Below are 110,509 nucleotides of genomic sequence, written 5' to 3'. Positions count from 1 at the left end.
TTCATCCTGCCGCCTCTGTTCCCGATCGTCGCCTTTTTCTACAACGGTCTGACAGTGTCGGGGCGGAGAATGGCGACGCCCGGCATGGCCTTCATGGACCTGGAGATGCGCACCATGGAAGGAGAGCCGGTGCCGTTTCTGCAGGCGGCCGTCCATGCCGTGCTGTTTTATGTCACCTGGCTATTCCCGCCGCTGCTGCTCGTTTCGCTGTTTACGGGCGACAAGCGCTGCCTGCACGACATGCTCGCGGACGTTATCGTATTACGGCGCTCGTCTTAAAATCCACAACTTCGACGCCGCAAATCTCCGTTGGCGCACGCCACATGGGCGCTCTAGATTAGTTTTGAATCTGGGATCTTAGAGCGTGACGAAAGAGCCGCGCGACGCGCCGCAATTTTATCTGACCTCTCCTGCGCCGTGCCCCTATTTGCCGGGCCGCGAGGAGCGGAAGGTCTTTACGCATCTGATCGGGCTGCGGGCGCCCGCGCTCAACGACACGCTGACGCAATCCGGCTTCCGTCGCTCGCAGACCATCGCCTACCGCCCCGCTTGCGAGCAGTGCCGAGCCTGCGTCTCGGTGCGGGTCAAGATCGACGAATTTACGCCGTCGCGCGGCATGCGCCGCGTCCGCCGGCGTAACGCCGAGCTTGTCGCCGAAACACGGCCGGCGCGGGCGACGCATGAGCAATACGCCTTGTTTCGCCGCTACGTCAGCGCCCGCCATTCCGACGGCGGCATGGCCGACATGAGCATGATCGACTATCAGATGATGATCGAAGACAGCCACGTCGACACGCGGCTCGTCGAATATCGTCTCGCCCAAGGCAATGGCGAGATTGGCGCGCTGGTCGCCTGCTGTTTGACCGACCGGCTCTCGGACGGGCTGTCGATGGTGTATTCCTTCTATGAGCCTGAACTCGAGCACAGATCACTCGGGGCCTTCATGATTCTCGATCATGCGGAGCGCGCCCGCGCCTTTGGTCTGCCGCATGTGTACCTTGGCTATTGGGTCGAAGGTTCGCGCAAAATGGAATATAAGTCGCGCTTCCTGCCTCAAGAGCGCTTGGGCATGAGCGGCTGGGTCCGCGTGGGCTAGCCGGCAAGGATGGAGCGAAGACGGGCGGCGGCCGTTCGCGGCGCTCCGGCAGGCCACAAAATCGCCGGACTATTCGCGCCTTGTTAACGCCGAAGATGCACAACTCGATCGAAAGAGCCGGCGCGGTCCTCTAGGCGGCGTCGTCTTTCGGCTTGACCGCCGGAGCATGCTCCGGCGATGCGATTGGAGCGATCTGTGCGAGAATCCGCAATTATCCAGTTTGCCCGCGGCGCGGCGCTCGTCCTTGGCGCGGTCGCCCTCACGCCTGCCTCAGCCGCCTGGGACCAGGACGGACAGGCTGAATGGGCGCAGCGCTACGACGCCGACGCCCGCCTGACCGTATCGCGCTCGACGACCCCCATCCTGTCCACTCATACGGTGGCCGCCACGGAAGCGGCGATCGAGCGTTTGCGCGAAATCGCGGCCAATGGCGGCTGGCCGCAGGTGCCGGGCGGCCAACAGCTGCGGCTGGGCTCGAACAGTCCGGCGGTCTCGGCGTTACGCCGCCGCCTGATCGTCTCCGGCGACATTGGGGCCGAAACCGGCGCGAGCCCGGTGTTCGACTCCTATGTCGAAGCGGCGGTGCGCCGGTTCCAGGCGCGCCACGGCATCATATCGACCGGCGTCGTCAATCAGCAGACCGTTCAGGCGATGAATGTGCCGGCCGAGACCCGGCTGAAGCAGCTCGAGACCAATTTGGTGCGTCTGCGCAGTTTTTCGCATGACCTCGGCAACCGCTACGTCACCGCCAACATCCCCGCAGCTTCGGTGGAGACAGTCGAAAACGGCGAGGTCGTCACCCACCACATGGCCGGCGTCGGCAAGATCGACCGCCAGTCGCCGGTGATGCAGACCAAGGCGATCCAGGTCAATTTCAATCCGTTCTGGACCGTGCCGGCGTCGGTGATCCGCAAGGATTTGATCCCCAAGATGCAGGCGGATCCAAACTATCTCAACGCCAATCACATCCGCGTCTACAGTAAAGACAATCAGGAGCTGCAGCCCGAGCAGATCAATTGGCGCTCGCTCGACGCGCTCAATTTCCGCTTCCGCCAGGACATCGGCGGCGACTTCAACTCGCTTGGCGTCGTGCGCATCGACATCGCCAATCCCTACGGCGTTTACATGCACGACACGCCCGCTAAAGGCGTTTTTGGCGACGACTTCCGCTTCGTCTCGTCGGGCTGCATCCGGCTTCAGAACGTTCGCGACTATGTCGCCTGGCTGCTGAAGGAGACGCCCGGCTGGGACCGCGACCACATTGACCAGGTCATCGCCTCCGGCGAACGCGTGGACGTCAAGATCACGCCCGCCGTGCCGGTCTACTGGGTCTATATTACGGCATGGGCGGCGCCGGACGGCGTCACCCAGTTCCGCGATGACATCTACCAGCGCGACGGGCTCGGCGTGCGGTCCGCTGGGGCCGATTCGCCGGCGCCGACGGTGGTGCAGGCGGCGCGTCCGGTGCGCGGCGAAGGGTTGTTCCCGAGCGACGACGACAGCTACTTCGAGGAGCGTGCCCGGTAAACTGCGGCCCTATTGCGCCGCAGCGGCGCTGCGCGAGGCGCGCCAGGTTCCGCCGCAAAGGTCGGTGGACGATGACCAAGGGCCGGAGCCCCTGCCGCCCCGCAGCGTTCCGTGGAAACGCACGACCCGCTCGCCGTCGCCGGTGAATCGCGCGACGATTGTGCCTTCCTCGTCGACATAGCCCCAAAAAGAGGCGGCCGGCCCCGGCGCGGCCGCGATTTTATTGCCGACGATGTCAAAAGACGGCGGAATGAGACTGCGACACTCCCCGACGGTCGTCGTCGCTTCGATGTTCCATCTGCCGTTTGGATCGCCGACCGGGCCGGTCAGGGCTCGTTCGTTGTCCGGCTGCGCCTTTTGGCCCCTCGGCTGCTTGGCGGACGCTCCCTGGGCAACTACGCAGACCGCAAGCGCCAACGCTAAAATTCTCATTTGGCCTCCGAAAGCGCGCGCCGCAGCGCGCCGTGCATGTCGCAGCCCGCGTAGATAAACCCCGTCACGCCCGCATGACGCAGACGCTCCTCGAGTTCGCCCGGCCGGCCGGCGAGATAAAGCCCAGCGCCTGCGCCCTTTAGCGCCAGCGCCGCCGTTTCCGCCGAGTCTCCGTAGATCCTGTCGGATGAACAGAGGCAAGCGAGTTTGGCGCCAGACTCCCGGTAGGCGTCGACCAATTCGGTCGTGGACTCGGTTTCGGGTCCAAAAACCGCTTCGACGCCGCCGGCCTCAAAAAAATTCTTGGCGAAATTCGCCCGCGCGGTGAATGCGGCGACGGGGCCGAGATTTGCGAGGAAAATCTTCGGGCGATCGCCCAACTGCGCGAGGCTGACGTCCGACTCTTCACGCAGCCGCTCGAAAGGCTCGGCGAGACGGCGCGGCGCCAGCGGAGCGCTCATTCGCGCGCCCGTTTGCGGCTCAGCCGTTTCAGCCGCGGCGTCATAGGGCGCGAGCACGTCAAGCGCGCCCTCGTGAATGTCGGGAAACTGGTTCGCGCCGATGAGCTTATCCTTTGCGCGCGCGACGTTCTTCGCCCGCAACGCGGCGGCTTCGGCGACGCCCGCCTGAAAGACTCCCGTCTCCAACGCTGTGGGTAGGCCGCCGTCGGCCTCGATCTGCTGAAAAAGTCCCCACGCGCGCGCGCACAGCGCGTCGGTCAGCGCCTCGAAGCCGCCCGCGCCGCTCGTCGGATCGTCGACGGCGTCGATATGCGATTCGTCCTGCAGCACGAGCTGGGTGTCGCGCGCCAGCCGCCGCGCGAATTCGTCGGGGGCGCCGAGCGCCTGGGTGAAGGGGAGGACGGAGACGGCGTCGGCGCCACCGATCGCCGCTGAGAACGCGGCGAGCGTCCCGCGCAGAATATTGTTCCACGGGTCACGCCGCGACATCATCCGCCACGCTGTCTCGGCGAAGACCAGCGCTGGCTTGGGGGAGAGGCCGCAGGCCTCTTCAACGCGCGCCCAAAGGCGCCGCGCGGCGCGGAATTTCGCCACGCCCAGCAATTCGTCGGCGTCGGCGCAAAATCGAAACGCGATCAGTCCGCGCGCGGCGTCGAGGTCGATTCCGGCGTCCGCCAGCGCGCGGAGATAGGCGAGCGCTGACGAGAGCGCGAAAGCCAGCTCCTGCGACTCGGTCCCGCCCGCCGAATGCACGACGCGGGCGTCGGCGACGGCGGTCGCGTAGACGAAGCCGGCGTCGGCGGCCGCCTTCACGTCCCGCGCGAAGCTTCGGGAGACTTGCGCCCAGGGCTCCGCAGCGAATCCGTGCCGCGCCTGCGCGCCCAGCGGATCGAAGCCCATCGAGACGCGGGTGAGCGACGGTTCAATATGTTGGCGGTCGACGAAACGCATGAGCGCCTGCGCGGCGCCTGGCGCGCGTGGCGACGAGTCGAGCGTCAGCGGAATGCCATAGTCGAGGCGAACATTGGCGAGCGTGTGAGCGATCGCGTCATCGTCATCGCCGATGAGACCCCCGCCGTAGGCGCCGATCGAACCGGCGAAGACGAGATGCAGGCCGTCGGCGCCGCCGTCGAGGTCCTGCAGCGCCAAGCGGTTGGCGGCGTCAGCGTTCGCCACGTCGACGCGCGCAAGAATCGCCCAGCGGCCGGGGTTTTTGCGCAGCACCGGGAAGGGCGAACCCGCGGCGCGGGCGTAGATGGGCTCCAGGGAAAGCCCGTCATAGCTCTTAGAGACGAGCGTTTCGAAGGACGCGCCTTTGAGCGCGCGCTCAACAAGGGCGCGCCACTGCGCGTCAGTGGCCTGCGGAAAGACCCCCGCCAGCGCCGTCTCCTGTCCCGTCATGTTCGCTGTCGCCCTCCGTTGTTTCGGGCGGCGTTTTCGCATGAAGCGCTCCGCCGGGCCACTGCAAATCGGCCGGGAGCGGGGCGGGCTTTATTTTCGGGACTAAACGCCTTAACCAGTGCCGACTGCGCCCGAGGGCGGGAAACAGGGCGTTGGAGCGGAAGAGCCAGAGGCGGGCGGTTCTGGCCACGCGCCCGAATTAAGGCGTCGGATCGGCGCTGCCGCGTCAATGCGTCGCGAGCGCTGGTTGTCGTCGGCGGCGCGCAGAGCCTGAAACGGAGGGATTCGTGACTGATAATCCGCAGGACAAGAATCAGCTCGTCGACGAGATCATCGAAGTGATCGCGTCGGAAGGCATGGTCGACAAAAGCAAGATCACCCCAGACGCGTCAATCGAGAGCCTCGACCTCAAATCCGTCGACATCGTTATGATTCTCACGGCGCTGGAGGAAAAGTTCAACGTCTACATCCCCATGGACGGGTCGCTGCAGGAAGCCAAGGACGTCAAAAGTCTGATCGAGGCGATCGCGGACCACATCCAGAAAGAGCGCGAGAAGCAGTAAATGGCATTCTCGCGAGCGCGGGCCGAAGGGCGCCGCGTCGTTATTTCCGGCATGGGCGCGGTCTGCGCCTCTGGAGTCGGCGCGCAAAAGCTATGGGAAGCGGCGCGCGACGGCGTCGCCCAGATTCGGCCGCTCAAGACGGAGCGCCCTTATGACGGGCGCATCAAGATCGCGGCGCAGGTGCCCGACTTCAATCCTGCCGACTATATCGAACCCAATGTTCTTCCGTTCTGCGATCCCTTTACGCAGTTCTGTATAGTCGCCGCCGACGAAGCGGTGGCGCAGGCGGGGTTCGGACGCAAGGACGTCGCCGGGCCGAGAACGGCCGTCATCATCGGCTCCGGCATCGGCGGCATGACGACGATCGAGGACGGCATTTACCGCTATTATGTCGAGGGAACGCGGCCCGAGATGTTGAGCGTTCCCAAGCTCATCCCGAGCGCGGCCCCTGCGACGCTCGGGATGCGCTATTCTTGCCACGGCCCGACATTCTCGATCGGCAGCGCCTGCTCCTCGGCGTCGCAGTCGATCGGACTTGGCATGCAGATGATCCGACAGGGCCTTGTGGACAAGGCCATCGTCGGCGGCGCCGAGGCCTGCGTCATCAACGCGACGATCCGCGCGTGGGAAGGCCTTCGCGTGCTGAGCCCGAATTTGTGCCGTCCCTTTTCCAAGGGCCGCAACGGCATGTCGCTTGGCGAAGGCGCGGCGGTTTTCGTGCTGGAGACGGAGGAGGCGGCGCGGGCGCGCGGCCACGCGCCCCTGTGCGAACTCGCCGGCTACGGCACGACGAGCGACGCCAAGGACCCCGTGCGGCCGGATCTTGAAGGCGCGTCGAGCGCGATCGCCCTGGCGCTCGAAGACGCGGGAATGGCTCCGCAGGAGATTCATTACGTCAACGCGCATGGCACCGCGACCCACGCCAACGACATCACCGAAGCCGAAGCGATTCTGCGCGTGTTCGGCGATTATGGACGGGTGGTGCCGGTGTCGTCGACGAAACCTATCCACGGCCACGCGCTGGGCGCCAGCGGCGGCTTGGAGCTCGCCATCACCATACATGCGCTTCGCGAACAGATTGCGCCGCCGACGATCAATTTCCTGGAGCCGGACCCAAGGTGCCCGCTCGATGTCGTGCCGAACGCGGCGCGCAAGCACAAGATCGACGCCGCCATGTCGAACTCCTTCGCCTTCGGGGGGATCAACGCCGTGTTGATCGTGCGTCATGCCGTCTGACCCGCCGGTTGCGCTGGGACCTTTTCGGCTCCGCGTCGATCCGGCGCGCGCCGCAGCCTATGCGCGCGAGACCGGCGGCGATGGCGCGAGCGTTCCGCTCGCCTATCCGGCGATCTGGCTCGCCGAGCCTTCGCTTTTTTCAGTTGTCCGCGACCTCTGCGCCCAGCGGGACGTCGTGCCGGTGCATGAGTCGCAGAGCTTCTCCTATGACGCGCCCCTCGTCGCCGGCGAGAGCTACGACTTGAGCGTCACCATGAGCAGCGAGGAAACGCCGCCGCGTCTGACGATGGTCGGGACAGTCGCAACGCCCCAAGGCGAGCCCTGCGCACGGATCGAAACCATCTTGCGGCTCGTGCCGCGCGCTGGATTTGGGAGCGCGTCATGAGCGATCTCATCAAAGTCGGCGACAAACTGCCGGAGAGCGTCATTGGCCCGTTCGACGCACCTGCGCTTGAGCGCTACGCCGAGGTCTCGGGCGATGCAAATCCATTGCATCTCGACGACGCCGTGGCGGCGGCGATCGGGCTTGCCGCGCCGCCGGTGCATGGCATGAAGCTCCTGGCCGCGTTCGAACCAATGCTGAGGGCGTGGCGCGGCGACCTCGTCATCGCTTCAATTGCCGGGAAGTTCGTGCAGCCAATCTTGCGCGGCGAGACCGTCAGATTGTCTGGCCGCGTGCTGCGCGCGACCGAAAACGAGATTTTCGTCCGTCTGGTGGCCTATGGGGCGGCGCGGGCGCCCGGCATCGTCGGCGAAGCGACCTTGCGGCCGGGGCCGGCCACATGAATGATCGGCGGCGCCGTAGGGCAGAGCGCGTGTATGGCTAAGAGCGCTGTTCGGGTTCTTATCACCGGCGCCTCGAGCGGCATTGGGCGCGCATTGGCGCTCGCCTATGCGCAAGAAGGCGCGAGCCTTGTCTTGCTTGGCCGCGACGCCGAGCGCCTCGAGGGCGCCGCGCGCGCCTGTCTCGCTGGCGGCGCGGAGGAGGCGGAGACTCACCTCGCCGACGTGCGGGATCGCGAAGCCATGGCGCGCATCGTTCGATCTGCGCATGAAAAGCGCCCGATCGACATTCTTGTCGCCAACGCCGGCGTCGCGACGGGCCTTTCGCCCGGCCAGCTTCTCGAAACGCCCGAGGCGGTCCGAGCAATGCTCAAGATCAATGTCGATGGCGTCTTCAACACCGTCGAGCCGGCAATTCTGCCGATGTGCGCCCGAAAGAGCGGCAGGATCGCCATTGTCGGCTCGATGGCCGGCGTGCGCGCGCTCCCGCATTCGCCGGCCTATTGTGCCGCGAAGGCGTGCGTGCACATGTGGGCGGACAGCCTGCGCGCCCAGCTTGCAGCCCATGGCGTGCATGTCGCGCTGATCGTGCCGGGTTATGTGAAGACGCCCATGTCGGCGCGCACCATCGTGAAGACGCCCTTTTCAGCGCGCGCTCTCCCAAAGACGCCAGCGTCGGCGGGCGTCGAATCCTGGCAACCCGGCGCCCTTTCCGACCAAGAAGCCGCGCGCATCATCAAGAACGGGCTGGAACGCCGCCGCAACGTCATCGCCTTTCCGCGTTACATGTATTGGGCGATGCGCCTCTTCTCCCTCTTGCCGGCGGCGCTCGTCGACGGCGTCATGCGCCAGTTTCCCGCCGAAGTGCCAGAGACGCCGGAACGGGAGATTTCGTGACGGCTTACATCATCCTCGCGTGGGCCGCAGGCGCCTATTGGATGATCGCTGTCGTGTTGCTTGTCGTCTCTGTCGGGGCGACCATCGCGCAGCCCTGGCTCGCCGCGCGCCGCGCCACGCGCCGAGACCAGCCGCCGGTCTCGGTCGTGCTTCCCGTCAAGATGCTCGAGGACCAGTTCGATCGCACGCAAGAGTCCGCGCTGACGCAGCACTACGGCGATTTCGATGTCACCGTCTCCGCAACCGACGTCGATGGACCGGCCGTCCGGCGCATGCGCGCCATTCTCGCGCATCACCCGACTGTGCCGTCCCGCATCCTGCGTTCGACAGCGAAATTCGCCGTCAGTCCGAAGGTCGACAATCTTTATGCGCCTTTCATGCAGGCGACGCACGACGTCATACTGATGAAGGACGCCAATGTGCTGCTCGAGCCGGACGCGCTCGCGCAGCACGTCAGGCAGCTGACGGACGAGGTCGGGCTTGTCTGCGCTATCCCGTATTGCGCGCGCCTCGAGAATTTCGCCGCACAAGTCGAGGCTGCGATCATTAACGGTCCGCATGCCCGCATGCTGTTTCTCGCCTCGGCGCTAGGGCAGGGGCATGGCGTCGGCAAGATCATGTTGTTTCGACGTTCGGACTTCCTGCGCGCCGGAGGCTTTGACGCGATTTCCCATACGGTCGGCGAAGACAACGCCTTGGCCAAGGCGATGCGGCGGATCGGGAAACGGCCGGTCTTTTCTCACAGGCTTGTGCGCCAGGAACTTGGCGCGCGCGCGTTCGAAGATGTTTATCAGCGGCAATTGCGCTGGAGCGTCGTTCGCCGCAGCGATGAGCTCATCTCCTTCCTTGCCGAGCCAATATGCCAAGCGGTTCCAGCAGTTATCGCTTCGGCGCTCGCGGCGCCGCTCGTCGGGATCGCGCCAATTGCCGCCGCGTCGGCGACGCTTCTGCTGTGGTTTGCGCTTGAGACATTGCTTTCCGTGGCCAAAGGATGGCAGTTATCGTGGGCCGCGCCCGCGGTGTTTGTGGTTCGCGAGGCGACGATGCTGGCGGTCTGGTTGAACGCCTGGGTCACTGACCAGGTGGTTTGGGCGAAGGACAGCGTGAATGCGCGCGCCGGGGCGAAGCCCTCGCCGGTTCCGCACGAAGAAGGATAGGCCGTTTGCTGGGGCTTTTTCAATTCCTCGTCGACTCGGTCGCGATGGTCTGCGCTTCGATCCTGATGGCGATCGGAATCGGCTATCTGATCGTCATCGGCCGCTTCTGTTACGACCAGCTGCGCGGCGTGCGCGATCCGGAGGCGCCCGCAACGCCTGACCTGGCTCTGCCGCGAGTCCTGTTGCAAATCCCCGTTTTCAACGAGCCGCTCGTCACCGAGCAGTCGTTGCGCTGCGTCGCGCTCCTCGACTGGCCTAAGGACAGGCTGCGCATTCAGCTACTCGATGATTCGACGGACGAGACAAGCGCGCGGGCGGACGCAGTGGCGGCGGAGCTGCGCATCGGCGGCGCCGTGATCGACCATGTGCGGCGCGCCGATCGCTCGGGTTTCAAGGCGGGCGCCTGTGCGCATGGCCTCACGCTCACCGACGAACCCTTCGTCGCCATGCTCGACGCCGACTTTCGTCCGCCGCCCAATTGGCTGAAGCGAACGGTGCCGCTTTTCCTGACCGACGATCGCATCGGTTTCGTGCAGTCGCGCTGCGAGTTCCAGAATTTCGAGAAAAACTGGCTGACGCGCGCCCAGGGCCTCGTGCAGGACGGCCATTATCTCGTCGAACAGCGCTCACGCGCGCATGCCGGCTGGCTCTTTCAATTCAACGGCACCGGCGGAATTTGGCGACGCGCGACGGTCGAGGACGCCGGCGGCTGGTCCGACTATTCGCTCTGCGAAGACCTCGACCTCACCGTGCGCGCGGCGCTCCAGGGATGGCATGGGCTATTTGTCTCGGAGCCGCCGATTCCCGGTCAGGTGCCGGAGGGAATCCGCGATTTCCGCCGCCAGCAAAGGCGATGGTCGAACGGATTCGTGCAGGTCGCGCAAAAGACCGTCCTGCCGATCTGGCGTTCGTCATGGAGCCTGACGCGCCGCGTGATGGCGATCTCGCTGATCGCCCATCAGATTTTCTTCCCCACGGCCGCCATCGGACTCATCGCCTTCGTCCTTGGCGTGATTCTGCACGGATCGCTCGCGCCCTTCGCGGGGATGTTGGAGATCATCGGGATCATGACGGTCCTGGTGGCGCTCGGCATCACGCTGCCGCCCTATCTGGCGCTCAAGCGCGGAACCGTCGCCGACTATGTCAAAACGGTCGCGTCGATTCCGCCGCTGATGATCTATCTCGCCTTCGCTAACGGCGCGAAGATTCTCCAGACCTTGCGAGGGCGCAAATCGACGTTCAAGCGCACGCCCAAGCTCGACCATGAAGCTGCGACGCCCATCGACGCTGAGGTGGAGTAGGGCGAAGGCGGTCGCGCTCACTCCAGCCGCGCCGGGGCCTCGAAAGCGCCGGCGTCGGTGACGATCGTTAACGTCGCGTCGGCGGCCTTGGCGGTTTCGCTTCCGGAAAAAAGCTTAAGCTCGAATCCCTCTCCCGCGCGCGTGCTTTCAATGAAGAACGGCTCAGGCGCTTCGGCGAAGACGTCCTCGGCCTTGCCGGGTCCGAGGTAGCGCAGCCGCCACGACCCGTCCGCGTTATTCCGCGAAACCGCAAAGCGCTTTTTGGCCTCGGCCGCGGTGAGCTTGCTTGGCACCAGCCGTTCGGCTTCGGCGATCGCCGCCGCATGAGGCGAAGCGCCGTTGCGCGGCAACTCCAAAGACAAATCGGCGCGCGCCGGCAAGCAGATCTTGCCGCAGGATGCGTAGTCGAGCACGAGATTGAGCGTCACCGGCGCATTGGGATCGCGCGGCGTCACCTTCAACGGCAGGACGACGCGCGCATCATAGCCAGCCACGATGGTTCCGGCCTCGTCGATATGTTTCGGCGCGGGAAAGGAGGGTTCGACCTTGGCGACATTGACCGATTTCGAGAAATCGAACGTGGGCGCCGAGCCCGCCTCGCCGGGCTGGCGCCAATAGGTGATGGTTTCCGGCGCGAGCGCGATCTCGACGGCGGCGCGGTAAGAGCCGCCCTGCAGAGGGCCGGCGGACAAGAGCCGAGCGCTCGAGGCGGCGCCCTTTACGACGGCAGACGCGAAGGCTGTGTTCTCGGCGAGCGACGCCGCCGGAAAGCTCTGCGCCAGTGTGACGGCTAGGGGCGCGTAGAGAAAGAATTTTGAGCGCATCGTGATCCTTCGGCGCCCCCGGTCCCCCAGTCAAGGCAGTCAGTTACGTGATTTGCGCCGCTTGTCCTGAGGACGCGGCGGGCGTAGCATGACCCTATGAGGCCGAGCGACAAGAAGCAAGAATTCGCGGAGAGGGTGAGCGAGCGCCGCAGCGGTCGTCCCGACGAGCGCCGCTTTCTTGACGGCCAATTGCTGATCGCGATGCCGAGCATGTTGGATCAGCGCTTCGCGCGCTCGGTGATCTATCTCTGCGCCCATTCCGAAGAAGGCGCGATGGGCATCGTCGTCAACCAGGCGGCCCGTGTGCGCAATTTTCCCGATTTGCTCGTGCAGCTGCAAGTGATCGCCCCCCAGGAGCGCATCAGCCTGCCGAGCCGCGCCGAAGACATCCAGGTGCTGTCCGGAGGGCCGGTGCAGACCGACCGCGGTTTCGTGCTGCATACGCCGGACTTCTTCCTCGACAATTCCACCTTGCCGATCGACGACGGCGTCTCGCTCACCGCGACGATCGACATTCTGCGCGCCATCGCAGCAGGGCGCGGCCCGGACCGCGCGCTGCTGGCGCTCGGCTATGCAGGTTGGGATCCGGGTCAGCTCGAAGAAGAGATTCAGCGCAACGGCTGGCTGAACTGTCCGACCGATCCCGCTTTGCTGTTCGATCATGACCTCGAGACGAAATATGCGCGCGCGCTGCGCTCGATCGGCGTCGATCCACAGCGACTGTCGACACATGCGGGACACGCCTGAGCGTTAGAGCAGGTTCCGAAAAAGTTGACAGACTTTTCCGATGAGAAACTGTTCCAACAATTTGAGCGATTCCTTATCGATCACATGAGTCCATGCGATCCGGAAGCTCTCTCGGCGCCAAGCTGAGAGGCGTCTCCTCGCGAAGAGTTGCGCTTCGGGTCATGGCGCAGGGTTGCTATGCAGATGGTGGATCGCGTCAATACGCCGCTCGATTTCAGGCGTGATCCTGAAATCCACCGACGCGAGATCGGCTTTGAGCTGCGCCATCGTCGTCGCGCCAATAATATTCGACGTCACGAAGGGCCGGGACGTCACGAAGGCGATGGCGAGCTGCGCCGGGTCGACTCCAAGATCTTGCGCGAGCGCCAGATAAGCGGCGATCGCTTTTTCGACTTCCGGCTTCTCATAACGCTGCGCGCGCTCGAACAGCGTCGTGCGCGCGCCGGGCGGTCGCGCGCCGCCCTGATATTTCCCGGTGAGATATCCTTGCGCCAGCGGCGAATAGGCGAGCAAACCGACGCGCTCGCGCTCAGCGAACTCAGCGAGCCCGATCTCGAAGGTGCGGTTGACGAGGTTGTAGGCGTTTTGAATCGAGACGACGCGGGGCCCAAAGCCGAGTTCCGCAGCGCGCAGGAAGCGCGCCACCCCCCAAGGCGTTTCATTGGACAGGCCGATATGCCGAACCTTGCCGGCTTTGACGAGCCGCGTTAGCGCTTCCAGCGTCTCTTCGATGGGAATTTCATCGCGCTTCGTCGGGCGTCGATAGACCGTGCCGCCTGCGCCCCACAGCGGCAGCGAACGATCCGGCCAATGCAATTGATAGAGATCGACGTAATCGGTCTGTAGCCGCTTCAGCGATCCCTCGATCGCGGAGTCGATATTCTTGGCGTCGAGAACCGTTCCCACGCGCCCCGGCCGCAGCCAGTTGGCGTCGCCGCGGCCGGCGACCTTAGTGGCGATGATCGCCTTGTCACGGTTCTTACGTGCGGCGAGCCAACTTCCGATGATGCGCTCGGAGGAGCCTTGAGTTTCTTGCCTCGGCGGAATGGAATAGATTTCCGCCGTGTCGATGAAATTGACGCCGCAACCAAACGCATAGTCCAGTTGCGCATGGCCTTCGGCTTCGCTGTTCTGCTGTCCCCACGTCATTGAGCCGAGACAGATGGCGGAAACGGAGAGATCGCTGTCGCCGAGTTTGCGGTATTCCATGGCGCCCGTCCTTTAACGAAGCCATTCGCTCGACTGCAGCTCGAGCCGCAATTCGAAGCTTTGAAATTGGGTGAAGATTGGCGACAGCCATGCTTTGAGGGCCGCGCGAACCACGATGGACATTTCCGGAGGCGGCTCTCTCGTGAAGCGGGACAGCGACAGATCGACGTCGTCGAGCGCGCGCGCGATCGGCGCCTCTAGGCGCGGGATCACGAATTTGCCGCTCGCTGGATAGCGCGCAAGAATCGCCAAGGAGTCGCGGCCGAGCGGCGAGGCGCCGCGATTGTGGATGACGCTCATCATGAGATCCGGCCATGTGGTCTTAAGGACGAGCGCGCTGTTCGCGGCGCTCTCCGTGACGTCCGTTTGAAAGAGCACGATCGGCTCAACGCCGCGCCGCCGCGCTTCTTCGAGAAAGCCAATTTCGGCGATGGTCGCGAACAGACGCTCATAGGAGCGATGCCAGACGTCGACGATCTTTGGCGTCTCGTCGGCGACGAGCAGGCGGTCGAAGAGCGAAATCTGTCCCTTGATCTCGCTAACGTCGACGATGCGCGTCGCTTCCGGAAAGAACACTGCATAAAGCGGCTCCCGGAAATCCGTGTCAAAGCCTTCCACGTCGACATTGCGCGACAAATAATAATCGGTCAGCAAACGCGCCGCTGTCGTCACGCCTGTTCGCGAGTGCGGCGAGCAAACGAAGAACGCAAGAGTGCGAGGCGCCATGTGGTCTTCGCGGAGACGATGCGCGCCGCCGCGACCCTCTATCGCCTCTTATCGCCAACAAGATCGAGCAGGCCGACTCGTTCGAACTCATCGGCGACGCGCGCCAGCCAGGTGCGGACGTAGCCGCGCAACACGAACGAATGCTCCGCCGGTCGGCCCTGCGCGTCCTGATTGCCGATGAATGTCGAGAACGGCGTGCCGGATAGCTCGACCTGCTCGTAGGCGAGTTCGCTGAGCTTGGGAATCGTGATCTCGCCCGAGGTGACGACATGCTCGAAATATTTCGCGTGCGTTTGTGGATCCCATTCGAAGAAGGTCGTGTCGTTGACGTGATTCTTCACCATGAAATAATTGGCGTCTGCGACGTAGGGCGCAATTTCAGCGATCTCCTCCAGCGAAGCGATGGAGGGCCCGATCACATGCAGCAGCACGAAGCGGAATTCGCCGCCTTTCACCGCATCGAAGAAGCCGATTTCGTCGAGCGCACCGAGCGCCGGGCTCAACCCGCCGGCGCGCACGTCGATGACGCTGACCTTGGCCTGCGACGTATTCAGCGTGTCGATGATCTTCATCTGGTCCGAGGGTTCGGTCAGATCGACGATCATCGTCTCGTCAGGGTGGAAGCGATGAAGCGTTCCGCGCGGCGTCTCGGTGTCGAACGCCCGCGTATGGATGTCATTGAGCGAAAGAAAGTCGAGGATGGCTCTGGCGATCGTGGTTTTGCCGACGCCGCCCTTGTCCGCGCCAACGACGATGACCGCCGGGCGAGCGGCGGCGTTCGCGGCGGCGGCCGGAGCCTCGACCTTACGCGGCCGGCTTTCCGGCTCCCGTTTCGCTGGCGCTTCCCTGGTGATTTTGACCGGCTTCTTGACCATGGGTGCTCCTATCGCATGTCGCGCTGGCGCCGCTGTTTATGAATGACAAGCGCTCAACAAACATGGTTTTTAGCGCTTGTCATGCTCTGTTTCAGCTAACTGCGGATGGCGCTCCAATTGTGACGCGCTTAAAACAACACATGAAATATGTAATTAAACACAAGCACCACAATATGATCGTGAATTGACATTCGTGCGGTTTGGAGGTTTATGCGTTCGAAATACAGAACGTCCGTGGCTGCTGGCTGGCGCGGACCAGGTCGGCGCGTCAACGCATGAGCAATATCGAGAATATCGTCGCGCGGCGGCCCGCCGAATCGTCGCAGCAGAGTCTGCCGACCCTGCACGTCGAGGATCGCAACGGCGTTGTCCATGAACTCGAAGCCGTCGAAGGCTGGCGGCTGATGGAGATCTTGCGCGACCATGGCGTCGGCATGGACAACACCTGTGGCGGCGCTCTTGCATGTGCGGAGTGCCATGTCGTTCTCGACGCGGAGTCCGCCCGTCGCGTGCCGCCGCCGCGCGAAGAGGAAGTTGAAAAGCTCGATGAATTGCCAATGCTTTACGAAAATTCGCGTCTCTCCTGCCAGATCATCTGGTCCGATGAGATGAGCGGCCTTCGGCTAAAGCTGGCGCAGGAAACGTGATGCCCGTCTTCAAACATCCCCAGATCCTGATCGCGTCGAATTTGACGGACGGCGAAGTGGTGTTTCTCGGCTCCTCGGGCTGGGAGCGCGACCACCGCCGCGCGCGCGTCGCGCGGAAGGCCGACGAGGCGACGGAGCTCGAAACCTTGGGCAAGCGCGACATTTCAGCCAATCGCGTGGTCGACGTCTATCTCGCCGATGTCGAGATCGGGAGCGACGGCGCGCCGACGCCGTTACATTATCGAGAGAAGATGCGCGTGAAGGGACCGAGCGTTCGCCTTGATCTCGGCAAGCAGGCGGGCGAGGGCGCGTTATGACAGCGGTCGATCTGCGTGTGGCGCAGCGGCCCAATGCGCCGATGACCACCTATCGTTACGATGAATATGACGCGGCTTTTGTAAGCCAACGGGTGGCGGAGTTCCGTGAGCAGGTCAATCGGCGGCTTTCCGGCGCGCTGACCGAAGAGGAGTTCCGCCCGTTCCGGCTGATGAACGGGCTCTATCTGCAGCTGCACGCCTATATGCTGCGCGTCGCCATTCCCTATGGCACGCTGACGGCGCGGCAGATGCGTCGGCTCGCCGATATCGCGGATAAGTGGGACAAAGGCTACGGCCATTTCACGACGCGCCAGAACCTCCAATACAATTGGCCCAAGCTCGTCGATACGCCGGACATTCTGGAATCGCTGGCGGACGTCGAGATGCACGCCATCCAGACGTCGGGCAACTGCATTCGCAATGTGACGGCCGATCATTTCGCCGGCGTCGCGCCGGATGAGATCGAAGATCCGCGGCCGACCGCGGAGTTTCTCCGCCAATGGTCGAGCCTGCATTCGGAGTTCTCGTTCCTGCCGCGCAAGTTCAAGATCGCGGTGACGGGCGCAGAGCATGATCGCGCCGCGATTCTGGTGCATGACATCGGCCTGCGCATCGTCAAGAACGATGAGGGCGAGATCGGCTATCAGGTCGTGGTCGGCGGCGGACTCGGCCGTTCGCCCTTTATCGGCAAGGTTGTCGGCGACTTCGTGCCGCGCGAGGATCTGCTCGCCTTTCTCGAGGCGATCCTGCGCGTCTACAACCGGATCGGCAGGCGCGACAACAAATATAAGGCGCGAGTCAAAATTCTCGTCCACGAGAAGGGAATCGACGAAATCCGCGCCGCGGTCGAAGCCGAGTTCGCGGCGATGGACCGCTCGGTTTTCGCCCACGATCCTGAAGAGTTTGAGCGCATCGCCGCATTCTTCGCGCCGCCGCCTTACGAGTCGCTGCCGGCGACGTCCGCCTTGCTGCGCGCCGCGAAACTGGAGACGCCGGCGTTCGCAAATTTCGTCGACGTCAACGTCGGCGCGCACAAGATCCCCGGCTACGCCATCGTCACCGTTTCGTTGAAGCCCATCGGCGGCGTTCCGGGCGACGCGACGTCCGCACAGATGCGCGTGCTCGCCGAGGCGAGCGAGCGCTTCGGCTTCGGCGAGCTGCGCGTCAGCCATGAGCAGAACATCATCCTGCCGCATGTGAAGCAGGACGATCTTTTCGCCCTGTGGAGCATGCTCGACGCAGCCGGTCTTGCGACGGCGAACGCCGGTCTCGTCTCCGACATCATCTCGTGCCCCGGCCTCGACTATTGCTCGCTCGCCACAGCGCGCTCGATTCCCATCGCGCAGGCGATCTCGAAGCGCTTCTCCGACATGTCGAGGCAGCGGCGCATCGGCAAGCTCGGCGTCAAAATCTCCGGCTGCATCAACGCCTGCGGCCACCACCACGTGGGAGCGATCGGCATTCTCGGCCTGGAGAAGAAGGGCCAGGAATCCTATCAGATCACGCTCGGCGGCGATCCGACCTTCTCCGCGTCGATCGGCGAAATTCTGGGACCTGGGGTCACCGCCGAGCAGGTGCCCGACGTCGTCGAACACCTCGTCGACTACTATCTCGCTGAACGCGAGGAGGGCGAAGCTTTCATCGACACCTGGCGCCGCATCGGTCATGCGCGTTTCAAAGACGTTCTGCGTCGGGAGGGCGAAGATGGCGCTGATATCTGACGGCCGCTTCATAGAGGACGCATGGCGCCGACTTGCCGACGAGGAAGCGCTGCCGAAGACGGGCAAGTTCATCGTGTCATTGCCGCGACTCGAACATGCCGTAGAGGTCCTCGGGCCGACGGCCACGTTCGGCGTGATTGTTCCGAACACGACGGAGCCGTCGGCGCTCATCGCCGCCTTGCCGCGGCTCGACCTCATCTCGATCGCTTTCCCGGCTTTCGCGGACGGCCGCGGCTTCTCTTTGGCGCGCCTGTTGCGGCGGGCGGAGTTTAAAGGCGAGTTGCGCGCCAGCGGGCGTCTCGTCGCTGACCAATATCCTCACGCGATCGGTTGCGGCTTTGATACGATCGAAATTCCCGACGATCTCGCCGATCGCCAGGACGAAGAACAGTGGCGCGCCGCGCTCAACGCCTATTCGATGAGCTATCAGCGCGGCTACGCCGGGCGCGGCTCGATCCTCGAAGCGCGCCGAAAGGCGGTGCGTTCATGAAGCCTTCGATCCCCGAAACGCTGGCGCCGCGACTGGCGCCGCTCGATCTCGATCATCGTTTGCTGCTCGTGCGCGAGTTCATTCCTGGTCGGATCGTCTTCACCACGAGTTTTGGCGTCGAGGATCAGTTCATCGCGCATTCGATCTTCACGCAGGGCCTCGATATCGACGTCGCGACGATCGACACGGGGCGGCTCTTTCCCGAAACCTATGAACTGTGGGAGCGCACCGAAGCGCGCTATGCGCGGCGCATACGCGCAGTTTACCCGCAAGCCGCGCCGCTCGAAGCGCTCATCGAGGAGCAGGGGATCAACGGCTTTTATAAGTCCGTGGAGGCGCGCAAGGCCTGCTGTCATGTTCGCAAGGTTGAGCCGCTGTCGCGGCTGCTCGAGGGCGTTTCGGGCTGGGTGACGGGGCTTCGCGCCGACCAGTCGCAGGCGCGCGCCGAGGCGCCGCTCATCGCCTTCGATGAGACCCACAGGGTGCTCAAGCTCAATCCGCTGGCAGATTACACGCGCGACGCGGTCGTCGCCGCGGTCGAGGAGTTTTCAGTGCCGATCAACGATCTCCACGCCAAGGGATTTCTATCGATCGGCTGCGCGCCGTGCACGCGCGCGGTGCAGCCCGGCGAGGACGAACGCGCCGGACGCTGGTGGTGGGAAGAAGACAACAAGAAGGAATGCGGCCTGCATGTCGGCGAAGACGGCGTGTTGCGACGCGGCGCGCCGCAAGAGGCGAGCCTATGACGGCGCTTGCGACACGTCCGCTCGGCCATCTCGATCGACTCGAGGCTGAGAGCATCCACATCATGCGCGAGACCGTCGCTGAGTGCGAACGGCCGGTGATGCTCTATTCGATCGGCAAGGATTCGGCGGCGATGCTGCATGTCGCCATGAAGGCCTTTTATCCCTCCAAGCCGCCGTTTCCGCTGCTCCATGTCAATACGACCTGGAAATTTCGCGAGATGATCGAGTTTCGCGACCGTCGCATGAAAGAGCTTGGCCTCGAACTCATCGAATATATCAATCCCAGAGGGGTTGAGATGAACATCAGCCCGTTCGTTCATGGCTCGAAGCTTCACACCGAGATCATGAAGACCGAAGCGCTGAAGCAGGCGCTGGACAAGTATAAGTTCGATGCCGCTTTTGGCGGGGCGCGTCGCGACGAGGAAAAATCCCGCGCCAAGGAGCGTGTGCTGTCCTTTCGGACGGCGCAGCACCGCTGGGACCCGAAGAATCAGCGCCCGGAATTCTGGCGTCTCTACAATACGCGAAAGGCGCCGGGCGAGAGCCTGCGCGTCTTCCCGATGTCGAATTGGACCGAGGCGGACATCTGGGATTACGTCGCGCGCGAGAACATCCCCGTCGTTCCGCTCTATTTCGCCAAGGAACGGCCGGTCGTGCGCCGCGGCGGCACGCTCATCATGGTCGATGACCCGCGCATGGAGCTCGCGCCAGGAGAATCCATCGAACATAAGATGGTGCGCTTTCGTACGCTCGGCTGCTATCCGTTGACCGGCGGCATCGAAAGCGACGCGGCCAGTCTCGAAGAGATCATTGCGGAGATGCGCGAAAGCCGCTCCTCGGAGCGCCAAGGGCGGCTGATCGACCACGACGGCTCCAGCTCGATGGAGCAAAAAAAGCAGGAAGGATATTTTTAACATGCATGGCGCCGTCGCTGCCGCATCGCCGTCGCGCGCGCCAGCGCGGTTGGTCGGCGAAAAGCCGCTCTTGCGATTCATCACCTGCGGCTCGGTCGACGACGGCAAATCGACGCTGATTGGTCGTCTGCTGTACGACGCCGACCTTGCGCCCGACGACATTATCGCGGCGCTGGAGAGCGATTCGAAAAAGCACGGCACTCAGGGCGAAGAGCTGGATTTCGCTTTGCTCGTCGACGGGCTTGCGGCCGAGCGCGAACAAGGCATCACCATCGACGTCGCCTATCGCTATTTCGCGACCGACAAGCGCAAGTTCATCGTAGCCGACACGCCTGGCCACGAGCAATACACCCGCAACATGGCCGTCGGCGCCTCAACCGCGGAACTCGCCATTCTGCTTGTCGACGCGCGCAAGGGCATCCTGCCGCAAACGCGGCGTCACAGCGTCATCACCTCGATGTTCGGCGTCCGCCATGTCGTCGTCGCCGTCAACAAGATGGATCTCGTCGGCTACAGCGAAGAGGTGTTCCGCAAGATCGAAGCGGATTTTCATGCCTTCGCCGACCATCTTCGCTTCGCGTCCATTTACGTCGCGCCGCTCGTCGCCAAGGATGGCGATAATCTTGTCCACCCCAGCGCCAATATGCCTTGGCACGATGGGCCGCCGCTGCTCTCCTATCTTGAGGGCGTCGCGGTGGAGGACGCCACGCGGATCGCGCCCTTCCGCATGCCCGTGCAATGGGTGAATCGGCCCAATCTCGACTTCCGCGGGTTCTCTGGCTTCATTAGCGGCGGCAATATTCAGCCGGGCGACATCGTGCGCGTTCTGCCCTCGGGGCGCGACACGCGCGTCGCCAGGATCGTGACCTTTGACGGCGATCTCGATAGCGCCGTTTCCGGCCAGTCGGCGACCCTCACGCTCACCGAAGAGATAGACATTTCGCGCGGCGATCTTTTGTGTTCGCCGGTCTCGCCGGCGAAGACCGGGGATCGTCTTGAAGCGAGGCTGTTGTGGCTGGTGCGTGAGCCTCTTGTCGTCGGCAAGAGCTATCTCTTGAAGCTCGGGACGAAGACGGCGCCGGCCGCCGTGACCGCGGTCGATGCGCGCATCGACATCGAAACCGGCCTGCCACAGCCACTGCCCGAAGGGTCGACGCTCGCCTTCAACGAGATCGGCGGCGCGCGCCTGTCGCTCGAGACCGTGATCGCCTGCGATCCCTATGGAGAGAACCGCGAAACCGGCGGATTCATTCTCATCGACCGCATCACCAATGAAACGGTCGCGGTCGGCATGGTCAAAGCCGTCGCCGCATCGAACGGCCGCGTCGCGCCGCCGCTGACGGAGCTCAGCTACGCCTCAATGGAAGGACTGCCGCTGGCGCGGGAGTCGTTTCGACCGACCCCGACGCGCAGCCTGGTGAAGGCGCTCACCTGGCTCCTGCCGGCGAGCATATCGACCTTCCTGATCGTCTACGCTTTTGTTCAGAGCGCCGCACTCGCCGCCGAAATCACCGGCGTTGAAATGATCGCGATCTTCGCCCTCTATTATTTCCACGAACGGTTCTGGTCGCGACTAAATTTTGGACTTGCGACGGGTGAGGCGCAGGGAAGCGACGATCAGGCGATTTAAGCGCGTCAGTGGGCTTCGTCCCAATTGACGGCGGCGCGCGCATCGACTTTCAGCGGCACGGCGAGATGGACGGCGGGCGTGGGCGCCTGCTCCATGACGCGGCGCGCGAGTTCGATCGTCGCCTCGGCTTCATCGTTCGGCGCTTCGAACACAAGCTCGTCATGCACCTGCAGAAGCATCTGCGCCGAGAGACCGGCGCGTGCGAGCGCGTCATCCATCCGTATCATGGCGCGTCTGATGATGTCCGCGGCCGCGCCCTGGATCGGCGCGTTGATCGCCGCGCGCTCATAGAAGGCGCGGTCGGATGCATTGGCCGATGAGATGCCGGGGAAGTGGTAGATTCGGCCGAAAATCGTCGAGACTTCGCCTTTCTCGCGCACCGTCTTACGCGTTGAATCCATGTAGTCGCGAATGCCGGGAAAGCGTTCGAAATAGCGCTTGATGTAGGCGCTCGCCTCTTCGCGCGGAATGCTCAGCTGATTGGCGAGGCCGAAAGCGGAAATGCCGTAGATGATGCCGAAGTTGATCGCCTTGGCGCGGCGGCGCGTTTCGGGCGGCATGTCCTTGATGGGCACATTGAACATCTCGCTCGCCGTCATCGCGTGAATGTCGAGATTTTCGGCGAAGGCGCGTCTGAGCTGAGGAATGTCGGCGATATGGGCGAGCAGCCGCAACTCGATCTGCGAATAATCCGCCGAGATCAGCACATGGCCGGGCGCCGAGACAAAGGCCTTGCGGATTTTGCGGCCGGCTTCATTGCGCACGGGAATGTTCTGCAGATTGGGCTCGGATGAAGAGAGCCGTCCCGTCGTCGTGGCGGCGAGCGCATAGCTCGTGTGCACGCGACCGGTCTCGGCGTTGATATAGCCGGGCAGGGCGTCGGCGTAGGTGCTCTTGAGCTTGGAGAGCTGACGCCAATCGAGAATGCGGCGCGAAAAATCATTGCCGGCGACGGCGAGGTCTTCGAGAACGCTTGCGGAAGTCGACCAGGCGCCGGTCGCCGTTTTCTTCGCGCCGGGCAACCCCATCTTGCCGAAAAGTATGTCGCCCAATTGCTTGGGCGAGCCAAGGTTGAAACTCTCGCCGGCAAGTTCGAAGATCTCGGCCTCGAGTCGCGCCATGTCCTGCGCAAATTCGCCGGAGAGCCGCGACAAGGTCGCGCGCTCGACCATGACGCCCCTTCGCTCCATGCGCGCGAGCGTCGCGACCATCGGCCGCTCCAAGGTCTCGTAGACCGTGGTCATGCGCTCGGCCAAGAGCCGCGGCTTCAGCACGCGCCAAAGGCGCAGGGAAATGTCGGCCTGTTCCGCGGCGTATTCCGTCGCCGCTGTGAGCGCAGCGCGGGCAAAGCCGAGAAAATTGCGGCCCGCGCCGGCGACGGAGGCGAAGGTCAGAACGTCATGGCCGCAATAATTGCGCGCCAGCTCTTCGAGACGATGATCGCCACGTCCCGAGTCCAGCGCGTAGGACATGAGCATGGCGTCGTCGATCGGCGCGACGTCGATTCCGTAGCGCGAAAGAACCAGCAGATCATGCTTCATATTGTGTGCGATTTTGAGAATCGAGGCGTCCTCAAACAGCGGCTTCAATCGCGCGAGCGCCGCGTCGAGCGGGATCTGTCCCTCGACCAAATTGGCGCCGGAAAAAAGGTCAGCCGCGTCGCCGGAGCGATGCTGTAGCGGGATATAGCAGGCGCGTCCCGGCGCGGTCGCCAGCGAGACGCCGATGAGTTCGCAGCGCATCGGATCCGGCAAGGTCGTTTCGACATTGATTGCGACCAGTCCTGCGCCAGCGGCTTCCGTGATCCAATCATCCAGACGCTCGGCCGAGATGACCGTTTCATAAGTGGAGCGGTCGATCTTGACCGCCTTCGCTTCGGCGAGACGCGCGGCGACGAGGTTCGCGGGCGTGAGCGCGTCGCTTGTCGGCTTCTCCGCGCGCGGCGCTTCAGCAGCGGGCGCTGCGATCTCGGACAATTCGCCGTCGCGCCCGCGCCAGCCGGCCGCGCCCAAGAATCGGGGATCGGGTTCGATATCCTGCGCATGGACCCCATACAACTCGGCGACGCGGCGGGTGATCGTCGTGAACTCCATCGCCTGCAGAAAAGCGATGAGCTTCGTCGCATCAGGTTGATGAAGGCCAAGGTCTTCGAGCGGCGTGTCCAGAGGGACGTCGCGCACGAGCTCGCAGAGCTTCTGCGAAAGAAGGATGCGCGCGACCGCGTCCGGCTCGGTCAGCGCCTCGCGGCGCTTGGGCTGCTTGATGCCGGGCGCCTGGGCGAGCAGCGTTTCGAGATCGCCATATTCGTTGATGAGCTGAGCGGCGGTCTTGACGCCGATGCCTTTGGCGCCCGGCACATTGTCAGTGGAATCGCCTGCGAGCGCCTGCACGTCGACGACCTTGTCCGGCGTAACGCCGAAATAGTCGACGACCTCGGCTTCGCCGATGAGGCGTTCTTCGCGCGCGCCTTTCGTTCCCGCCGTCCCCGAGGCGGGGTCGTACATTCTGACGCCGGGACCGACGAGCTGCATCAGATCCTTGTCGGCCGAGACGATCAGCACGTCGGCGCCCTTGGCCTGCGCCTGCGTCGCATAGGTGGCGATGAGATCGTCGGCCTCGTAGACGTCCTGTTCGATGGGGGTGAGGCCGAAAGCGCGCACGACGGCGCGCATCAGCGGGAACTGCGGAATGAGATCGTCCGGCGGCTCGGTGCGGTGCGCCTTATAGTCGGGATAAAGGTCCTTTCGGAACGAATGCTCGCTCTTGTCGAAGATGATGGCGAGATGCGTGGGCTTCACGCCGGCCGCGCCTTCGCGCACGAACTGCAACAGCTTCGTGCAGAACAGCCGCACGGCGCCGGTCGGCAGCCGGTCGGAGCGATAGTTGTATTTCGCATCCTGTCGGATCGACTGAAAATAGGCGCGAAAGACGAAGGAGGAGCCGTCAACGAGGAAGATGTGGCTCCCAGGGCCGACGGGCTTATGTGTGAGGGTCATGCGCCCATCTTAGCGGCGCGCACGCGCCGCGTCATGACGCGGGGGCCCTAAAACCGCCCGTTTGACCCTCGCCGGCGCCAAGCCTAGAAGATCGCATGTCCCACAACAGTTTCGGCCATCTTTTCCGCGTGACCACTTTCGGCGAGAGCCACGGGCCGGCGCTCGGCGCGATCGTTGACGGCTGTCCGCCGAACATCCCGCTCGAAGCGCAGGAGATCCAGGGCTTTCTGGACAAGCGCAAGCCCGGACAGTCGCGCTTCACCACGCAGCGCCGCGAAGCGGATGAGGTAAAGATTCTTTCCGGCGTTTTTGCCGACCGCGACGGCCGACAGGTGACGACTGGCGCGCCGGTCGCGCTCGTGATCGAAAATACCGACCAGCGCTCGAAGGACTATGGAGAGATCGCCGATAAATATCGACCCGGCCACGCCGATTATGTCTACGACGCGAAATATGGCGTGCGGGACTATCGCGGCGGCGGGCGCTCCTCGGCGCGGGAAACCGCGGCGCGAGTCGCCGCCGGGGCTGTCGCGCGCAAGGTGATCGCCGGCGTGACGATTCGCGGCGCGCTGGTGCAGGTGGGTCCGCACAGAATCGACCGAGCGCGTTTCGATTGGGACGAGGTGGAGCGCAATCCGCTCTTTTGTCCCGACGCCCGCGCGGCGGAATTATGGGCTGATTATCTCGATGGCGTGCGCAAGGACGGCTCCTCCATCGGCGCGGTGATCGAGATTGTCGCGGAAGGCGTTCCGGTCGGTTGGGGCGCGCCGGTATACGGCAAGCTCGACGCCGATCTCGCCGCGGCGATGATGTCGATCAATGCGGTGAAGGGCGTAGAGATCGGCGCGGGCTTCGCTGCCGCCGAGCTGACCGGTGAAGACAACGCCGACGAAATGCGCGCCGGACAAAACGGACCGCAGTTTTTGTCCAATAACGCCGGCGGCGTGCTCGGCGGCATTTCGACAGGCCAGCCCATCGTCGTGCGCTTCGCGGTGAAGCCGACGTCGTCGATTCTGACGCCGCGCCGCACGATCGATCGCTTCGGCAAAGAGACAGACATCGTCACGAAGGGCCGTCACGATCCCTGCGTCGGCATTCGCGCCGTGCCGGTGGGCGAAGCGATGATGGCCTGCGTGCTCGCCGACCATTTCCTGCGCCATCGGGGGCAGGTGGGGTGACTATCGTTATCTTCCCACGCCCCGCAGGATTGTTCCAAACATCTCGAGCATCATTTGTTGCTGCTGCTGCTGAGATATGTGCTCCTGCTGACGTTGCTGTATCTCAATCTTCTGCTCATCGACCGCAATTCGGGCTCCTGAGTGGCCTAACTGTGCGGCGCGCTCAAGAAGCGCGTATTTGGCTGCAACAGGATTCTGAACAGGCAGATAACCTTTCTCGACCAGGTTGGAGAGCGTCACCATCGAATCTGGGTCATTTGCGGCGACCCCGGCCTTGAGCACGGAGATCGCAGTTTTCATGTCGTGCTTGCGCATGTAAATGCTTCCGAGATTGTCGAAGGCTGCGACATAATTTTTGCTCATCAATTGTCTATACAGAGGAATCGCTTTGTCAGGATCGTCGATTTCAAGCGCTCGCGCAAATTGGTATTTGTATCGTAGTTCGTCGGGAAATTTGTCCCGAGCGACACGACAGGCTTGCAGCGCTTCGGTCGCATGCGCTCTCAATTCATCATATCGAACGCCGGTAACTTCACCTGATCGATGGGGGTCCGAGGGATTCCCAGCGAGTTGATCACAAGTGACGCCTGCCTGCGCTTCTTGCCGTTCTCGCTCGACTAACGCTTGACGTTGACGCTCTTGGCGATCCGCTTGCAATTGAGCTTCTTGTTCTTGTCTTGAGCGTTCGGCCGCTTGGCGTGCTTCTGCCTCTTTCTTTTCGGCTCTCCACTTCGTGAGAATGGCGTTGTCAACGGGTTTAAGCTGTTCGCCTGTTTGCGGATGGAAACCGCCGTTGTCGTAAAATTCATAAACTCCATTGTTGTTGCGCCGGTACCAGCCCCGAGCCTCTCCTGTTGCAGGATCAAAGAAGACATAAGTCTCCGGGTCGATTTGCTTTGGCGGACTTTGGCGCTTCAGTAAAACCTGTCGGCGCTGCGCGCGTTGGAGTTTAAATTGTTCGACGGTATCTCGCGTTACCGGCAGTAGCTCTTCACCGGTTTCCGGATGGAAACCCATGAGATTGAAAATCTCAATGGTGCCTGATTTGGCTTTCCAGTACCAAACGATCGGTTCGCTTGTCCTGGGGTCGAAGAAATCGATTTCTTCGTCACCCAGGCGCTGTGGACGCTTTCCTTGAACATAACTCGTTAAGCTCTCTACCATTCTCGCTGTTGGCGTATGGCACTTGCGGCCAGTAAGCGGGTCCGCATCGACGGGTTCCAGCCAGCGAACGTCTCCTTCTAGCGTCAATACGTAGCACTTTATCGGATTGCCCTTGGGATCGAAAATGTGCGGGTTTGTTCCATAAGCCATTACGAGATAGTAGGTGAGCAGCAGCGATGTGATGCCGCCTAACGCGACGGCTTGACTCTTTTCCGAGGCTCCAAATTTGTCGGCAAAAAATTTTAAGGCCCCAAACTTATCGGCAAAAAAAAGCAGGACTAAAGAAACTACTATCGTAATTGCCTGCCCGAGGTACTTGTTTATGTTGAAAACTTCAATGACATCGTTAACGTAGTTTTTCGCGATATGCTCTGCTACATCGTCTCTAACCATGCGAAACACTAGTACTATAAGAACCGTTATTGCTAGTATAGCAAACGCCACCAAAAAATTGCGACGGTGGCTGGTTTCAGCCTTATTTTTTTTTACAACATCACTTTCTTTATCCATAGCCCACCTCAGTAATTTCCCGGTGGAAAGCCATCACACTATCAAATTCCTCAAATTTCGCAATTGAAGGGGAGTGCAACTCAAGTTGGTGAATGCTTGGTCTCTTCGGCAAGGAGACCGACATCGTCACCAAGGGCCGTCACGATCCCTGCGCCGTTCCGGTGGGCGAAGCGATGATGGCTTGCGTGCTCGCCGATCATTTCCTGCGCCATCGCGGGCAGGTGGGGTAAGGCGCAGTTGGAAGGGATGCAAAAGGCTCTCTTCGATCCTGAATCCGACCAAATCGGATTGAGAGCGAGCGATTGAAACGAGCGCGAAGCGGCGTCGCGCATGTGTTTGTCTTGCGTCGCTTCGTCGCACAGCGGTTTTTCGTCCCTTCGCTTGACCGCGCCCATGATTGAAACCTAACGTCGATGCTTGGAACCCGAGAGGCCACGGTGGATCCAATCTTCCAGCGAACAAATCAGCGCGCGCGCATTTTTGCGGCGCTCGTCGCCTTGCTTATGCTCGTGCAGACCACGAGCGCGGGCGCAGGCGCCGTTGCGCTGGGAGAAGGCGTCGCTTTCGGTACGGTCTGCGCGCCGCAGGATGTGGTGAACGGCGAACCGCCGCTTTTCCCGAATGAACGCCACCGCCATGGACTCTGTTGCGTTTTTCACAATGGCGCGTTGGACGTTCCTCCTTCCAAGCCAGTTGTTTCGATCGCTCTGATTTTTCCCACTGAGGCTCATTCGCCTCGGCCGGACACGTCCAGTCAGGCGCCGCGCATCGAGCCACGGCGTGCGCCACAATCTCCACGAGCTCCTCCCCGACAGGGCTGACGTTTTTCTCGCGCTGAAATTTCAACGCAGCCGCCATCCTTGCGATGGCGATGCAAGCGAGCGCGTTCGCGACGAATCTTTCAACGGATCCTGCCGCCACGGCTGCGAGAGCAGACGCGGCGACTGCCGAGCGCGCGCGCATCAAAACCATTCGATGGGGCTTTCATGCCCCGCGTAACCAGTCTTTTGGAGATGACTTATGAGCATGACAAAAACAGAGGCTCGTTCCGCCGCCCAAAGCGCTGAACGAATTATCGACACCAGGCCCGTTCTTATTGGCGTTCCGGCCTTGATGCTGTTCGTGGCTATCCTGCGCCTCTACGAACAACTTTTCGCCTGGAGATTTGGTCTCGATTCCTTCTCCCCCGAGTTTCAGCTCTATTGGATGGGCCTGTTGCAGTTTGCGATTCTCGCGTCGTGCTTGGGCGCGGTCGGCCTTGTCGGCTTTCTGTGGCGCACGCGCGATCGCGATCTCGCGAAGTTAGGAGCCGCAGCCGAAATGCGACGGCTCGTTTATCTCGTCCAGTGGCTGCTCGTTTTCTCGCTGGCCCTGTTTTGGGGCTTAAGCTTCTTTTCGGAGCAGACGGCTGTCTGGCACATGACCGCCGTGCGCGACACGGATTTCACGCCGAGCAATATCATCACATTCTATATTGCTTATCCGCTCTTTGCGATCATCGGTCTCGGCGCGTTCTTCTATGCGAAAACGCGTCTGCCGACTTTCGCGAAGGGATATTCTCTCGCCTTCGTGGTTCTTGTCGTTGGCGTCTTCATGACGATCCCGAATGTGGGATTCAATGAATGGGGTCACACGTTCTGGGCGATGGACGAAGGCTTTGCAGGTCCGCTGCACTGGGGCTTCGTCTTTTTCGGCTGGATGTCGCTGGCGACTTTCGGCGTCGTGCTGCTGATCCTTGGCCGTCTTCGCGAACTCCTCGGCGCGGATGCGCTAGAGCAGCTCTATCGACGTTAAGTTCGCCCGGCGCTTCAGCCGCATATTGCGAAGCCGGCGCCGCTCGTTGGAGCGGCGCCGGTTGCATTCTCAGGTTCGGCGCATGTGCGGAGGCCGACGCGTCCATGCGGCCGACATCTGCCTCACGGCAATGCGTGCTGCATCAGAACGGCCGGGAATGAGACCTCCGAGCCGAGAGGGATATCTGCCCCCGCTAGGGTTTTGAAGCCTAACGCCTTGTAAAAATTTTCGGCGGCGAATGTTGAGCAACAATGAAGTTCGCTTACGTCTCGCGCCTTGGCCTCCATGCAGCACCGATTCATAATCGAACGCGCGACGCCCAAGCGAGTCCAGTCGGGATGGGTGGCGAAATGTCGGATATGCGCTTCCCCTCGGACGATCTTTGCAGTTCCTGGACGCTCGAGCGACCAGCCGCCACACCCGATGAGTTCGCCGTGGCTGCTCTGCGCGACGTAAAAGGCGCCAGAGGCGAGGAGTGTCGGATTGGCCTTTGTCATGAAAGGCAAGGCTCGCTCGAGCAGCCCCTTTTCGTAATGCGACGCCAACAGAGTTGAATAGCTCGCCGCCAGAAGGGCGCTCACCGCGTCTGCGTCAGAGGGAGCGGACAGCCTTACGATGTAGGTCACTGTCGCGGCCTTTGCGCCACGAGCGGCGGAGCGCCGCTACGCCGCGAGATCGGCGACCACCGCATCGAGCACCGGGAAGCCTTCTGAGCTGACGCGCAGCCTGTTGTCGCGAGTGAATTCGACCAGCCCGTCGCCGATAAGCTCGCTGATGCGCGACTGCGACAGGCGTTTGCCGGTCAGCAGGAAATAGCGCTGCGGATCGACGCCTTCGCGCAGCCGCAGCCCCATCAGCAGGAATTCGTCGCCTTCCTGCTCGGAAGAGAGCAATTCGTCCTCGATGATGCCGTGGCCTTCGGTCTCGACGCAGGTCAGCCACATCTCGGGATGCCGCTCGGTGGACTGGGCGCGCCGCCCGCGCGGCGTGACCACCCGCCCATGCGCGCCGGGACCGACGCCGACATATTCGCCGTAGCGCCAATAGACCAGATTGTGCCGGCACTCGGCGCCGGGCCGCGCATGATTGGAGACTTCGTAAGCCGGCAGGCCGGCGCGGGCGGTGACTTCCTGCGTCACGTCCCAGAGCGCGCGCTGCGTTTCGACGTCGGGCAACGCCATCTTGCCGGTGTTGACCATGCGCTCGAACATCGTGTCCGGCTCGATCGTCAGCTGATAGAGCGAGACATGCTCGGGCGAACGGGTGAGCGCCAGCTCCAGCTCTTTTCGCCAGGCGGCGGGCGTCTGGCCCGTGCGGCCGTAGATCAGATCAAACGATGTCCGCTCAAAGACCGAGTTGGCGACGTCGAGCGCCATCAGGGCTTCCGCGACCGAGTGCTGCCGCCCGAGGGCGCGCAGGTCGATGTCGTTCAGGGCCTGCACGCCGAGCGAGACGCGGTTGACGCCTGCGGCTTTGAAGCCCTTGAAACGCGAGGCCTCGACGCTTGTCGGATTGGCTTCGAGCGTGATCTCGCAGTCCTTGGCGAGGGGCCAGTGGCTCGAGATTTGAGATAGAATGGCTTGAGCGGTCGAAGGCGCCATCAACGACGGCGTGCCGCCGCCAAAGAAGATCGAGCGGACTTCGCGCCCGGGCGTCAGGGCGGCGCGATGCGCAAGCTCCGCGCTGAAGGCCTCGACGAAGCGATCCTCGTCGACGTCGCCGCGCCGCACGTGGCTGTTGAAGTCGCAATAGGGGCATTTCGACAGGCAAAACGGCCAATGGACATAAACGCCAAAGCCTGGGTCGAAAGCGTTGCGAATCGGTGTCGCCATGGTTCTTTATCGCACGGAACGGCGGGAAGGGCACGGCGATGGGCGCTGGCATTGGAAAAGGCTGGGGCGTTTGCGTATCCCTCCCCTTGGCGGGGAGGGTGGCCCCACGAAGCGGGGACGGGTGGGGTAAAATTTTGCTCGAAGACGTGAGGTCCCCCACCCGGCGATCCCGCAGCCAAGTTTACGCAGGCTGCGTAAACTTGCCTGCGATCGCCGACCTCCCCGCAAGGGGGAGGTATGTCGCGCCAAACATTGGAGCCGTGTGAGATTGTATGATGGCGCTTTGGGAGGTCTTGCGGTTCTGGCGGAGGAAGCCGGCGGTTCAACAGCCGGACCCAGCGATGCTGGCGATCGGCGAGGCGATCTCCCGCAATCTCGCGGCCCTCGGCCTCTTCGTCGATTCGCGGCTATACGGGCGCCGCTTCTTTGAAATCAAAGCCTCGACCTCCTCGAAATTGATCACCACGCCCGACGGGACGGAGGCGTCCGGGATTGCGCTTCTGCTCGCCGGCGCATATGAGCCGCCATCGCTGGTTTTCGAACAGATCAACTCTTTGCAGCGCGGCTTGGGGCGGGCCATGGTGGAGGCCGTCATCGCGGGGGTAAGGGAGCATCCCGGCGCGTTCCGGCGGCTGCGCGTCAACGATCTCTCGCCGCGCTTGCCGGACGGGCGGCGATGGTGGGAGCATGTCGCCGCGGCGCATCCGGAGTTCGATTGGGTGATCACGCATGAGGAGCCGTTCGGAAGTGCGCCTAGGACGTGAGCGGCGGGGTTTTGACGCGCTGTCCGTTCTCCGCTCAAGGCTTGCCGCACGGCGCAAGAGGGGCGCCGAACCGGCGCCCGTGCAGACGGTGAGCGAGATCGAAAACGCGCCCGATTTTTTAAGGAAGCGGCGAACGCTCGCGGCGCTCGTGGCGGAGTTCGGCTACGACGTCAGCAAAGTGATCCTCAGCCTACAGAAGACGACGTTCAACTATCTCGGCCAAAGCTTCACTTCGGAGGGACAGTCTTTTCCCGACGGCCGCATTGAAATCTATTACGACCCGAACATGAGCGACGCGCGCCTCGGTTGCTGCCTTGCGCATGAACTGCAGCATGTGCGCTATTTCGCGGTGCGTCACGCCTATCGCGCGGAGACGGCGGACGGTCCCTTGCATCGACGCTTCGCCGAATATGCGCCGGAACTGCTCGCGTCGCAGCGCGGGGTTTCCAACTATTCAAACGAACATTGGGACGCCTGGAAAGGCGATGCGCCGCCGAAGCTTTTCTCTCTTGAGTTGGAGGAGGGGGACAGCGAACCCATCAACGAGACGATCGCGGAGGTCGCCAAGGCGCTCTACAATTGGGGGCCGGACGTGCGCATCAATGCGCTGTGGAAAGAGCTGCACGACGCGATTAATGAAGAATATGCGGCGCTTCGAAGCGCATAGAGCGCTCCTTCACGGCTTGCGTTCACGTTCGAGCAGCTCGCGTTTGCGCTCCACTCCCCAATAGTAGCCGGAAAGCGCGCCGTCGCTGCGCACGACGCGATGGCAGGGAACCGCGAGCGACACCGGATTGGCCGCGCAGGCGCCCGCGACCGCGCGCGTCGCCGTCGGCGCGCCGATGCGTTTCGCGATCTCGGCGTAGCTTGCCGTTTCTCCTGCCGGAATGTCGCGCAGCGCAGCCCAGACGCGCTGCTGAAAGGCCGTGCCGCGCATGTCGAGCGGCAGATCGAAAGATGATTGCGGCCGCTCCACCATGCCCACCGCCGCGGCGACATAGCGTTCGAACGACTCATCGCCGCCGATGAGGTTCGCGCGCGGAAATCGATGTTGCAGATCGCGCAGCAGATCTTCGGGGTGGTCGCCAAGTGAAATGGCGCAAACGCCCTTCGCACTGGCCGCGACGAGCACCGCGCCCAGAGACGACTGGCCGATGGCGAAGCGGATTGTTTCGCGCGGCGCCCCGGCGCGATAGGCGGTGGGCGTCATGCCCAATGTGTCCTGCGCCGTCGCGTAGAAGCGCGCGCTTGAATTATAGCCAGAATCATAGATCGCCTTTGTCACGGTGCGGCTCTCTTTGAGTTCCTCGCTCAGGCGCATGCGCCGGTGCGCCTGAGCATAGGCTTTGGGCGTCACTCCCGCTATTTGCGAAAACAATCGGTGGAAATGATAGGGGCTCAGTCCGATCGTGCGCGCCAGCTGCGCAAGCGCCGGGGGCGCTTCCGCCGCTTCGATCATCCGGCAGGCGCGGGCGATCTTCTCCGCGTCCCGCTCTTGCTGAGATGGCTCATCCGGGCGGCAGCGACGGCACGGACGAAAACCTTGAGCTTCAGCTTCGGCGGCTGTGGCGCAAAAACGCACATTGGCGCGCTTCGCCGGCCGCGACGGGCAGGAGGGCCGGCAATAGACGCCTGTCGTTTCAACGCAATAGTAGAACTCGCCGTCGCGGCGCGCATCGCGCGCGACAACCGCCGCCCAGCGCGTCTCGTCGAGGTCGAGCGCATTTGCCTGCGTCGTGTCGTTCGTCTGCATGCCGCGCATCATCGAACTTTTGCGCCCACCGCCGCAATGCGTTTCTTGCTGTCAAATCCAAATTGGCTGAAAGTCCGTTGGGCGATCCTATGCTGTATCTTGAAGCGACGGGCCGGACTGGAGATGGCGCGAATAATTTACGAAGCCGCCTTTACGCGCCGAGCGGCACTCGCCGGCGCCGGCGCATGTCTCGCCTTCGGCGCGCGCGCTGAAACAGCCTCGACCCTGCTCGTCACACATCCTGCTGCGCTGGCGCATGACATGGGACCGACGTATGTCGAGCGGCCGGAGCGCGTTCGGGCCATTCTGCGCGCGCTTGACGATGACGCGCGCTTCGCAGGCCTCATGCGCGCCGAGGCGCCTTTGGCGGCGCAGGAAGCTTTGCTGCGCGCGCATAGTTTTGAACACCTCGCGCGTCTCGCGAAATTGGCGCCTTCACAGGGATATGCGCGCATCGGTCCGGACGTCGCCATGAACGACGCCACGCATGAAGCGGCGTTGCGCGCAGCCGGAGGCGCGCTCGCGGCCGTCGATGCGGTGATGCGCGGCGACGCCAAGAACGCTTTCGTCGCCATGCGGCCGCCGGGCCATCATGCGACTCGCGATGCGCCGATGGGCTTTTGCTTTTTCAATAACGCCGCCGTAGCGGCGCTGCATGCGCGTATGGCGCATGGCGCCCCGCGCGTCGCCATCGTCGATTTTGACGTGCATCACGGCAATGGCGTCCAGGAGATTTTCTGGAGCGATCGAAACGTGCTTTACGCGTCGACGCATCAGATGCCGCTCTATCCCGGCACGGGCGCAGTCAGCGAAATCGGCGCGCATGACACGATCGTCAACGCGCCGCTCGCAAAGGGCGATGGCGGCGCGCAATTCCGAGAGGCGCTGGCCTCTCGTATTCTGCCGCGTGTCGAGGCGTTTTCGCCCGATCTCGTCATTCTTTGCGCCGGCTTCGATGCGCATCTCCACGATCCGCTCGGCGGATTGCGTTTCGTTGCAGAGGACTTCCGAGACGTCACGCTTCGCGTGATGGAGATCGCCGCGCGCCGCTGCAAGGGACGCATCGTCTCACTGCTCGAGGGCGGCTATCGACCTGAAGATCTCGCGCGTAGCGCTGCGGCGCATGTCGGCGCATTGATGGAAGCGTGAATCGGTTTGCGGTTTGTCATTCCCGGCGGACCGTAGGTCCGACCGGGAATCCAGAACGACTTCCAAAATGCTTGTTGCGACTCTGGATTCCCGATCGCTTCGCCTTAACCGAAGCGTCGGGAATGACATTCGGATCACCCAAGGCGCGCCGCCAGCCTGCTCCACAAGGCGTTCTCCGCCTGAAAGATATAATCGAGCCGCGCGCTGGTGACGCTTTTGGCGCCTCGGGCGATCAGCCAATCGGCGAACCCCGCGACCTTTTTCGCCGGACAGGAGAAGGTCGCTGACTCTTCGTCCATGTCGCGCAATCCGGCGCCGAAGTTCGCTTCCGCTTCTCGCAGGATATGTTCGCTCAGCGTAGGCAGGCTCGCGCGCACATCGCGCGTCGTGCGCGCTTCTTCTTCCGCGGCGATGCGGGAGAGAATGACGCGCGCCGCTTCGCGCGCCGCATTGTTCCACGGCGCCGTCAGCGAGGCGACGAGATTGGCCTGCGAGCGCAGAATGACGCCGTCCTCGATGATCTTCAGCGCATTCGCTGCGAGCGTCGCGCCTGTCGTCGTGATGTCGACGATGAGATCGGCGGAGCCTGCGGCGGGCGCGCCTTCGGTGGCGCCGGAGCTTTCCACAATGCGGTAGTCCGATACGTCATGAGCGGCAAAGAAGCGCCGCGTCGTATTGATGTATTTCGTCGCGACCCGCAGCCCGCGGCCGTGGCGTGCGCGAAATCCATCGGCGACGTCGGCGAGATCGCTCATATAGCGCACGTCGATCCAGGCCTGCGGCACCGCGACGACGACATTCGCGGCGCCAAAGCCGAGCGGGGCGAGAAGCTCCACTTTGTTGTTGGCGTCGGCGATCTCCTCGCGCACCAGATCTTCTCCGGTGACGCCGAGATGGGCTTCGCCCAAGGCCAGACGGCGCGTAATCTCGGAAGCGGAGAGATAGGCGACTTCCGCGCCTTCGACGCCGGCGACGGCGCCGCGATAGTCGCGCGCGCCGCGGCCTTGCGTCAGCTCCAGACCGGCGCGCGCGAAGAAGGCGGCGGCGTTCTCCTGCAGCCGGCCCTTTGAAGGGGAGGCGATGATGAGTTTTTGCGCGGGCGCCATCATGCTTCTCTCGCGCTCGGGGAAAGACGGTCGATCCAGATCGCGGCGCCGACCGCCGGTATGTCCGACGCCGCGCCCAGCGTTTTGAGCAGTCGGTCGTAGCGTCCGCCGCCGATCACCGGCGCGCCGTCGCTGGAGTGGCGGGCCTCGAAAACGAAGCCCGTGTAATAGTCGAGATGACGCGCAAAGCTTGCCGAAAAGCGGATCTCGTGAACCGTGAGGCCGCGCGCGCTAATGGCCTCAGCGCGCGCGTCAAACGCGTCCAGCGCGGCGGAGAGGTCAAGCTGCGCGTCGGCGGTCAGCCGGCGCATGGCTGCGGAAGCTGACGCGGGCGCGCCTTCGATGGCGAAAAAAGTCTCCGCCAGCGCGCGCGTCTCGTTGGAAACGCCCGCGCCTTCGGCGAGCGTGGCTTGATCGAGAAAGCGTTCGGCGATTTCAGCCGCGCTGCGGCCGCCGACGGCCGTGATGCCGGCGATGGACAGCAAGTCCTCGACAAGACGGCGCGCATCGGACGGGTCGACTTTGGTCAGCGCCGCCAATACGCCCGATTGTTCCGATCCGCCATTGCGTTCGGGCGACGCAAAAATATCAGACAGCCTTTGGCCGCGCGCGTGCCCGGCCGCCAGACGCCGGCGCCAGACCGGGGGCATCTCGAGCCGTTCGAGGAACGCGGCGACGAGCCCGGCGTCGCCGGTCAGAACCTTGAGCGCCGTCGCGCCAGCCGCCGCCGCGGCGTCGAGTGAAGCGGCGAGAATTTCGGCGTCCGCGGCTTCGCGGTCCTGGCGGCCGAAGCTCTCCAGCCCCGCCTGAAGAAACTCGCCGTCGCCGGTCGCGCCATGTTCAGGGGCGCGAAAGATCGAGCCGCCGTAAGCATATGCGGCCGGATCGCCCGCCCGGGCGGAGGCGAGATAATCGAGGCAGACCGGAATCGTATATTCCGGCCGCAGGCAAAATTCAGCGCCAGAGCCATCGCTCGTCAGATAGAGTCTTCCGCGGAAATCCTCGCCCGAGCGGTCGAGAAAGACGCCCGCCGGCTGCAGGAGACGGGGCTCGCAGCGCGCGAATCCCTCGCGCGCGAAATGCGCGAGGATGGCCGCAAGGCTCGTAGCTTCTCGTTCTGCGGAAGTGGCGGTGACGGCGTTCAAGCGCAAATCCCTCGAATTTGCGCTCTCTTTAGCAATTGCGCCGCGCGCGCGCACCCCTGCTCCGGGCGAAAGGTGAACGCCGTAAGGCAAAGGCCGCGGTCCGGAGCCTTGCATCCCGAGCGCTCGTCTGCCAAATAAGGGGCCGGGAGGTTGGCGGTGGACGCTTCACTCGCCAACCGGGTCAGGTCCGGAAGGAAGCAGCCCTAACGAGCTTGGGCGGGTCTTCGTTCAGCCTCCCACCTTCTTCGGCGAGCAGCGAATGGCGTAGCGCAATATACTGCGCTGTTCGTCGCTCGTCTGCCGCCGGATGGATGCAGATGGACCACGAGCACGATCCGCCGAGGCCATCGCTGGCGCCTGACGAGGGGCCTTCGCTATTTGGTGCCGATCAGGCGCCGCCGTCGGCCTATCGCGTGCTGGCGCGCAAATATCGACCGACCACCTTCGTAGACCTGATCGGCCAAGAGCCGATGGTGCGTACGCTCGAAAACGCGTTCGATCTCAGCCGAATTCATCAGGCCTATTTGCTGACCGGCGTGCGCGGCGTCGGCAAGACGACGACTGCGCGCATTCTCGCGCGCGCGTTCAACTATGAACTGCCGGCGGGAGACGGGCGGCCCGCGATCAATCAGCCGACGATTCATATGGAGGAGCTCGGCGTCCACTGTCAGGCGATCATCGACTCGCGCCATGTCGACGTGCTCGAAATGGACGCCGCCTCGCACACGGGCATCGACGACATCCGAGAGATCATCGACAACGCCCGTTACCGCCCGGTCATGGCGCGGACCAAAGTCTACATCATCGACGAAGTGCACATGCTCTCGAAGGCCGCGTTCAACGGTCTGCTGAAGACGCTCGAAGAGCCGCCCGAGCATGTGAAGTTCATCTTCGCGACGACCGAAATCGACAAGGTGCCGGTGACGGTGCGTTCGCGCTGCCAGCGCTTTGATCTGCGCCGCATCGACGCCGGTCTGCTCGCCAATCATCTATTTGGCGTCTGCAAGGCCGAGGGCGTCGCCATCGAGCCGGATGCGCTCGCCATGATCGCGCGCGCCGCGGAAGGCTCGGCCCGCGATGCGTTGTCCTTGCTCGATCAGGCGATCGCCTATGGCGCGGCGCACTCTGCGGGCGGCGCGATCGCCGCCGAGGATCTGCGGCTGATGCTCGGCGTCGCCGACAAGGCGCGAATCATCGATCTTTTCGAAGCGGCGATGTCGGGCGATATCGCCAAGGCGATCGCCATTCTCGAAGATCAATACAACGGCGGCGCCGATCCGGCGCAGGTGCTGCTCGAACTCGCCGAATTCACGCATCTCGCGACGCGCCTGAAGCTTGCGCCGGAGACCGCCCATTCGGCGGCGCTGACGCCCGAAGAGAAACGCCGCGGCGAAGACGCGGCGGCGCGCCTTTCCATTCCCACGCTCACGCGCGCCTGGCAGATTTTGATGAAAGGCGTCGATGAATTGCGCGGGTCGCAGCGACCGTTAGCGGCCGCCGACATGGTGCTGGTCAGGCTCGCTTACGCCGCCGACATGCCGACGCCGGCGGAGGCGCTGCGGCGCCTGGGTTTGGGCGAGAGCGCATCGAGCGCCGACTCCGGGGCGCCCTCGACACGAAGCGCAGGGCCTGCCGGCGGCGGCGCTGCGCCGCGGGCGGTCGGAGGCGGCCAGGCGCTCGCGCCCGCGCTGCGTTCCGCCGCGCCTCAGCCCTCGGCAGCGCCGGCGCCAAGATCTGCGACGCCGGAGCCAGGAATCATAATCGAAAACTTCGACGCGCTTGTCGCGCTTGCCGCGCAGAAACGTGACATGCGCCTCAAGATCGGGCTCGAATCCGAAGTGCGGCTGGTGCGATTTGAGCAGGGCCGGATCGAGTTTGAACTCGCGCCCGGCGGCGCGCGTGAACTGGCGTCGACTTTGATGCAGAGGCTTCAAGCTTGGACCGGCGAGCGCTGGATGGTGTCGGTCGTGGCCTCGGGCGGCGCGCCGACGCTCAAGGAACAGCGCGATGTCGAAGAGCGCCAACGCCGCTCCTCGCTTGAATCAGATCCGCTCGTCGCGAGCGTGCTCGCGCGTTTTCCCGGCGCGCAGATCGTCGCCGTGCGGGGCAGGGACGAGGGCGCAGGGTCCGCAGAAACGCTCTATGATGACGCGACGCCAATCGAGGAAGACGACGGAGACGCGCAATGATGGACTTCATGGGCCTGATGAAGCAGGCGCAGCAGATGCAGGCCAAAATGGCCGAAGCGCAGCTGGAGCTCGAACAGATCGTCGTCGAAGGCGAGGCGGGCGGCGGCATGGTGAGGGTCGCGCTCACCGCGAAAGGTGGGATGAAAAGCATCTCCATCGACCCGAGTCTGCTGACGCCCGACGAGAAGGAAATTCTTCAAGACCTGATCCTCACGGCCCACATGCAGGCGCGCGCCAAAGCCGAGGAAGCCATGGCTGAAAAAATGAAAGCGCTCACCGGCGGGCTGCCGTTGCCGCCGGGCTTCAAACTGCCGTTTTGATGCGTATTGCTGCAATCCCGCGTCATGGCCGGCCTTGAGCCGGCCATCCACGTGATGACGTCGCTCAAGCTTCCAATGATACGTAGCATTCTGACGTGGATGCCCGCGACAAGCGCGGGCATGACGCGAAACCACATGAGGCGTTGATCCGGCTATGGCGGAAAAGGTGGCCGGTCCCGAGATCGAAAAACTCGTGCAGCTCCTGGCCAAATTGCCGGGGCTTGGTCCGCGGTCGGCGCGGCGCGCCGCGCTGCATCTCATCCGCAAACGCGAAGAACTGCTGGCGCCGCTCGCCGAAGCGATGCGCGTCGCGCAGGAGCGCATCGTCGTTTGCTCGGTCTGCGGAAATATCGATACGAGCGATCCGTGTACGATCTGCCGCGACGCGCGCCGCGACGGGTCGATCCTGGTTGTCGTCGAGACGGTCGCCGACCTATGGGCGCTGGAGCGGGCAGGGCTGCTCAACGCGCGCTATCACGTGCTCGGCGGCGTGCTGTCGCCGCTTGACGGCGTCGGCCCGGACGATCTCGCCATCGCCAGCCTCGTCGCACGTGTGCGCGGAGAGGAGACTCGCGAAGTCGTGCTTGCAGTCAATGCAACGGTCGATGGACAGACGACCGCGCATTACATCGCCGATGTGCTGTCGCCGTCCGGCGTGAAGGTGACGCGTCTCGCCCACGGCGTGCCGGTCGGCGGCGAACTCGACTATCTCGATGAGGGAACGCTAGCGGCGGCGCTGGAGCGGCGCACGGCGTTCTAGAGGGCGTTTTTGAGAGCCGTCAGGGCTGGCTTGACACCGCCATCCAGCGCAGGAAGCGATTACTTCGCTGCGGTTTTCGACGTGATGATCTTTTCCCAGTCCTCGACGCCGATCTCGCCGGTGTATTTGTCGCCATTGACGAAGAAGGTCGGCGTCGAGTTGACGCCGAATTTCTCGGCGGCGCGATTACGCACCTTATTGACGTTCTCGTAAAGCGTCTGATCCTTTAGGACGGCCTCGAACTTCTCCTGGCCGATTCCAGCCTGTTTCAAGACATTGGCCAAGCCGTCGAGCGGCTTGTCGGAAAAGGCCCAGTTCTTCTGCTGCGAGAACAGAAGATCGACCGTCGCGTCACGCTTGTCGCCGAGTTCGCGCGCCAGCATGAAAGCGGCCGTCGCGAGCGGATCGAGCGGGAACTCGCGCAGAATGAACTTCGCCTTGCCGGTGTCGATATAGTTCTTCTTCAGCTCCGGATACACGTCGTGATGGAACGCCGCGCAGTGGCTGCACGTCATCGAAGCATATTCGACGATCGTCACGGGAGCGTCCGCCGCGCCTTCCACCACGTCCGGCAGAGCGTTCGGCGCCATCAGCTCGTCAATTGCGACCTTGCCCGAAGCAGACTTTTCGGCAAGGGCGGGCATTGCGGCGAGGAGCGCGCAGGCGGCGCCGACAAGGAAACCACGACGGGGCATAATAAAAGCGAAGGGCATGTTCGGTCCGTAACTGTTGCGACGCCAAAGACCATATCGTCTTCGACAATTGTGGCAAATCAAATCTGGCGAGGAGAATGTGGAGCCGCTAACCGGGCGCTACAGCCCGTGTTTCGGCCGAATGAACCAGTAAAGCACGCCGATAAAAGCGAGCACGACGCCGAACCAGAAAACGACGTCGCCGAGCATCAGGTCCCGCATGGTGTAGCTTAGAACGCTGACCAGCAAGCCGCCGATCGCTATCCAGAGGGGACGCTGACCACGTTCCTTCTCCGCCGGCCGCTTCTTCGATAGCCCGGACACGTGCCTCTCCTTCTGCGTTCCCTCGGCGCGGCCGCCTTTCAGCTTGCTTGCAAGTGATGACGGCGCTTTTGTGCGAGAGCAGGTTCCGAAAAAGTTGACAGACTTTTTCGATGAGAACCTGCTCCAACATTTTGATTTTGAGCGATTCCTTATCGATCACATGAATCCATGCGATCGGAAGCGCTCCAGAGTTTCCGATTGCGGTCCCACAGTCAAGAACGGGCATAAAAAAACAGCCGCTCGACGCGGCTGTCTTTTTCACATTGCTGCGCGTCGAGGTTAGCGCGAATAGAACTCGATGACGAGGTTCGGCTCCATCTGCACCGGATAGGGCACCTCCGTCGCATGCGGCACCCGGACGAGTTTCGCGGTCATCTTGGAGTGGTCGACGTCGTAATATTCCGGCGCGTCGCGCTCGGCGAGCTGAACCGCCTCGAGCACGGTCACGGCCTGTTTCGAGGCTTCCTTCACCTCGATCACGTCGCCGACCTTCACCTGATAGGACGGAATGTTGACGCGCTTGCCGTTGACGCGGATGTGGCCGTGATTGACGAATTGGCGCGCGGCGAAAACCGTCGGAACGAATTTCGCGCGATAGACGATGGCGTCAAGGCGCCGCTCCAAAAGGCCGATTAGATTGTCGCCCGAGTCGCCCTTCAACCGGATCGCTTCCGCATAATATTTGCGAAACTGCTTTTCAGAGATATTGCCGTAATAGCCCTTGAGCTTCTGCTTGGCTTTGAGCTGCGTGCCATAGTCGGAGAGCTTGCCCTTGCGCCGCTGTCCGTGCTGGCCGGGACCATATTCGCGGCGGTTGACCGGGCTCTTCGGCCGGCCCCAGATGTTCTGGCCCAGGCGGCGGTCGAGCTTATATTTTGATTCTGCGCGCTTCGTCACTTTGACTCTCGTCCTCTCATGGTCGCGTTAGTGGCGTGCGAGAGGCGAAAGACGGAATGCGTCCGGAGCGTTGCGCTCGGACGTCGTCCAGATTCGCGTCTCTCGCCGCCCCCGGCCAGCGCCGGGGCTTCAAGAACGCGCCCTCCTCTGCCGTCAACCGGCCGACAGGCGTTTGCAGCAAACGCCACGGGTGCTGGCCTGGCGCGAACGGGCCGCGTCAGGCTCGTGGGGAGCTAAAGGAAAGCGCCCCTGAAGTCAAGATTTCTGGAGAAAAGCCGAGTTACGGCCACCAGAACGGGAAACCCTCGTCGTAAGGGACGATCATGCTGGCGTTGTAGGGCGGCCGCTGCGGAAGCGTCTCCTGCATATACCAGCTGCGCTGGTTGCGCTCGATCGGATCGTGATTGAGGTAGGTCTGCTGAACCATGTAGCGGTTGGTGCTGCCGACCGGCACCTGGGTGCCGGGATCGAGCCAGCTGCGGCGCTGGATGTCGATCGGACCGCGGCCGCAACACGCATCGCCCGAGGCGACGCGATAGCGGGACTTGGCGAGCGCATCGCCCGCCGCGAACAACACCAGACAGGCGAGCCCCGCCGACAGCACTTTATTCCTGCGCATCACGATCCCCTTTCGGACTAACGCCGTATCTCATAATAGCGGATCGTTTTGCAAAAGCGAATTAAAGCGGGGTTTTCCCGGCAGCAATCCGCCGTCAGGGTGAATGCGGAACGTCTAGCGCGTGATCTGTGCGCCTTGGCGCGATGGCCTCGCATGCGCGCGGCGCGCGCCCTGCGCAGGACGCGCGGCGTTCTTTTGCGCTGGGATGGTCGCGGTCAGGTCGTCGCGCGAGATGTTGCCGCAGCCAATGGCGCGCGTCGACGCCGCTTGCGCGAAGAAGTCGTTCAGCGCCGGATTATCCGGACTCGCCGTGTAGTTGATGCGGTCCAGCAGGCAGCCGAGCGCGACCCGATCGATCGGTTTCGCCGATTCGCCGCATGCCAGTCCGGCGATTTCGAGAGCGAGCTTGCCATCGATGAAACGCGCCGCGAGGCAGCTGCGCTCGCTCGCGGCGACGCCCACGGATGCGGTTTGCGAGAGCCGTATTTCGGCCGTCTCAAATGCCCCGAATTTGGTGATGAGCGCGCTCGGCTGGCCGATCTTCGCGACGTTAAGGCCGGCTTGGGCGGCGTGTCGGGTCATGTCGAGGAAGAAGTCGGACGTCTTTTCCTTGTCGATGATATCCTGATGAATATCGACGCGCATGAATGGCGCGCCCATTGCGAATTGCCCGACGGCGATCGTGTCGATACGGCCGGAGCCGTTCTCGCTGTCGCGCACGGCGATCGTTTTTTTCTCCCGGTCGAATTCCGGCGCGGCGATGTCGAATGCGCTGAAGGGTTTCGCCATCAGCGCCGAGGCCTCGATGGCTTCGACGGAAACCTTGGTGGAAATCTTGCGCGAGGGCGCGACAGTGACGCGCGGTTGCTCGACGTTCGCCGCGACTTTCGGTTCTGGGATCTGAGGTCCGCGCGGAAGAAGGACGAGTGCGGCGAAGAGAATGATCGTCGCCCCGACGCCCATTCCGATCGCTGCCCGAACGCCCGCCGGGCGGGCGCGCAGCGGCTGCGCATAACGCCTGTAGTTGGGGTCGACTTCGGCAACGCTCATGGGACGCGACTCCGGCGGCCCGCGGCGGCCGCGGGCGGAAAACACGCCGACTTTGCCCAGTCGTTTCAGAAGTTAGCGTTAACGGCTCTGCGCGAATTGGAGTTTGGTGAATGAAAGGTTTACGCGAGGCGCAAAGAAAAGCCCGCGCCTTGCGGCGCGGGCCTGAAACTGCCGGTCGAGGAGATCTTACTCCTCTTCGTCCTTCTTGGCTTTCTTGGGCGTCTCTTCGCGGGCTTTGAGCGCCGCGCCAAGAATGTCGCCGAGCGAAGCGCCGGAGTCGGCCGAGCCATATTGCGCGATGGCCTCCTTCTCTTCAGCGACTTCAAGCGCCTTGATCGAGACGGAGACCTTGCGGGCCTTGCGGTCGAACAGCGTCACGCGGGCGTCGACCTTCTCGCCGACGGCGAACCGTTCAGGACGCTGGTCGGCGCGGTCGCGAGCGAGTTCGCTGCGCTTGATGAAGGTGGAGAGATCGGTGCCGGCGATCTTTACGTCGATGCCCGAATCCTTCACCTCGATCACCTCACAGGTGATGACGAGGCCCTTTCTGAGCTCGCCGCCTTCTTCGGCGCTGACGGAAGCGAACGGATCGCCTGCGAGCTGCTTGACGCCAAGCGAAATGCGCTCCTTCTCCACGTCGACATCGAGGACCTGGGCATTAATCATGTCGCCCTTCTTATACTCCTCGATAACCTGCTCGCCGGGACGGTTCCAGTCGAGATCCGACAGATGGACCATGCCGTCCACGTCGCCATCGAGCCCGATGAAGAGCCCGAACTCGGTCTTGTTCTTCACTTCGCCAGAGACGGTCGAGCCGACCGGATGCTTCTCGGCGAAGGCCTCCCACGGATTCTGCAGGCACTGCTTGAGGCCCAGCGAGATTCGACGTTTGACCGGATCGACCTCGAGCACCTGAACGTCGACTTCCTGGCTCGTCGAGACGATCTTGCCGGGATGGACGTTCTTTTTCGTCCAGCTCATTTCCGAGACGTGGACGAGGCCTTCGATGCCGGGCTCCAGTTCGACGAAAGCGCCGTAGTCGGTGATGTTGGTCACGCGGCCATGGAACCTGGCGCTGATCGGATATTTCGCCTCGATGCCCTGCCAGGGATCCTCGAGGAGCTGCTTCATGCCGAGCGAGATGCGGTGCGTCTCGTGATTGATCTTGATGATCTTCACCTTGACGGTCTGACCGATGGTCAGCACCTCGGACGGATGATTGACGCGCCGCCAGGCGATGTCGGTGACATGCAGCAGGCCGTCGATGCCGCCGAGATCCACGAAGGCGCCGTAGTCGGTGATGTTCTTCACCACGCCGTCGATCACCTGTCCCTCTTCGAGGTTGGCGACGATCTCGTGGCGCTGCTCGGCGCGGCTCTCTTCGAGCACGGTGCGGCGCGAGACGACGATATTGCCGCGCCGGCGGTCCATCTTCAGGATGTGGAACGGCTGCGGCACGTTCATCAGCGGGCCGACGTCGCGGATCGGACGAATGTCGACCTGGCTGCGCGGCAGAAAGGCCACGGCGCCGTCGAGGTCGACGGTGAAGCCGCCCTTGACCTGATTGAAGATGACGCCCTCGACCTTTTCATTGGTCTCGAAGGCCTTTTCGAGCTTGACCCAGCTCTCTTCGCGGCGCGCCTTGTCGCGCGAAATGACGGCTTCGCCGAGCGCGTTCTCGACGCGCTCCAGGTAGACTTCGACCTCTTCGCCCACTTGGGGGGCGGGGTCCCGGCCATAGCCAGTGAATTCCTTGATAGCGACGCGGCCCTCGGTCTTGAGGCCAATGTCGATGACGGCGACATCCTTTTCGATGGCGACGACGCGGCCCTTGATGACGGAACCTTCGAAGGCCTCGTTCTGGCCATAGCTCTCATCAAGCAGAGCGGCGAAATCTTCGCGCGTAGGCGCGCGATCGGTCGTGGCGGACATTTGTTCTCCTGAGAGCCCAGAGAGGGCGGCGCCGGCATGGGTTAGCGTTGCAGATCGGCTTTCGGCGATCGGACGTCCCCCGCGGCTAAAACGCGAGGCTGGACGAAAAGTTCGCTAAGCGAACTGCCGGCGCGGCCCGATGTCGAAAACCAAAGCGAATGCCCCGGCTTGGTTACCGAGGCGGGGCCTATCTACCAGCGGCGCGACGCCGTCGCAAGCGCGCCGAAAAGAAAAAGCTTAGCACGGCTTAGCCAAAGCCATGATATTGCACTGCAAAAAGTTAACAATATACTGTTTTAATATAATAATCATAACGCAATAAGGCTCGTTTGTTGGCGAATTTCTCGCTAGCGGAATCACAGCTGCACGCATAGTCTGCGACCTACTGCTAGGCCTCACTGCGCCGCCAAGCATCAGCGGCGGCGCAGTAGCCGCCCGGAGCAGGCGCGCTGGGCGGCTTGGCCAAAGCCCAGTAGAACTTCGCGTTCGCCGTCCAGACAGCGAGAGCGTCGACTTCCTGTCGTTGCGATAGGGATATAAAGAGGAGAAAGAGATGAAGACGAATATTATTTCAGGTTCGGCTCTCGCCGCCGCCGCCGTCGCCCTTGCTCTGAGCGGCGCGTCGGTTGCGCCCGCCTACGCGCATTCCGCGAAGTCGACCCACGCGAAGACGCATTGCGGCGCCAAGGGAACATGCCGCGGCATGGCCAAGTGCCACCACAAGGCGCAGTGTCACCACCACAAGGGCCGCTGCAACATGAAGAGCCGCTGCCACAGCAAGTAATCGCCTTGCGCGGGGGCGGCTCCTACGGCCGTCCCCGCCACGCTGATGCGGCTCCGGCATGAGCGGCGATGCCTGAGAGGGGAACACATCATGGAAAAACCCGCGCCGCTTGGCTACGGCTTGGGTCTGCGGCCGATCTACTATGAAGAGATCCTGTCGTCGCGCCCGCCGATCGGCTGGTTCGAAATCATTTCTGAAAACTACATGCTCGCCGGCGGCCGGCCTCTGGCGATATTGGAGCGCATACGCGCCGATTACCCCATCGTCATGCATGGCGTCTCGATGTCGCTTGCGTCAACCGACCCGCTCAACTTCGACTATTTGCGACAGTTGAAGGCGCTCGCCGAACGCGTCCAGCCGGCCTGGGTTTCAGATCACGTCGCCTGGACAGGCGTTCATGGCGTGACGCTGCACGATCTGCTGCCCATTCCCTACACGCGCGAGTCGCTTGCGCATATCGTCGAGCGCATCCAGCGGGTGCAGGATTTTCTCAAGCGACGGCTTGTCGTTGAAAATGCCTCAACCTACGTGTCCTTCGTCGATTCGGAGATGAGCGAACACGAGTTCGTCCGCGAAATGGCCGAGCGCGCCGATTGCCTGTTGCTGCTCGACGTCAACAATGTTTTCGTTTCGAGCTTCAACCACGGCTTTGATCCGGTCGCCTTCATCGATGGCGTTCCGGCCGAGCGCGTCGTGCAATTTCACATGGCGGGTCACACCGATCACGAGACGCATCGCGTGGACACACACGACCAGCCGGTTTGTGATGAGGTCTGGGCGCTCTACGAGCACGCGCGTCGTCGCTGCGGCGACGTCTCCGCCATGATTGAGCGCGACGACAATTATCCGCCGCTTGCGGAGCTTCTCGACGAACTCCAGAATATGCGCGACATCGACGCCCGCATTTCAAAAGAGCGAGCGCTCAGCGCAGCATGAAGCTCGCAGATTTTCAGTCTCTGTTTCAGCAGCGTGTGCTGGCCGGCTCAGGAGAGGCGGACAAGCCGCTCCTGAACAAATTGCGGCCGTCGCCGCGCGGCGCCGCGCCAGAGACGCTGCTGGACGTCTATCAGACGGGCTACCGCATACGGCTGGCGGACTTTGTTGCGCAGGATCACCCGGGGCTGCGCGCTATTCTCGGAGACGAGACGTTTGACGCGCTGGTCGACGACTACATCGACCACTGTCCGTCGCACGATCCGAACGCCCGCTGGTTCACCACCGGCCTGCCGGACTTCATGCGCGAAAATGCGCGCTGGCGCGACGATGTTGCGGCGGCGTCCATGGCGCTGTTTGAGCGCGCCATGGTCGACGCCTTCGACACAGCTGACGAAACGCCGTTGACGGTGCAGGCGCTGGCGGGCTTTGCGCCCGACGACTGGGCGCGGCTCGCCTTCGAATTCGACCCGAGCCTCACGCTGCTCGAACTCGTCGCCGGCACGGTCGAGGCCTACGGCGCGGCGATTAGCGAGGAAGCGCCGGCGAACGTCGATAAGCCCGCGGCGGGCGAGATCGAATATGCCGCCGTATGGCGCGTCGATCATGAATCCGCCTACCGCCAGCTCGAGCCCGACGAATATGTCGCGCTTTCCGAAGCGCGCGCCGGCCACGCCTTCGGCGACATTTGTCAGATGACCGCCTTTCAGCAGGCGGGCGAGATTGCGCCAGAGCGGCTGGCGCAATGTTTGTCGAGCTGGTTCGAGGACGGCATGATTATCGGCGTGCGCGTCCGCGAGGACGATCAGTCTTCGAATACGCCTTCGAGCGCGTAGTGCTGGACGCTCTTGCGGTTGGCGATAAGTTCGTCGGCCGTCGGCTCGCCCTTCATGGCGCGGGAGATCGCGAGCTTCGTCGCTTCGTAATTGGTGCGATAGAGATCTTTCTTGTCGAGCTCCGCATGGGTGGCGCAACGCGGATCGAGCCAGACCATGATGATCATGCAGAGTTCGTTGAGCTGATCCTTGGGGAGAATCCCTTCGGCGATGCAGTCGACGATGGCGTCGCCGGTCGCCGCCTGCACGACGCCGCCGAGAAGCTCGACATAATCTTCGGATTTCACCGTCATCTTGGTGGTCATCATCGTCGCCGGCCGCACCTGCTGGTTGAGGTCGCGGATGACGAACATGCGCGGATGGCCGGCGACCTGGCCCGCCATGCTGGCGAAGGCGTGCCCGACCGGTCCCTTGACGTTGCCGATCATCACTTCCGGCATGGCGTCAGTGTATTGCCCGTCCGCGGCCAGAACCGTCGCTTCGCCCGTCGCCAGCCAGATATGCTCGGTCATCGTCGTTCCTCTTGCGTTGATCGAGGGCTCGATAGCATCGCGCGCCGTCACATGGAAGCCGGCGATCCTCCGGCTGAGTTGCGTTGCCGGCGCATCGGCCGCACGTCATGATAGGCGGCGCGCGCCCTCAACATGCACGCATCGTGAAGGGGAACCCTGTGACAGATAATCCAACTCGGTCGTCTTTGCGGCTATGCGTCGCGATTGTTGCGGCTGCCTCCCTAGGAGCCGCAACCTCGGCGCATGCTGGTTGTCCGCGCGCTTCGCAAAACAGCGACGTCGCGACGACGATCACCTTCGTCAATCATTCGGGCGAATATCGCGGCATCTATTGGAAGGACTTCTCCGGAAGCGACAAGAGTTATGGCGGCCTCAATCCTGGAGAGCGCAAAACGATCAGCACCTATCTGACCCATCCGTGGGAAATCACCAATGGACCGGGAGATTGTTTGCAGCTCGTATTTCCGCGTCCGGGCGGCTCAATCGTCCGCCTGACGGCGCGCGGTCGGCGTGCGCATCCTTCTCAGGGCGAGTAGCGATGGAGAAGCGCAGGGGAAACCCCGTCGAGCGTTTCATCCGGCGCTAAAACGATTTCGCCCTTTTGCCGATCCTTGCGGCCAGCGCCTCACTGTCTCGCGCGAGCGTTTCCACCAATCCGCGCTTGATGCGCGTGACCAGCCCTGGCCCTTCATAAACCAGCGCGGAATAGAGCTGCACAAGCGTCGCGCCGGCTTCGATTTTGGCGAGCGCCGCGTCCGCGCTGTCGACGCCGCCGACGCCGATCAGCGGAAACTGTTTCTCCACGCGCAAAAATGTTTGCGCGAGCATGCGCGTCGAGAGATCAAACAGCGGCGCCCCCGACAATCCGCCACTCTCCTTCGCCAAAGGCGAACGCAGCGTCGCGGGGCGCGAAATCGTCGTGTTCGATACGATCATGCCGTCGAGGCGCCGATCGCGCGCCACGCGCACGATGGCGTCCAGCTGTGCGAGCGTGAGATCGGGCGCGATTTTGAGGAGCAGGGGCCGTCGAACCGGCGCCGCGTCGCGCGCTTCGATGACGCGCGCGAGCAGCTCGGAAAGCGCTTCCGGCTCTTGAAGATCGCGCAGGCCCGGCGTATTCGGCGAACTGACGTTGATCGTGAAATAGCTCGCGACGTCGGCGAAGGCGCTGACGCCCGCGACATAGTCGGCGACGCGATCGCCAGCGTCCTTGTTGGCGCCGATATTGACGCCGACGATTCCTCGCCGCGCGCGCTTCGACAGGCGCGCCAGCGCCGGCGCATGGCCCTCATTGTTGAAGCCGTAGCGATTGATGACGGCGCGATCATCCAGAAGGCGAAAGGCGCGGGGACGCGGATTGCCGGGCTGCGCGCGCGGCGTCAGCGTGCCGACTTCGACAAAGCCAAATCCGAAACCGAGCATCGCGTCAGCGACTTCGGCATTTTTGTCGAAGCCTGCCGCGAGGCCGACCGGACTAGGAAAGTCGAGACCGAAGGCGTGGACCGCGAGGCGTGGATCCTCCGCCCGCGGCGCACGACGGGGCAGCAGTTTCAGCGCCGCGATCGTCGCATGGTGCGCCGTTTCCGCGTCGAGCAGACGCAAAAGCGGCGATGCGATCGCGAACGCGTCCGTCATTTGAGGACGGCCGAAAAATCATGCCGGCCGTCCGCGCCCAAGGGCAGCGGATGGACACGCGCAACCGTCTCGAGCGAAAGCGGCGCATAAAGATGGGGAAACGGCGCGCCGCCGCGCGAAACCTCCCATCTGAGCGCCTCGCCCAGCTTCGTGAAGTCCACGGCGACGAGCAGCAGATCGGTTTGGCCGGCGAAATATCTCGCCGCCGTTTCCTCGACCTGCTCCGCGGTCGAGAAATGAATGAAGCCGTCGGCGAGATCGACGGCCGCGCCGCCAAAGAGGCCCGCCGCTTCCGCCGCACGCCACTCGGACTGCGAAATGATTTTGTAGATATGAGTCACGAACCCATCAGCCTTGTCTCAAGCCCGCCGAGTCACTCCGCGGCGCGCGGGGTTCTCTGCGCAGCGGCCGCCTGAGCGGCGCGGCGCGGCAGACGCGCGATCATGCCGATGAGCGCACGGTCGGAGAGCGCCACAAGCCGCTCGCCGCGGTTCAGCCAATTGACTGCGTCCTCAATTGTCTCGGCGTCGGCGATTTTAGTTTCGGCCAAGGCTCGGTCCGCGCTGATCTGCCCGCGCTGCCTCGGGCGTCGCGTCGGCAGCCAGCTTTCGTGCAGCGCGCGCAACTCGGGATCGGCGTGGAGCGCCAGCAGACCATTGACGTCGTCTTCGGCAGCGCGCGCCAGCGCTTTTGAGAGCGCCTTGCCGCGTTTGGCGATCGGCGGCGTTGTGGTTTCCTCGGGTGTCGTCAGCACGCCGGCGCGACGAAACATGAGGCCGAGCCAACGTTGACTCGTCGCCCAGGAAATAAGGATCGCGAGCACGAGGCCGGCGATCGTCGGCGACATCCAGGCGACGAGCGAGGGCGAAATCATGAAGCCTGCGACGAGGCTTAAGACGCCCAGCGCCACGTGCCAGATGTGGCGGCGGACGATATCGGCAAACGGCACCGAGCCGTCGTCTCGTCGCTGCGGATCCCAACCGGTATCGAAGCCGAAAACGATGTGCAGCACATGGCCGGTCTGAATCAGCATCATGATCGGCGCGAGCAGGGCGGACAGCACGACTTCGAAAAGGGTCGAGATCAGCAGCATGATCACGCCGCCGGAGCCTTTGCGCGTTTCCGGCTCATAGATGGCGACGATCAGGCCCAGCATCTTGGGGGCGAGCAGAATGCCCATCGTCAGTCCAAAGAGTTCGAGCGACCGTTCGGCGTCGAACCGCGGGAAGGTCGGAAACAGCGCAAATTCGCCGGTAAAATATTCCGGTCGGAAATAGCTCGCCTGGAAGACGATGACGATGCCGATGAGAAGTTGCAGCAGCCAGAGCGGCGACGTCAGATAGCCGAAGATGCCGGTGAGAAAATGCTGCCGCGACGCCCAGTGAAAGCCTTTGCCGCTCAACACGCGTGCATGTTGTAGGTTGCCCTGACACCAGCGGCGGTCGCGAATCGACAAATCGATCAGGGAAGGCGGGCTTTCTTCATAGGAGCCGCCGAGCGTCGGCGTCATGTAGACCGCATATCCGGCGCGGCGGATAAGCGCGGCTTCGACGAAGTCATGGCTCAGGATATGGCCGCCCCAGGGCGGTCGGCCGCGCAGGTCGGGCAGGCCGCAGTAGCGGGCGAAGGCCTCGGTGCGGATGATCGCGTTATGCCCCCAATAATTGCCGTCGCGGCCCATCCAGGCCGTTAGCCCCATCGCGATGATGGGGCCGTAGATGCGCGCGGCGAATTGCTGGACGCGGGCGAAGAGCGTGTTCCGATTGATGATCAGCGGCAGGGTCTGAATGATGCCGCTGTCTGGGTCCGCCTCCATCGCGGCGGCGAGCTGAACGATGGTCGGCCCGCTCATCAGACTGTCGGCGTCGAGCACCACCATATGCTTATAGGCGCCGCCCCAGCGCGAGACGAAGTCTTCAATATTGCCCGCCTTGCGTCCGGTGTTCTTTTCACGCCGGCGGTAAAAGATTCGCGCCTGTGGGCCGAGCCGACGGCGAATGCCGATGAAGGCGCGCTCTTCGGCGATCCAGATGTCGGGATTGGTGGTGTCGGAGAGGAAGAACCAATCGAAATGCGCGCCAAGGCCGGTCGCTTGCACGTCTTCGTAGATCGTCTGCAGGGCGGCGAAGACCCGGCTCGGCGCCTCATTATAGATCGGCATGACGACGGCGGTGGTCTCGGCGAGCGCCGTCGGCAGAGCCGGGCGCCGGCGGCGCTGGCGCATCAGCAGAGCGAAGCCAACGATGCAGCTCGTGAAGGACAGCGCGATCCAAGAGAAGTTCAGCACGAACAACCCCAGCAGCGCCCACTTCAATGTCGTCACGCCGCCGACGTCGACGACCTTATACATCTCGTGAGCGCCATAGGCCGTCAGCGCCAGACCGCCGCCAAAGGTGACAATTCTCGCAAGCCATGGCGTGCGCCACAGCCAAGGCGCTTCGGCTTTGCGCTGCTGCCGCTTGTCGAATTTAAAAAGGTTTTGCGCCGGCATCGACAGCCGATTCTCGATCGGGGTCGGCGGGGCGGCGGCGGGATCGGAGCTGGCGGTCCGCCATTCCGTTGCCCGCGGCGGATCGTCTGAAGGAGCGAGGGTCACGACGTCCATCGATAAAGCCAGGTCTCGCTGATCGGTCGCTCGTCGGACTGCAAAACGAGCCGAAGCTCGCAGTAGTTCTCGCCGGCAGGGTCTACGTCGAAGGCGACGCGGCAGGACTTTGCCGACGGATTCAAATAGGTCCGAATATTCGTCGCCAATCCCGGAGAGGTCGTCAACGCCGCTTTCAGCTGCGTTGTGCGTTGAGGGTCCGCCAACACGTCGCCGGAAAACACGACAATAAAACGGCGGAGCTTGGCGCCCGGCGCACGGCCGGAGCGCGCGCTCATCGCGATCGCCAGCGGCGGCCGCGTCGGCGGCTCCCAGCACCAGAACTGCCGATAGGCGAAGGACGTCTCTTTGCCGGCGACGAGAGCGGTCTTGGGCCGCCAATAGGCGACGATATTGGCGTTGATTTCGGATTCGGAGGGAATTTCGACGAGCTGCAGGGCGCCTTCGCCCCATTCGCCGAGCGGTTCGACCCACAGCGAGGGACGGCGTTCCCAGTGCTGCTGATCGTCCTCATAGTCGGCGATGTCGCGCTGCCGGATCAGCGAGCCAAAGCCCTGCGGATTGTCGTCGACAAAGGAGGAGAACTGCAGACTCTCGCGGTTCGAGACGGGTCGCCAGAGCCATTCGCCCTGGCCGCTGAGCATCTGAATGCCGTTGATGTCGGCGACCATCGGCCGCCAATCGTCGAGCCTGGGACGGTCGAGCGGCGTAAAGAGCGAAGCCCCGGCAAAGCCGGCGATTCCCAAATGATCGACCGCCGTGCGCGGATAGAGAGTCAATTCGGTGTCGATGAGCGTCGCTTCGCCCGGCCGCAGCGTGAAGCGATAGACGCCGGCGACGCTTGGCGAATCGAGCAGAGCATGAATGACGAGCGCGTTGTCGCTGAGCGCGGGCTTCTCGATCCAGAAGCTGCGGAAGGCGGGGAATTCCTCGCCGCGCGGATCGGCTGTGCGAATGGAGAGCCCGCGCGCCGTCACGCCGAGATTCTGCCCGCGCGCGACGGCCCGATAAAAGCTCGCCCCCTGGAATATGGCGAGTTCCGCCTCGGCGCCGCCATTTTGGGCGTGAAGCACCCGAAAGCCCGAAAAGCTGAGGTCGGGAAGGGTCTCCGGGACATTGAGCGCCCCATAGTCGAAGCGGCTCGCCTCATAAGCCAGTCGCGCGGCGGCGCCGTTCTCCACGACGTAGATATCCACAGCAGCCGCAAAAATATGGCCGCGGTGAAGCGGCTCAATGCTGAAACCCGTATTGTCGTGACGCCAAATCGCCGCATCGGGCTTCGTCTTGATCCCGACGAATTGCTCATAGGAGAGATTGGCGAAGGGTTCGGGCAGGTCGGTTCGCGGCGGCGTATACGGCTTTGCGGCCAGCGCGCGGGCAAGTTCGACCACCATGTCGCGCGAGAATGGCGCAGGCTTTTGAACTGTCGGGGGGGCTGCTTGACTGGCGGTCCCCGCGCTTGACGGCGGCGGAACGATTCCCGCCGCGATTGCGCCCAAGCCCGCTTTCAAAACATCTCGACGTTCAAACATGAGCTACCGAAGGAGGCCGATCCGCGCGGTCCATGAACGTGTGATTGAGCCATTTTGCGGCGCTGGGCTGGCGACAGCCCCTCTATACAAGAAAGCTAAGGAGACAAAATGGTTTTCTTGGCGGTTTTTGAGGGCTGCGCGCGAAAGCCGCGGCGGCTTGCGCTCCGCCGCTCGAATCTGCCAGAACCGCGGCCTGAGCGGCGTCGCGACGCCGGCTCCTTACGCCAACGTCTAGCCTGGGCGCCAGATGCCGACAGAAAGAAGCGCGCTCGCGATCGTCCTTGCCGCCGGCGAAGGCACGCGGATGAAATCCGACCGGCCGAAGGCGCTGCACGAGGTCGCCGGGCGCTCGATGCTTGGCAATGTGCTCTCGAGCGCCATGTCGGCGGGCGTCGGCAGCGTCTCCGTGATCGTTGGGCCGGGTCGTGATGACGTCGGCGCGGAGGCGCGCCGCTTTATCCCTGAGGCGGAAATCTTCGTGCAGAGCGAAAGACGCGGCACGGCGCACGCCGTTCTCGCCGCGCGCCACGCCATCGCTAAAGGAGCTGACGACCTCCTTGTGCTCTTCGCCGACACGCCGCTCCTGACAGCGCCGACGATCGGCGCGTTGCGCGCCGCCCTTGCCGAAGGCGCGGCCGTCGCCGTTCTGGGCTTTCAGGCGTCCAACCCCTTCGGCTACGGACGGCTGCTGCGCGACGCCGCCGGGCGCCTCGTCGCCATCCGCGAGGAGAAAGACGCAAGCGACGAAGAACGCGCGGTCACGCTCTGCAACGGCGGTTTGATGGCGATCGACGGGGTAGAGGCGCTGCGCCTCCTAGAAAAGATCGACAACAAAAACGCCAAGGGCGAATTCTATCTCACCGACGCGGTGGAGCTCGCGCGCGCGGACGGACTCGAAACGAGAGTCGTCATCGCCGACGAAGCCGAAGTTCTCGGCGTCAACGACCGTATGCAGCTCGCGCAGGCTGAAGCCGTCGCGCAGACGCGGCTTCGCCGCGCCGCCATGGCGGGGGGCGCGACGATGATCGCGCCGGAAACGGTTTTTCTTGCGGCCGACGCCGTGATCGGCCGCGACGTCGTCATCGAGCCGCATGTCGTCATCGGACCGGGCGTTGAAATCGCCGACGGCGCGGTGATCCACGCCTTCTCGCATCTTGAAGGCGCGCGCGTCGGCGAACGCGCGAGCGTTGGACCCTTCGCGCGACTGCGTCCGGGCGCCGAGATTGCGGAAAAAGCCAAGGTGGGGAATTTCGTTGAGATCAAGAACGCCAATGTCGCGCGAGGCGCCAAGGTCAATCACCTGTCCTATATCGGCGACGCTGACATCGGCGCCAACGCCAATATCGGCGCCGGAACCATCACCTGCAATTACGACGGCTTCCTCAAATATCGCACGACGATCGGCGAAAACGCCTTCATCGGCTCAAACTCGTCGCTTGTCGCGCCGGTGACGATCGGCCAGGGCGCCTATGTCGGCTCCGGCTCGGTTATCACTAAGGATGTTGCGCCCGACGCGCTCGCCGTGGCGCGCGGGCGGCAAATGGAGAAAGCGGGCTGGGCGACGACATTCCGCGCGACGCAGACCGCGAAGAAGGCGGCGAAAAAAGCGAAGGTGGAATAGGCCGGACTTTCTTTCATGCTCATGCTAAATTGGGCGCGATGATTACGCTTTCCCGAGAGACCGAGGTCTTGGCTGAGCGCCTCGCGGCCGCTAGGCGGGTCTCGGTCGATGAGGCCGTCCGTCAGGCGCTGGAAGCGTCCGCGCGGGCGGCGGGCGTGTCGCCGGAGCAGCGTCGACGTCGCATGACGGTCGAACAGATGCAGGCATTGGGCGCCGAAATCGCCGCCTTGCCGATTCTCGATCCGCGTTCTCCACAGGAGATCATGGACGACATCAACGAGCTATGATTGTCGTCGACAGCTCCGCATTGATCGCCATTTTAGAACATGAGGAAGACGCGCCGCTTTACGCTCGCGCTATTCATGATGCCGAGCGTTTGCAGGTCTCCGCGCTAAATGTACTCGAAACCGGCATTGTCTTGCGCGCGCGTCATGGCGATGTCGCCGTGGCGCGTTTGTGGCGTTTTCTGCGTGACGATAATGACTTTGAGATCGCGCCCTTCGACGCGGCGCAGGCGCGCGCGGCGATCGCCGCTTACGGGCGCTATGGCAAGGGCGTCGATCCCAAAGCGCGCCTCAATCTCGCCGATTGCGCCGCCTATGCGCTCGCCAAGACTCTCGATTGGCCGCTCCTCTTCAAAGGCGCCGACTTTTCGGCGACCGACGTGCGCGCCTGTCGTTTATGAAGCTTGCAACGAGGCCAAGCGAGCGGGAGCCTCCCTCAACCCTGATTCCCGTCTTTACTCGCGCCCATCCGCTTTGGCGGCGCTCTTGCTATTATGCTTTCGGAGGTCGTCATGTGCGGCATTGTGGGAATCATCGGAACAGGTCCGGTCGCCGGCAAGATTGTCGAGTCGCTGAAGCGTCTCGAATATCGGGGGTATGATTCCGCCGGGATCGCCACTCTGGAGAACGGTCGGCTCACCCGTGTGCGGGCGAGCGGCAAGCTCAGGAATCTCGAAGAAAAGCTCGCAGCCGCGCCGCTCTCGGGCGCCATCGGCATCGGCCACACGCGCTGGGCGACCCATGGCCGCCCCACCGAGAACAACGCCCATCCGCACGCCAACGACCGTGTCGCGGTGGTTCATAATGGCATCATCGAAAACTTCCGCGAGCTGCGCGCCGAGCTGACGGCGAAGGGCCATGTCTTTTCGAGCGAGACCGACTCGGAGGCCGTGGTCCATCTCGTCGCCGACCAGCTGCGCAACGGCGCGTCGCCTGAAGAAGCTGTCGCGGCGGCGCTGAAGCGGCTCAAGGGCGCCTTTGCGCTGGCCTTTCTCTTCGAGGGCGAAGGCGATCTTCTGATCGGCGCGCGGCGCGGTTCGCCGCTCGCCGTGGGTTGGAGCGACGAAGGCGCCTATCTTGGCTCCGACGCCTTGGCGCTCGCGCCATTCGCGACCTCCATCGCCTATCTGGACGAAGGCGACTGGGTGACGCTGACGCGCGAAGGCGCGCGTTTCCATGACGCCAATGACAATCTCGTAGAGAGGCGCTTCCAGCCGCTGCTGGCCGGTTCCTTCCTGGTCGACAAGGGCAACTATCGCCATTTCATGGCCAAGGAGATCCACGAGCAGCCGGAGGTCGTCGGCCGCACGCTCGCGCATTACCTCGATCTCGCCGAGGGCGTCGTGCGCCTGCCGTTCGAGTTCAAATTCGATCCGCGGACGCTTTCGCGCGTGACCATTTCGGCCTGCGGCACGGCCTATTACGCCGGGCTCGTGGCGCGTTATTGGCTGGAGCGCTTCGCGCGCCTTTCGGTGGAGATCGATATCGCGTCGGAATTTCGTTACCGGGAGGCGCCGCTGCCCGAGAATGGATTGACGATTCTGGTCTCCCAGTCCGGCGAAACCGCCGACACGCTCGCCGCGCTGCGCTACGCCCGCGACCAGGGCCAACACATTCTCTCGATCGTCAATGTCGAGACCTCCACGATCGCCCGCGAGAGCGACACGGTGGCGCAGACATTGGCGGGACCGGAGATCGGGGTCGCCTCGACGAAGGCCTTCACCTGTCAGCTCGTGGTTTTCGCTTGTCTTGCGCTGGCGTTGGGCCGCGCGCGCGGCGTTCTGAGCAAGGAGCGCGAACGCGAGCTGGTCGCCGAACTCGTCGCCGCGCCGGGGCAGATGGCGCAGGCGCTCGCTCATGAGGCGCAGATCGAACCCGTGGCGCGTGACGTGGCGCGGGCTTCGAGCGTGCTCTATCTCGGGCGTGGAACCGCTTTTCCTTTGGCGCTCGAAGGCGCGCTGAAGCTCAAGGAGCTTTCCTATATCCACGCGGAGGGCTATGCCGCCGGCGAACTGAAGCACGGGCCGATCGCGCTGATCGACTACGCCATGCCGGTGATCGTGCTGGCGCCGCCCGACGCGAGCCTCGATAAGACTGTATCGAACCTGCAGGAGGTCGCCGCGCGCGGCGGTCACTTAATCCTGATTGGCTCGCCGCACGCCCGGGACGCCGCGGCCGCCGAACTCGCCGGTTTCATCGAAATGCCGGAAGACGTCGCGGGTCCGTTTGCGGTCATCGTCTACGCCGTCCCGGCGCAGCTCCTCGCCTATCACGTCGCGACCTTCATGGGCAAAGACGTGGATCAGCCGCGCAATCTCGCCAAGAGCGTGACGGTGGAGTAGGGCGCTTCAGCCCCTCTTGATGGTTTCGACGGCGTTCTGCGCCTCGATGATGGCGCTCTCGACCGCCGGCATGCCCTGTCCGTCCGAATGGGCGAGCAGCACATTGCCGAAGCGCTTCGGCAGCGCCCGCATTGTCGCGACGATCCCCGGCGCGGCGATGAGGTGATGGTGGCCCCAGCGCGTCAGCCGCACCTCCGCGAGCCGCGCCCCGCCGAACGCCTCCGGCATGAAACGCCGCAATTCTTCAGCGATCGGCGCGGCGAAGGCGGCGCGATCGCCATCGAGGAGGCGCGCCCGCCCCGCGCCAGGGTCGCGGAACGGCGCGTAGACGGTCAGGACGCTGTGATCCTTGGGCCGCTCGGCGGCGGGCAGGATTGCCGTCGCGCTGATCGCGTCACTGAAGCTCTGGGCGCCCAGGGCCCAGCTGTCATAGGGCTGCTCTTGCGGCGTCCCCTCGAAGCAGCAATTGGCGACAAGGTAGCTACCCTGCCGCAACCGGGTCATTTGCGTCGTCGCCGCCGGATCGACCCCGCGCAGAATGCGGCCGGCGAAAAAGTAAGGCGCGGCGACGACCGCCCAGCGCGCCTCAAGACAGCGGGGCTCCCCAGGGTGTTGCGCGTCGAACCAGCCCACGCGGGCGTAGCCGCCTTCCGCCGGCTCGATCGCGTAAACCGCGGCGCCGGTGACGATGCGTCCTTCGCCGGCGCGCGACAGGCGCGCGGCCATAGCGCGGGCGATCGCGCCGTTGCCTCCTGGGAAGGCGTAGATCGGCGCGTTGATCTCCGAAAGAAAATTGACGCCTGCATAGGCGGAGATTTCGGCCGTAGGCGCGCCGAGCGCTGAGAGGCAGTAGGCGTCGAGCAGGCCGAAGAGTTCGGCGTCGATATGTTCGCGCCGCAAAAAATCATGCAGGGAGAGCTGGTCCAGGGCAAGCGCGGGCGCCGACGCCTCGGCGATTGGGATCTTGGGAAAGTCCGGACTCGCGCCGAGGCGGCGCAAAAGTCCCTTTAGACGCTCATAGGCGCCGCGCCATTCCCCGTCCCTTGGATCCTCCGCGCCGGCCGCCCCGGACAGCGCTCTGTCGACCGGTTCGCTGACCGGTCGCGGCGCGAGGCCCAGAGTCTCGTAGAAAGCCCTGAAAGGATCAGATAAGTCAACGATATAGGCTGATCCGAGCGCATAGTCGACATTGCGCCAGCGGCCCGATTTGGCGACGCCGCCGGGCTCCGACTCGCGCTCCAAAACCAGCACGTCGCGATCCCGTAGCAGCGCCGCGACGGCGAGGCCGGCGATTCCGCCGCCGATCACGACGACGTCGACGCGCCGCTCGGGGGCCGAAAGCGGCGCGCGCCAAAGCCCGTCGCGGATCGCGTGCATGGGCGCGAAACTGTCGCCCGTCCATTCGCCCAGCTGATAGGGCGGCTCTTGCGCCGCTTCGGCGCTCGGCAGGATCAACTGCGTCGCGAGCGCGCCCAGAGCTGTGATGGTCGCGCGACGCGTCACCATGGCCGCTTCCCAAGACAATAAGCTCGATAATGCATGCTGTTCCAGTGAGGGTGAGCGTCGCCATTGACAGGGGGCGGGCTGAACTGGTCTATGCGGGCGACGCCGCGCCCGGCGCGAGAATGCTCGATCGGCGCATGATCCTGTCCCAGTGACGACTCGCGCTTTTCGAAATCATGGTCTGAACCTAAGGACGCGCCGACACTTGCTCGCCTCGATCCCTCCCGTCTATGTCGCGCCCTTCGAACGGGCTTGGCGCAACCGGGAGCTTATCCGCGCCGTCGTGCGGCGCGAGTTCATTTCCCGATTTCGAGGCTCGGCGCTCGGACCGCTCTGGGCGGTTCTCTCGCCGCTCTTCATGCTGCTCACCTACACGGCGCTGTTCTCGATCACGGTTCCGCAGCTTTCCGCCGGCGTGAGCGTCACCGACTACGCAAGCTCGATTTTCATTGGGCTTATTGTCTTCAATCTGTTTAGCGAACTCGCCTATCGGGCGCCAATGCTTCTGCACGAGCATGTCAACTTCGTGAAGAAGTCGATTTTCCCCAGCGAGACCATCGCCTGGACGGCGACGATCCGGGCATTCACCTACGGCGGCGTGGGCTTCGCCGTTTATATCGTCTTCCGGTTGCTGACAGCCGGAACCATCCCCTTAACGATCGTGCTGACGCCGTTCCTGATCGCGCCCTTTTTCCTCTTCATCATCGGCGTCGTGTGGTTTTTGATGGCGCTCGGGGCGTTCACGCGCGACGTCGCCCATATCATGGCCTCGATCGTGCCGGTGCTCATGTTCGCGACGCCGATCTTCTATCGCCTGGACCAGATCGCCGCGATGTCGAAATCGGCCGCCTTCTGGCTGCGTTTCAACATCGTCGGGGATTACATCGAGATGCTGCGCTCCCTTGCGCTTGATGGAACAATTCCAAACGTCTTCGGCTATCTCGCGCTTGTCGCGGTGTCCTACGCCGTGTTCCTTGGCGGCTATCAGTTCTTCATGCGCTACAAATCGGTCATCGTCGATGTCATCTGAGCCCTCTATCCGCTGCGCGGGCGTCGGCAAGGCTTTCCAGCTCTATGCGCATCAGAACGACCAGCTCAAGCAGATCCTGTTTGGCCTATGGAAGAAATTCTATAAGGACAAATGGGTCCTGCATGACGTCAATTTCACGGTCGAGAGAGGCGAGCGCGTCGGCATCGTGGGACGCAACGGCGCCGGCAAGACAACGCTTCTGCAGATTCTGTGCGGCATTACCCAGCCAACAAAAGGCGATTTCAGAGTCAGCGGCCGTATCGCGCCGATCTTGGCGCTCGGCTCGGGCTTCGACGGGCTGCTGACGGGGCGCGAAAACGCCCGCATCGGCGCGGCGATCCTGGGACTGTCGCGCAAGGAGGTCGACGCCTGCATCGACGACATCGCCGCCTTTGCCGACATCGGGTCGTTTTTCGAGCAACCGATGCGGACCTATTCCATGGGCATGATCGCGCGGGTCGCCTTCGCGATCTGCGCCCACGCCAAAGCCGACGTGCTCATCGTCGATGAAGCGCTATCGGTCGGCGACGAAATCTTTCAGCGTAAGTGCGAGAAATACATCGCCGAATTTGCCAAAACCGGCACCATTTTGATGGTGTCGCACGATCTCAACTTTCTCGCCTCTCTGTGCAATCGCGTGCTCTGGCTTGAGGGCGGCGTCGTGCGCGAGATGGGCGATCCGGAGAAGGTCGTCGCGGAATACCGTAAGGCGATGCGCGCCGAAGAGGGTCAGGCGAGCGGCGTCGCGTAGACGTCCCGCGCCGATGAAGCGCGTGCGTCGAACAGGCGCTTGGGCTTGGGGCTGCGGTTGAGCCGCGCAAGGAGCCAAAGCGAAACGCCGACTTCGGCGAGCGCGAGCGCGGCAAGCAGCAAGACGAACAACCCACTGATGCGCAGAAGCGACTCAAGCGCGACGAGAAAGCCGATGTGCACGGCTGGAACCGCAATCGTGGCGAGGCCGCCCGCCGCTCCGCGCCGGCCAGTGATATTCCCGAATGTCAGGACGAGGGCCATCGCAAGGAGCGTATGGGCGATGGCGAGCGCCGGCACGCCGAAGCGCTTCGCCGCCTCCGCCGTCCACTCGCCGAGCTGTCGCGGATCGCGCCGCGCCGCAGCGTAATTGGCGAGAAAGGCGCCGGCCGACAATTCATAGACGCCGCGCCAGCCCCGGTCGGGCAGCGATGCGCTGCCCTGCATCGGCAACGCCATGGCGTATTCATCAAAATTGGCGATGCGCACGTCGCCTGTCGTCAATGAGCGCGTCTGGATGCTGCCGTTGGAGAGCGCGACGATGACCCCGGATTCATTGCGCCGAAATTCGGCGCGCGCCGCCGTCACCGTCTCTTCCTGCATCTTTTCGATCGAAAGCTGACGCACGAACAGATTGACCGCAAGGTCTGGCGTCTCCCAACGCTCGATGTAGAGCGTCTTCACGCCATTGTCGAAGGTGTAGAAACGCGCCGCGTCGAGCATGCGATGGTTGAGCGAATTGCGCACGACATTGAGCACGTCCTGCATGCCGCTCGAATAGTAGGGCGCCGCGAAATTGGCGAGCAGATAGCCGAGGACGACGACGCCGGCCGCCAGGACCAGCGCCGGGCGGCAGATGGCCCAGACGGAAAGGCGCAGCGCGTAGAGAACGGCGATCATGCCTTCGCTCGCCATGCGGCCGAACTCAAGCGCGGTGGCGACGCCCACCGCCATCGGCAAAGTCACATAAGCGACCGTCGGCGTCACCCCGATCAAAGCGGGAATGACAAGGCCGCCGCGCACCGCAGCGGGCGGCAGTTGGTAAAGCAGATATGACAAGACGACGGGAATGGAGAGCGCGAACTGCACGATGAGCACGCCGAACCCGATGCGCTTGAACAGATAGCGGAACAACAGGCGCGGCATGGCGGGGCTCCGCTATCGCTCGGCGTCGCGCCGAGCGTCAAAGAAAATCCGCATCGCGACGGCTAAGCGGCGGAGCGGCGCGCTGGCGCAAAGGCGCGCACGACGCGAGGCGCCGCGCGTCATTGCTTGAACCTCGCCCAGGCGGCTTGCGAATAGTGCGTCCACGCTTCATCGAACACGCCATTCTTCGGCAGCGCTGTCGCGCCGGCCCAATGCGCGAAATAGATCTCCTTGCCTTCGTAGTCGACGGGCTTGCCGTTCTTAAATTCGACGCCTGGCGCTTTGTAGAAGCTTTCGTGAGAGGCGCCCGCGATGACGTTCGGCAAAAGCTCGATTTTCAGGCCGCGGCGGTGCGTTACGAAATTGACGAGCGGCTGGGCGAAGAGCTGACCGCGCTTGCGCACGTCATGGAAAATTACGGCGTCGTCGCGGATTGTATCCATGAAATCGGACAGCTTCAGATATTGGTTCGAGGTGACCCAGAAGCCGTCATTGAAAAGGAGCGCGTCCTTCAAAAACGGATAGTGCTCGCGCCTGTCGTTGTAGACATATTCGAAGCTCGGAGAGGCGACGATGAACTCCGTCTTGCCTTTATCCAAACGGCCGAACAGCGGCGTGAAGTCGCGAAACAGAATGACGTCCACGTCGACATAGGCGACTTCGTCGAGCGGCAGCGCGAGCGCTTGCAGCTTTCGCAGCCGGCGGCGGTTGGTGTTGAAGATGCCGGGGTAAAGTTCATGCGAGAGCTTGTCGATTTCGGTCGGCTCTTCGCCGACGTAATGCGCCCCGTAAATTTCCGCCGCGCGGCGCGTCATGACGACATTGTCGTCATAGGGAATGAGATAAAGCGGCAGCCCGGAATTGGTGTCTCGGTAGCTTTCGAGAAAAGGGAGCAGCCAGTCGATGATCTTGTCATTGCCGACGATGGCGACGCCGTAGCGCTTGGCAGGGGCGGGGGTGGGCGCGGGGCTGGCGGCCGCGGCGCCCTCGGGCGATAAGACTGGATTTGGAACGCGAAGCCTCATATACGGGATGTATTTGAAAATGGCGGGCAAAAGCAAGGGGCGGCTCGGCATTGAGGGAAGATGCGGCCGGGATGCGTCAGTGTGAAATAGCAGCGAGTCGGCGCGCCTGAGAGGCCGAGCGCACGATTTTCCTAAGCTATTTGAGAACGATCGACCATGTTGCAGCACGATGTCTGATACGATGAGCCATATTTCATCATCCGCGGCGCGCGGGGCGCAGACCGCAGGCCCACAGGCGCGGCCTTTTGCCGGCAAAACCGTGGCCGTTGTTCATGCCGCCTGGCACAGTTGCGGCAGTTATCAGGTGAACGTCAGTCAGATCGCCGCCTATAAGGCGCTGGGCGCGCGCGTCGTGTCCGTCGCGATGATGGATGATCTCGCGCGCCGACCGCCGAACGGCGGGCGCTGGCCAGCCTATATTGAAGCGTCCCGCGACATCGGCGCCGACCGCCGTTTTTATTCGGGCGCGCCGTTCTCCGCCTTGGCGTCCCGACTGCTCGTCGATGGCTGGTGGCGACTGATCCACGGCGATCAGGCGTCATGGCTCATCGAGATCGCAAAACGCGCGCCCATGCCCGAAGGATTCGAGAGCGAGTCGATCGACTTCATTCACGCCAATCATTACTTCACGCTGCCCTTCGCGGAAAGGCTGATGCGGGGCCGTAAAGTTCCCGTCGTTCTGGAGACGCAGGACATTCAGGCGCGCCAATATGTGTTGCGTAACAAGGGCGGCTTCTTCATTCCGCCTTATGCGACCTACGACGGCATGCTCGAGGTCGAACTCGCGTGGATGCGCCGCGCCGATCTTTGCGCGCATCTCAATGAGGAGGAGCATCGCGATTTTCAAAAGCTCCTTCCCGATTTGCGACATGCGCTCATTTACCCGGCGGTGGCGTCGGCCCCCTTGGCGCGGGGCCGCGACATCATCATCGTGGCGAGCGACAATTACGCCAATTACATGAGCCTCCGCTGGTTGCTGCAGGAGGTCGTGCCCTTTGCGGGCGGCTCCCGCGTCGCGATCTACGGCAATATCGACGGCGGCGTGAAAAGACGCGACGCGGCGCTCTATGAGTCGCATCGCGCCCTGTTCAAGGGCCGCGTCGACGATATCGGCGCGGTCTACGCCAACGCCGGCTGCGTGCTGCTCCCGACCGTCGAGGGCCACGGCCTGTCGATCAAGGCGGTCGAGGCGCTATCCTGCGGCGCGCCGCTCGTCGCGACCCCGCTGGCGTTTCGCGGCATGCAGATCGATCCCGCCAGATTGCGAAATGTCGCTCTCGCCGAAAACGCCAGGCAATTTGCGGCCCTATGGGGCGAAGCCCAGGCGCGGGCCGTGAGCGGAGAACTCGCAGATCCGGAGCGAAGCGACACGCGCCGCCTGTACGAAGATGCGTTCAGCCCAGAGGCTTATGCGCGCGCTCTGGCGATGGCCGCCGCAGCGCTCTAAATCCAGCCCTAACAAGCTTCACGGACGGACGCGCCACGAAGCGCCAATTCGCGACTTGCTGCGCAAGCATAGACCGTACTTCTTTGGGCGGCGCCCTGCCGCGCAAAGGCGTCATGTTGTAACAGTTGCGCTCTAAAGCGATTGTCGGCGCGGTCGAACTCTGCTTAGGCTGCAGTTCGCGCCAGCTGGAGGAACGGGTTGAGCGTTGCATCGAGTGATTGCTTGGCCTGCGCCCAGCGTCCGCTTCTTGGCCGCCGCGTCGCGCTGATCCACCCGGCTTGGCACTCTTGCGGCACGTATCGCGTCGTCCTTGGCCAGATCGCCGCCTATCACGCTTTAGGAGCGGAAGTTTTTCCGATCGCGATCAGTTCCGATCCTGGCTTCGTTCCGGGTCGGAACTGGATTTGGAAATCCTTCAACCAGGCGACTCCGGAACTTGATGACGGCGCGCGCTATTACGGCGGCGCGCCGTTCCACGCGATGCTCTCGCCCCAATTTTTGCGTGACGTGCTGTGGCCTTATCTCCATGGCGATCAGGCGGTGGTTCGTCTTGGCATGGCGGAGCGCGCGCGGCTATCGCCGGCCATCGAGGGCGCGACTTTCGACCTCGTTCATTGCAACCACTTTTTTCTGATGCCGATCGCGCGCCGTCTTGCGGGCGGCGCGCCGATCCTGCTCGACACGCATGATCTGCAGGCGCGGCAGTTTGCGCTGATCAACGAGACAAAGCTCTGGCTTGCTCCGCGTGCTTCGTATGAATCGATGCTCGCGCAAGAACTTGAGGCGATGCGCGGCGCCGATCTGCTGCTGCATCTTAATGCGCAGGAGGCCGAAGACTTTCGCGCTCTAATTCCCGAGAAGGCGCATGCGCTGCTCTATCCCGCAACGCCTGAGGCGCCGACCGGTCCTGGCGGTCCGGACATCATTCTTGTCGCGAGCAACAACGCCGCCAATGTCGAAAGCGTCGTCTGGTTTCTGCGCGAAGTCGCGCCGAAAGCGCCGGGCGTCACAGTGAAGATCGTCGGCAACGTCGACGCCGGCGTGCGTTCAAAAGCGCCGGAGCAATACGCCGCCTATAAGGACTGGTTTTTGGGCCGGGTCGAAGATCCCGGCGTCGTCTACGCGAACGCCCGCCTCGCGCTGCTTCCGACGATCAGCGGCACTGGACTTTCGATCAAGACGGTCGAAGCGCTGTCGAGCGGCCTGCCGCTGATCGCCACCACCCAGGCGATGCGTGGGATGGATGAGGAAGCGTTGCGCCTTCCTGGCGTCGTCATTGTCAGTTCGGCTGAAGAATTCGCCGATGCGCTGAACCGGGCGGCGGTCAGCGCGCCTTTGGACGAAGCGGGGCGGCGCGGCAGCCCGGCGCGCCGCTATTACGAGTCGCGGCTTTCGCTCGCGGCGTACAAGGCGAGCCTCGGCGTTCTCGCGGCCGCGCTGATCAGCGCCGGATCTGGGGAGTAGATTTCAGGAAATCAGCACGTTGGGGGGAGGTGTGTCTCATCGGCAACGGAGCCCGAAAAACGTCGTTATGACCCTTGGCGCTAATTACGTCTTAGGTTTGATGGTGATACTTTAGCATTCGAAACTGCCGTTCGTCCCAGGAGGACGAGCTTATTGGAGGCGCCTCGAATGACTTTCAGAACTTTTATTTTCGGCGCCTTTGCGTCAATCTTGGCGGTCAGCGCCGCTTCGGCGGCTGACCTTCCGAGCTACAAGGCTCCGCCGCCGCCTCCGCTTCCGCCGCCCTTCAGCTGGGAAGGCTTCCACATCGGCGTCAGCGGTTCCTATGCCGGCGGCGTCTCCAGCCAGTATTCGAACCTTTACGCGCTGCAGCCCGGTTTCCTAGTGTTCCCGACGCAGAATTCGATCGGCACCAGCGGATACATGGTCGGCTATCAGAATGGTTATAACTGGGTGTTCGCAAACCGTATCGTGGTCGGCTACGAAAGCGAATACAACTACGCCAACGTTCGAGCGACGAATACGAACGGCTATTTTACCGGCGTCGGCGCCAGCAGCCGTCTGCAGTGGTTCGGCGCGGAGCGTTTACGCTTCGGTTACGCCTTCGGCCGGATCCTCCCATACATCACCGGCGGCTTGGCCTATGGCAAGGTGAGTCCCTACGGCCAGCAATGGGCGAATGGATCGGTGTTCCCGTCCAGCCGGGCCGTATGGCAGGCGGGTTTCACGGTCGGCGCCGGCGTGGAATACGCCGTTCTCGACAACTGGACCGTCAAGGCGGAGTATCTCTTCACCCGCATGAAGGGCGCATCCGGCGCGAGCATCGGCTTCCCCTTCGCTTACCGCATCACAACCGGCAACAACCTCGACACCCACATCGCGCGCATCGGCGTGAATTATCAGGTCAAGAGCTTCGGCGCGCTGATCGGCATGCCTGAACTCGGTCTCTGATCGATCGTCCTCCCCGACGTCGATAAAAGCCCGGCCTTGCGGCCGGGCTTTTTTTGTTGGCGCGTCGGTGCGATATTCTCGTGGAATGATCCGCAACGCCCCGCTTGCCCACCCTTCGGCTCTGAGCCTCGCGCAGCTTAGCGAGCGCTCCCGCGAAATCTTCAGGCATATCGTCGACAGCTATCTCGCCTCGGGCGATCCGGTCGGCTCGCGCAATCTCGCCCGGCTCCTGCCGATGACGCTGTCGCCCGCCTCGGTGCGCAACGTCATGCAGGATCTGGAGGAGCTCGGCCTCATCTATGCGCCGCATACGAGCGCCGGACGTCTTCCAACCGAGCTTGGCCTGCGCTTTTTCGTCGATTCCATGCTGCAGATTGGCGACGTTGAGGAGAATGAGCGTGCGCGCATCGCCGCCGAAGTTGAAGCGGCTTCCAAAGATCACGATTTTCCCGGCGTCCTTGCAGAAGCGACGAGTCTGCTGTCGGGACTGACGCGAGTCGCCGGCGTCGTCGTCGCGTCCAAGGGCAATGTGCGGTTGAAGCAGATCGATTTCGTGCGGCTCGAGCCCGAGCGGGCTCTGGTCATTCTCGTCGCGGACGACGGATCGGTCGAAAACCGCGTGATTCCCGTCGCGCGCGATCTTCCGGCGTCCGCGCTCACGGAAGCCGCCAATTATCTGAACGCGCGCGTCTCGGGACGCACGATCGCCGAAGCCCGCGAAAACATTGAAGGCTCGCGCCGGGCCGCGCAAATGGAGCTCGACGAACTCGCCGCGCGGATCGTCGAAGCCGGGCTGGCGACCTGGGCGGGCGCGATGGGCGAATCGCGCCAGCTGATCGTGCGCGGGCAGGCGCATCTTCTTGAGGACCTGACCGCCGCCGTCGACCTCGAACGCGTTCGGCTCCTGTTTGCCGATCTCGAAACAAAGACCGAGGTCATCGACCTTTTGGAGCGCGCAGAGCAGGGCGAGGGGGTTCGCATCTTCATCGGCTCGGAGAACAAGCTGTTCTCGCTGTCAGGCTCATCGATGATCGCTGCGCCGCTGCGCGACAGCGAACGCCGGATCATCGGCGCGCTCGGCGTCATCGGCCCGACCCGAATCAACTACGCTCGGATTGTTCCGATGGTCGACTATACGGCGAGGGTCGTGGCGCGCGTCATCGGCGGATAAAGCGTCGCGCCGGGTCCGTCTCTAATCGGCGAACAGCGATAGCTTTACGAGAAATTTTGCGGGTCGACGTCGATCTGAACGCGAACGCCGCCGCGCTCCTTCGGTCCGGCAGCGAGCATGTCGCGTAGAAAGGCCTGCATGTCGGCGCTGCGCGGTCCTTTGGCGAGCAAGCGGAATCGGTATCGCCCGCGGATGAGCGCGATGGGCGCTTCGGCGGGACCAAGCAGCGCGATTTCATTCTGCTCTGGCCAGGCGCCGGGCGCAGCGACTCTGTAACGGGGCGATGGCGGCAGTTCATGCGCCGCGCGCGCGAGGGCGCGCGCATGCGCTTCCGCCGTGGCGGCGTCCTTGGCGGAAACAATCAGCGCGGCGAGACGGCCGAAGGGCGGCAGTCCCGCGCGCTCACGTATGGCGATCTCCTGTACGTAGAACTTTTCCGCGTCTCCCGAGAGCAGCGCCGCGATCACCGGATGCGAGGGGTGAAACGTCTGGATCAGCGCTTGGCCAGGCTTGTCGCCGCGCCCGGCGCGCCCTGTAACCTGATTGAGCAGCTGAAATGTGCGCTCGGCGGCGCGTGGATCGCCGCTGCCCAAGCCCAGATCCGCGTCGATGACGCCGACAAGCGTGAGAAAAGGAAAATTGTGGCCTTTGGCGACGAGTTGCGTGCCGATGACGATATCGAACGCGCCTTTGGCGATCTCCTCCAATTCGCGTCGCAGCCGGTCGGCGCCGCCAGGAAAATCCGATGAGAGAACGAGTATGCGCGCATCTGGAAAGAGCGTCGCCGCTTCTTCCGCGAGCCGCTCGACGCCAGGTCCGCAGGCCGCGAGCGAGTCCTCGGCGCCGCATTCAGGGCAAGCGTGCGGCCGACGCTCGATATGGCCGCAATGATGGCACATCAGCGCACGCCGAAAGCGATGCTCGACGAGCCACGCGTCGCAATTTTCGCAGCGGAAGCGATGGCCGCATGTGCGGCAAACCGTTAGCGGCGCATAGCCCCGTCGATTGAGAAAGAGCAGCGCCTGCTCGCCGCGCGCGATCGTTTCGCCGACCGCCAACGCCAGCCGTGGCGCGATCCATCGGCCTCGCGGCGGGCCTTCCTTGCGCATGTCGATCGCTTCGAGCGTCGGCATCAACCGCGCGCGCGCCCGCGAATCGAGTCGCAGATAGCCGTAGCGCCCGCGCATCGCGTTGACGCGGGTTTCGATGGAGGGCGTCGCCGAGGCGAGAACGATCGTGGCCTCCTCCATCCGCGCGCGCACGACCGCCATGTCGCGCGCGTGATAGCTCACGCCGTCGTCTTGTTTGTAGGCGCCTTCATGCTCCTCATCGACGACGATCAGCCGCAGATCCGAAAAGGGCAGGAACAGCGCCGAGCGCGCGCCGATGACCACGCGAACGTCGCCCGTCGCGCAGCCGCGCCAGATGCGCGCGCGTTTGCGCGCCCCGACGCCGGAATGCCACTCGGCGGGCTTTTCGCCGAAGCGGTCCGCGAAACGCTCAAGAAATTGAGTCGTGAGCGCGATTTCCGGCATCATGACGAGCGCCTGTCCGCCTGCCTCCAAAGCCTGGGCGATCGCCTCGAAATAGACCTCGGTTTTGCCTGAGCCGGTGACGCCTTCGAGCAGAAAGGGCTTGAACGCCCGCGGTGAAAGCGACGCCTTCAGCGCGTCGGCGGCGTCCTGTTGCGCGGACTCCAGCGCCGGCGTAGCGAACAGAGGGTCGAGCGGCGGCGAAATCAGCTCCGGCGGCCCGGCGATGGCCTCCAGGGCGCGCTCGTCGACGAGCGCGTCGATGACGCCCAATGAGCAGGCGGCGGCCTCGGCAAGCGCTTTCTTGGTGAAGGCGACGCCGCCTTCCGCGGCTTTGAGAACGCGGGCGCGCGTCGGCGTCAGTCGTTCCGGGACATCGCCAGTCGCGCGATAAAGCGTGCGCGGCGTCTCGGGCCCCGCGTCTTCGGCCGCGCGCGTGGCGAGCCGTAGCGCCATGCCGCGCGGCGTCAGCGTGTAGCGCGCCAGCCAGTCTATGAAGCTGCGCAGCTTTTGCGCGAGCTGCGGCCGGTCGAGACGGGCGCTGACCGTCTTGAGATTCCCGCCGGGGCCGGAGTCGCCGTCGATCGACCAAACGACGCCATAAGCTTCCCGGCGTCCAAGCGGCGCCGTGACGCTGTCGCCGGGGGAAAGCCGCATCGCCGCCGGCGCGAGGTAGGAATAGGTCGAATCGACCGCGACGGGCGCCAGGATCTCGACGACTCGCGCTCTTTCTTCCTCGTCCTGCGCCGCGCTCATGCCGACGGCTTAATCCATTTCCGGTCCTCAGCGAAAAAATTTCTGGAACGAAGCGCGTGCGACGGGGTTCGAGTATCTCAACGCCTCCACGGAGCCTTCGATGGATAAGTTGTCGCGCATCGGTCTGTCAGCCCTTGTGACGGGAAGCGTCGCAAGCGTCATCTCCACCGCAGCCCTCGCGGCGCTCGCGACGCTCGAAGGAAGGGGCGCGCTCGAGCCCACCAACGCCACCAGCCACTGGCTTTGGGGGCGCAAATCGCGCGGCCGGCGCGACGTCGACGCCGCCCACACCGGCGTGGGCTACGCGACGCATCATGCGTCGGCCGTCTTCTGGGCCTTGCCCTTCGAGGCCTGGCTCGCGATGCAGCCGCCGCGCTCAACGTTCGAACTGATCGGCGATGCGGCGATGATGTCGGGAATCGCCGCCACCGTCGATTATGGCGTCGCGCCCAAGCGAATCACGCCCGGCTGGGAGTTCGCCTTGTCGAACCGCTCCATGGTCGCAGCTTTTGGCGCCTTGGCGGTCGGTCTGGCCTGCGGCGCGGCGGCGTCTCGCGCGCTTCTGGGCGGAGAAGAGCTAGAACTAAGGTAAGGACCCGTCCAACTGCGGCGGCTTAGCGCGTAATCAGTCGCGAGCCTCGATTGCTTGTCAGATAAGTCGCGATCCAGCTGATCGCGACGAAGATGCGGCTTCGCAAATTCACCAGAAAATAAATGTGCACCACGCTCCAGAAGAGCCATCCCGGAAAGCCGGTCAATTCCAGTCGGCCGAGTTTGACGATCGCCGAGTTGCGGCCGATGGTCGCTAAATTGCCGTAGTCCCGATAGCGGAAGGGTTTGCGCGGAGATTGCCCTTTCAGACGGAGTCGGATGGCGCGTCCGGCGTATTTGCCCATTTGCTTGGCGGAGGCGGCGAGCGCCGGGACCGGCGCGCCATCAGGACCGGTCAGGAGAGCGAGATCTCCAATGACGTAGACATCGGGAAGGCCGGGAACCGTGAGGTCTTCGCCCACCGTAATGCGTCCCGTGCGATCGCCTTCGACGCCCAGCCAATTCGCCGCGGGCGACGCCCGCACGCCAGCCGCCCAGAGAATCACGCCGGCGGGAATCTCCTTTTCTCCAGCGACAATTCTGTCCTCGTAAACCTGATCGACAGGCATGTCTGTGCACACCTCGACGCCATGTCTTTCCAGCGATTTGCGCGCGTAGTACGAAAGCCGTTCAGGAAAGCTTGCAAGAATGCGGGGCCCCGCCTCGAGCAGAATGATTCGCGCGTTTCTTGGATCGGCGCGGCGAAACTCCGGCGGAAGCGTTCGCCGGGCGAGTTCGGAAATCGCGCCGGCGAGTTCGACTCCCGTCGGACCGCCCCCGACAATGACGATGGTGAGCAGTCGTTCTCGCTCGATTGGATCGTCACTGACTTCGGCGCGTTCGAATGCGAGAAGCAGCCGGCGGCGGATGAGCGTCGCGTCTGAGATGGATTTCAGCCCCGGAGCCAAGCTCGCCCAGTTGTGACCGAAGTAGGAGTGGGTGGCCCCTGTCGCGACGACGAGGACGTCATAGCCGATCTCGCATTTGTCGGTCTTCACGACTTTGCGGGCGACGTCGACGCTCTCAACGGTGAGCATCAGGACGGTCACATCCTTCTGGCGCCGCACGATGTGGCGTATCGGCCAGGCGACGTCAGGCGAAGCAAGCGCCGCCGTCGCGACCTGATAGAGCAGGGGCTGAAAGCAATGATGATTGTTGCTGTCGAGGATGAAAATGCGCGCTCCGGCGCCATCAAGCGCCTGCGCAGCCGCAATCCCGGCGAAGCCGCCGCCGATGATGACGACGCGAGGTTGGCGTTCGGCGGCGCTGCTGTGCTGCATGAGGCACCATCCCTTGCAGGCGAGGCGTCGCCCGCGCATCGCGACTCAAGATTAAGCCGTCAAAGGCGCCAAGGTTCCAGCCTCGCCGTCTCGCGACATCCGAGGCAAAGCAGCAAACTCAGACAGTGCAGGGCGTGACGCCGGCGCGGTCGTGACCCGGAAATGAGCCGCGACACGCAGCATGCGCATCGCGGCCCATCGCATTATTGATTTGCCGCCTTCAAATGAATGAGCGCGGTTTCGGCATGACGGACGCCCTTGTCAATCCGGCTGGCGTGGTGGGTGCGCTTGGCCGTCTTAAGCGCCTGGCTGAGATGCTTCATCGCCGTCTTGATGTGGCCCTTCGGGTCTTCCCCACTGGCCGCCTTGGCGTGATCCCAAGCGTTATGCGCATGCTCGGCGAAGGAGGAGGCATTATGCTGCTTGCCTTCCTTGATCGCCTCATTTGTCTCCTCGATCGCCTGAGTCAGATGCTCGCTATGGCTTTGCGCCAACGCCATATGCGGCGTCACGAGAAAAGCGGCGGCGACGACTAAAGCGGCGAAAATCGAACGACGTGACAGCATTAATATTCTCCCTTATCGCATTTTCTCTTTGTTCTCGGCTCGGCGCCCATCAGCCTTAGCCAACGCGAAGAACCAATTTAAGAGATGGCGACTATTGCTTAGCTATCCAGGGCGACGTTTTGACGCCGTTCTTGCATTCCGTCGCGAGGGCGCCTATCCCTCAAGAGGCCAGTCGGCTGGACGGCCGCTGCCGAAACGCAGAGGAAAGTCCGGGCTCCACGGAGACACGGCGCCGGATAAGGTCCGGCGGGGGCGACCCCAGGGATAGCGCCACAGAAAGCAAACCGCCGCGCAAGCGGTAAGGGTGAAAGGGTGCGGTAAGAGCGCACCGCCCGGACGGCGACGTTCGGGGCACGGCAAGCCCCGCCGGGAGCAAGACCGAATAGGGGCGACGGAAGGCCTTAAGCGCGAGCTTTTTGCCTTCAACCCGTCTCCGGGACTGTCGCCCGGGTTGGTTGCTAGAGGCGGGCGGCAACGTCCGTCCCAGAGGAATGGTCGTCACGTTCTGCAAAGAACGTACAGAACCCGGCTTACAGGCCGACTGGCGTTTAAATCAGTGGAATCTCGTTGAGGAGATAAGCGGTCGAGATAGCTTTCGCGAAAAAGCGGCGTCGGCCGGACCAGACGCTTTGCGTCATTCTTTTTGCGCGGCCTTGAGGCCGCCAAATTCGCGCCACCGTAAACGCTCCCTTAACGATAAAAAAGCCTAATAGGACAGGTTGCCGATCGGCGCGTGGCGACCAGCCTGCTTCCGACGCCTCGCGGTACCATGTCGATCCAGACCGCCCAGCCGCAATTGAGTCGTCTCGACGAGCCAGCGCTCATCGGGCGCACAGGATCGCGCCGGCCTCGCCCCGCGCGTCTGGTGAGGAGCATGATGATGACGTCCGCTGGGACGCATATTCCGGTGCTGCGCGACGAGGCGATCGCCGCCCTCGGCATCCATCGTGGCGGCCGCTATATCGACGCCACCTTTGGCGCGGGCGGCTATACGCGCGCCATCCTAGCGCAGCCGGAAACGCGCGTGCTCGCCTTTGACCGCGACCAGACTGCCGTGAGAGCCGGTCAGGCGCTTGTCGACGAGATGAGCGGACGGTTGACGCTCGTTGAAGCGCGCTTTTCTCAGCTCGAGGACATCGCGCGCACGCAAGGCTTCGCCCCGCTCGACGGCGTCGTCTTCGATATTGGCGTCTCGTCGATGCAGTTCGACCAAGCCGCGCGCGGCTTTTCCTTCCGCGCCGAGGGTCCGCTCGATATGCGCATGGAGGGGCGCGGGCGCAGCGCCGCCGACATCGTCAATGAAGCGGATGCAGAGACGCTCGCCGACATCCTGTATTTCTATGGCGAGGAGCGCGCCGCGCGGCGCATCGCGCGCGCCATCGTTCACGACCGTGAGATTGCGCCTTTCACAACGACGAGAGCGCTGGCCGAAATGATCGCGCGCGTCGCTCCCAATCGCGCTAGCGACATTCATCCCGCGACCAAAAGCTTCCAGGCCTTGCGCATCGCCGTCAACGACGAGCTTCAGGAATTGCTGAAGGGGTTGCTCGGCGCGGAACGGCTTCTCACTGAGGGCGGTCGGCTCGTCGTCGTGACGTTTCACTCGCTTGAGGATCGTATCGTCAAACAGTTTCTCGCCGAGCGATGCGGTCGCGGCGAAACCGGCTCGCGCCGCCTTCCCGGCGAAACGCCGCCGCCGCCGCCAAGCTTCGTTTGCGAAGGTCGCCAACCGGTGACGCCTGCGCCCGCCGAGACGGCGGCCAATCCGCGCGCGCGTTCGGCCAAATTGCGTTACGCGGCGCGCACGGCGGCGGCGCCGTATCCGCTCGACGAAAGGCTGGCGCGTCTCGCTCGCCTGCCCGATCGCGACAAGGGAAAAGCCTGATGCTGCGGCTCCTCAATATCGTTGCGGTTCTCGTGCTCGTCGGTTCGGCGGTTTACGCCTATTCGATCAAATATCAGACGAGCTATCGCGCCGAGCAGATCGCAAAGACCAAGATCGAGATCAGGCAGGAGCGCGACGCGATTGCGGTGCTGCGCGCGGAATGGGCTTATATGACGCGGCCCGAGCGCATTCAGCAGCTCGCCGACGCTTATCTGCCCGGCATGAAACAGCTTGAAGCGACGCAGATCGTCGCCGCGCAATCGCTTCCCGAGAGATCGCCGCGCGTCGACTCCATCGGCAATAAGCTCGACGCGCTCGGATTGAGCATGCCAGCGACGCCGCCCGTCCCCGGCAGCGCGCCGACGACCACGCCCAAAGCGCAGGGACAAAGCCAACAGCGACGCAAGCCATGACGCAGACGATGCTCGACACGCAACCTTCGCCGCCGCCGGTTGGCAAAATACGCGCGATGCTGCGCGCGCTGTTTTCAACGAGTCTCGCGCTGAGCGCGTCGCGCATGCGGCTCGCGGCGCTGGCCTTTCTCGCGCTCTACGCGGTGATTTCGATCAAGCTCGTCTATCTCGCATTTAAGCCGGAGGCGGCGACGTCGCGGCGCGCTGCGGCGGAGGCGGTCGCGGCGTCCCGTCCGGACATTATCGATCGAAACGGCGAGGCGCTCGCAAGCGACGTCAAGGTGATGTCGGTGTTCGCCGAGCCGCGCCGCATCATCGACAAGGACGAAGCGACCGAGCTCTTGACCGCGGTTTTGCCTGGCCTCGACGCCCGCGATCTGCGCGAGCGGCTCGGCTCCAAGAAAGGCTTCGTTTGGGTGAAGCGCGAGGTGACGTCGCATCAGCGCGACGAAGTCTTTCATCTCGGACTGCCGGGCGTCGGACTGATCGCCGAAAATAAGCGCGTTTATCCCAACGGACCGATCGGCGCGCATGTGCTCGGCTTCGCCAATGTGGACAATCAGGGCATCGCCGGCATCGAGAAATACATTGACGGGCAGGGGCTCGCCGATTTGCACGGCGCCGGCTTCGGCGTAACGCCCGAGGAACTCAAGCCCGTGTCGCTTTCGCTCGACATTCGGGTCACGCATGCGTTGCGCGACGAACTCGAAAAGGGCGTAACCCACTTTAAGGCGAAGGCGGGCGCCGCGGCGATCTTGGACGTCAACACCGGAGAGGTGATCGCGCTCGCATCGCTTCCCGACTATGATCCGAACAAGCCGACGGAAGCGCTCGATCCTGTCCACATCAACCGCATGAGCGTCGGCGTTTACGAGATGGGCTCGACCTTCAAGGCGCTGACCATCGCGATGGCGCTCGACTCTGGCAAGGTCAATCTGAATTCACGGCTCGACGCGCGCGGCGTGCTCTCTTTCGGGCGCTTCAAGATCCATGACTATCACGCGCAAAATCGCGCGCTCACCCTGCCGGAGGTCTTCACCTATTCCTCCAATGTCGGCACCGCGCGCATGGCGATGGGGCAGGGCGTGGAGCGGCACAAGGCGTTTTTGCGCAAGATGGGCCAGCTGACGCGCATGCGCACTGAACTGCCGGAAAGCGCCGAACCCATCGTGCCGAAAAACTGGGGCGAGTTGAACACCATGACCATCGCGTTCGGTCATGGCCTTGCTGTGGCGCCGCTCCAGGCGATGATGGCCGTCGGCGCGCTGATGAATGGCGGCTATCTGATCACGCCGACCTTCATCAAGCGCAGCGAGGAGGAAGCGAAGGCGGGCGCCGAACGCGTCGTGAAGCCGGAAACGAGCGAGGCGATGCGCTATCTCATGCGCCTCAACGCCGAAATCGGCACGGCGCGAAAGGTGAACGTCCCCGGCTATTTCGTCGGCGGCAAAACCGGCACCGCAGAAAAGGTCGTCAACGGCCATTATTCCAAGAGCAAGCTGTTTAACACCTTCATGGCCGTCGCGCCGTCGGACAAGCCGAAATATCTTTTCCTGACCATCATGGACGAACCGCAGGGTTTGCCGGAAACCGGAGGCTACGCCACCGCGGCCTATAATGCGGGACAGGTCACCGGCGAGATCATCGAGCGCGTCGGTCCGATTCTCGGCCTTGCGCCGCGTTTCGAACCGCCGCACCAGCCTTTCCCGCTCCTCGCAAAATTGGGTTATGGCTATGCCAATGTTCCGGCCCGCGGCGGCGGAGGACATTGATGCTGATTTCGGAACTGCTTGCGACGCCAGACCTTGAGCCCGCCTTGCGCGGGCTTGCCGTCTCCGGCCTGACGGCTGACAGTCGAATGGCGCGCAGCGGCTTTGCCTTTTTTGCCATCCCGGGCCACGCCGGCGACGGCATGTCCTATGTCGCCGACGCGAAGTCGCGCGGCGCCTGCGTCGTCGTCGCGCAGCGGAGAGCTGACAGCCCGCTGCCGCTTGTCGTCGTCGATGACGTTCGACGCGCCCTAGCCCTCGCCGCCGCGCGTTTCTTCTCGCGTCAGCCGTCGATGATTGCGGCGGTTACGGGAACGAGCGGCAAGACGTCGGTGGTGGCCTTCTTGCGTCAGATCTGGGCTGCGCTTGGACATGAGGCGGCGTCGCTCGGCACCGTTGGAATCGTCGATTCTCGCGGCGCGCATTATGGAGCGCTGACGACGCCCGGCCCGGTCGAATTGCACCGAACGCTGGACGAACTGGCTGGACGCGGCGTGACGCATCTCGCGATGGAGGCGTCGTCGCTGGGGATCGATCAGCGGCGGCTCGACGGCATGCGCGTCGACGTCGCGGGCTTCACCAATTTCTCGCGCGACCATCTCGACCATCACGCCGACATGGAGGAGTATTTCGCCGCGAAGATGCGGCTCTTCGACACGCTGCTGCACCCTGGCCAGACGGCGGTGATTGACGCCGACAGCGACATTGCGTCCCGCGTCATCGAAATCTGCCGCGCGAGGAGCCTCACAATTTTGAGCGTCGGTTCGAAGGGAGAGACGATAAAGCTCCTTTCGGCGACGCCGTCCGCCTTAGCGACGTCGCTGCGGCTCCGCCATAATGGCGCAGACTATGAGGTCAATCTGCCGCTTGCCGGCGCCTTCCAGGTCTCGAACGCGCTCGTCGCCGCGGGGTTGGCCATCGCAAGCGGCGATGACCCGGGGCAGGTCTTTGCGGCGCTCGAAGCGCTCAAAGGGGCGCCGGGGCGGCTCGAACTCGTCGGTCAGCGTAACGGCGCGCCGATTTTCGTAGATTACGCCCATAAGCCCGACGCGCTTGAGAAAGTGCTCGCCACTTTACGGCCGCTGACAAAAAAACGCCTGATTGTCGTCTTCGGGTGCGGCGGCGATCGTGATCGTGGCAAGCGCCCGCTGATGGGGGACATCGTCGCCCGCGCGGCGGATGTCGCCATCGTCACGGACGACAATCCGCGCAGCGAGGACGCCGCCGCCATTCGCGCAGAAATTCTCGAAGGAACCCGTAGCGGCGCGGCGCATATCATCGAGATCGGAGACCGGCGCGCGGCGATCGCCAACGCGGTCGCGGGACTTGAAGTGGGCGATGCGCTCGTCGTGGCTGGAAAAGGCCACGAAACCGGGCAGATCGTCGGCGACCGCGTTTTGCCTTTCTCCGATCATGAGGCGATTGCGCAGGCGCTCAAGGAGAATCATCCATGACCAAGAGGCCGTTATGGTCGGGATTGGCGCTGGTCGGCGCGCTGCGGGCGCGCGCGAGCGGCGGTCTTGCGCGCGAAGCCGCCGGCGTTTCCATCGACACGCGGACACTTCAGCCCGGCGATCTGTTTATCGCCATTAAGGGCGAGACGCGCGATGGTCACGACTTCGTGCGGATGGCGTTTGAGAAAGGCGCGGCGGCCGCCGTCATCGACGAAGCGCATGCGACTGAGCTGTCTGGCGCCGGGCCGCTGTTCGTCGTCAGAGACGTGCAGCAGTCGCTCGAGTCGCTGGGCGCGCGGGCGCGCGAGCGAAGCGCCGCCTTTATCGCCGCCGTCACCGGCTCCGTCGGCAAGACCTCGACGAAAGACATGATCCGGCTGATGCTGTCGCGTTTCGGCGATACGCATGCTTCAGCGGCGTCTTACAACAACCACTGGGGCGTGCCGTTGACGCTTGCGCGCATGCCGGCGGAGTCGCGCTTCGGCGTGTTCGAACTCGGCATGAATCACGCGGGCGAGATCGCCGCGCTCGTCGCTCAGGTGCGCCCCCACGTCGCCGTCGTGACCCGCATCGCGCCGGTTCATCTCGAATATTTCGGATCAATCGAGAAGATCGCGGACGCCAAGGCCGAAATTTTTTCCGCGCTCGATGGCGGCGTCGCGATCATCAACCGGGACGACGGATTTTACGAGCGTCTCGCCGCGGCGGCAGCGCCGACCGCCAGCCATGTCTTTGGTTTCGGCGAGACGGAAGGCGCGCATGCGCGGCTCCTGTCTTACGAGCCCGCCGGCGAAGGCGCGTTGGTCGAGGCGGAAATTCTCGAGCGGCGACTGCGCTTTCGCATCGGCGCCCCAGGCAAGCATATCGCCATGAACGCGCTCGCGGCGCTGCTCGTGGGCGTCGTTTTCGACGTGGATTTGGAGGAAGCTGCGGCGGCCTTCAGCGAATTCACGCCGCCCTCCGGACGTGGTCAGCGCGAGAAAATCGTGACGCCAGAAGGCGCGTTTACGCTTATCGACGAAAGCTACAACGCCAACCCGACCTCCATGCGGGCGGCGCTGCAGCTGCTCGGCGGCGCGGCCACAGGACCGGGGGGCCGGCGCATCGCTGTGCTCGGCGACATGCTGGAGCTCGGGCCGCAGGCGGCCGAACTGCACGCCGAGCTCGCTCAGGACCTCATTGGCGCGAACGTCGATCAGCTATTCACCTCGGGGCCATTGATGTCACGCTTAAGTTACGCTGTGCCTGATTCGATGCGCGCCGCGCATCGGGCGACGCCGCTGGAGCTGGAAGAGGCCGTTCTCGCAGCGGTTCGTCCCGGCGATGTGGTGATGGTGAAAGGCTCCAATGGTTCGCGGATGGCGCGGATCGTCTCGGCCTTGAAAAGCGCATTCGCCCCCGAGATGGCGAGCTGAGGAGAGACGATGCTGACGCTGCTTGCGGACTTATCTTATCTTTACAGTCCGCTAAACGTCTTCCGTTACATCACTTTTCGCGCCGCTATGGGGGCAGCGACGGCGCTGTTCTTCGTCTTCTTCTTCGGACCGGGCGTGATCGCCGCGTTGCGCATCAAGCAGGGCAAGGGCCAGCCGATCCGCGAGGACGGACCGGCGTCGCACCTCGTGACCAAAAAAGGCACGCCGACGATGGGCGGCCTGATGATCCTTTCGGGGCTGGTCGCGGCGACGCTGCTCTGGGCGAATTTGCGCAACGCCTATGTGTGGATCGTGCTCTTCGTCACCGTCAGCTTCGGCCTCATCGGCTTTTATGACGACTATCTCAAGGTGACCAAGCAGTCGCACGCTGGCTTCTCGGGCAAGATGCGATTGGCGCTTGAGTTTATGATTGCCGGCCTGGCCTGCTACGCGCTGATGGAAACCGGCGGCGATAACATGACGAAGCTCGCCATCCCCATGGTGCGGGGCTATGTCGCGACGCTGGGTCCGCTCTTCATCCTGTTTGGCGCCTTCGTCATCGTCGCCGCGGGCAATTGCGTCAATCTCACGGATGGACTCGACGGCCTCGCCATCGTGCCGTCGATGATCGCCGCCGGGGCCTTCGCGATTTTCGCCTATCTCGTCGGCAATTCGATCTTTTCGAATTATCTCGGCGTCAATTACGTGGCCGGCGTCGGCGAATTGACGATCGTCTGCTCGGCCTTCATCGGCGCAGGGCTCGGCTTTTTATGGTTCAACGCGCCGCCCGCGCAAATTTTTATGGGCGACACCGGGTCTCTGGCGCTGGGCGGGCTCGTCGGCTCCGTGGCGGTGGCGGTGAAGCAGGAGTTCGTGCTCGTCATCGTCGGCGGCCTCTTTGTTATCGAAGGCGCGTCAGTCATCATCCAGGTTGTCTATTACAAGCTGACCCGCAAGCGCATCTTCCTGATGGCGCCGATCCATCACCATTTTGAACAGAAGGGGTGGAAGGAGCCGCAGATCGTCATCCGCTTCTGGATCATCGCCTTCGTCCTGGCCCTGATGGGCCTCTCGACCTTGAAGCTGAGGTGACGATGACGCCGGTCGAGACGTTCAAGGGCAAGCGCGTCGCGCTTTTCGGATTAGGCGGTTCGGGCCTGTCTACGGCCCGCGCGCTGATCGCCGGCGGCGCACAGGTCGCCGCCTGGGACGATGGCGAGGCCGGCCGACTCAAGGCCGTCGCGCAAGGCGTAGCGCTCGAGGATCTCGCGGCGGCGGATTGGAGCGGCTTCGATGCCCTCATTCTCTCTCCCGGCGTGCCGCTGACCCATCCCGAGCCGCATTGGACGGTGCAGGCGGCGAAGGCCGCCGGAGTCGAGATCATCGGCGACGTCGAACTGTTCTGCCGCGAACGCGAAGCGCGCGCCGGGGGATCGCCTTTCATCGCCATCACCGGCACAAACGGCAAATCGACGACCACGGCGCTGATCGCGCATATCTTGCGCGAAGCCGGCCGCGACGTTCAGCTCGGCGGCAACATCGGCGTGCCGATTCTCGACCTCGAGCCGCCGTCCGACGAGCGCATTCACGTCATCGAATGCTCGTCGTTCCAGATTGATCTCGCGCCCTCGCTGGCGCCGACCATCGGCGTGCTGATCAACATCACGCCGGACCATATCGATCGTCACGGGACAATCGAAAATTACGCAGCGATCAAGGAGCGGCTCGTCGCCGCGGCGGAAGTGGCTCTGGTCGGCGTCGACGACGCCTATTGCCATGCGATTGGCGCGCGCCTCGTTGAAGCCGAGTCCCCCGAGCGGCGCGTCGTGCCGGTCTCGGGGAAGCGTGCGCTCGACTGGGGGTTTTATGTCGAGGATCGAAGCGTCTATTTCCGCGAACAGGGACATCCGCCCGAGGAGGCCGAGCTGATCGGTTCGCTCGAAGGCGCGCGCGCGCTGCGCGGCGCCCATAATGCGCAGAACGCCGCCTTCGCCGCCGCCGCCGCGTGGGAGTGCGGACTGGATGACGACGAGATCCTGCGCGGCCTGTTGAGCTTCCCCGGCCTGCCGCATCGGATGGAGGAAGTTCGGCGCATCGAGCGCACGATCTTCGTCAATGATTCCAAGGCGACCAACGCCGACGCGGCCGAAAAGGCCTTGGTGAGCTTTACCGATATCTACTGGATTCTCGGCGGCCGATCGAAAGAGGGCGGCGTCGAAGCGCTGCGTCCGCATTTCTCGCGCATCCGCAAAGCCTATCTGATCGGCGAGGCCGCCGACGATTTTGCGCGCACGCTGGAAGGCGCGCTGCCGTTCGAACATTGCGGCACGCTTGACGTCGCGACGACGCGCGCGGCGCTCGACGCGCTTGCCGAAGGCGCGCCGGAGCCGGTCGTGCTGCTGTCGCCGGCCTGCGCCTCCTATGACCAGTTCGCCAATTTCGAGGCGCGGGGCAATGCGTTTCGCGGCGTCGTTGAGGGGCTTCCCGCCGTGATCGCGGCGCGAAAAGGAGATGAGACATGATCTCGCGCGCGGAACGATCATTATTCTCCGACTGGGCGTGGACAGTGGATCGCTGGCTGCTTGCAAGCCTCGCGCTGCTGATCGTCGCCGGCCTCGTCTTCGCCATGGCCGGCAGCCCGCCCGTCGCGGAGCGGCTGCATCTGCCGACCTTCCACTTCGTCAACCGGCAAGTGCTGTATCTTCTGCCGGCGCTCGTCTTGATGATCGCGACGTCCTTTCTTTCGCCGCGTCACGTTCGCCGACTGGCGCTGGTGATTTTCATCGTCTCTCTCGCGCTCGTCTTCGCCACCATCTTCTACGGTCAGGAAGTGAAGGGCGCGAAGCGATGGATCTTCGGCGTTCAGCCGTCGGAATTTTTGAAGCCCGCCTTCGTCGTGCTCGTCGCCTGGGCCTTCTCCGAAGGGGCGCGTCGCAAGGACGTTCCAGGCAATCTGATCGCGCTTCTGCTCCTGCCGGTCGCGATCGTGCCGCTGATGATGCAGCCGGACTACGGCCAGACGATGCTGATTTCGATTGTCTGGGCGGCGCTGTTTTTCATGGCTGGCTTGCACTGGATCTGGGTTGTCGGATTGGGCGGGCTTGGCGGCGTCTCGGCGCTGCTCGCCTATAAGTTCGTGCCGCATGTTCATGCGCGCGTCGATTCTTTTTTGGAGCCGCCGCCGCCGGTCGCGGGCGTGCCCGCGAATTTCCAGTCGGAGACGGCGCTTGAGAGCTTCATCGCCGGATCCTGGTTCGGCAAGGGGCCAGGCGAAGGGGTTATCAAGCGCATCCTGCCCGACTCCCACACGGATTTCATCTTCGCGGTCATCGGCGAGGAATTCGGCGTTCTTGTCTGCATCGCGCTTGCCGCGCTCTTCGCCTTCGTCGTGGTGCGGGGGTTGTTCTCGGCGGCGCACAACAGCGATCCCTTCTGTCGTTTTGCGACCGCGGGACTCGTAATGCTGTTTGGCCTGCAGAGCTGCATCAATATGGCGGTGAACGTGCATCTCATGCCCGCCAAGGGCATGACGCTGCCCTTCGTCTCCTATGGCGGCTCTTCGCTTATTTCGCTGTCGCTCGGCATGGGCTTTCTGCTCGCCGTCACGCGTAAGCGGCCGCGGTCCCGCGTGCTGAGTGAGCTCGCCGCGACGGGCGCGCCCGCCGCCGCGTGATAAAAGCCTCGGTATGATCGATTCGCCGATTCTCCTCGCCGCCGGCGGCACCGGCGGCCATCTTTTTCCGGCCGAGGCGCTTGCGCATGCGCTCGCCGCCCGCGGGCTGGCGGTGGAGCTCGTCACCGAGGAGCGCGCCCTGCGCTACGGCGGCGCCTTTCCGGCGCGAGCCATGCATGTGATCCCCGCCGGGACGCCGCGGGGCGGCTCGCTGCTGGCCAAGGCCCAGGCGGTCGCGCGTCTCGCCCTCGGCACGGCGCAGGCGGCCGCGCTGCTGCGCCAGGTCAAACCGGCCGCGGTGATCGGTTTCGGCGGCTACCCGACCGTCCCGCCCTTGCTTGCGGCGTCCTATCTCGGCGTGCCGAGCGCTTTGCACGAAGCGAATGGCGTCATGGGCAAGGCCAATCGCTTCCTCGCCGGCCGCGTCGACAGGATCGCCGCCGGTCTGCCGACACTGGCCGTGCCCGCAGCCCTGCAAAGCAAGCTCGTCGTCACCGGCAATCCGGTGCGTCCCAATGTGCTCGAGGCCGCCGAAACGCCCTATCCTTCGTTCGATGATGGAATGTTCCGGCTGCTTGTCGCTGGCGGCTCGCAGGGCGCGCGCGTCATGGCGGACATCGTGCCGGCGGCCGTCGCGGCGCTCCCCAACGCGCTGCGGGCGAAAATCTCTGTCGTTCAACAGGCGCGTCCCGAAGATATCGCGCGGGTCGAGGCGATCTACGCCGGCGCTGGGGTCGGCGCCGAGATTGCGCCCTTTTTTGCCGACTTCCCGGCGCGGCTCGCTGCGGCGCATTTCGTCATCACCCGCGCCGGCGCCTCGACGGTCTCGGAGCTTGCGGTCGTCGGGCGACCGGCGATGCTGGTGCCGCTGCCGCATGCGCTCGACCAGGACCAGGCGGCGAACGCCGCTTTTCTCGAAGCGGCGGGCGGCGCCGAAACCGTGCGCCAGAGCGACTTCACGCCGGAATTTTTGACGCGGCGGCTTTGTGACCTCATTAATGCGCCGGCGCAGCTTTCCGCGCGCGCCGAAGCCGCCAGACGCGTCGGCGTCGCCGACGCCGCCGATCGTCTCGCCGATCTGATCATCGACGTGGCGCGGACAGGCGCTACGAAACGGAGCTAGGAATGAAGCTGCCGAAAGAGTTGGGCCCGATTCACTTCGTCGGCATCGGCGGCATCGGCATGTCCGGCATCGCCGAAGTGCTGCTCAATCTCGGCTACAAGGTGCAGGGGTCGGACGCCGCCGAAAACGCCAACGTCAAGCGTCTTGTCGAAAAGGGCGCGACGATCAGCATCGGACATGACGCGAAAAACCTCGGCGAAGCCGCAGTGGTCGTCGTCTCGACCGCGATCAAGCGCGACAATCCCGAACTTGTCTTGGCGCGCGAAAAACGTCTGCCGGTCGTGCGTCGCGCCGAAATGCTGGCCGAGTTGATGCGCCTCAAGCAATGCGTCGCCATCGCCGGCACGCATGGCAAGACGACGACGACCTCGCTCGTTGCGACGCTGCTCGACGCCGGCGGCCTCGATCCGACCGTGATCAACGGCGGCATCATCAACGCCTATGGCACGAATGCGCGTCTTGGCGCCGGCGATTGGATGGTGGTGGAGGCCGACGAAAGCGACGGCACGTTTCTCAAACTGCCGGCGGACGTCGCCATCGTCACCAATATCGATCCCGAACATCTCGACCATTTCCATACATTCGACGCCATCAAGGAAGCCTTCCGCAACTTCGTCGAGAATATTCCCTTCTACGGCTTCGCGGTGATGTGCCTCGATCATCCGACCGTGCAGGAGCTCGTCGGCCGCATCGAGGACCGCCGCGTCATCACCTATGGCGAAAATCCGCAGGCCGACGTGCGTCTGCTCGACGTCGATCTCGAGGGCGGCGTGTCGAAGTTCAATGTGCTGCTGCGCGACCGCAAGACGTCGCAGGCGATCTATCTCGAAAATCTCGTCCTGCCGATGCCGGGCCATCACAATGCGTTGAACGCGACGGCGGCGATCGCCGTCGCCAATCAGCTCGGCCTTTCACCCGAACAAATCCGCAAGGCGCTTGCCGGCTTTGGCGGCGTGAAGCGGCGCTTCACCAAGACCGGCGAATGGAACGGCGTGCAGATTTTCGACGACTATGGCCATCACCCGGTCGAAATCGCCGCCGTGCTGCGCGCCGCGCGCGCCTCCACCAAGGGCAAGGTCGTCGCGCTGATGCAGCCGCATCGCTATTCGCGGCTGCAGTCGCTTTTTGATGCTTTCGCCACCTGCTTCAACGACGCCGACGTGGTCATCATCGCCGATGTCTATCCGGCGGGCGAGCAGCCGATTCCGGGCGTTGATCGCGACGCGCTCGTCTCGGCGATCAAGGCGCATGGCCATCGCCGCGCGATGGGGCTGCCCTCTCCCGAAGTGCTGGCGGCGATGGTTCGCGAGATCGTCGCGCCTGGAGATTATGTCGTGTGTCTTGGCGCCGGCAATATCACGCAATGGGCCTATGCGCTGCCGGAGCAGCTCGCGGCGGGGCAGGGGTGATCGCGTTGGTTTCGCCCTCACTGTCCTTCCCCCACTGAGAGAGGACCCTAACGAGCGGCGTTCGCGGGGCTTGGATCAAACGCGTGGCCGGCTCCCTCTCCCGCGAAGCGGGGGAGGGTTGGGGTGGGGGCCGCTCGTGACCTTCCCTGACATTTGCAGGGGCTTTCGAAGTCCCCTCATGCCGCTTATACCTATGCACTGCGCAAAGCAGGGAGACACCTCATGACGCGCTTGCTTGACGAGGCCGTGGCGAAGGCGCGACGCCTGCCGGACGCGGCGCAGGACGAGATCGCTCAAGTGCTCCTGCGGCTTGCGGGAGACGAGGCGGCCCCCATCCAACTGACTCCCGAGGAGGAGCGCGATCTTGCCGAGGCCTTGGCCGAGGCCGAGCGCGGCGAGTTCGCTTCGGATGAGTCCATACGCGCGCTTTGGGCGAAATATGAGTGATGCGGCTCCGCTATGCCAAGCGGGCCGCCGCGCAAATCGACGCGGCGCTTGCTTACGTCGCGGCGCGTTCGCCGCAGGGAGCGCGGCGCCTTCGCGCCCGCATCGAAACGATAACAGAGCTTTTGCAGGGACATCCCCTTGCGGGGCGCGAGACAAGTAATCCGCTTGTGGGCGCATCGCCGTGACCCCTTACCCCTATCTCATAGATTATCGCCTGACTGCGAGCGAAGTTATCATCCTGCGCTTTCGTCATGCGGCCCGGGCGCCCGTAAGCTGACGATATTGAACGCGAAGTCCCCTCGCCCCTTTCGGCCCGCTTATGCGTGAGATTTCCGCTCGCATTCAACGGACTTGGCATGATTCTTAAGGTTTTCACATCTAGGAACGCGCAGGCGACGATTCTGTCCTACCTCAAAGGACGCGCGCGAGAGGGCGCCAAATGGCCGCGGCGTGATCTCAACCAAGCTGCTGGGCGCACATGACCTTCCTCGATATCTCCGCTGATATAACGGCCGCCATGCCGCAATTGCGCGGGCGCATCACGGCGAATGAGCCGCTCGCGCCCTACACATGGTTTCGCGTCGGCGGGCCGGCGCAGATCCTGTTCATGCCGGCCGACGAAGCCGATCTCGCCTATTTCCTCGCGCGATTGCCGCGAGAGATTCCCGTAACCGTCGTCGGCCTTGGCTCCAATCTGATCGTGCGCGACGGCGGTGTCGAAGGCGTGGTCATACGGCTTTCGGCTAAGGGCTTTGGCGAGATCGTGGTCGAGGACGGCTGCAGGCTGCGCGTCGGCGCCGCGGTTCCCGACGTGAAGGCGGCGCGCGCAGCGGCCGAAGCGGGCGTTGACGGACTCGCCTTCTATCGTGGCATTCCCGGCGCGATCGGCGGCGCGCTGCGCATGAACGCCGGCGCGCATGGCGGTGAGACCAAGGACGCGCTGATTGAAGCGCGCGGCGTCGACCGCGCCGGCGACGTCCGCGTCTTTGGCGTCGCCGACATGGGCTACGCCTATCGTCATTGTTCCGCCCCCGACGACGTGATCTTCACGCAGGCGCTTTACCGGGGACGTCCCGGCGATCCGGCGACGATCATCGCCGAGATGGATCGCATCACCGCCGCGCGGGAGGCCTCGCAGCCGATCAAGGAAAAGACCGGCGGCTCGACTTTCAAGAATCCTGACGGCCGCAAGGCATGGCAATTGATTGATGCGGCCGGCTGTCGCGGACTTGTCGTCGGCGATGCGCAGGTTAGCGAGATGCACTGCAATTTTCTCATCAACCGTGGCCGCGCGACCGCCGCCGACATCGAGGCGCTTGGCGAAGAGGTGCGCCGCCGCGTGCGCGAGACGAGCGGCGTCGAACTACATTGGGAGATCAAGCGCATCGGCGCCGCGTGAGATGAATGGCGCGAGAAGATTGCGTCGTCGCTGCTGAGATCTTAGCGTGGACGCTGAGGAGATTCCCGCCGTGCCGCCTCGAATAAAATCGCACCGTTTCTCGGACGCCGTTGAAACGGCGGCCACGTCAAAAAGCGGCGACGAGCAGGGACCGAAGAAGAGTCCTTCGGTCGAGGATCGAGTTTCGCGAGCGTCAGGCGCGTTAAGCGACTCGCTCTGTCCTTTCGCCACATTCACCGAATGGGCTTCGGAAGCCGACGAAGCCGCCTATTCGGATCTCTAGTTGGCATTTTTCAAGTCGAGAGCACATGACCAAGCACGTCGCCGTTCTAATGGGCGGACTCTCCGCCGAACGCGAAATCTCCTTGCGCTCGGGCGAGGCCTGCGCGAAAGCCCTCGAAGAGCAGGGATTTCAAGTGTCCCGCGTCGACGCGGGGCATGACGTCGCAAATGTTCTTGCGGCGCTCAAACCCGATGTCGCCTTCAACGCGCTCCATGGCAAGTTTGGCGAGGACGGCTGCATTCAGGGCGCGCTGGAGCTTCTGCGCATCCCCTACACGCACTCGGGCGTGCTCGCCTCTTCGGTGGCGATGAAAAAGGATATCGCGAAGACGGTGATGGCGGCCGCCGGCGTTCCGACGCCAAAAGGGCGCGTTCTGCACAGGCTGGACGCCGCCAAAGCGCACGCTCTGCCCCTTCCTTATGTCCTGAAGCCCGTCTCCGAAGGCTCCTCCTTCGGCGTCTTCATCGTCAGCGAGGGCCAAGAACATCCCCCGCAGGAATTATGGCGCGAGGATTGGACTCATGGCGACATGATGCTCGCGGAGCAGTTCATCGCCGGGCGCGAACTCACATGCGCGGTCATGAACGACAAGGCGCTCGATGTGATCGAAATCCTCGCTGCCGACGGCGGCTGGTACGATTATCACGCGAAATACGCCAAGGGCGGCTCGAAACACGTCCTTCCGGCAAATCTTAAACTGAATATTTACCAAGAGGTCCAACATTTGGCCCTTGAGGCTCACCGAGCTCTCGGCTGTCGCGGCGTAAGCCGCGCGGACTTCCGATACGACGACCGCCCCGGAGGTACGGGCGAGCTCGTCGTATTGGAAGTGAACACGCAGCCGGGAATGACGGAGACCTCGCTCGTGCCAGAAATGGCGGCATACGCAGGTTTTTCATTCGGCGAGTTGGTCAGATGGATGGTGGAAGACGCATCCTGCGATCGTTAAGAGAGTCATTTTCGGCTCGGCACTCGCTCGTCCCTATCGTTCCCGGAGAAGTCCCATACGCCTTGGCGGCCGCCGTTGCGTCCGCCCCCCCGCCGGCAGCCGTTCCCGTCGCCGCCGCGGCGGTCGCTCCGCGCGCGACGGCGCGAAGAACCCGTGGCGAACGTTTCCTTTCGCGCCTCGCCTTGCTGGGCCGTCCCGGCGTCGGCGCTCTGGCGACGCTTGCGCTCTTCGCCGCTATCGGCGCGGCGGGATTCGTCGAGAACGGCGGCTACGCCGCTCTCGTCGCAAGCGAGGGCGAGCTCTACGACATCGCGGCGCGCGCCGCCGGGTTTCCGATTTCCGCCGTCACCATCACCGGTCAATCGCGTTTGACCGAACGCGAACTTCTCGAGGCCGCAGGCGTCGGGCCGCGAAACTCCTTGCCTTTTCTCGATGCGACGGCGGTGCGCGACCGGCTGATGCAGGTCCCCCTCGTCAAAACCGCGCGGGTGATGAAGCTGTACCCCGATCGCCTGGTCGTCGCGATCGAAGAGCGGCAGCCAAGCGCCTTGTGGCAGCGCGACGGACGCGTCGCCGTCATTTCCGAAGACGGCGTGCCGATCGATGAATTGCGCGACCAGCGCTATCTGGGTCTGCCGTTCGTCGTCGGCGAGGGCGCGCAGAAACGTCTGCTCGAATTTCTCATGCTGATGACGAAGGCCGGCGACCTTGCGCATCGCATCAAGGCTGGCGTGCTCGTCGCGGGACGCCGCTGGAACTTCGAGGTGACGAATGGCGTCACGGTGAAACTGCCGGAGATCGATCCATCCGGCGCGCTGGAGACGCTCGCGCGGCTGCAGCGAGAGGCGCGGATCCTCGACAAGGACGTCATGTTCATCGACTTGCGCATTCCCGATCGCGTCAGCGTCAGGCTGACGGAAGAGGCCGCTGCGGCGCGCGAAGCACAGCTTGCGCCGCGCAAGTCGACCAAGAGTGGTGGTTAGCTGCATGATTTCCCCTGGTGTCCCACCGCGCATGAAGCCGCTCTCGCCGCGTCGCTCCGCGACGTTCGCGGCGCTTGACGTCGGCACGTCGAAGATCGCCTGCCTGATCGCGCGGCTCACGCCGCTTGGCGCGGTCGCGCCCGGCGATTGGCGCACGCATCGCGTTCGCGTCGTTGGCATTGGCCATCAGCGCTCTCTGGGCGTGAAGAACGGCCTCGTGGTCGACATGGACGCCGCCGACGCCGCGATCCGGCAAACCGTGGACGCCGCCGAGCGCATGGCCGGCATGCAGGTCGAGCGCGTCATCGTCACGGCGTCGGGCGGCCGACTGTCCTCGCAGCATTTTCAGGCGAAACGCGTCATTGGCGGCCGTGAAGTCGCCGAACACGACATTCATCGGGTGCTCGAGGCTTCGGCCGCGCATCATCTCGCTCGCGGCCGCGTCGCCGTGCACTCGCTGCCGACAGGCTTTTCGCTCGACGGCGTGTCCGGCATCCGAGAACCCAAGGACATGATCGGCGAAGAGCTCGCAGTCGATCTCCACGTCGCGACCTGCGATCAGGCCGCCGCCCGCAATCTTCTCGTCGCCGTCGAGCGCAGCCATCTCAGCGTCGAAGCCATGGCCGCCGCGCCTTATGTCGCCGGACTCTCTACGCTCGAGCCGGACGAGGCCGAGATGGGCGTCGTGGTCATCGACATGGGCGCTGGATCAACGTCGGTAGCCGTCTTCGCCAGGGGCGAGATGATTCACCTTGACGCCGTCACGCTTGGCGGCGCCCACGTCACGATGGACATCGCGCGCGGACTCGACGCGCGGCTCTCCGACGCGGAGCGGCTGAAGACCTTTCACGGCTCGGCGATCGCTTCGACATCAGACGAGCGCGAAACCATTTCCTTCGATCACGTCGGTGAGAGCGATCACAAGGCGCATGCGCCTAAATCGCATCTCGTGCGCATCATCCGCCCGCGAATAGAGGAAACGCTGGAATTCCTGCGCGATCGCTTGGCGAAGGCCGGCCATCCGAGCGGTCCTGGCCGTCGCATCGTGCTGACGGGCGGCGCCAGCCAGCTCACAGGCGTCGCCGAGGCGGCGCGCCGCATTCTCGGCGGGCAGGTTCGGGTTGGACGTCCGATCGGCGTCGAGGGCTTGCCGGATTCCTCTAAGAGCCCCGCCTTCGCAGCCGCGGCCGGGCTGCTCGTCTATCCGCAAGTCGCCGCGCACGAATATTTCGAGCCGCGCCGGATCGAGCGCGCGGCGACGGGAACTGACGGATACATCTCGCGCGTAGGGAGATGGTTAAGAGAAAGCTTCTAGTATCGCGTGAAAGTGATTCTTTCGACCCGGCGCGCGCTTCGACGCGCCGGGGATGATTGCCAAGGACGACGCGTTCGGCGACCGGGCGTCCAAGGGCGAAGGACAACGGGCGCCGAGTTGTGAACGCATTGGTGAGAGGCCTGGCAGATGACGATCAACCTTAAAGCTCCCGAACTCAGGGAATTGAAGCCCCGCATCATGGTTTGCGGCGTCGGCGGCGGCGGCTGCAACGCCGTCAACAATATGATCACCTCTGGTCTGTCGGGCGTCGATTTCCTTGTCGCCAATACCGACGCCCAGGCGCTCGCGTCGTCGCAGGCCGAGCGAATCATCCAAATGGGCCTGCAGGTGACGGAAGGACTGGGCGCCGGCGCTCAGCCAGAAGTTGGCCGCGCCGCCGCGGAAGAAGCGCGCGAAGAAATTCGCGAGCATCTCTCCGGCGCGCATATGTGCTTCGTCACCGCCGGCATGGGCGGCGGCACCGGCACGGGCGCCGCGCCGGTGATCGCGCAGATCGCGCGCGAAATGGGCATTCTCACCGTCGGCGTCGTCACCAAGCCGTTCCATTTCGAAGGACAGCGGCGCCTGCGCATCGCCGAATCGGGCATCTCCGAACTGCAAAAATGCGTCGATACGCTGATCGTCATCCCGAATCAGAATCTCTTCCGCATCGCCACGGAGAAGACGACCTTCGCCGACGCCTTCGCCATGGCCGACCAGGTTCTCTATTCGGGAGTCGCGTCGGTTACGGATTTGATGGTCAAGGAAGGCCTCATCAATCTCGATTTTGCTGACGTCCGCTCGATTATGCGCGGCATGGGCAAGGCGATGATGGGCACCGGCGAAGCCACGGGCGAAAATCGCGCCAATCTTGCCGCGGAAGCCGCGATCGCGAATCCGTTGCTTGACGAAGTGTCGATGAAGGGCGCGCGCGGCCTGCTGATCTCGATCACCGGCGGCCACGATCTGACCCTCTACGAAGTCGACGAAGCGGCGAGCCGCATTCGCCAGGAGGTCGACGAGGACGCCAACATCATTCTGGGCGCGACATTCGACTCGTCGCTCGAGGGCGTGGTGCGCGTCTCCGTGGTCGCGACGGGCATCGACCTGACCGCCATCACGGCCGATGACCCGACGAGCGAATCGCGTCTCGCCGAGGCCGCCGAGCGCCTGCGCGCCCAATTGCAGCAGGCGCGCGCCCAGCAGGCGCCGGCCGTCGAGGCCGCGCCGGTGCTGCGTCATCGCGAAGAGCCGCAGGCACCTGCCGGCTATTATTCGGAGCAGGCGCCGCCGCATGGCATTTACCTCGAGCCGGCGCCGCCGCGTCTCGCCTATGGCGAGCCGAGGTACGAAGCCGAGCGCCATGAAGCGCCGGCCGTCGCCTATGTGCCTCCGGCCCCCGAGCAGCCGCGTGCGCCGCGCATGCCTCAGATCGAGGATTTTCCCCAGCCGATCCAGGAACAGCTGCGTCAGCAGATGGGCGCTGGCGATCCTCGACGCAAATCGATCTTCGAGCGCCTCGCCTCCTTCGGGGCGAGCCGTCAGGAAGATTCGATGCATGGCGGACCCGCGGCACCGGCCCCGCGCCCGCAAATGGCTCCCACAGGCCAGCCTTCGGCGACGCACGCCGAATATGGCAAGCGACCGGCCGCGCCGGCGCCGGTCGGCGCTGGCGGACATGCTGCGCTCGATTCGCATGGTCGTCGCGCCCTGCAGCCGCGCCCATCCGAGGAGGATCATCTGGAGATCCCGGCCTTCCTGCGTCGCCAGGCCAACCACTGAAACATTCTCGACAATCAGCAAAAGGCCCGCCTCGCGCGGGCCTTTTCATTTTGGCCGCCGGGTCTTGTAACAAACTGTAAGAAAGCGTGACTGGAGCGTCGGCGCCCGGATTTGCTATCGTTCGTCCGGGCTTTAGGGGAGGGTTGCGCCATTCGTTCGGATTCACGCCGACCTGCGTTGCGCGCGCGCCGCGCTGCGCGTCCCGGGAGCGCGGCCGCGCCAGCGGTTCAGCAGACGCTCGCACGAAGCTTCACGTTAACCGGCCATGGCGTGCATGGCGGTCGTCGCGCCCGCATGACGCTCGCGCCGGCCGGCGCCGACGTTGGGATCGTTTTCAGCGTCGCTGGAGCCGACATCGAAGCGCACTGGTCGCGCGTCGATGCATCGACATTGCGCACACAGCTCGCCGGCGATAGCGCGAGCGTGTCGACGGTCGAGCATGTGATGGCCGCGCTTGCGGCGCTTCGCGTCGACAATGCGCTGGTTTTGCTCGAAGGCGACGAGGTTCCAGCGATGGACGGCTCGGCCCGCGACTTCGTCTCGGCGATCGACGAGGCCGGCGTCGTGGCGCTTCCTGCGCCTCGGCGCGTGTTGCGCGTCGTCACTCCGGCGCGCGTATCCGACGGGGCCGGCTGGGCGGAGCTGCGGCCGGCGGAATCCGGCCTTCATCTGGATGTGGAAATCGCCTTTCCCCGTCCAGTCGGCCGCCAACGCCTGGCGCTTGATCTGACGCCCGAGACGTTTCGGCGCGAACTGGCCGGAGCTCGCAGCTTCGGATTCTTGCGCGACGCCGAAAGGCTTTGGCGTGAAGGTCTGGCGCTGGGCGCCAATCTCGACAATACGCTCGTCTTTGACGCGCGCGCCGCGATCAATTCGCAGGGGGAGCGATTCGCCGACGAATGCGTGCGCCACAAGATGCTCGACGTCGTCGGCGATCTGGCGCTGGCCGGGGCGCCGATCATAGGCGCCTTCCGCTCTTATCGCGGCGGCCATAGCCTCAACCTCGCGCTTCTTGAAGCTGCGGCGCGCTCGGGCGCCCTGGCGCTTGAACTCGACAGCGGGCATATCGAAGGCGTGAGTGCGACAGGCCGAAGCCTATCGCCATAATCTCGCCAGATGAACGTTCTTCTTTCAGCCGACCGCAAAGTCGGGATTGGTGCGCCGCCGCGCGCCGTAAGGCAGGGCAGGGGGCGTCCTGCGACGCCATTTTGGCTGATTGAGCTTAGAGGGCGCCGGGACCGCGCGAGCGTCGCGCAGCGCCGCAATGGGGCAACATATGTCGGTTTTCGCTCGTTCAATCAAAGTGTTAGCTTTGGCGTCGACCTTGTCGATCGGCGCGGCGCCGGCGCGCGCCGACCTCATGGACTCGATCACCAGCGGTTTCGGTCTCTTCGGCAGCGGCGGGACGAAATATCAGACAGAAGTCACACCCGACATCCCGGCCGAGGATCTCTATAACGCCGGTCTGGCGCGGCTGAAGGCCAAGGACTACGAGGGCGCAGCCAAGAAATTCGGCGAATTGGAAAAGCAATATCCGTCATCGGACTGGTCTCGAAAAGGCTTGCTGATGACGACCTTCTCTCAATACGAGCACCCCAAATATGACGACGCCGTGCAGTCGGCGATGCGCTATATCGGGCTTTATCCGAACTCCGCCGATACGCCCTACGTCTACTATCTCGCGGGCATGTCCTTCTATAATCAGGTGCCGGACGTCATGCGCGATCAGCAGTCGGCTGAGAAGGCGCTCGAGGTTTTCACGCAGCTCGTACAGAAATTTCCGAAGTCGGAATATGTGAACGACGCCAAATACAAAATGCAGGTGACGCGAGACCAACTCGCCGCCAAGGAGATGAACGTCGGGCGCTTCTATCTGCTTCGTAAGAATTACCCCGCCGCGATCAACCGTTTCCATGACGTGCTCGGCAAATATCAGATGACGCGTCATACCGAAGAGGCGCTCTATCGTCTCACCGAAGCCTATCTCGCGATGGGCGTCACCAACGAAGCGCAGACGGCCGCCGCCATCCTGGGACATAATTACCCGGATTCGCAGTGGTATAAGGACGCCCACGCTCTGCTGAAAACGGACGGTCTCGAGCCGCACGAATACACAGATTCCTGGCTGTCGAAGATCGGCAAGACGCTGCACGCGATCTAGCCGTATTCTGAAAAGCGCCCCTGGATAAATGCGCCGGCGTGCTCGAGCGCGCGCCGGCCTTCTTCAAGCCTTGCATTCCATAAGTGCCACGCGTGGATCATGCGCGGCCAAATCTCCAGCGTGACCGAGACGTCGGCGGCGCCGGCCACCGCGGCGAGGCGCGTCGAATCGGCGAGCAGCGTTTCGTTTGAGCCCACCTGAATCATGAGGGGCGGCAGGCCGCTCAGATCGCCAAACAGCGGCGAGACACGCGGGTCACGACGATCCACTCCTGCCGGGACATAAGCCTGCGCAAGTTCCTGTAGGTAGGCCTTATGCAGCAGTGGGTCGACGCCGTCCTTCGTGATTAGCGTTTCGCCGGAAAGGGTGAGATCGGTCCAGGGCGAAACGAGCCAGGCGCAGGCAGGGAGCGCCTCCTTGAGATCGCGCAGCCGCATCAGCAAGGCCAGCGTGAGGCCGCCGCCGGCGCTGTCGCCGCCGACCGCGATCTGGCGCGCGGCAAACCCTTGTTCCCGAAGAAATCGCCAGGCCGCGAGCGCATCCTCATAGGCTGCGGGAAACGGATGCTCGGGCGCGAGTCTGAATTGGACGGCGAGCGCCCTGGCGCGCGCGGCGCGTCCGGCTTCAGTGGCCATTCGGCGGTGGCTGACGATCGAACCCGAGCAATAGCCGCCGCCATGGAAGAACAGGAGCGCGCGCGAGGGGTCGCTCGTTGGCGCGCAAGACCATTCGGCGGCCATGCCGTCGATCGACGCGCGCTCTAATGAGATATCCGCCGCGGCCGGCCAAGCGGCGCCTACTTCCTCGATGCGGGCGCGCCGCGCCGGCCAGCCGACGGGTCGCGGTTTTGCGCTCAGCAGCGCGCGAATGTCGTCGATGCCGAGATCAGCCATAAAATCTCCGTTTGGAAAAGGGCGCTGGCGACTATAATCGAGGGCCGTCCGCGCGTCGCCGGCGCGCGGCTTCCGGCGCATGTGCGCGCCCAGGGCATTTGAGCAACGCCTCATGCTGGTCCGTCTTTCCATTCGCGACATCGTGCTGATCGACGCGCTCGACCTGGAATTCGCGCCGGGCCTGACGACGCTTACGGGAGAGACCGGCGCGGGAAAATCGATCCTGCTCGACGCCTTCGTGCTGGCGCTCGGCGGGCGCGGCGACGCGTCGCTCGTGCGCGCCGGCTGCGAACAGGGACAGGTGACGGCGGCGTTCGATACGCCCGCGAATCATCCCGCGCATCTTGCGGCGCGCGAATTCGGCCTCTCGAGCGAGGACGAGCTGGTGTTGCGCCGCGTGCAGGCGGCGGACGGGCGCACCCGCGCCTTTGTGAATGACCAGCCGGCGACGGCGCAGGCGCTGCGCGCGATTGGACGCGAACTTGTCGAGATCCACTGTCAGCATGACGAGCGCGCGCTCGTCGATCCGAATGCGCATCGCGCGCTTGTCGACGCGCATGGCGGCCTCGTCGCGCAGGCGAATGATGTGCGCGCGCGCTACGGGGCTTGGCAGGCGGCGCGCCGCGCGTTGGAGGAAGAAGACGCGCGCATCGCCAAGGCGCGCGCCGACGCCGACTATCTACGCCATGCGCACGCCGAGCTTGCGGAGCTGGCTCCGCAGGAGGGCGAGGAAGAGACGCTCGCCGAACGGCGGCTCTTCATGCAGCGCGCCGAAAAGGTCGCTTCGGATATTTCCGACGCGCTCTCGGCGTTTTCGAATGACGGATCGCCGGCGCGGGAAATCGCTCAGGCGGCGCGGCGATTGGAGCGGCGTCTGACGCAGGCGCCGCAACTGCTGGACGCGCCTGCGCGCGCCTTGACGCAGGCTGTCGATGCCTTGGGTCTCGCCGAGGAAGCGCTGGAGCGGGCGCTCACTGAGACGAAATTCGATCCGGCGGAATTGGAGCGGGTCGAGGAGCGGCTATTCGCGCTGCGCGGCGTGGCGCGCAAGCATCAGGTCGCGGTCGCCGACCTTGCGAAGCTTGAAGAAAAATTCGCCAATGACATCGCCGCGCTCGATGCGTGCGAAGCGCGGCTGGTCGCGCTGGGGCGCGCGCTTGCAGACGCCAAGCAGTCCTATGACGAGGCGGCCTTGGCCCTGTCCGCGGCGCGCCGCGCCGCGGCGAAGAAACTCGATGCGCTCGTCGACGCCGAGTTGAAGCCGTTGCGGTTGGAGGGCGCGCATTTCTCGACGCAAGTGACGAGCGACGCCGAGACCGCGGGGGCGGAAGGAATCGATCGCGTCGAATTCTGGGTGCAGACCAATCCGGGATCGCGGCCGGGTCCGCTGACGAAAGTTGCGTCTGGCGGCGAACTCGCGCGCTTCATGCTGGCGCTGAAGGTCGTGCTCGCCGATCGCGGCTCGGCCCCGACTCTCGTTTTCGATGAAATCGACACGGGCGTCGGCGGCGCCGTGGCCGACGCCATCGGTCAGCGGCTGGCGCGTCTCGCGGCGCGCGCGCAGGTGCTCGCCGTCACCCATGCGCCGCAGGTCGCCGCGCGCGCCGGCCAGCATCTGCGCATCAGCAAGGGCGCACCGGCGAAGACCGGCAAGGACAAGCGGGTCGCGACCAGCGTCGCCGTGCTTGCCGAGGGCGAGCGGCGCGAGGAGATCGCCCGCATGCTCTCAGGCGCCGCCATCACCGAGGAGGCGCGCGCCGCCGCGGCGCGGTTGCTTGAAGGGGCGGGCTGAAAAGGAAGCGGCGCCGTCACAGATTTTGACGGTGACAAAGATAATGGCCTGGAGTAACATGTTACGATAATCTGGATCGTTGGCATGTCCCGCCGGCCCAAGAACGACAAACCCGTCCCTCCGCGCACTCGAATGGCCAGCTACCGCCAAAGGATGCGCGCCGCCGGATTGCGGCCGGTGCAAATCTGGGCGCCGGATAGCCGCGCACCGGATTTTATTGAAAAGTGCCATCGGCAGGCCCGCGCTGTCGCCATTCATGATCCCGCTGGCGACGAGATCATGCAATTTGTGGCAAGCATGTATGAGTGGCCCGAGGACTAATGCGGCGTGGCGCATTCGTTGTTGTCGCGACCTCGGGAGACTACGGCAAGCCGCGCCCCGCGCTGGTCGTGCAAAGCGATCTCTTCGCGGAACTGCCGTCAGTCGTGATTTGCCCATTGACCACTACTCTGCGTGGCGATGCAGACTTATTCCGCCTCGATGTCGAGCCTTCTGCTGGCAACGGGCTGCGACAAGCGTCTCAGATTGCCGTCGACAAGCTCACGGTCGTCCCGTCGTCAAAAATCGGAGAGGTGATTGGGGAGGCTGACGATGCGCTGCTGTTACGGGTAAACAGGGCGCTCGCGCTTTTTCTTGGCATCGTTTGAACCCCGTCCCTTCGTTGCCTCCTGTCGCGCGCTGGCCTAAGAGAGTGCGCCATGCAGAATGCGCCTTTGCTCATGCCCGCCGCGGACACGCTTGCCGAATTGCGCGACGAGATCGACCGGATCGATCGCGACATGCATCGGCTGTTGATGGAGCGCGGGGAGATCATCGACCGGCTGATCGCCGTGAAGCGCGCGCAGGGCGTCGGCTGCGCTTTTCGACCCGATCGCGAGGCGCAGATGATGCGCGCGCTGGTCGAGCGTCACCAGGGGCTCCTGCCGCTCGACGCCGTCGAAGGCGTTTGGCGCGTCATCGTCTCGACCTTCACCTATGTTCAGGCGAATTATTCGGTGCATGCCGATGATTCCGGCGGCGATGCGCAGATGCGCGATTCGGCGCGCTTCCACTTCGGGTTCACCGTTCCCTATGTCGCGCATCACGGCGCTGGCGCGGTGATCGAAGCGGTCGCCGCGTCGACCGGCGATCTGGGGATCTTGCGCGCGACGGGCGGCCTGTCGGATGGCGCCTGGTGGATGCGCCTCGCTGGCGAAGGCGCGCCCAAGATCATCGCGCGCCTGCCTTTTGTCGAGCGGCCCAATCATCCTGCGGGTCTGCCGATGTTCGTCGTCGCGCGGCTTCCGGCCGACGCGATGGCGCATGGCGTGACGCTTTACGCGGTCGGCCTCGCGCGCTGGACGCACGCGCTGCCCGCCGCTTTCCAGACGCTCAACGGCGAAATCCTCGCGAGCGCCCCCCATCCGGAAGGGCTCGCGCTGCTTGTCGCGGCCGCCGGCGACGCTGACGCCCAGTCCTTCGCCAAAGCATTGGCCGAGGCGGGGGTGGAGGGCGCGCGCGTCGACGTGATCGGCAGTCATGCGATGCGCTTCCAGCTCAACGACGCGCGCAGCGGCGTCTTCGCGCCTTAATCGATTTAGGCCTCGCCTGGACCGGCGAAAGGATCCAGCAACTGTGCGCCTGTGACGGCGACGTCGCGTATATTGCGCGTCACGAGAACGAGTCCGCGCGCCAGAGCGGTCGCCGCCATCAGGCCGTCGACGAAGGGCAGGGGGTTGGGGATGTTCAGCCGCGCCCAGTAATCAGCGACGGCTTCGTCGACTGGAAGGACGCGGTCTTCCAATTTATCGCGCATGCGTGCGAACCACGCATCGAGCCTCTCCGCCTGCGCCGGGTCTTTCAATCGCTTCAGCTCGACGCCACGGCGAATCTCAGCGAGCACGAGGACGCTCGTTGCAAGATCGAGCGGGTCGACGGCCTGCGCCCAGGCGGCGACGTTGGGATTCGCGCGAGTTCCTTTCCGCAATTCCGATATGACATTCGTGTCGAGGAGAAATTTCACAGATCAATCTCGCGCCAGCCTTTTTCACGTCGGTCCGGAAAGACTCCATCGAACGCGTCTTCCGGCAGGTCGGAAGCGAAAATATCGAGAACGGATTCGGTCTTTGGCGTCGCTAGCGCGGCGATGATCGCGCGTCGAAGCTTCTGCGCGTGATGTTCGTCACCGCCGCGCAGAACTTCCAGCACTCGCTGGACGAGCGCGAGATCGTCCGGCGGTTGCGGCGAAGGAGCCGTCGCCCGCGGTTCGGGGTTGGGCGACCCCGCATCGATGCGCTCAAATGTCAGGCGCTCGCTCTCCATATCGACGTCGCGCGTGCGGTAACCGGCGCTCAACCACGCCTTCGTCATCACATTATTCGAGCCGTTGTTCGACCACCAAGCGCGGTGCTGGCACGCCGAAGATGGGAGCGGAAATCCGAGAATTTTCTCAAGATCACGGAACCTGAGTCTGACCTCGCGATAAGGCTGTTCGCGCAGATAAGCAGTCAGAGGCGCGTATTTGGACATGTCCGTTCTTCTCCCCTGCGGATAAGTTAGTGTGTATATAAAACTACACAGTAGTCGTCAAGGGGCTTGTCGAAAGGCTTTGCGCTCAGTGCGCCAAGGCTTATGAGAGAACGCCTCTCGTTGCGCCGCCGAAAAAAGACAAGATGACGAAACCCACCCCCCGTTCAACCGTTCTCGCGATCGACGCTTACGTGCCCGGCAGGAGCGCCGCGCCGGGCGCCGCGCGCGTGTTCAAATTGTCGGCCAACGAAACACCGCTCGGCCCATCTCCGCGCGCGGTAGAAGCCCTGCGCGCCATGGCCGGCGATATTGCGCTGTATCCGGAAGGCTCGTCGCGCGCCCTGCGCGAGGCGATCGGCGTGCGTTACGCGCTGGACCCGGACCGGATCATCGCCGGCGCCGGCTCGGACAATCTTCTGGAGCTGCTTGCGCTCGCCTACATCGGGCCCGGCGACGAGGGCGTTTACAGCCAGCATGGATTCCTTGAGTACAAGATCGTCACGCTCGCCGCGGGGGGCACGCCGGTTGTCGCTCCCGAGACGAACTACACGGCGGAAGTTGATGCGCTGCTTGGCTGTGTGAGCGAGAGAACAAAGATCGTTTTTCTCGCCAATCCGAACAATCCGACGGGAACGTTTGTGCCCGCGAATGAAGTTGCGCGGCTGGCGCGTTCGCTGCCCGCGCATGTGCTGCTCGTGCTCGACTCCGCCTATGCCGAATATGTCCTGCGCGAGGATTACGAAGCGGGCGTCGCGTTGGTCGATGCGCATGAAAATGTCGTGATGACCCGCACCTTCTCGAAAATCTACGGCCTCGCGGGCCTGCGCGTTGGATGGGCCTATGGACCCGCGCATGTGATCGACGCGTTGAACCGAATCCGCTCGCCGTTCAATGTCTCGAGCGCGGGTTCAGTCGCGGCGATCGCCGCGCTGTCGGATCGCGCCCATCTCGACGCGGCGATCGCGCATAATGACCGCTGGCTGCCGTGGCTCTCGCGAGAAATTTCCGCGCTCGGCCTCGACGTTCTGCCGAGCGTCGCCAATTTCGTCGCCATACGTTTCCCTGACGCGCCGGGATTGACGGCGCTCGACGCCGACCGCTTCCTCATGTCGCGCGGCCTGGTGCTGCGCGCCATCGGCGCCTATGGCATGGGGGAATTCCTGCGGCTCACCGTCGGCGCGCAGGAGGCGAATGAGCGCGTCGTCGAAGCGCTTGCTGAATTCATGCAGAGCGCCCGCGTGCGGCAAGACGCGCAAGCAGGCGTTCATGGCTGATCCTGCTTGTGAACGCTTGGCGCTGATCGGCGTCGGGCTCATCGGCTCGTCGATCGCGCGCGCGGCGCGCCAATTCGGCGCGGCGCGGCATGTCGCGGTGATGGATTCATCGCCTCAGGTCGTCAGCCGCGCCAGCGAACTCGGTCTCGCGGACGTTGCGACACAAGATTATGCGCAGGCGGTTGGTGGAGCCGATCTCGTCATCGTGTGCACGCCTGTCGGCGCTTGCGGCGACGTCGCGCAAGGCCTCGCGCCGCATCTGCAAAAGGGCGCCGTTGTTTCCGACGTCGGCTCGGTGAAAGGCGCCGTCGTCGCGCAGATGACGCCGCATCTTACCGAACCCGCGCGCTTCATACCCGCCCATCCGATCGCCGGTACGGAGTTCTCCGGACCGGACGCAGGATTCGCCACGCTGTTTCAAAATCGTTGGTGCATTCTCACGCCGCCAGAGAACGCCGACGCCGCAGCCGTGGAAAAGCTGACGAAATTCTGGATGCGTTTGGGCGCCAACGTCGAGACGATGAGCGTCGCGCATCATGACGCCGTGCTCGCGCTCACGAGCCATCTGCCGCATCTCATCGCTTATAATATCGTCGGCACGGCGGATGATTTCGGCGATGAGACGCGTTCCGAGGTCATCAAATTCTCAGCGTCCGGCTTTCGCGATTTCACGCGCATCGCCGCCTCCGATCCCATCATGTGGCGAGACATCTTCCTCGCCAATAAGGACGCCGTCCTGCAGATGCTCGGACGCTTCAACGAGGATCTCAGCGTGCTGCAGCGGATGATCAGGCGGGGTGACGGGGAAGGACTGCTGGAGTTCTTCTCGCGCACGCGCGACATCCGCCGCTCGATCATCGAGCAGGGTCAGGACACGGCTGCGCCCGACTTCGGAAGGCGAGCGGGAGGGCGGTGAAAACCGTCTCTCCACGGCCGCGGTCTTTACGGGAATCAGATATGACCGAGTCGAATTTCGACGCGCTGCGCGCCGCTTTCGAAAACGCCGTTCCCGGCTATGACGCGTTGCGACGCAAACTCATTCCGCATTTCGACACCTTCTACGGGACCACGCTCGACCTTCTCGAAGAGGCCGTCGGCCAAGGAGAATTTCGATGCGTCGATCTTGGCGTCGGCACCGGTCTTTTATCGGAAATGATTCTCAAGCGGTTTCCCGGCGCGCAGGTCGAAGGCGTCGATCTCGCGCCGAAGATGCTCGATGCGGCGCGCGAACGGCTTGCGACTTACGGCGCGCGCCTGCGCCTGTCGCTCGCGGACTATGCAACCGCGCCGCTCCCGGGGCCGGTCGACGCCGTCGTCTCGGCGCTCTCCATCCACCATCTCGATCACGAGGCGAAGCGCCGGCTCTTTCGGCGGATTCATGATGCGCTGCGACCCGGCGGCGTGTTCCTCAACGCCGACCAGTCGCTCGGCGCGACGCGCGAGGTCGAGGACGCCTATCAGCGCCGCTGGGAAGCGGATGTCCGAGGCTCAGGAATCGCCGCCGATGATTTCGCGGCTGCGAGAAAGCGCGCGGAACTCGATCGCAGCGCGACCTTCGCAGATCAGATCGCCTGGCTCGAAGACGCGGGATTCCGTTACGCGGATATTGGCTGGAAACGCCATCGCTTTACGGTGTTTTACGCGCGGCGCTAGCGTCGTTTGTCGGCGCTTGGCCGATGCGCAAGGCATCGCCGGCGTTGCTCGAGATGAATTGCTGCAGCTTGCCGGAAATTGCCGCCAACACCCAGGGCAGCTGAACGTCGATGCGCAGCAAATCCTTCAGCACCGTGATCTGCGCCGTCGCCGTCTGACCGAGCGCGGTCACGCGTACCGTCCCGACGTCGCCGGCCCAGGTGACTTCGGAATGTGCGACCTTGTCCACATACTCGCGCTGCATTTTCGCCAGCTGTTCGGAGACGCGGGCTTTCGCCGCTTCGACGCCGAGATCGTGCGGCACTGTGACGGTGATGGCGTTCGACATAGGCTTCCTCCACTCGCCCCAATGTAGGCGCTCTCTGCGGGATTAGAAGAATGGTGCGGCTAAAGGCGATGACGAAGACGACGATCTCTCGCGAGCTTGTACGCTTTACAGTCGAGGTTGCGCTCGCTCTGGCGTTGAGCGGTGTCGCAACTTCCGCAGTGGCGCTCGACGCGCCGTCGCCGCCTCGACGTCCGCAATTTCAGACCATCCCCTTACCTGAGGCAAAGCCTGCCGTAGGCGCTAAGCCGCAGCAAGCGGAGCCCCAGTCCGCCGAGGATTGTATGGCGAATCTGCGTGCGGCTGGCGTCGCTTTCGAACCCGCCGAAGCGCCTGCCGCCGCGCTTGAGGGCTGCACGATCGAGACGCCCGTGCGTCTCGCTTCGGTCACGGTCGGCATAAGGCGCGTTGCAGTCAACGCAAAGCCGCTGCTGGCTTGCGCCTTCGCGTTGCAATTTTCCGATTACATGAAAAATCTGCTCGCGCCGCTCGGCGCCGGGACGATGGGCGCGTCGCTCGTCGCGATTGACACAGGTCCAGGCTACGAATGCCGCGGCCGCAATCACGATAATGGGGCCAAGCTGAGCGCGCACGCCAAAGGGCTCGCTCTTGATGTCGGCGCATTTGTTTTCTCGGACGGTCGTAAGATCGCCGTCGACGCTCAGCCGGATGTTCAATCGACCGCTTACGTCAGAGGGCTACGAACGGCGGCGTGCGGCTGGTTCACCACGATCCTGGGCCCAGGATCAGATCCCTATCACGTAAGCCATCTTCACTTCGACATCGAGCGCCATGGATCGAATGGCAGCTACCGCATTTGTCAGTGACCGCGCGTCCTGGCCTTCGCCTGCTGTTAATTCGCCGATGCGAGTAGGCCGAGGCGCGTCAGCTCATGCTCGCGAATGTTGCGGGTGATCGGATAGTAGCCGCCTTTTTTCGCCTGGGTCTGGCCATCTCTCGAAAGCACATATGAGACGAATTCGCCGCTGAGCGCGTCGATCGGCTTCTTTGGGTCCTTCAGCAGGTAAATAAAGAGACCCCGCGCGAGCGGATATTTGCGCGAATACGTGTTGTCGAAGGAGGCTTCATAGCAGCTTTTGCCCGACGACAGCGGAACCGCGCGAACTCCAGCCGTCTTGTAGCCGATGCCGGAGTAGCCCATCGCGTATTTGTCCTTCGTCACTTCGCTGACGACGGCTTCAGAGCCAACCTGCATTTGTACGGTGTCTTTGAAGTCGGCCCCGGCGAGGGCGTGCTGTTTGAAATATTTATAGGTGCCGGACAAAGCATTTCGACTCTGCAGAGCAATGGGCTTAGCCGCCCATTCGCCAGTGAGGCCAAGTTCGCCCCAGGTAAGGATGCTCTTGCCGCCGCCGCTTTTCGGGTCGGCGGCGAAAACCCGCTCAATTTGCTCCATGCTGATGCATTGGAGCGGGTTGTCCTTGTGGACATATATCGCCAAGGCGTCGATCGCGACCAGAACCGCCGTCGGCTTGTAGCCGTATTTCGCCTGGAAGGCCCCGATTTCATCGGGGTTCATCTGCCGCGACATCGGCCCAAGCTGAGCTTCTCCCGAGAGCAGCGCCGGCGGCGCCGTGTTCGAACCCTTGCCGATAAGTTCGATCGACACATTCGGGTAGATCGATTGGAACCCTTCGGCCCAGAGCTCCATTTCGTGATGCATCGTGTCCGAGCCGACCGACTTCAATTTTCCCGAGAGTCCGTTGACGACCTTGTAGGGGGAGAGCTCCAGATCGAGCGCAACGGCGCCGGCGGCCAAAACCACGAAAGCCGCGACGGCGGCGGAGAGGGCTCGCAGTTTCATGGCTTTTCTCCGTTGCATCAAATCATTGCGGCCGAAACCACTTCGCCGCGGCAAGCGCGCGATCGACATGGAGACGGCGTGGGATGGCCCGCGCGAATGTTGTGTGAGACTCTCTTGCTTTCGCCGCAATTTCGCTCGGCGAAATGACAGGCTCATGACGCCTATGCGACAGGACGGCCGCGCAACGTGCAGTCGAAAAAAAGCGAAAAAAAACCGGAAGGCGAGGCGTCGCCTTCCGGTTTGACGTGAGGTGGCCGCAGCGCAAGGCGCGGCGGCCGCGTCTTTTCGTCAGTAGCTGTAATACATGTCGAATTCGACCGGATGCGGCGTCATCTCGAAGCGCATCACGTCCTGCATCTTGAGGTCGATGTAGGAGTTGATGAAGTCCTCGTTGAAGACGCCGCCGACCGTCAGATAGGCGTGGTCGGCTTTGAGATTATCGAGCGCTTCGCGCAAGCTGCCACACACCGTCGGGATGGCCTTCAACTCTTCCGGCGGCAGATCGTAGAGATCCTTGTCGGCCGGTCCGCCCGGATCGATCTTGTTGGCGATGCCGTCGAGGCCCGCCATCAGCATGGCGGCGAAGGCCAGATAGGGATTCGCCGTCGGATCGGGGAAACGAACTTCGACGCGCTTCGCCTTCGGGTTGGAGCTGAAGGGGATGCGGCACGACGCGGAACGATTGCGCGACGAATAGGCGAGCAGCACCGGCGCCTCATAGCCCGGAACCAAACGCTTATACGAATTGGTCGACGGGTTGGTGAAGGCGTTCAGCGACTTCGCATGCTTGATGATGCCGCCGATGTACCACAGGCACTCCTGAGAGAGGCCCGCGTATTTGTCGCCCGCGAAGACCGGCTTGCCGTCCTTCCAGATCGACTGATGGACATGCATGCCCGAGCCGTTGTCGCCAAAAACCGGCTTCGGCATGAAGGTCGCCGACTTGCCGTAGGAATGCGCCACCTGATGGATCGCATACTTGTAGATCTGCAGGTGGTCGGCGACCGTGACGAGCGTCTCGAACTTCAGACCGAGTTCGTGCTGGGCGGAGGCGACTTCGTGATGGTGCTTCTCGACTTTGACGCCCATGGCCGCCATGGCGGCGAGCATCTCGCCGCGCATGTCCTGTCCGGCGTCGACCGGCGGCACCGGGAAGTAGCCGCCTTTGGTGCGCACGCGGTGGCCGAGGTTGCCGCCTTCGTAGGCCGTGCCGCTATTGGAGGGCAGCTCGGTCGAATCCAGCGTGAAGCCCGTATCGTAGGGCTCGGCTGAAAAGCGCACGTCGTCAAAGACGAAGAATTCGGCCTCGGGACCAAAAAAGGCCGTGTCGCCGACGCCGGTCGATTTCAGATGCTCCATCGCCTTCTTGGCCATGCCGCGCGGGTCGCGGTTGTAGGGCTGGCCTGTCGCGGGCTCGACGACGTCGCAGACGACGGAGAGCGTCGACGCCGCGAAGAAGGGATCCACGGAGATGGAATCGAGATCCGGAAGGAGCGTCATGTCCGATTCATTGATCGCTTTCCAGCCGGCGATCGACGAGCCGTCGAACATGATGCCTTCGGTCAGAGCTTCTTCATCGACAATCGAAACGTCGAACGTCACATGCTGCCACTTGCCGCGCGGGTCGGTAAAACGGAAATCGACGTATTTAACGTCGTTATCCTTGATCTGCTTAAGAACGTCCTTGGCCGTTGTCATGTGGTTCGATGCCTCTCTTTGCTGATCTTGCTGTTTAGCTGTTTTCGAATTGGGCGCGGCGGAGCGTCGAAAGATGTTGGCGAGAAAGCTCATGGGGCGGGGGCTCAGTGCTAGATGGCGTCCGCGCCGGTCTCGCCGGTGCGAATTCGGATCGCGCCTTCGACGTTTGAAACAAAAATCTTGCCATCGCCGATTCGGCCCGTTTGCGCCGCCGTGCGAATGGCCTCGACGGCGCGCTCCACGGCGTCGTCCGCGAGAACGATTTCTATTTTAACTTTCGGAAGGAAATCAACGACATATTCAGCGCCGCGATAGAGCTCAGTGTGCCCTTTTTGACGGCCAAAACCCTTCGCCTCGGTGACCGTGATGCCCTGGAGGCCCGCCGCCTGCAGCGCTTCCTTCACTTCATCGAGCTTGAACGGCTTAATGATCGCCTCAACCTTTTTCATCAAATCCCCCGCGCGCTTAGCTTAAGCCCCGGCCCGCTAGCGACTTTGGCTCTGCTGAAGAGCCGTCGAGCTTCTAACATTGCCGCCTTGGCCGCGCCATGGCCAAAGTTCCGGCGCCCAACTTAGGCTTGGCGCCTATGGGATATACTGTATGCTCTTAAATTAAGCGATAAGCCTATTTTCTAGGCTCAGCTGCGCTCGTCGATGACCGCGGGCAGGTCTTCCCGGGCGCCCCATTCCGACCAGGAGCCATCATACACCGTCGCCGGCGGTCGGCCCGCTGCAGCGAGCGCGAGGCTGACGATGCAAGCGGTGAGCCCGGAGCCGCAGGTGGCGATGACCGGCGCGTCGGGATTGACGCCCGCGGATGAAAAGGCCGCTTCGAGCCCGGGCTTGTCTTTCAGTCTTCCGCCTTCGAGGACGGTGCCGAATGGAAGGTTCAGCGCGCCGGGCATGTGGCCGGAGCGCAGGCCAGGGCGCGGCTCAGGGGCCCATCCGTGGAAACGCTCCGCGCCGCGCGCGTCGACCACTTGCGGCCCGCCGAGATCAAGCGCGCGCCGCACGGCCTGCGCGTCGGCGACCAGACTCGCGTCGAAGTGGGGCGTAAACGCCGCCGGGGCACGCTTGCGCGCCTCGCCCTCTTGGAGCGGGCGGCCTTCGGCCTGCCACGCGGGAAGGCCGCCTGCAAGGATCGAGACCCTTTCCACGCCGAAGACAGTAAGCGTCCACCAGAGACGCGGCGCGGAAAATATGCCGACGCTGTCGTAGACGACCGCCTGCATGCCGTCGCCGAATCCGAGCCGGCCCATCTCCGCCGCGAAGATATCGGGCTTGGGCAACATGTGCGGCAGGTCGGTGGACGGATCGGCGACCGCGTCTATATCAAAGAACTGCGCGCCGGGAATATGCCCCGCAAGGAACTCGGCGCGCGCGTCGCGGCCGGTCGCCGGCATGTGCCACGACGCGTCGAAGACAACGAGATCGGGCGCGTCGAGACGTTCGGCGAGCCACGCGGCGGACACGAAAAGAGAGGCGGGGTCGATTATACGCGTCATGGCTCGGCTCGCTGATCCTGACGCTGCTTGCATCCGGCGGTGCGGCGTTCACAATACGCCGATTCGATTCTCACGCCCATCAGGCGCTTGACCGACATGCTCGATATTCCAGGCAAGGCCTGCGGCTCCTGCTACTTCTGCTGCAAGGTTCTTGAAATCGAAGAGTTCAAGAAGCCCGCAGGCAAGCTTTGCGAGCACTGCGCGCTGACGGGCGGCTGCGGCGTTTATGACACGCGTCCGGACGTGTGTCGCGACTACTACTGCCGATGGAAAGATGAGCGCAGCTTTACTTCCCAACTGCGGCCCGACAAGGTCGGCACGCTGCTGATGGACGACCCCGACAGCGACGAATACCACGCGGTCTGCGACCCGGAAAAGCCGTTTTCCTGGCGCAATCCTCTCATATT

Annotated in this window: 109 protein-coding genes, 2 other RNA genes and 1 pseudogene (2 of these 112 running past the window's edge); 73 read left to right on the top strand and 39 right to left on the bottom strand. The window is 63.6% G+C overall.

The features are described from left to right. From ACPS74_RS05105 to ACPS74_RS05095, 3 genes are all read left to right on the top strand, one after another. A protein-coding gene (locus ACPS74_RS05105; RefSeq protein WP_051381665.1) for an RDD family protein crosses the window boundary here: on the top strand, positions 1–279 show its 3' portion. The gene continues 165 nt to the left of window position 1, outside the view; only the last 279 of its 444 coding nucleotides appear in the window; its start codon lies beyond the left edge, outside the window; it ends in the stop codon at positions 277–279. Positions 280–364: 85 nt separating this feature from the next. Beyond that, on the top strand, positions 365–1,096 hold the full coding sequence (locus tag ACPS74_RS05100) for an arginyltransferase (RefSeq protein WP_018408928.1): 732 nt from the start codon (positions 365–367) through the stop codon (positions 1,094–1,096). Between the two features lie 177 nt (positions 1,097–1,273). Beyond that, positions 1,274–2,623 (top strand): L,D-transpeptidase family protein, encoded by a 1,350-nt coding sequence (locus tag ACPS74_RS05095; protein WP_029648258.1) that lies wholly within the window; start codon positions 1,274–1,276, stop codon positions 2,621–2,623. A 9-nt stretch (positions 2,624–2,632) separates the two neighbouring features. Here ACPS74_RS05095 and ACPS74_RS05090 read toward each other — a convergent pair whose 3' ends face one another. After that, the gene (locus tag ACPS74_RS05090) at positions 2,633–3,055 is read right to left on the bottom strand and encodes a hypothetical protein (RefSeq protein ID WP_029648257.1); all 423 of its coding nucleotides are present in this window, start codon (positions 3,053–3,055) and stop codon (positions 2,633–2,635) included. After that, a complete protein-coding gene (locus tag ACPS74_RS05085) occupies positions 3,052–4,917 on the bottom strand; it encodes a methylmalonyl-CoA mutase family protein (protein ID WP_029648256.1) in 1,866 nt (621 codons plus the stop codon). Before ACPS74_RS05085 ends, ACPS74_RS05090 begins: the two co-directional genes overlap by 4 nt. Before the next feature lie 287 nt (positions 4,918–5,204). Here ACPS74_RS05085 and ACPS74_RS05080 point away from each other — a divergent pair, with 287 nt between their 5' ends. From ACPS74_RS05080 to ACPS74_RS05050, 7 genes are read left to right on the top strand one after another with little or no spacing between them, the layout of a single operon-like run. Further along, the gene (locus ACPS74_RS05080; protein ID WP_014890237.1) at positions 5,205–5,480 is read left to right on the top strand and encodes an acyl carrier protein; all 276 of its coding nucleotides are present in this window, start codon (positions 5,205–5,207) and stop codon (positions 5,478–5,480) included. Next, on the top strand, positions 5,481–6,716 hold the full coding sequence (locus ACPS74_RS05075) for a beta-ketoacyl-[acyl-carrier-protein] synthase family protein (protein WP_029648255.1): 1,236 nt from the start codon (positions 5,481–5,483) through the stop codon (positions 6,714–6,716). Next, entirely contained in the window at positions 6,706–7,101 is a 396-nt protein-coding gene (locus ACPS74_RS05070) for a hypothetical protein (protein ID WP_029648254.1), read from the top strand. The genes ACPS74_RS05075 and ACPS74_RS05070 overlap by 11 nt, the downstream gene beginning before the upstream one ends. Further along, positions 7,098–7,502, top strand: a complete 405-nt coding sequence (locus ACPS74_RS05065) for a MaoC family dehydratase (RefSeq protein ID WP_029648253.1) — start codon at positions 7,098–7,100, stop codon at positions 7,500–7,502. The genes ACPS74_RS05070 and ACPS74_RS05065 overlap by 4 nt, the downstream gene beginning before the upstream one ends. A gap of 33 nt (positions 7,503–7,535) precedes the next feature. After that, positions 7,536–8,396 carry an SDR family NAD(P)-dependent oxidoreductase gene (locus tag ACPS74_RS05060; RefSeq protein ID WP_029648252.1) on the top strand — a complete coding sequence of 287 codons (861 nt, stop codon included), beginning with the start codon at positions 7,536–7,538 and terminating at the stop codon, positions 8,394–8,396. Continuing rightward, positions 8,393–9,553: a glycosyltransferase gene (locus ACPS74_RS05055; RefSeq protein ID WP_029648251.1), complete on the top strand. Its 1,161-nt coding sequence runs from the start codon at positions 8,393–8,395 to the stop codon at positions 9,551–9,553. Before ACPS74_RS05060 ends, ACPS74_RS05055 begins: the two co-directional genes overlap by 4 nt. Before the next feature lie 5 nt (positions 9,554–9,558). Beyond that, positions 9,559–10,854 (top strand): glycosyltransferase family 2 protein, encoded by a 1,296-nt coding sequence (locus tag ACPS74_RS05050; RefSeq protein WP_029648250.1) that lies wholly within the window; start codon positions 9,559–9,561, stop codon positions 10,852–10,854. Positions 10,855–10,871: 17 nt separating this feature from the next. On the opposite strand, the gene ACPS74_RS05045 is transcribed toward ACPS74_RS05050, so the two are convergent. Beyond that, on the bottom strand, positions 10,872–11,678 hold the full coding sequence (locus ACPS74_RS05045; RefSeq protein ID WP_029648249.1) for a protein-disulfide reductase DsbD domain-containing protein: 807 nt from the start codon (positions 11,676–11,678) through the stop codon (positions 10,872–10,874). Between the two features lie 96 nt (positions 11,679–11,774). Between ACPS74_RS05045 and ACPS74_RS05040 the strand changes: the two genes are divergently transcribed. Continuing rightward, positions 11,775–12,425 (top strand): YqgE/AlgH family protein, encoded by a 651-nt coding sequence (locus tag ACPS74_RS05040; RefSeq protein ID WP_018408916.1) that lies wholly within the window; start codon positions 11,775–11,777, stop codon positions 12,423–12,425. Positions 12,426–12,584: 159 nt separating this feature from the next. Here ACPS74_RS05040 and ACPS74_RS05035 read toward each other — a convergent pair whose 3' ends face one another. The 3 genes from ACPS74_RS05035 to ACPS74_RS05025 are packed head-to-tail and all read right to left on the bottom strand — an operon-like array spanning position 12,585 to position 15,235. Then, a complete protein-coding gene (locus ACPS74_RS05035) occupies positions 12,585–13,634 on the bottom strand; it encodes an aldo/keto reductase (RefSeq protein ID WP_029648248.1) in 1,050 nt (349 codons plus the stop codon). A gap of 12 nt (positions 13,635–13,646) precedes the next feature. Continuing rightward, on the bottom strand, positions 13,647–14,360 hold the full coding sequence (locus ACPS74_RS05030; protein ID WP_029648247.1) for a hypothetical protein: 714 nt from the start codon (positions 14,358–14,360) through the stop codon (positions 13,647–13,649). Positions 14,361–14,398: 38 nt separating this feature from the next. Beyond that, positions 14,399–15,235 (bottom strand): hypothetical protein, encoded by an 837-nt coding sequence (locus tag ACPS74_RS05025; protein WP_018408913.1) that lies wholly within the window; start codon positions 15,233–15,235, stop codon positions 14,399–14,401. Positions 15,236–15,510: 275 nt separating this feature from the next. Here ACPS74_RS05025 and ACPS74_RS05020 point away from each other — a divergent pair, with 275 nt between their 5' ends. The 7 genes from ACPS74_RS05020 to cysN are packed head-to-tail and all read left to right on the top strand — an operon-like array spanning position 15,511 to position 21,700. Further along, entirely contained in the window at positions 15,511–15,882 is a 372-nt protein-coding gene (locus ACPS74_RS05020) for a 2Fe-2S iron-sulfur cluster-binding protein (RefSeq protein WP_018408912.1), read from the top strand. Next, positions 15,882–16,199, top strand: a complete 318-nt coding sequence (locus tag ACPS74_RS05015; protein WP_029648246.1) for a DUF2849 domain-containing protein — start codon at positions 15,882–15,884, stop codon at positions 16,197–16,199. Before ACPS74_RS05020 ends, ACPS74_RS05015 begins: the two co-directional genes overlap by 1 nt. Then, on the top strand, positions 16,196–17,920 hold the full coding sequence (locus ACPS74_RS05010; RefSeq protein WP_029648245.1) for a nitrite/sulfite reductase: 1,725 nt from the start codon (positions 16,196–16,198) through the stop codon (positions 17,918–17,920). The genes ACPS74_RS05015 and ACPS74_RS05010 overlap by 4 nt, the downstream gene beginning before the upstream one ends. Continuing rightward, positions 17,904–18,410, top strand: coding sequence for a DUF934 domain-containing protein (locus tag ACPS74_RS05005; RefSeq protein WP_029648244.1), 507 nt, complete (start codon positions 17,904–17,906; stop codon positions 18,408–18,410). Before ACPS74_RS05010 ends, ACPS74_RS05005 begins: the two co-directional genes overlap by 17 nt. Further along, positions 18,407–19,156, top strand: coding sequence for a phosphoadenylyl-sulfate reductase (locus ACPS74_RS05000; protein WP_029648243.1), 750 nt, complete (start codon positions 18,407–18,409; stop codon positions 19,154–19,156). Before ACPS74_RS05005 ends, ACPS74_RS05000 begins: the two co-directional genes overlap by 4 nt. Then, complete coding sequence (gene cysD / locus ACPS74_RS04995) at positions 19,153–20,070, top strand: sulfate adenylyltransferase subunit CysD (RefSeq protein WP_029648242.1); 918 nt, start codon at positions 19,153–19,155, stop codon at positions 20,068–20,070. Before ACPS74_RS05000 ends, cysD begins: the two co-directional genes overlap by 4 nt. A gap of 1 nt (position 20,071) precedes the next feature. After that, on the top strand, positions 20,072–21,700 hold the full coding sequence (gene cysN / locus ACPS74_RS04990; RefSeq protein ID WP_029648241.1) for a sulfate adenylyltransferase subunit CysN: 1,629 nt from the start codon (positions 20,072–20,074) through the stop codon (positions 21,698–21,700). A 5-nt stretch (positions 21,701–21,705) separates the two neighbouring features. Here cysN and polA read toward each other — a convergent pair whose 3' ends face one another. Beyond that, complete coding sequence (polA, locus tag ACPS74_RS04985; RefSeq protein ID WP_029648240.1) at positions 21,706–24,696, bottom strand: DNA polymerase I; 2,991 nt, start codon at positions 24,694–24,696, stop codon at positions 21,706–21,708. 95 nt (positions 24,697–24,791) lie between these two features. Between polA and aroC the strand changes: the two genes are divergently transcribed. After that, positions 24,792–25,874: a chorismate synthase gene (gene aroC / locus ACPS74_RS04980; protein ID WP_029648239.1), complete on the top strand. Its 1,083-nt coding sequence runs from the start codon at positions 24,792–24,794 to the stop codon at positions 25,872–25,874. A 6-nt stretch (positions 25,875–25,880) separates the two neighbouring features. Here the strand turns inward: aroC and ACPS74_RS04975 are convergent, their stop codons facing one another. After that, a complete protein-coding gene (locus tag ACPS74_RS04975; protein WP_157055185.1) occupies positions 25,881–27,548 on the bottom strand; it encodes a hypothetical protein in 1,668 nt (555 codons plus the stop codon). Positions 27,549–27,655: 107 nt separating this feature from the next. On the opposite strand from ACPS74_RS04975, the pseudogene ACPS74_RS04970 reads away from it, so the two are divergent. Then, positions 27,656–27,778, top strand: a pseudogene (locus tag ACPS74_RS04970) (chorismate synthase); the annotation flags it as partial. 174 nt (positions 27,779–27,952) lie between these two features. On the opposite strand, the gene ACPS74_RS04965 reads toward ACPS74_RS04970, so the two are convergent. Beyond that, positions 27,953–28,186: a hypothetical protein gene (locus ACPS74_RS04965; RefSeq protein ID WP_029648237.1), complete on the bottom strand. Its 234-nt coding sequence runs from the start codon at positions 28,184–28,186 to the stop codon at positions 27,953–27,955. Between the two features lie 382 nt (positions 28,187–28,568). Between ACPS74_RS04965 and ACPS74_RS04960 the strand changes: the two genes are divergently transcribed. Further along, positions 28,569–29,342, top strand: a complete 774-nt coding sequence (locus tag ACPS74_RS04960) for a methane monooxygenase/ammonia monooxygenase subunit C (protein WP_029648235.1) — start codon at positions 28,569–28,571, stop codon at positions 29,340–29,342. 122 nt (positions 29,343–29,464) lie between these two features. Here the strand turns inward: ACPS74_RS04960 and ACPS74_RS04955 are convergent, their stop codons facing one another. Continuing rightward, positions 29,465–29,968 (bottom strand): GNAT family N-acetyltransferase, encoded by a 504-nt coding sequence (locus tag ACPS74_RS04955; protein ID WP_029648234.1) that lies wholly within the window; start codon positions 29,966–29,968, stop codon positions 29,465–29,467. A 36-nt stretch (positions 29,969–30,004) separates the two neighbouring features. Next, positions 30,005–31,174, bottom strand: coding sequence for a radical SAM family heme chaperone HemW (hemW, locus tag ACPS74_RS04950; RefSeq protein ID WP_029648233.1), 1,170 nt, complete (start codon positions 31,172–31,174; stop codon positions 30,005–30,007). A gap of 272 nt (positions 31,175–31,446) precedes the next feature. Here hemW and ACPS74_RS04945 point away from each other — a divergent pair, with 272 nt between their 5' ends. Together ACPS74_RS04945 and ACPS74_RS04940 are read left to right on the top strand one after the other, a co-directional pair. Next, the gene (locus ACPS74_RS04945; protein ID WP_239754191.1) at positions 31,447–31,938 is read left to right on the top strand and encodes a hypothetical protein; all 492 of its coding nucleotides are present in this window, start codon (positions 31,447–31,449) and stop codon (positions 31,936–31,938) included. Further along, on the top strand, positions 31,922–32,605 hold the full coding sequence (locus tag ACPS74_RS04940; protein ID WP_244471394.1) for a hypothetical protein: 684 nt from the start codon (positions 31,922–31,924) through the stop codon (positions 32,603–32,605). The genes ACPS74_RS04945 and ACPS74_RS04940 overlap by 17 nt, the downstream gene beginning before the upstream one ends. 9 nt (positions 32,606–32,614) lie before the next feature. On the opposite strand, the gene ada is transcribed toward ACPS74_RS04940, so the two are convergent. Continuing rightward, a complete protein-coding gene (gene ada / locus ACPS74_RS04935; protein WP_029648230.1) occupies positions 32,615–33,691 on the bottom strand; it encodes a bifunctional DNA-binding transcriptional regulator/O6-methylguanine-DNA methyltransferase Ada in 1,077 nt (358 codons plus the stop codon). Positions 33,692–33,814: 123 nt separating this feature from the next. Between ada and ACPS74_RS04930 the strand changes: the two genes are divergently transcribed. After that, positions 33,815–34,840: a histone deacetylase family protein gene (locus tag ACPS74_RS04930; protein WP_029648229.1), complete on the top strand. Its 1,026-nt coding sequence runs from the start codon at positions 33,815–33,817 to the stop codon at positions 34,838–34,840. A gap of 134 nt (positions 34,841–34,974) precedes the next feature. Here the strand turns inward: ACPS74_RS04930 and hisG are convergent, their stop codons facing one another. Further along, complete coding sequence (gene hisG / locus ACPS74_RS04925; RefSeq protein ID WP_029648228.1) at positions 34,975–35,946, bottom strand: ATP phosphoribosyltransferase; 972 nt, start codon at positions 35,944–35,946, stop codon at positions 34,975–34,977. Then, on the bottom strand, positions 35,946–37,097 hold the full coding sequence (locus tag ACPS74_RS04920; RefSeq protein ID WP_029648227.1) for an ATP phosphoribosyltransferase regulatory subunit: 1,152 nt from the start codon (positions 37,095–37,097) through the stop codon (positions 35,946–35,948). Before ACPS74_RS04920 ends, hisG begins: the two co-directional genes overlap by 1 nt. Before the next feature lie 138 nt (positions 37,098–37,235). Between ACPS74_RS04920 and ffs the strand changes: the two genes are divergently transcribed. From ffs to recR, 4 genes are all read left to right on the top strand, one after another. After that, positions 37,236–37,332: signal recognition particle sRNA small type (ffs, locus tag ACPS74_RS04915), an RNA gene on the top strand. A gap of 76 nt (positions 37,333–37,408) precedes the next feature. Then, complete coding sequence (locus tag ACPS74_RS04910; protein ID WP_425622388.1) at positions 37,409–39,280, top strand: DNA polymerase III subunit gamma/tau; 1,872 nt, start codon at positions 37,409–37,411, stop codon at positions 39,278–39,280. After that, positions 39,277–39,600, top strand: a complete 324-nt coding sequence (locus ACPS74_RS04905) for a YbaB/EbfC family nucleoid-associated protein (protein ID WP_029651824.1) — start codon at positions 39,277–39,279, stop codon at positions 39,598–39,600. Before ACPS74_RS04910 ends, ACPS74_RS04905 begins: the two co-directional genes overlap by 4 nt. A 154-nt stretch (positions 39,601–39,754) precedes the next feature. Further along, complete coding sequence (gene recR / locus ACPS74_RS04900) at positions 39,755–40,360, top strand: recombination mediator RecR (protein ID WP_018408890.1); 606 nt, start codon at positions 39,755–39,757, stop codon at positions 40,358–40,360. Positions 40,361–40,419: 59 nt separating this feature from the next. Here the strand turns inward: recR and ACPS74_RS04895 are convergent, their stop codons facing one another. From ACPS74_RS04895 to rpsA, 6 genes are all read right to left on the bottom strand, one after another. Further along, on the bottom strand, positions 40,420–41,073 hold the full coding sequence (locus ACPS74_RS04895; RefSeq protein ID WP_029651823.1) for a DsbA family protein: 654 nt from the start codon (positions 41,071–41,073) through the stop codon (positions 40,420–40,422). A 99-nt stretch (positions 41,074–41,172) separates the two neighbouring features. Next, the gene (locus ACPS74_RS04890) at positions 41,173–41,376 is read right to left on the bottom strand and encodes a hypothetical protein (RefSeq protein ID WP_018408888.1); all 204 of its coding nucleotides are present in this window, start codon (positions 41,374–41,376) and stop codon (positions 41,173–41,175) included. Positions 41,377–41,655: 279 nt separating this feature from the next. Continuing rightward, positions 41,656–42,273, bottom strand: coding sequence for a 30S ribosomal protein S4 (rpsD, locus tag ACPS74_RS04885; protein WP_029650358.1), 618 nt, complete (start codon positions 42,271–42,273; stop codon positions 41,656–41,658). Between the two features lie 280 nt (positions 42,274–42,553). Beyond that, positions 42,554–42,892: a hypothetical protein gene (locus tag ACPS74_RS04880; RefSeq protein ID WP_029650357.1), complete on the bottom strand. Its 339-nt coding sequence runs from the start codon at positions 42,890–42,892 to the stop codon at positions 42,554–42,556. A 114-nt stretch (positions 42,893–43,006) separates the two neighbouring features. Continuing rightward, on the bottom strand, positions 43,007–43,942 hold the full coding sequence (locus tag ACPS74_RS04875; RefSeq protein ID WP_029650355.1) for a hypothetical protein: 936 nt from the start codon (positions 43,940–43,942) through the stop codon (positions 43,007–43,009). Between the two features lie 186 nt (positions 43,943–44,128). Then, entirely contained in the window at positions 44,129–45,874 is a 1,746-nt protein-coding gene (gene rpsA, locus ACPS74_RS04870) for a 30S ribosomal protein S1 (protein ID WP_029650353.1), read from the bottom strand. Between the two features lie 553 nt (positions 45,875–46,427). Between rpsA and ACPS74_RS04865 the strand changes: the two genes are divergently transcribed. From ACPS74_RS04865 to ACPS74_RS04855, 3 genes are all read left to right on the top strand, one after another. Beyond that, positions 46,428–46,658, top strand: a complete 231-nt coding sequence (locus ACPS74_RS04865; protein WP_018408882.1) for a hypothetical protein — start codon at positions 46,428–46,430, stop codon at positions 46,656–46,658. Between the two features lie 90 nt (positions 46,659–46,748). Continuing rightward, entirely contained in the window at positions 46,749–47,594 is an 846-nt protein-coding gene (locus ACPS74_RS04860; protein WP_029650351.1) for a DUF692 domain-containing protein, read from the top strand. Then, the gene (locus tag ACPS74_RS04855) at positions 47,591–48,427 is read left to right on the top strand and encodes a DNA-binding domain-containing protein (RefSeq protein ID WP_029650349.1); all 837 of its coding nucleotides are present in this window, start codon (positions 47,591–47,593) and stop codon (positions 48,425–48,427) included. Before ACPS74_RS04860 ends, ACPS74_RS04855 begins: the two co-directional genes overlap by 4 nt. On the opposite strand, the gene fae is transcribed toward ACPS74_RS04855, so the two are convergent. Beyond that, positions 48,397–48,939, bottom strand: a complete 543-nt coding sequence (gene fae, locus ACPS74_RS04850) for a formaldehyde-activating enzyme (RefSeq protein ID WP_029650347.1) — start codon at positions 48,937–48,939, stop codon at positions 48,397–48,399. The two genes, ACPS74_RS04855 and fae, sit on opposite strands and share 31 nt — an antisense overlap. A gap of 158 nt (positions 48,940–49,097) precedes the next feature. Here fae and ACPS74_RS04845 point away from each other — a divergent pair, with 158 nt between their 5' ends. Beyond that, a complete protein-coding gene (locus ACPS74_RS04845; RefSeq protein WP_162231972.1) occupies positions 49,098–49,475 on the top strand; it encodes a hypothetical protein in 378 nt (125 codons plus the stop codon). A 46-nt stretch (positions 49,476–49,521) separates the two neighbouring features. On the opposite strand, the gene ACPS74_RS04840 is transcribed toward ACPS74_RS04845, so the two are convergent. Genes ACPS74_RS04840 through ACPS74_RS04825 form a run of 4 tightly spaced genes read right to left on the bottom strand, consistent with a single transcriptional unit; the run spans position 49,522 to position 54,711 of the window. Next, complete coding sequence (locus ACPS74_RS04840) at positions 49,522–50,574, bottom strand: quinone-dependent dihydroorotate dehydrogenase (protein WP_029650343.1); 1,053 nt, start codon at positions 50,572–50,574, stop codon at positions 49,522–49,524. Next, positions 50,571–50,915, bottom strand: a complete 345-nt coding sequence (locus ACPS74_RS04835) for a DUF952 domain-containing protein (RefSeq protein WP_029650341.1) — start codon at positions 50,913–50,915, stop codon at positions 50,571–50,573. Before ACPS74_RS04835 ends, ACPS74_RS04840 begins: the two co-directional genes overlap by 4 nt. A 32-nt stretch (positions 50,916–50,947) precedes the next feature. After that, positions 50,948–53,179 (bottom strand): glucans biosynthesis glucosyltransferase MdoH, encoded by a 2,232-nt coding sequence (mdoH, locus tag ACPS74_RS04830; protein ID WP_029650339.1) that lies wholly within the window; start codon positions 53,177–53,179, stop codon positions 50,948–50,950. After that, the gene (locus tag ACPS74_RS04825) at positions 53,167–54,711 is read right to left on the bottom strand and encodes a glucan biosynthesis protein (RefSeq protein ID WP_029650337.1); all 1,545 of its coding nucleotides are present in this window, start codon (positions 54,709–54,711) and stop codon (positions 53,167–53,169) included. The genes mdoH and ACPS74_RS04825 overlap by 13 nt, the downstream gene beginning before the upstream one ends. A gap of 247 nt (positions 54,712–54,958) precedes the next feature. On the opposite strand from ACPS74_RS04825, the gene glmU reads away from it, so the two are divergent. The 4 genes from glmU (at position 54,959) to glmS (ending at position 58,958) form a co-directional block, all read left to right on the top strand. Beyond that, positions 54,959–56,332, top strand: a complete 1,374-nt coding sequence (gene glmU, locus ACPS74_RS04820) for a bifunctional UDP-N-acetylglucosamine diphosphorylase/glucosamine-1-phosphate N-acetyltransferase GlmU (protein ID WP_029650335.1) — start codon at positions 54,959–54,961, stop codon at positions 56,330–56,332. A gap of 38 nt (positions 56,333–56,370) precedes the next feature. Further along, complete coding sequence (locus ACPS74_RS04815) at positions 56,371–56,619, top strand: type II toxin-antitoxin system VapB family antitoxin (protein WP_029650334.1); 249 nt, start codon at positions 56,371–56,373, stop codon at positions 56,617–56,619. Further along, complete coding sequence (locus ACPS74_RS04810) at positions 56,616–57,017, top strand: type II toxin-antitoxin system VapC family toxin (RefSeq protein WP_029650332.1); 402 nt, start codon at positions 56,616–56,618, stop codon at positions 57,015–57,017. The genes ACPS74_RS04815 and ACPS74_RS04810 overlap by 4 nt, the downstream gene beginning before the upstream one ends. Before the next feature lie 111 nt (positions 57,018–57,128). After that, on the top strand, positions 57,129–58,958 hold the full coding sequence (gene glmS / locus ACPS74_RS04805) for a glutamine--fructose-6-phosphate transaminase (isomerizing) (RefSeq protein WP_029650331.1): 1,830 nt from the start codon (positions 57,129–57,131) through the stop codon (positions 58,956–58,958). A 6-nt stretch (positions 58,959–58,964) separates the two neighbouring features. Here glmS and ACPS74_RS04800 read toward each other — a convergent pair whose 3' ends face one another. Then, the gene (locus tag ACPS74_RS04800) at positions 58,965–60,464 is read right to left on the bottom strand and encodes a flavin monoamine oxidase family protein (protein WP_029650329.1); all 1,500 of its coding nucleotides are present in this window, start codon (positions 60,462–60,464) and stop codon (positions 58,965–58,967) included. A 202-nt stretch (positions 60,465–60,666) separates the two neighbouring features. Between ACPS74_RS04800 and ACPS74_RS04795 the strand changes: the two genes are divergently transcribed. Together ACPS74_RS04795 and ACPS74_RS04790 are read left to right on the top strand one after the other, a co-directional pair. Next, positions 60,667–61,491 (top strand): ABC transporter permease, encoded by an 825-nt coding sequence (locus ACPS74_RS04795; protein ID WP_018408869.1) that lies wholly within the window; start codon positions 60,667–60,669, stop codon positions 61,489–61,491. Then, on the top strand, positions 61,481–62,242 hold the full coding sequence (locus ACPS74_RS04790) for an ABC transporter ATP-binding protein (RefSeq protein ID WP_018408868.1): 762 nt from the start codon (positions 61,481–61,483) through the stop codon (positions 62,240–62,242). The genes ACPS74_RS04795 and ACPS74_RS04790 overlap by 11 nt, the downstream gene beginning before the upstream one ends. Here ACPS74_RS04790 and ACPS74_RS04785 read toward each other — a convergent pair. Beyond that, on the bottom strand, positions 62,221–63,387 hold the full coding sequence (locus ACPS74_RS04785; protein WP_029650325.1) for an LptF/LptG family permease: 1,167 nt from the start codon (positions 63,385–63,387) through the stop codon (positions 62,221–62,223). The genes ACPS74_RS04790 and ACPS74_RS04785 overlap by 22 nt on opposite strands. 119 nt (positions 63,388–63,506) lie before the next feature. After that, the gene (locus tag ACPS74_RS04780; RefSeq protein WP_029650323.1) at positions 63,507–64,463 is read right to left on the bottom strand and encodes a hypothetical protein; all 957 of its coding nucleotides are present in this window, start codon (positions 64,461–64,463) and stop codon (positions 63,507–63,509) included. Positions 64,464–64,581: 118 nt separating this feature from the next. On the opposite strand from ACPS74_RS04780, the gene ACPS74_RS04775 reads away from it, so the two are divergent. From ACPS74_RS04775 to hrcA, 4 genes are all read left to right on the top strand, one after another. After that, positions 64,582–65,859: a glycosyltransferase gene (locus ACPS74_RS04775; RefSeq protein ID WP_029650322.1), complete on the top strand. Its 1,278-nt coding sequence runs from the start codon at positions 64,582–64,584 to the stop codon at positions 65,857–65,859. Positions 65,860–66,081: 222 nt separating this feature from the next. After that, the gene (locus ACPS74_RS04770) at positions 66,082–67,323 is read left to right on the top strand and encodes a glycosyltransferase (protein WP_029650319.1); all 1,242 of its coding nucleotides are present in this window, start codon (positions 66,082–66,084) and stop codon (positions 67,321–67,323) included. 168 nt (positions 67,324–67,491) lie between these two features. Next, on the top strand, positions 67,492–68,274 hold the full coding sequence (locus ACPS74_RS04765) for an outer membrane protein (RefSeq protein ID WP_029650317.1): 783 nt from the start codon (positions 67,492–67,494) through the stop codon (positions 68,272–68,274). Positions 68,275–68,359: 85 nt separating this feature from the next. Then, positions 68,360–69,445: a heat-inducible transcriptional repressor HrcA gene (hrcA, locus tag ACPS74_RS04760; RefSeq protein ID WP_018408860.1), complete on the top strand. Its 1,086-nt coding sequence runs from the start codon at positions 68,360–68,362 to the stop codon at positions 69,443–69,445. A 44-nt stretch (positions 69,446–69,489) separates the two neighbouring features. On the opposite strand, the gene ACPS74_RS04755 is transcribed toward hrcA, so the two are convergent. After that, positions 69,490–71,733: a primosomal protein N' gene (locus tag ACPS74_RS04755; RefSeq protein WP_029650315.1), complete on the bottom strand. Its 2,244-nt coding sequence runs from the start codon at positions 71,731–71,733 to the stop codon at positions 69,490–69,492. Between the two features lie 100 nt (positions 71,734–71,833). On the opposite strand from ACPS74_RS04755, the gene ACPS74_RS04750 reads away from it, so the two are divergent. Next, positions 71,834–72,325 (top strand): hypothetical protein, encoded by a 492-nt coding sequence (locus tag ACPS74_RS04750; protein WP_029650313.1) that lies wholly within the window; start codon positions 71,834–71,836, stop codon positions 72,323–72,325. Between the two features lie 22 nt (positions 72,326–72,347). Here the strand turns inward: ACPS74_RS04750 and ACPS74_RS04745 are convergent, their stop codons facing one another. Beyond that, positions 72,348–73,604: an NAD(P)/FAD-dependent oxidoreductase gene (locus ACPS74_RS04745; protein ID WP_029650311.1), complete on the bottom strand. Its 1,257-nt coding sequence runs from the start codon at positions 73,602–73,604 to the stop codon at positions 72,348–72,350. 203 nt (positions 73,605–73,807) lie between these two features. Further along, complete coding sequence (smbP, locus tag ACPS74_RS04740) at positions 73,808–74,170, bottom strand: small metal-binding protein SmbP (protein ID WP_051381760.1); 363 nt, start codon at positions 74,168–74,170, stop codon at positions 73,808–73,810. A 168-nt stretch (positions 74,171–74,338) separates the two neighbouring features. Here smbP and rnpB point away from each other — a divergent pair. The 21 genes from rnpB (at position 74,339) to ACPS74_RS04635 (ending at position 96,630) form a co-directional block, all read left to right on the top strand. Next, positions 74,339–74,719, top strand: an RNA gene (rnpB, locus tag ACPS74_RS04735) — RNase P RNA component class A. A 331-nt stretch (positions 74,720–75,050) separates the two neighbouring features. After that, positions 75,051–76,055 carry a 16S rRNA (cytosine(1402)-N(4))-methyltransferase RsmH gene (gene rsmH, locus ACPS74_RS04730; RefSeq protein WP_051381763.1) on the top strand — a complete coding sequence of 335 codons (1,005 nt, stop codon included), beginning with the start codon at positions 75,051–75,053 and terminating at the stop codon, positions 76,053–76,055. Beyond that, positions 76,055–76,468 carry a cell division protein FtsL gene (gene ftsL, locus ACPS74_RS04725; RefSeq protein WP_018408853.1) on the top strand — a complete coding sequence of 138 codons (414 nt, stop codon included), beginning with the start codon at positions 76,055–76,057 and terminating at the stop codon, positions 76,466–76,468. The genes rsmH and ftsL overlap by 1 nt, the downstream gene beginning before the upstream one ends. Beyond that, positions 76,465–78,240, top strand: a complete 1,776-nt coding sequence (locus tag ACPS74_RS04720) for a peptidoglycan D,D-transpeptidase FtsI family protein (RefSeq protein WP_029650305.1) — start codon at positions 76,465–76,467, stop codon at positions 78,238–78,240. Before ftsL ends, ACPS74_RS04720 begins: the two co-directional genes overlap by 4 nt. Beyond that, positions 78,240–79,691: a UDP-N-acetylmuramoyl-L-alanyl-D-glutamate--2,6-diaminopimelate ligase gene (locus ACPS74_RS04715; RefSeq protein WP_029650302.1), complete on the top strand. Its 1,452-nt coding sequence runs from the start codon at positions 78,240–78,242 to the stop codon at positions 79,689–79,691. The genes ACPS74_RS04720 and ACPS74_RS04715 overlap by 1 nt, the downstream gene beginning before the upstream one ends. After that, a complete protein-coding gene (locus ACPS74_RS04710; protein WP_029650300.1) occupies positions 79,688–81,106 on the top strand; it encodes a UDP-N-acetylmuramoylalanyl-D-glutamyl-2,6-diaminopimelate--D-alanyl-D-alanine ligase in 1,419 nt (472 codons plus the stop codon). Before ACPS74_RS04715 ends, ACPS74_RS04710 begins: the two co-directional genes overlap by 4 nt. A gap of 9 nt (positions 81,107–81,115) precedes the next feature. Then, positions 81,116–82,198, top strand: coding sequence for a phospho-N-acetylmuramoyl-pentapeptide-transferase (mraY, locus tag ACPS74_RS04705; RefSeq protein ID WP_029650298.1), 1,083 nt, complete (start codon positions 81,116–81,118; stop codon positions 82,196–82,198). Positions 82,199–82,200: 2 nt separating this feature from the next. Next, positions 82,201–83,628 (top strand): UDP-N-acetylmuramoyl-L-alanine--D-glutamate ligase, encoded by a 1,428-nt coding sequence (gene murD / locus ACPS74_RS04700; RefSeq protein WP_029650293.1) that lies wholly within the window; start codon positions 82,201–82,203, stop codon positions 83,626–83,628. Continuing rightward, a complete protein-coding gene (locus ACPS74_RS04695) occupies positions 83,625–84,779 on the top strand; it encodes an FtsW/RodA/SpoVE family cell cycle protein (RefSeq protein ID WP_029650291.1) in 1,155 nt (384 codons plus the stop codon). The genes murD and ACPS74_RS04695 overlap by 4 nt, the downstream gene beginning before the upstream one ends. A 13-nt stretch (positions 84,780–84,792) precedes the next feature. Further along, positions 84,793–85,902: an undecaprenyldiphospho-muramoylpentapeptide beta-N-acetylglucosaminyltransferase gene (gene murG / locus ACPS74_RS04690; RefSeq protein WP_029650288.1), complete on the top strand. Its 1,110-nt coding sequence runs from the start codon at positions 84,793–84,795 to the stop codon at positions 85,900–85,902. A 2-nt stretch (positions 85,903–85,904) separates the two neighbouring features. Beyond that, entirely contained in the window at positions 85,905–87,311 is a 1,407-nt protein-coding gene (gene murC, locus ACPS74_RS04685) for a UDP-N-acetylmuramate--L-alanine ligase (protein WP_029650286.1), read from the top strand. Positions 87,312–87,533: 222 nt separating this feature from the next. Beyond that, the gene (locus tag ACPS74_RS04680) at positions 87,534–87,758 is read left to right on the top strand and encodes a hypothetical protein (RefSeq protein ID WP_029650284.1); all 225 of its coding nucleotides are present in this window, start codon (positions 87,534–87,536) and stop codon (positions 87,756–87,758) included. Then, positions 87,758–87,943: a type II toxin-antitoxin system RelE/ParE family toxin gene (locus tag ACPS74_RS04675; RefSeq protein WP_239754206.1), complete on the top strand. Its 186-nt coding sequence runs from the start codon at positions 87,758–87,760 to the stop codon at positions 87,941–87,943. Before ACPS74_RS04680 ends, ACPS74_RS04675 begins: the two co-directional genes overlap by 1 nt. A gap of 293 nt (positions 87,944–88,236) precedes the next feature. Next, positions 88,237–89,157: a UDP-N-acetylmuramate dehydrogenase gene (gene murB / locus ACPS74_RS04670; protein ID WP_029650282.1), complete on the top strand. Its 921-nt coding sequence runs from the start codon at positions 88,237–88,239 to the stop codon at positions 89,155–89,157. 70 nt (positions 89,158–89,227) lie between these two features. Beyond that, complete coding sequence (locus ACPS74_RS04665) at positions 89,228–89,440, top strand: transcriptional regulator (RefSeq protein ID WP_157055243.1); 213 nt, start codon at positions 89,228–89,230, stop codon at positions 89,438–89,440. A gap of 25 nt (positions 89,441–89,465) precedes the next feature. Then, complete coding sequence (locus ACPS74_RS04660) at positions 89,466–90,389, top strand: D-alanine--D-alanine ligase (RefSeq protein WP_029650279.1); 924 nt, start codon at positions 89,466–89,468, stop codon at positions 90,387–90,389. Continuing rightward, positions 90,356–91,372, top strand: a complete 1,017-nt coding sequence (locus ACPS74_RS04655) for a cell division protein FtsQ/DivIB (RefSeq protein ID WP_029650277.1) — start codon at positions 90,356–90,358, stop codon at positions 91,370–91,372. The genes ACPS74_RS04660 and ACPS74_RS04655 overlap by 34 nt, the downstream gene beginning before the upstream one ends. A gap of 4 nt (positions 91,373–91,376) precedes the next feature. Next, positions 91,377–92,687 (top strand): cell division protein FtsA, encoded by a 1,311-nt coding sequence (gene ftsA / locus ACPS74_RS04650; protein WP_026223052.1) that lies wholly within the window; start codon positions 91,377–91,379, stop codon positions 92,685–92,687. Positions 92,688–92,834: 147 nt separating this feature from the next. Continuing rightward, entirely contained in the window at positions 92,835–94,469 is a 1,635-nt protein-coding gene (ftsZ, locus tag ACPS74_RS04645) for a cell division protein FtsZ (RefSeq protein WP_029650275.1), read from the top strand. Positions 94,470–94,739: 270 nt separating this feature from the next. After that, a complete protein-coding gene (gene lpxC / locus ACPS74_RS04640; RefSeq protein ID WP_239755481.1) occupies positions 94,740–95,576 on the top strand; it encodes a UDP-3-O-acyl-N-acetylglucosamine deacetylase in 837 nt (278 codons plus the stop codon). A gap of 169 nt (positions 95,577–95,745) precedes the next feature. Beyond that, positions 95,746–96,630, top strand: a complete 885-nt coding sequence (locus tag ACPS74_RS04635) for an outer membrane protein assembly factor BamD (RefSeq protein WP_036241769.1) — start codon at positions 95,746–95,748, stop codon at positions 96,628–96,630. On the opposite strand, the gene ACPS74_RS04630 is transcribed toward ACPS74_RS04635, so the two are convergent. Next, positions 96,627–97,523 carry an alpha/beta hydrolase gene (locus ACPS74_RS04630; protein WP_029650268.1) on the bottom strand — a complete coding sequence of 299 codons (897 nt, stop codon included), beginning with the start codon at positions 97,521–97,523 and terminating at the stop codon, positions 96,627–96,629. The genes ACPS74_RS04635 and ACPS74_RS04630 overlap by 4 nt on opposite strands. A 112-nt stretch (positions 97,524–97,635) precedes the next feature. Between ACPS74_RS04630 and recN the strand changes: the two genes are divergently transcribed. The 4 genes from recN (at position 97,636) to ACPS74_RS04610 (ending at position 100,886) form a co-directional block, all read left to right on the top strand. Continuing rightward, positions 97,636–99,315, top strand: coding sequence for a DNA repair protein RecN (recN, locus tag ACPS74_RS04625; RefSeq protein ID WP_029650266.1), 1,680 nt, complete (start codon positions 97,636–97,638; stop codon positions 99,313–99,315). Positions 99,316–99,447: 132 nt separating this feature from the next. After that, complete coding sequence (locus ACPS74_RS04620) at positions 99,448–99,636, top strand: antitoxin MazE family protein (protein ID WP_026223051.1); 189 nt, start codon at positions 99,448–99,450, stop codon at positions 99,634–99,636. Then, complete coding sequence (locus tag ACPS74_RS04615) at positions 99,636–99,962, top strand: type II toxin-antitoxin system PemK/MazF family toxin (protein WP_029650264.1); 327 nt, start codon at positions 99,636–99,638, stop codon at positions 99,960–99,962. The genes ACPS74_RS04620 and ACPS74_RS04615 overlap by 1 nt, the downstream gene beginning before the upstream one ends. Positions 99,963–100,013: 51 nt before the next feature. Then, a complete protein-coding gene (locus tag ACPS74_RS04610; protein WP_029650262.1) occupies positions 100,014–100,886 on the top strand; it encodes a chorismate mutase in 873 nt (290 codons plus the stop codon). A gap of 5 nt (positions 100,887–100,891) precedes the next feature. On the opposite strand, the gene ACPS74_RS04605 is transcribed toward ACPS74_RS04610, so the two are convergent. Further along, entirely contained in the window at positions 100,892–101,317 is a 426-nt protein-coding gene (locus ACPS74_RS04605; RefSeq protein WP_029650260.1) for a type II toxin-antitoxin system VapC family toxin, read from the bottom strand. Further along, positions 101,314–101,823: a DUF7662 domain-containing protein gene (locus ACPS74_RS04600; RefSeq protein ID WP_051381759.1), complete on the bottom strand. Its 510-nt coding sequence runs from the start codon at positions 101,821–101,823 to the stop codon at positions 101,314–101,316. Before ACPS74_RS04600 ends, ACPS74_RS04605 begins: the two co-directional genes overlap by 4 nt. Positions 101,824–101,966: 143 nt before the next feature. Here ACPS74_RS04600 and ACPS74_RS04595 point away from each other — a divergent pair, with 143 nt between their 5' ends. Genes ACPS74_RS04595 through ACPS74_RS04585 form a run of 3 tightly spaced genes read left to right on the top strand, consistent with a single transcriptional unit; the run spans position 101,967 to position 104,750 of the window. Then, on the top strand, positions 101,967–103,097 hold the full coding sequence (locus ACPS74_RS04595) for a pyridoxal phosphate-dependent aminotransferase (protein WP_029650256.1): 1,131 nt from the start codon (positions 101,967–101,969) through the stop codon (positions 103,095–103,097). Beyond that, on the top strand, positions 103,090–104,013 hold the full coding sequence (locus tag ACPS74_RS04590) for a prephenate/arogenate dehydrogenase family protein (RefSeq protein WP_029650254.1): 924 nt from the start codon (positions 103,090–103,092) through the stop codon (positions 104,011–104,013). The genes ACPS74_RS04595 and ACPS74_RS04590 overlap by 8 nt, the downstream gene beginning before the upstream one ends. 41 nt (positions 104,014–104,054) lie before the next feature. Beyond that, positions 104,055–104,750 (top strand): class I SAM-dependent methyltransferase, encoded by a 696-nt coding sequence (locus tag ACPS74_RS04585; RefSeq protein ID WP_029650252.1) that lies wholly within the window; start codon positions 104,055–104,057, stop codon positions 104,748–104,750. On the opposite strand, the gene ACPS74_RS04580 is transcribed toward ACPS74_RS04585, so the two are convergent. After that, a complete protein-coding gene (locus tag ACPS74_RS04580; protein WP_029650250.1) occupies positions 104,725–105,078 on the bottom strand; it encodes a polyhydroxyalkanoic acid system family protein in 354 nt (117 codons plus the stop codon). The genes ACPS74_RS04585 and ACPS74_RS04580 overlap by 26 nt on opposite strands. Before the next feature lie 281 nt (positions 105,079–105,359). On the opposite strand from ACPS74_RS04580, the gene ACPS74_RS04575 reads away from it, so the two are divergent. After that, a complete protein-coding gene (locus tag ACPS74_RS04575; protein WP_239754241.1) occupies positions 105,360–105,902 on the top strand; it encodes an extensin family protein in 543 nt (180 codons plus the stop codon). 26 nt (positions 105,903–105,928) lie between these two features. On the opposite strand, the gene ACPS74_RS04570 is transcribed toward ACPS74_RS04575, so the two are convergent. The 4 genes from ACPS74_RS04570 to sseA form a co-directional block, all read right to left on the bottom strand. After that, a complete protein-coding gene (locus tag ACPS74_RS04570; RefSeq protein ID WP_029650246.1) occupies positions 105,929–106,900 on the bottom strand; it encodes a PstS family phosphate ABC transporter substrate-binding protein in 972 nt (323 codons plus the stop codon). A gap of 288 nt (positions 106,901–107,188) precedes the next feature. Then, complete coding sequence (gene glnA / locus ACPS74_RS04565) at positions 107,189–108,598, bottom strand: type I glutamate--ammonia ligase (RefSeq protein WP_026223046.1); 1,410 nt, start codon at positions 108,596–108,598, stop codon at positions 107,189–107,191. Between the two features lie 110 nt (positions 108,599–108,708). Then, positions 108,709–109,047: a P-II family nitrogen regulator gene (locus ACPS74_RS04560; RefSeq protein WP_014890136.1), complete on the bottom strand. Its 339-nt coding sequence runs from the start codon at positions 109,045–109,047 to the stop codon at positions 108,709–108,711. A 188-nt stretch (positions 109,048–109,235) separates the two neighbouring features. Further along, a complete protein-coding gene (gene sseA, locus ACPS74_RS04555) occupies positions 109,236–110,102 on the bottom strand; it encodes a 3-mercaptopyruvate sulfurtransferase (protein ID WP_029650244.1) in 867 nt (288 codons plus the stop codon). Positions 110,103–110,198: 96 nt separating this feature from the next. Here sseA and ACPS74_RS04550 point away from each other — a divergent pair, with 96 nt between their 5' ends. After that, a protein-coding gene (locus ACPS74_RS04550; protein ID WP_018408820.1) for a hypothetical protein crosses the window boundary here: on the top strand, positions 110,199–110,509 show its 5' portion. 106 nt of this gene lie beyond the right edge of the window; the window shows 311 of its 417 coding nt (coding positions 1–311); the start codon lies at positions 110,199–110,201; its stop codon lies beyond the right edge, outside the window.

Origin of the sequence: Methylocystis sp. SB2, assembly GCF_049817085.1 — a bacterium.
Lineage (GTDB): Bacteria > Pseudomonadota > Alphaproteobacteria > Rhizobiales > Beijerinckiaceae > Methylocystis > Methylocystis rosea.
This window is presented reverse-complemented; position numbering and strand designations above follow the sequence as displayed.

Excerpts from the sequence above, each read along its gene's own strand:
- hemW (WP_029648233.1), bottom strand. The coding sequence starts at position 31,174 with ATGGCGACACCGATTCGCAACGCTTTCGACCCAGGCTTTGGCGTTTAT.
- murD (WP_029650293.1), top strand. The coding sequence starts at position 82,201 with ATGACGCCGGTCGAGACGTTCAAGGGCAAGCGCGTCGCGCTTTTCGGA.
- recR (WP_018408890.1), top strand. The coding sequence starts at position 39,755 with ATGGCGGAAAAGGTGGCCGGTCCCGAGATCGAAAAACTCGTGCAGCTC.
- ACPS74_RS04610 (WP_029650262.1), top strand. The coding sequence starts at position 100,014 with ATGCAGAATGCGCCTTTGCTCATGCCCGCCGCGGACACGCTTGCCGAA.
- ACPS74_RS04775 (WP_029650322.1), top strand. The coding sequence starts at position 64,582 with ATGTCTGATACGATGAGCCATATTTCATCATCCGCGGCGCGCGGGGCG.
- rsmH (WP_051381763.1), top strand. The coding sequence starts at position 75,051 with ATGACGTCCGCTGGGACGCATATTCCGGTGCTGCGCGACGAGGCGATC.
- ACPS74_RS05060 (WP_029648252.1), top strand. The coding sequence starts at position 7,536 with ATGGCTAAGAGCGCTGTTCGGGTTCTTATCACCGGCGCCTCGAGCGGC.
- rpsA (WP_029650353.1), bottom strand. The coding sequence starts at position 45,874 with ATGTCCGCCACGACCGATCGCGCGCCTACGCGCGAAGATTTCGCCGCT.
- ACPS74_RS04960 (WP_029648235.1), top strand. The coding sequence starts at position 28,569 with ATGAGCATGACAAAAACAGAGGCTCGTTCCGCCGCCCAAAGCGCTGAA.
- ACPS74_RS05070 (WP_029648254.1), top strand. The coding sequence starts at position 6,706 with ATGCCGTCTGACCCGCCGGTTGCGCTGGGACCTTTTCGGCTCCGCGTC.
- ACPS74_RS05020 (WP_018408912.1), top strand. The coding sequence starts at position 15,511 with ATGAGCAATATCGAGAATATCGTCGCGCGGCGGCCCGCCGAATCGTCG.
- cysD (WP_029648242.1), top strand. The coding sequence starts at position 19,153 with ATGACGGCGCTTGCGACACGTCCGCTCGGCCATCTCGATCGACTCGAG.
- murC (WP_029650286.1), top strand. The coding sequence starts at position 85,905 with ATGAAGCTGCCGAAAGAGTTGGGCCCGATTCACTTCGTCGGCATCGGC.
- ACPS74_RS05085 (WP_029648256.1), bottom strand. The coding sequence starts at position 4,917 with ATGACGGGACAGGAGACGGCGCTGGCGGGGGTCTTTCCGCAGGCCACT.
- ACPS74_RS04750 (WP_029650313.1), top strand. The coding sequence starts at position 71,834 with ATGGATAAGTTGTCGCGCATCGGTCTGTCAGCCCTTGTGACGGGAAGC.
- ACPS74_RS04825 (WP_029650337.1), bottom strand. The coding sequence starts at position 54,711 with ATGTTTGAACGTCGAGATGTTTTGAAAGCGGGCTTGGGCGCAATCGCG.
- ftsL (WP_018408853.1), top strand. The coding sequence starts at position 76,055 with ATGCTGCGGCTCCTCAATATCGTTGCGGTTCTCGTGCTCGTCGGTTCG.
- ACPS74_RS04905 (WP_029651824.1), top strand. The coding sequence starts at position 39,277 with ATGATGGACTTCATGGGCCTGATGAAGCAGGCGCAGCAGATGCAGGCC.
- ACPS74_RS04710 (WP_029650300.1), top strand. The coding sequence starts at position 79,688 with ATGACCAAGAGGCCGTTATGGTCGGGATTGGCGCTGGTCGGCGCGCTG.
- ACPS74_RS04745 (WP_029650311.1), bottom strand. The coding sequence starts at position 73,604 with ATGCAGCACAGCAGCGCCGCCGAACGCCAACCTCGCGTCGTCATCATC.
- ACPS74_RS05090 (WP_029648257.1), bottom strand. The coding sequence starts at position 3,055 with ATGAGAATTTTAGCGTTGGCGCTTGCGGTCTGCGTAGTTGCCCAGGGA.
- smbP (WP_051381760.1), bottom strand. The coding sequence starts at position 74,170 with ATGCTGTCACGTCGTTCGATTTTCGCCGCTTTAGTCGTCGCCGCCGCT.
- ACPS74_RS04600 (WP_051381759.1), bottom strand. The coding sequence starts at position 101,823 with ATGTCCAAATACGCGCCTCTGACTGCTTATCTGCGCGAACAGCCTTAT.
- ACPS74_RS04865 (WP_018408882.1), top strand. The coding sequence starts at position 46,428 with ATGAAGACGAATATTATTTCAGGTTCGGCTCTCGCCGCCGCCGCCGTC.
- ACPS74_RS04875 (WP_029650355.1), bottom strand. The coding sequence starts at position 43,942 with ATGAGCGTTGCCGAAGTCGACCCCAACTACAGGCGTTATGCGCAGCCG.
- ACPS74_RS04675 (WP_239754206.1), top strand. The coding sequence starts at position 87,758 with ATGCGGCTCCGCTATGCCAAGCGGGCCGCCGCGCAAATCGACGCGGCG.
- murB (WP_029650282.1), top strand. The coding sequence starts at position 88,237 with ATGACCTTCCTCGATATCTCCGCTGATATAACGGCCGCCATGCCGCAA.
- ACPS74_RS05035 (WP_029648248.1), bottom strand. The coding sequence starts at position 13,634 with ATGGAATACCGCAAACTCGGCGACAGCGATCTCTCCGTTTCCGCCATC.
- ACPS74_RS04715 (WP_029650302.1), top strand. The coding sequence starts at position 78,240 with ATGCTGATTTCGGAACTGCTTGCGACGCCAGACCTTGAGCCCGCCTTG.
- ACPS74_RS04930 (WP_029648229.1), top strand. The coding sequence starts at position 33,815 with ATGGCGCGAATAATTTACGAAGCCGCCTTTACGCGCCGAGCGGCACTC.
- ACPS74_RS05000 (WP_029648243.1), top strand. The coding sequence starts at position 18,407 with ATGAAGCCTTCGATCCCCGAAACGCTGGCGCCGCGACTGGCGCCGCTC.
- glmS (WP_029650331.1), top strand. The coding sequence starts at position 57,129 with ATGTGCGGCATTGTGGGAATCATCGGAACAGGTCCGGTCGCCGGCAAG.
- ACPS74_RS04560 (WP_014890136.1), bottom strand. The coding sequence starts at position 109,047 with ATGAAAAAGGTTGAGGCGATCATTAAGCCGTTCAAGCTCGATGAAGTG.
- ACPS74_RS05045 (WP_029648249.1), bottom strand. The coding sequence starts at position 11,678 with ATGCGCTCAAAATTCTTTCTCTACGCGCCCCTAGCCGTCACACTGGCG.
- ACPS74_RS04965 (WP_029648237.1), bottom strand. The coding sequence starts at position 28,186 with ATGGCGGTGGCGTTCATTCGGGAAAAGCGGCGGTTCGCCGTTCACCAC.
- ACPS74_RS04595 (WP_029650256.1), top strand. The coding sequence starts at position 101,967 with ATGACGAAACCCACCCCCCGTTCAACCGTTCTCGCGATCGACGCTTAC.
- aroC (WP_029648239.1), top strand. The coding sequence starts at position 24,792 with ATGTCCCACAACAGTTTCGGCCATCTTTTCCGCGTGACCACTTTCGGC.
- ACPS74_RS04945 (WP_239754191.1), top strand. The coding sequence starts at position 31,447 with ATGATGGCGCTTTGGGAGGTCTTGCGGTTCTGGCGGAGGAAGCCGGCG.
- ACPS74_RS04620 (WP_026223051.1), top strand. The coding sequence starts at position 99,448 with ATGGCCAGCTACCGCCAAAGGATGCGCGCCGCCGGATTGCGGCCGGTG.
- ftsZ (WP_029650275.1), top strand. The coding sequence starts at position 92,835 with ATGACGATCAACCTTAAAGCTCCCGAACTCAGGGAATTGAAGCCCCGC.
- recN (WP_029650266.1), top strand. The coding sequence starts at position 97,636 with ATGCTGGTCCGTCTTTCCATTCGCGACATCGTGCTGATCGACGCGCTC.
- ACPS74_RS04575 (WP_239754241.1), top strand. The coding sequence starts at position 105,360 with ATGGCGAATCTGCGTGCGGCTGGCGTCGCTTTCGAACCCGCCGAAGCG.
- polA (WP_029648240.1), bottom strand. The coding sequence starts at position 24,696 with ATGACCCTCACACATAAGCCCGTCGGCCCTGGGAGCCACATCTTCCTC.
- sseA (WP_029650244.1), bottom strand. The coding sequence starts at position 110,102 with ATGACGCGTATAATCGACCCCGCCTCTCTTTTCGTGTCCGCCGCGTGG.
- ACPS74_RS04860 (WP_029650351.1), top strand. The coding sequence starts at position 46,749 with ATGGAAAAACCCGCGCCGCTTGGCTACGGCTTGGGTCTGCGGCCGATC.
- ACPS74_RS04570 (WP_029650246.1), bottom strand. The coding sequence starts at position 106,900 with ATGAAACTGCGAGCCCTCTCCGCCGCCGTCGCGGCTTTCGTGGTTTTG.
- ACPS74_RS04615 (WP_029650264.1), top strand. The coding sequence starts at position 99,636 with ATGCGGCGTGGCGCATTCGTTGTTGTCGCGACCTCGGGAGACTACGGC.
- ACPS74_RS05025 (WP_018408913.1), bottom strand. The coding sequence starts at position 15,235 with ATGGTCAAGAAGCCGGTCAAAATCACCAGGGAAGCGCCAGCGAAACGG.
- hrcA (WP_018408860.1), top strand. The coding sequence starts at position 68,360 with ATGATCCGCAACGCCCCGCTTGCCCACCCTTCGGCTCTGAGCCTCGCG.
- ACPS74_RS04695 (WP_029650291.1), top strand. The coding sequence starts at position 83,625 with ATGATCTCGCGCGCGGAACGATCATTATTCTCCGACTGGGCGTGGACA.
- ACPS74_RS04590 (WP_029650254.1), top strand. The coding sequence starts at position 103,090 with ATGGCTGATCCTGCTTGTGAACGCTTGGCGCTGATCGGCGTCGGGCTC.
- ACPS74_RS05010 (WP_029648245.1), top strand. The coding sequence starts at position 16,196 with ATGACAGCGGTCGATCTGCGTGTGGCGCAGCGGCCCAATGCGCCGATG.
- ACPS74_RS04815 (WP_029650334.1), top strand. The coding sequence starts at position 56,371 with ATGATTACGCTTTCCCGAGAGACCGAGGTCTTGGCTGAGCGCCTCGCG.
- ACPS74_RS04635 (WP_036241769.1), top strand. The coding sequence starts at position 95,746 with ATGTCGGTTTTCGCTCGTTCAATCAAAGTGTTAGCTTTGGCGTCGACC.
- ACPS74_RS04780 (WP_029650323.1), bottom strand. The coding sequence starts at position 64,463 with ATGCCGAGCCGCCCCTTGCTTTTGCCCGCCATTTTCAAATACATCCCG.
- ACPS74_RS04895 (WP_029651823.1), bottom strand. The coding sequence starts at position 41,073 with ATGCCCTTCGCTTTTATTATGCCCCGTCGTGGTTTCCTTGTCGGCGCC.
- ACPS74_RS04680 (WP_029650284.1), top strand. The coding sequence starts at position 87,534 with ATGACGCGCTTGCTTGACGAGGCCGTGGCGAAGGCGCGACGCCTGCCG.
- ACPS74_RS05015 (WP_029648246.1), top strand. The coding sequence starts at position 15,882 with ATGCCCGTCTTCAAACATCCCCAGATCCTGATCGCGTCGAATTTGACG.
- ACPS74_RS04630 (WP_029650268.1), bottom strand. The coding sequence starts at position 97,523 with ATGGCTGATCTCGGCATCGACGACATTCGCGCGCTGCTGAGCGCAAAA.
- ACPS74_RS04755 (WP_029650315.1), bottom strand. The coding sequence starts at position 71,733 with ATGAGCGCGGCGCAGGACGAGGAAGAAAGAGCGCGAGTCGTCGAGATC.
- ACPS74_RS04800 (WP_029650329.1), bottom strand. The coding sequence starts at position 60,464 with ATGGTGACGCGTCGCGCGACCATCACAGCTCTGGGCGCGCTCGCGACG.
- glmU (WP_029650335.1), top strand. The coding sequence starts at position 54,959 with ATGCCGACAGAAAGAAGCGCGCTCGCGATCGTCCTTGCCGCCGGCGAA.
- ACPS74_RS04910 (WP_425622388.1), top strand. The coding sequence starts at position 37,409 with ATGGACCACGAGCACGATCCGCCGAGGCCATCGCTGGCGCCTGACGAG.
- ACPS74_RS04655 (WP_029650277.1), top strand. The coding sequence starts at position 90,356 with ATGGATGGTGGAAGACGCATCCTGCGATCGTTAAGAGAGTCATTTTCG.
- ACPS74_RS04765 (WP_029650317.1), top strand. The coding sequence starts at position 67,492 with ATGACTTTCAGAACTTTTATTTTCGGCGCCTTTGCGTCAATCTTGGCG.
- ACPS74_RS04790 (WP_018408868.1), top strand. The coding sequence starts at position 61,481 with ATGTCATCTGAGCCCTCTATCCGCTGCGCGGGCGTCGGCAAGGCTTTC.
- ACPS74_RS05065 (WP_029648253.1), top strand. The coding sequence starts at position 7,098 with ATGAGCGATCTCATCAAAGTCGGCGACAAACTGCCGGAGAGCGTCATT.
- ACPS74_RS04785 (WP_029650325.1), bottom strand. The coding sequence starts at position 63,387 with ATGCCGCGCCTGTTGTTCCGCTATCTGTTCAAGCGCATCGGGTTCGGC.
- ada (WP_029648230.1), bottom strand. The coding sequence starts at position 33,691 with ATGCAGACGAACGACACGACGCAGGCAAATGCGCTCGACCTCGACGAG.
- ACPS74_RS05030 (WP_029648247.1), bottom strand. The coding sequence starts at position 14,360 with ATGGCGCCTCGCACTCTTGCGTTCTTCGTTTGCTCGCCGCACTCGCGA.
- ftsA (WP_026223052.1), top strand. The coding sequence starts at position 91,377 with ATGATTTCCCCTGGTGTCCCACCGCGCATGAAGCCGCTCTCGCCGCGT.
- fae (WP_029650347.1), bottom strand. The coding sequence starts at position 48,939 with ATGACCGAGCATATCTGGCTGGCGACGGGCGAAGCGACGGTTCTGGCC.
- glnA (WP_026223046.1), bottom strand. The coding sequence starts at position 108,598 with ATGACAACGGCCAAGGACGTTCTTAAGCAGATCAAGGATAACGACGTT.
- ACPS74_RS05095 (WP_029648258.1), top strand. The coding sequence starts at position 1,274 with ATGCGATTGGAGCGATCTGTGCGAGAATCCGCAATTATCCAGTTTGCC.
- ACPS74_RS05040 (WP_018408916.1), top strand. The coding sequence starts at position 11,775 with ATGAGGCCGAGCGACAAGAAGCAAGAATTCGCGGAGAGGGTGAGCGAG.
- ACPS74_RS04880 (WP_029650357.1), bottom strand. The coding sequence starts at position 42,892 with ATGCGCAGGAATAAAGTGCTGTCGGCGGGGCTCGCCTGTCTGGTGTTG.
- ACPS74_RS04580 (WP_029650250.1), bottom strand. The coding sequence starts at position 105,078 with ATGTCGAACGCCATCACCGTCACAGTGCCGCACGATCTCGGCGTCGAA.
- ACPS74_RS05005 (WP_029648244.1), top strand. The coding sequence starts at position 17,904 with ATGGCGCTGATATCTGACGGCCGCTTCATAGAGGACGCATGGCGCCGA.
- hisG (WP_029648228.1), bottom strand. The coding sequence starts at position 35,946 with ATGGCGCCCGCGCAAAAACTCATCATCGCCTCCCCTTCAAAGGGCCGG.
- ACPS74_RS04585 (WP_029650252.1), top strand. The coding sequence starts at position 104,055 with ATGACCGAGTCGAATTTCGACGCGCTGCGCGCCGCTTTCGAAAACGCC.
- murG (WP_029650288.1), top strand. The coding sequence starts at position 84,793 with ATGATCGATTCGCCGATTCTCCTCGCCGCCGGCGGCACCGGCGGCCAT.
- cysN (WP_029648241.1), top strand. The coding sequence starts at position 20,072 with ATGCATGGCGCCGTCGCTGCCGCATCGCCGTCGCGCGCGCCAGCGCGG.
- mraY (WP_029650298.1), top strand. The coding sequence starts at position 81,116 with ATGCTGACGCTGCTTGCGGACTTATCTTATCTTTACAGTCCGCTAAAC.
- ACPS74_RS04720 (WP_029650305.1), top strand. The coding sequence starts at position 76,465 with ATGACGCAGACGATGCTCGACACGCAACCTTCGCCGCCGCCGGTTGGC.
- ACPS74_RS04840 (WP_029650343.1), bottom strand. The coding sequence starts at position 50,574 with ATGACGGACGCGTTCGCGATCGCATCGCCGCTTTTGCGTCTGCTCGAC.
- ACPS74_RS04975 (WP_157055185.1), bottom strand. The coding sequence starts at position 27,548 with ATGGATAAAGAAAGTGATGTTGTAAAAAAAAATAAGGCTGAAACCAGC.
- mdoH (WP_029650339.1), bottom strand. The coding sequence starts at position 53,179 with ATGGACGTCGTGACCCTCGCTCCTTCAGACGATCCGCCGCGGGCAACG.
- ACPS74_RS04810 (WP_029650332.1), top strand. The coding sequence starts at position 56,616 with ATGATTGTCGTCGACAGCTCCGCATTGATCGCCATTTTAGAACATGAG.
- ACPS74_RS05075 (WP_029648255.1), top strand. The coding sequence starts at position 5,481 with ATGGCATTCTCGCGAGCGCGGGCCGAAGGGCGCCGCGTCGTTATTTCC.
- ACPS74_RS04855 (WP_029650349.1), top strand. The coding sequence starts at position 47,591 with ATGAAGCTCGCAGATTTTCAGTCTCTGTTTCAGCAGCGTGTGCTGGCC.
- ACPS74_RS04660 (WP_029650279.1), top strand. The coding sequence starts at position 89,466 with ATGACCAAGCACGTCGCCGTTCTAATGGGCGGACTCTCCGCCGAACGC.